Origin of the sequence: Streptomyces sp. DSM 110735 (genome assembly GCF_016482685.1) — a bacterium.
Taxonomy (GTDB): Bacteria; Actinomycetota; Actinomycetes; order Streptomycetales; family Streptomycetaceae; genus Streptomyces.
Genome location: NZ_JACYHF010000016.1, coordinates 56,080 through 149,135, shown reverse-complemented (window position 1 = coordinate 149,135; position 93,056 = coordinate 56,080). Strand labels below are relative to the sequence as shown.

The following is a 93,056-nucleotide window of genomic DNA, read 5'->3' as shown; positions in this document are numbered from 1 at the left end:
CGGCTCCGGCTCCGGCTCCGGCTCCGGCTCCGGCTCCGGCTCCGGCTCCGGCTCCGGCTCCGGCTCCGGCTCCGGCTCCGGCTTCGGCTTCGGCTTCGGCTTCGGCTTCGGCTTCGGCTTCGGCTTCGGCTTCGGCTTGAACATGCCGCACAGGGCGCGTTCTGTCTCTTGGCCCGGGGGCCAGCGCCCGTTAGGGTCCGGACCGACAACGTTGCCGAGCCGGGTACGGTCCCGCGCTCGTGCCGTGCCCCGTTCCTGTGGAGAACCTGATGCCGGGTCCACACGCGAAGAGCCGCAATGCCGACCGGAGATGGGCGCGCGCGATGTGCGCCGTGGGCGTGGCGTTGGTCCTCGCCGTTGCCGCGCCCGCGACGACCGCCTGGGCGCGGGCCCAGTCCGGGTCCGCCGCCGCCTCGGCCGACGCCGCCTCGGGGCTCGGCTACGTCGCGATGGGCAGCTCCTTCGCCGCCGGTCCGGGCATCCCGCCGGCGCAGGCGGGCAGCAAAGCCGCGGCGTGCGCCCGGTCGGCCGGAAATTACGCCTCCATCGTCGCCCGCGAGACCGGGGCCGACCTGACGGACGTCTCGTGCAGCGGCGCGACCACCGCGAACGTGCTGACGGACGGTCAGTCCGGGCAGCCGCCGCAGGTCCAGGCGGTGACCGCGGCGACCCGGGTCGTCACCGTCACCATCGGCGGAAACGACGTCGACTACCTGGGCAGCGTCAACGCCTATTCCTGTCAGACCGGCGGCGGCACCAACTGCGGGAGTGTGGACCGGAACGCGATCGACCAGACCTTCCCCAGCCTGGCCGGGCGGATCGAGAGCGTCGTGGACGCCGTACACAGCGCGGCACCGCAGGCACAGGTCTACCTGGTCAGCTACTTCACCCTCCTGCCGGACGCCGGGGTGTGCGCCGACGTCCCGCTGACAGACGGCCAGGCGGCGTTCGAGCGCGGTATCGCCTCGCGCCTGGCGGACGCCACCGCCACCGCCGCCTCCGCCACCGGTGCCACCCTGGTCGATCTGGCGGCCGCCGGCCACGGACACGACGCGTGCGCCGAGAGCCCGTGGGTGGAGACGTACCGTCCGGCGGCGGGCCGCTCCGCGTACCACCCCAACGAGGCGGGAATGGCGGCGGCCGCGTCGCTCGTGGAGTCCGCGCTGAAGTCCCACGGCCAGGTCGGCACCGCGGTGTTCCGCTCCGGCATCACCGGCAAGTGCCTCGACGTGCGCAACTCCGGCACGGCGGGCGGCACCCAGGTCCAGTTGTACGCGTGCAACGGCACCGACGCGCAGCGGTGGACCTGGGTTCCCGGCGCGGGCGGCACACTGCGGGCGCTGGGCGGCTGCCTCGACGTGAGCGCCGGCGGGAGCGCGAACGGGACCACGGTGCGGCTCCGGCAGTGCAACGGCTCCGGCGCACAGCGCTGAGCGCCCGGTCCCGGCTCCTCGCTGGTCAACCCGCGGTCGGGACGGTGCCTGGACGACCCGGCCGGCTCCACCGCCGACGGTACGCGACTGCAGATCCACGACCGCAACGGCACAGCCGCGCAGCGGTGGACCCCGGCTGCCTGACCGGGGCACACGGCCACCCCTGTCAGCTCTCCCGGGCGGCACGCCCCAGACGCAGGGCCGAAACGAGGAAGAAGATGCCGCCGGGGACGGCGTAGCCGACCGCGCCGGTGAGCACGGGGTGCTCCGCGCCCGCCGACGCGACGAACAACGCCCCGGCCAGGACCGAGATGCCGCCGCTGAGGATCATCGGCCACTGGCCACCCAGCGTGCGGCGGGGGACGGCCACGACGAGCTGGACCAGCCCGGACACGATCGCCCAGGCTCCCCACACACGCAGCACCGCCGGGACGCCGGACGCCGCGGCGAGAGCCACGCCGACGGCCGCGGCCAGACTGACCGCCATGTTCACGTACAGGAGCGCCGGTGATCCCGTGGTGCGCGACGAGCGCGCGTCGACGACGGCCGCGCCCACGTCGAACAGCGGATACAGCACGAGCAGAACGATCCCGAGCGGGCTCAGCTTCGCGGTCATCGTGAACATCACGAGGGCCCAGACGACAGCGAACGCGAACCGGACGAAGTACAGCCGCCGCAGCGCGGACGCCGTACTGGTGATGCCGGACGGAGCGGTGAGGGTGCTCACGATGATCCTTTCGACGGACCTGCGAAGAGAGAGACGGACCTGCGAAGAGAGAGGTGATCCGGGGTTTCCCGCGGCCGGTCTCCTCGCCCGGGACGACCGCACCCCACCACCAAGAACGAACGTTCTGTTCAGCAAGACTGGCAAGGGGCGCCGCGGCTTGTCAAGACCGAACGTTCTCCCCTTTAGGATGGCCGTATGGTGCGCAGCGAATCCGAAAGCCGGCCGTCCCAGGCGCGCTCCCGGCTGCTCAGGACAGCCGGCCAGTTGTTCTACGCGGAGGGGATCCACAGCGTCGGCGTCGACCGCATCGTCGCCGAGGCGCAGGTGACCCGGGCCACCTTCTACCGCCACTTCCCCAGCAAAGAGAGCCTCGTGGTCGCCTACCTGGAAGAAGCCGACCGCGCGCTGCGCGGGCAGGCGGACGCGGCCGTCGCCGCCGGGCTTCCGGCGGCCGGCACCATCCGGGCCATCAGCTCGTCCATCGCGCAGGCCATCCAGTCCCCCGGCTTCCGGGGATGCGCCTTCCTCAACGCCGTCGCCGAGTACCCCGACCCCCAGCACCCGGTGCACCTGGCCGTCCTCGCGCACCGCCAGTGGTTCCTCGAGACCGTCACGGCACTCCTGGCCCAGATCCGGGAGCAGCCCGCCGGACCCGCCGCCCGCCACTTCGTGATGATGCGCGACGGCGCGATGGCCGCCGGATGCCTCTTCGACCCGGCACTGGTGTGCGAGACCTTCCTGCACGGAGTCGAAGGACTCCTCAAAGCCCACACCACGGCACCCTCCCCCGCCGAGCCGACGCACCCCTGAGCCCGGGAACGCCTCACCAACTCCCTTTGCCCCCGGCGTCTGCGGTGGCTCCGGTGGCTCCGGTGGCTCCGGTGTCTCCGGTGTCTGCGGCGTCTGCGGCGTCTGCGGCGTCTGCGGCGTCTCCGGTGTCTCCGGTGTCTCCGGTGTCTGCGGCACACGGTGACTGACGCGGACCGGCGGCGGCCTTGTGCCCGCGTCCGCGCCCGACCGCTCAGCCCAGCCCGGCGGCGACCAGCCAGATGTGCTCGCAGGCCGCGGACGCCTGCCGCAGCTTCCCGCGGGACTCCCGCGAGACGTGGCAGAAGATCCGCCCGCTCATCCAGCACAGGGCACGCGCCATCGCCGGAGCCTGGTCCGGTGCGGTACCGCCCTCGACACCGGCTCGTCGACACGGCTGCGCGAAGAAGCGCCGGACACCAGCCGCACGGACGGATCTGCAGTGAAACGGTCCTGACGGCCCCTCACCTGCGAGGCGGCACCGCGTTCGCGGGATCGGAGCCCCCAACCACCAGCACAGGAAGAGGAGTTCCGGCACATGAGCGCAGCCGTTGGCACGGCCTGGCCGATTCCCGAGCTGCTGCGGGAGCACGCCGGGCATCCCGGGGACAAGGCCGCAAGGCCGCCTTCCAGGACCGCCGTACGCGAGTGACGTACCGGGATCCGGAACGGCGCACCGGACAGCTCGCCAGGCATCTGGCCGGACTCGGGATGGCGCGGGGCGAACGGGTGACGATCCTGCCCGGCAACCGTACCGAAGCCACCGAAAGCCTGCTCGCGGCCACCCAGGCGGGCGGTATAGGCGTGCCGCTGGACGCCGGGAGCCGTGGTGCGGAGCCGGCCCGGCTGCTGGACGACCGCGGTGCGCGGGTGATCGTCACCGACGAGGCACACCCGGCGCATCGACCGGAACTGCTGTCCCGCCCCGGCGTGACCGCAGTGGCGGCCGAGGGCGGCGAGAGCAACGGGGCTGCGTCGACCGGGAACACAGCGCGCGAAGCCGCCAGTCCTGGACGGCGGGCGGCATCCGGCGGTACGAGGATCTGACGGGCAGAGCGGCCGGCAGGCCCGCCCGGGACGACCTCGGGCTGGGAGGTGGCGTGACTGCTCCACACCTCCAGGTCCTCCGGCGCCGCCAAGGGCGTGCTGTCCACGCAGCGCAGCCGCTGGCGCCGGTCGCGGCGGCTATCGCGGGCGTCCTCGCTCTCCCGGAACGGGACCGGCTGCTGCGGCCGCTGCCCCTCCACCACGCCATGAGCCAGACCGTCTGCGTCCTCGGACTGACCGCCGGGACGAGCACCAGGCTGCTGCCCCGGTTCTCGGTGAGGGAGGTACTCGGCGAACTGCGCCGTACCGGCAGCGACCGCACCGCCAACAGGAAGCACCCCAGGACAGCACAACCATCCCGATGTGCCGTGAGTCACACCAGGCAGGAACAACAAACTCCAACCAACACAAGGGGGAAATATGCGATTCAGCCGTTCCGTGCTGGCCGCCACCGGAGCCCTGGCCCTCGCCGCAGGCGCCACCACCGCACTCGCCTCACCCGCCTCCGCCGCACCCAACACCACACCCCAGAAGGTCTGCGGCAGCGCCTACAAGACCGTCAACTCCGCACCCGTCGGCACCCTCGGCACCGTCTACCTCACCTACAACCCCACCAACGGCAAGAACTGCGTCACCACCATCCGCAGCACCCCCGGCACCGCGACAGACGTGGCCGCCTGGATCTACGTCCCGGACACCGACGTCTACGACCAGGACTACGGGAAGTACACCTCGTACGCCGGACCCACCTACGTCTACGGCAAGGGCCACTGCGTCGACTGGGGCGGCCAGATCCACAACATCTACATCCAGATCACCGGCTCCAACTGCGCCTCCCTGAAGGAACAACGCGTCACCACCGTCCGCTGAACACCACACACCGAGCCCCGGCAGATACGGTCTTCCGTAACCACCGGGGCCCGTGTCATCCTCAAGAGCGGTACGGAGAGCAGACCGCACCGGCGGGGCGGACCATCAGCGCAGTCCGGCAAAGAGGTCGTTCTCCGGGGTCGCCGCCCCGGTGGTGTCCCGGACGCGGACGAAGGTCTCCATGCCCATCAGTTCGCCGAACCGCTGCTTGCCCATTCGGAGGAAGAAGATGTTCTCGCCCTGGCTGGCGTGGGCGGCAAGGGCGTCGAATTTCTGACCGCTGTAGGCGGTGGTGTCCACCCATGTGGTGATCTCGTCGTCGGGGAGACCGATCTCGGCGAGCGCGGCGGTCTCGGCCGGGTCCGGCTCCGGCATGTCCTCGTGGAACTCGCGCATCACCTCGCCGAACCGCCGCATCATCGAGCGGGGCGCGGTGGTCCAGTACACCTTCGGTGTCAGATCGGTCATCTCCAGTGCCGCCATGGTGATGCGGTGTGCCTGGATGTGGTCGGGGTGGCCGTAGAAACCGTTCTCGTCGTAGGTGACGACCACGTCGGGGCGGTAGTGCCGCATGAGTTCGGCGAGCCGGGCCGCGCCGTCCTCCACAGGGGTCTGCCAGAAAGATCCGGGGGCGTCGTTGCCCGGCCAGCCCATCATCCCGGAGTCGGCGTACTCCAGCATCTCCAGATCGCTGATCCCCAGGACGTCACAACTCGCCTTGAGTTCCTGACGGCGCATCAGTGCGACGGCCGCCGGATCGTGCCCGGGGTCCCCGGGCTTGACACCCCCCGGTCCGTCACCGCAACCGCCGTCGGTACACGTCACGAGGACCGTGCGGATGCCCTCCGCCGCGTAGCGCGCCAGGATCCCTCCGGTTCCGGTGGCCTCGTCGTCGGGGTGGGCGTGTACTGCCATGAGCGTCAAGGGTCGGTCAGTCATGAAGAGTCCTCCTGCGGAAATACGTTCTGCTCCGAGTATGCGGCGCGCGCGTACCGCACCCCGGTGAACCCTGATCCTGGCAGGACGGCGACCATCGTGGTGCCGCTGGAAGAGGAGCCGTCGTCGCTCAGCGTCCCGCTTGCAGCGCGCCCCAGGTGGCGGGTCCGACCTGGCCGTCGACGCCGAGCGAGCGGCTGGTCTGGTAGTCCCGTACGGCCTGCTGGGTGCCCGAGCCGAAGTCGCCGTCGGCCGTGACGGTTCGTCCGAGCGCGGCGGTCAGGGCTCGTTGGAGGCGCTGGACGGCGGTGCCGGTGCTGCCCTGGCTGAGGGCGGGCGTGGTGCCGGCGGAGAGCAGGGCGGTCCAGGTGCGGGCGCCCACGACACCATCGGCGCTCAGGCTGCGAGCCTTCTGGAAGGCGGTCACGGCGGAGGTCGTCTTCGTGCCGAAGCTGCCGTCTACGGTGCCCGCGTCGAAGCCCTGCGCGTTGAGGAGCGACTGCGCGGCCGAGACCTGGGCGCCGGTGGAGCCGGAGCGCAGGGTGTCGTACGACGGGAAGCTGAGCTGGACCTCGCCGCCGCCGGTGCTGCCGCCGACCAACTGCATGTAGTAGGTCCAGTTCCAGTTCGGACCGGGGTCGGTGTGGTCGTTGCCGGGCACCTCGGAGTGGCCGACGATATGGGCGCGGTCCTTGGGGATGCCGTAGCGGGCGCAGAGGGAGGCGGTCAGCGCGGCGGAGGAGCGGTACATCGCGTCGGTGAACCAGGTCGGGTTGTCGATGTACCCCTCGTGCTCGATGCCGATGCCGCTGGCGTTCCCGGAGCGGGCGTGCCAGGCGGTGTCCTTCTCGCGCACCATCTGGGTGATCTGGCCGTCCGAGGAGCGCACCACGTAGTGCGCGCTGACCTGCGCCGACGGGTTCTGGAACCAACTGATGGTCCCGGCGTACGAGCCCTCGGTGACGTGAATGACGACCTTGCTGATCGCCGCCGTGCGGCCGACCGCGTAGTTGGCCGGGTCGGCGGGGACCCAGAGGGCGGAGGGGTAGTCGGGGCTCTGCGCGGCAGGGGCCAGGGCGGATGCGTAGGCGCCGCGCTCGGGGGCGACCTTCCGGGCGGGCAGGGTCAGCTTCTCGCCGCCCTCGGTGCGGGCGGTGACGCCCTGGGCGAGGAAGGTGTAGACGGTGTCGGCGTAAAGCCGGGCGGTGGCGGGGTCGGTGGCGCCGCCGTACCGGGCGAGGAGCGGGTACCAGGTGTCGGTGTCGCGCCGCTCGGCGTTGCTCAGTCCGGCACGGTCGGCGTAGGAGCGCAGGACGGCGGCGCCGCCGCGGATGTTGGCGGCGGTGTCGGTGCGCAGCTCGCGGGCGGTGTCGCCGGTGAGCCGGGACGCCAGCTCCAGGGTGTGCTGGTCGGGGTTGCTGACCAGGTGCATCACGCCGTATCCGCCCGCCTGGCTGGGCAGACCGTGGTGGCCGTCGAGGTGGGTCTCGCTGTAGCCGAGGGCGATCAGGAGGTCGCGCGGGACGCCGTACTCGGTGGCGGCGCTGCTGAAGGCGCGGGCGACGGGGCCCTCGGATCTGCCGGTCCGGGGTACGGCAGCGGCGGGCTGCACGGCGGCGGCGACCATGGCCAGGGTGCCGAGACCGGCGAGAGCCGCGCGGGCCAGGGGTATGCGGGGCATGGGGGTGTGACCTTCCGGGTGGGGGCGCTTGCGGGTGGGGGCGCTTCCGGGTGCCGGTGGGGGCGGTGGGCGTGCGGGGGCCGGGGACCTCGGACGGTCCCCGGCTCCGGGCCGCGGCGGGTCAGATGGTGCCGCTCTCCCACCACCAGGAGCGGCCGAGGTCGGCGCGGCTGTCGACGTGCTGGTGGTCGACGTCGTACCGCTCCAGACCCGAGAAGCCGCAGGTCTCGGCCTTCTGGTAGACGGTGCGGTTGGCGACGCCGGGCACGTCGAGGTCGGCGGCGGTGCCGTAGAGGTGCATGCTGTCGCTGGCGCCGCCGATCTCGGCGTTGTGCGCGATGCTGCGGAAACCAGAGTTGACGGTGATCGGCACGTTGCCGAGCTTCTTGCGCAGCGCCTCCAACTTGTACATCGCCCGGCGGGCGTTCTCCTTGACAGCGGCGGCGCTCACCTTGCCGCCGTTGAAGTTGCCGCTCGAACGGTCGTAGAACTCACTCCAGTTGAAGTGCGCGGTCGAACCGTCCGACTGCTCAAGGGCGTTGAGCTGCGCCTGGGTCGCGGGTCCGGCGCTGCCGTCGACCGAGAGCCCGTACGCGGCCTGGAAGCGACGCACGGCGGCGGCCGTGCCCGGGCCGAAGTCGCCGTCGATGCTCACCCGGGACTGGGACGCGGAGTCGGCGGCCCAGCCCGCCACCCGGATCTGAAGCTCCGTCACATCGGCGCCGGTGGCGCCCTGGTTCATGGTGCGCGTCCAGTTGTACGCCTGCGCGCTGCCCGAGAGCAGGACGGGCCCGGCGAAGACGCCCGCGGTGACGGCGAGGGTGCCGCGCAGGACGGAGCGGCGGTCCGGAGAGAAGGTCATCGTGAACTCCCTTGTACGGTCGGTCAGAAGGCGAGCTGGAACGGGACGTTCTGGGCGTCGGTGTCGTAGGCGTGCACGCGCAGCTTGAAGCGGGTGCCGTCCTTGACGTCGGTGGCGACGGTCGCCCACTGGGGACCGAACGTCGAGTAGGTGTTGTCGTGGTTGCACAGCGAGGTGTGGTCCACGAAGACGACGCAGGCGTCCAGGAAGCCGGTGGCCGAGCTGCTGAGCTTGATGTTGATGTCGGAGCAGCGCGAGGTGGTGGTGTAGGTGCCGTACTCGACCGCCGCGGTGGAGTAGTGGTAGGTGAGCGAGACGGCGCCGCCGTAGCAGGAAGCCGCAGCGCCCTCGGCTTGAGCGGCGGCGGGTGCGGTGGCGCCGGCGGCGAGGAGCGCGGTGGTGGCGGCGAGTACGGCCGCCGTTCTTCGGGTGCGGGTCATCGGAACTCCAAAGCACTTGGTGGAAGCGGGACTTGGGGGACCTGAGCGGGTCAGAAGGCGATCTGGACGCGTGCGGAGGAGCCTTCGAGGTCCACGCCGAGGGGCACGGTGAACTTGCTGCCGTCCTTGACGTCGGTGGCGATGGTCTTCCAGCTCCGGCCGACCTGGGTCCAGTAGTTGCACGCGCCGACGCGGGTGAACTTCACGCAGGCCCAGACGAATTCGGCGTCGCCGCTCACCATGCGGAGGTTGATGTCGGCGCAGCGGGACGTCGTGGTGTAGGGCCCGAACTCGGCGGCGTCCCCGTAGTTCACGGTGACGGCGCCGCCGTATCAACTGGTGGACGCTGACGAGGAGTTGGCGGGGGCGGCCGACGCGGGTGCTGCCGACGCGGTGGCGGGTGCCGAGACGGCGAGGGCAGCGAGCAGGGCCGCCGCCGCGGCCGGGTGGGTGAGGATCTTCGCCATCGGGTTCCTTCGGTGTCCGTTCGTACCGTGGGCGCGGGTCGCGTGCTGGGGTCACGGGCTCGTTCGGTGGGCCGGGGACATGCGGAGGGTGCGGGTGGTGCCTCGGGGATCGGTGCGGCGGAGCGAGTTCATGCTCCGGTGTGCGCTTTCGGCTGTCATGCTCATTCGAACAGGGTGAAATGACGCCGGTGGAAAGGGTGTTGAGCGTGCTTCGCTTCCATTTCTCGGCCGAGGATCTGGCCCGGACCCGAGTTGCCGCCGCCCCGCATCCGCTGTGGGAGATCGCCGCCAGCCTCCACCGCTTCCAGACCCCGGCGGGGCGCTGGGCCTACGCGCACTGGTACCGCGCGGCGCGCGAGCGGTTACGGGAGGCGGGGCTGGAGAGCGCGGTACGGCAGCTCCTGCTCCCCCTCTTTCCCCGCGCGTCGTACTGGCCGGACTTCCTCACTCCGCTGGAGGGCGTGTCCGGTCTGGAGGCGGGGCTGGGGGCGATCCTGGCGACGTCTCCGGAGCGGGTGACGGCGGAACTGGCCACGCTGGCACGGGTCAGACGCGTCCCGCCGCATCTGGCCCGCCTGCCGGAGCGGGAGGCTCGCGCCGAGCTGGTCAGCGTGCTGCGCGCCTACCACCGCGCGGTGATCGAGCCGCACGAGGAGTGGATGCACGAGAGCGTCCACGCCGAACGCGTACGCCTGGGGCGGCATCTGCTCGACGGCGGCACCGAGGGGCTGCTCGGGGGACTCGGCCCGGCGGTGCGCTGGCACCATCCCCAACTGGAGATCGGCACGTACCCGACGCGCCAGGACGTCCGTCTGGAGGGCCGGGGTCTGCTGCTCATCCCGTCCTACTTCTGCTGGAAGGGTCCGGTCTCCCTCGCCGATCCCGCCCTGCCTCCCGTCCTCACCTACTCCCTGCACCACGAGCCGCCCCGCCCGGCTCCCGGCTCGCCCTCCCTCGAGGTCCTCCTGGGCCGCGCCCGGGCCACGGTCCTGCGCGCCACCGCCGCGGGCGCCACCACCACGGAAGCCGCCCACCGCGCGGGCGTGACCCCAGCGACGGCCACCCACCACACCACAGCCCTGCGCGACGCGGGCCTCATCACCAGTCACCGTCACGGCAACACGGTCATCCACACGCTGACGCTGCTGGGGGCGACGATGGTGAGCCGGAACACGAAGGAGGCTCCGCCGGGGGCGGCGGGGTGAGGCGGTACCGGGCTCTGGGCATCCACCCCGCGGTGATCCCGGGCGCGTGGCTGAGGGAGCGGGTGCGCCATGACGTACCTGTCGTCCCCTCGCGCGCCCGAGCCGGTTCTGTCGTTCGGTCCGCCTAGCATGCTCATCGCACCGGCGTTCCTCGGACAGAGCGGAGTTGGCGACGTGCCCTGCACGGAATCGGTCGGTGAGGGGCCGGACCCGACGGACCGACGGCGTCGCCTCGCCCCGCTGCTGGCCGTGTGCGCCGGGTATTTCATGGTCATCCTGGACGTCACGATCATCAACGTCGCCGTGCCCGTGGTGGGCCGGGATCTGTCGGCCTCGCTCACCGGCATCCAGTGGATCACGGACGGCTACACCCTGGTGTTCGCCGGTTTTCTGATGACGGGTGGCGCGCTGGGCGACCGGCTGGGGAACCGGCGCGTCTTCTGTGCGGGTGTGCTGCTGTTCACGGTGTCGTCGGCGGCCTGCGCGTTCGCGCCCAACGCCCTCTTCCTGATCGTGGCGCGGCTGGTGGAAGGGCTCGGTGCGGCGCTGATCGTGCCCGGTTCGCTCGCGCTGCTCCAGGAGTCGTACCCCGCCCCGGCGGCTCGCTCGCGTGCCTTCGGACTGTGGGGCTCGATGGCGGGCGTCGCGGCGTCGGCCGGTCCGCTGCTCGGCGGACTGCTGGTGTCGACGGTGGGCTGGCGCTGGGTGTTTCTCATCAACCTGCCGGTCGGCGTGGTCTGTCTCGTCCTGACGCTGCGCCGGGTGGCGCGGTCTCCGCGTCATGCGGGCCGGGCTCTGGACTGGCCCGCGCAGTGTGCCGTGGTGGCGGCGGTCGCCCTGCTGACCGCGTCGTTGAACGAGGGGGGACGGCGCGGCTGGTCCGACCCGGCCGTCCTCGCCGGGCTGGGTCTTTCCGCGGTGGCCGTCGTGGCGTTCCTGGTACGTGAGCGGGTGGCCCGCTCCCCCGCACTGCCGCTCGGGCTGCTGCGCTCGCGGGCCATGGGCGGCGGAGCCGTCGTGGGCATGCTGTTCAACTTCGGTTTCTACGGCATGGTGTTCACCGCCAGCCTGGATTTCCAGCACCGACGTCATTTCAGTGCGCTGGAGACCGGTCTTGCCCTGTTCCCGGCGGTGGTGATGACCACGTTCGCCTCGGTTCTGTCCGGGCGGCTGAGCCGTCGTACCGGTGACCGGCCGCTGGTGACTTCGGGCATGCTGCTGGGCGCCCTCGGACTGGCGGGGTGGGCGGCGGCGGGTCCCGAGCCCGCGTACGCGCTGCTGGTGGTGCCGATGATGGCCGCCGGATTCGGTACGTCCTTCGCGCTCACCGGTACGACCGCCACCGTGATGGGGTCCGCGCCCCCGGCGTACGAGGGAGGCGCCTCGGCGTTGTTCAACACGACCCGCCAGATCGGCAGTGCCACCGGTGTGGCGCTCGGCGGCAGCCTCCTGGCGACCAGCGGCGGCTACGGAACCGGGGTGCGCGTCAGTATGGCGATCGGGTCTCTCGCCTATCTGCTCGCGGCGGCTCTCGCCTGGGTGTGCGTGCCGACCCGGGCGCGGGGCGGGGACCGGTGACGATGGCACGACCGTCTCCGCCCGCCGAGCCGCGGCCGCATCGAGCACTGCCGCCCCGGAGAAGCACGACCGCCTCTGGACGGCGGGAGCCGCGCGTGGTCAGGTGGGCGCATGAGTTCCTTGATCCGTCACGTCACCGTGGACTGCGCCGATCCCTACGTTCTCGCCACGTTCTGGGCGGAGGTGGTGGGAAGCTCCCTCGCCGACGACGACTTTCCGGGAGATCCGGAGGTCACGGTAACGGCTGGGGCTGCCGCCCTGTTGTTCGTCAGGAGCGATGAGGGCAAGTCGGTGAAGAACCGCGTGCATCTGGATCTTCAGCCCCAGGACCGTACCCGGGACGAGGAGGTCGAGCGTCTGCTCCTGCTGGGTGCCACCGTGCAGGGCGACCACCGTCGGCCCGACGGTTCCGGATGGGTGACCCTGCTGGACCCCGAGGGCAACGAGTTCTGCGTGGAACGCAGCAGGGAGGAGCGGGCGCTCCGCTCCCCTGCCATGATTACTACCGATCAGTAGCTCGACGTTCGGCGAAAGGCAGCGCAGTGACCCGGGTGTTCACCGTGAAGGGCAGCATCGTCATCGACGTTCCGCCGGAGGTCGCCTACCGGGCGGTGAGCCGCCCCGGTGACATGGGGCGCTGGAGCCCGGAGAGCCTCGGCACGACAGCCGAGGCGGCGGGCGAGGACGCGGCGGTGGGCACCACCTTCGTCGGACGCAACAAGCGGGGAAGGTTCCGCTGGGTCACCCGTTGCACGGTGACGGCCGCCGATCCGGGTCGCCGCTTCGCTTTCCGCGTCCATGCCATCGGGCGCACCCGCCCGCGTCTGCGCGGTCCGATCGCCACCTGGGAGTACCGCTTCGAGCCGGTCGACGGGGGCACGCGCGTCACGGAGATCTGGACCGACGACCGGCGCGCCTGGCCCACCTTCGTGGCCGACGCCTTCGACAGGCTCGCCACCCGGGGCAGGACGTTCGCCGAGTTCCAGGTCCGCAACATCGAGAAGACGCTGAGCAACCTGAAGCGGGAGCTGGAGCTGGACCGTACCCCCTGAACTGAACGCCCTGCACCGGGAAACCGGAGCATCCTGGAACGGGACGGCGAACCGGCTCAGCCGGCATCCGGCGTGGTCCCGGCGGACGAAGAGGTGTTCATGGGGAACGACGTCATGAACCCGCCGCGCGCGATCGTCTCCGGTGCGAGCATCGCCGGTCTCTCCGCCGCCCACTGGCTGCGGCGGACCGGCTGGGAGGTCACGGTCCTCGAACGCGCGCCCGGCTTCCGGGACGGCGGGCAGAACGTCGACGTCCGGGGCGTCGCGCGTGAGGTGCTGGACCGGATGGGGCTCGTCGATGTGGTGAAGGCGCTGAACACCACCGAGACCGCCGCGGTCCTGGTGGACGGGCGGGGCAGCGTGACCGCCGAGCTGCCCTCCGACGGTCCGGACGGCGCGACGGCCGAACTGGAGATCCTGCGCGGGGACTTCGCCCGCGCCCTCCTCGACCATCTGCCCGCCGGTGTCGAGATCGTCTACGGAGACACGATCACCGACACCGTCGAGGGCGGCGACTCGGTCACCGTGACCACGGCGTCCGGCCGCGTTCTCCGCGCCGATCTGCTCGTCATTGCCGAGGGGGTGCGTTCGGCCACGCGGGACCGGCTGTTCGACGGACTGGTGGACCGTCGCGCGCTCGGGATCACCATGGTGTTCGGCACGATCCCGCGCACGCCCGGTGACGACGACCGCTGGCGCTGGTACAGCACCGTCGGCGGGCGGCAGGTCCATCTGCGGCCCGACAACCATGGCACCACCCGCGCGATCCTCTCCTACCCCCTCGACGAGGACCTCGCCTCGCTCGACCGCGACCAGGCGCTGGCACGGGTCCGCGCGCGGTACGCCGACGCGGGCTGGGAGTCGGCGCGGGTCCTGGACGGGTTCGACGCCTCCGAGGACGTGTACGTCGACCATCTCACCCAGATCCGTATGCCCGTCTGGCACCAGGGCCGCGTCTGTGTCGTGGGCGACGCCGCCTGGTGCGTCACCCCCATCGGAGGCGGCGGCGCCTCCCTCGCCCTGACCGGCGGCTACGTCCTGGCCGCCAGTCTCTCGGCGCACTCTTCCCCGGAGGAGGCGCTCGCCGCGTACGAGAGCTGGATGCGGCACCTCGTCGACGCCGTGCAGAAGCTCCCGCCCGGCGTCGTCCGGGCCGCCTACCCTCGGACCCGGCTCGGGCTGGCCCTGCGCACCCTGGCCGTCAGGTGCCTCACCTCACCGCTTCTCGCGCCCCTCACATCCCGGCTCACCCGCGTCGCCGCCGCGGACCGGCCGCTGCCGCCCCTCGCCTGAGTCGGCGGGAGGCGGGGGTCCAGCCGGGCGGGGCGAGCGGGAAGAGGTCAGTTGACGCTCACGGAGAAACGCGTGACCGCCAGTCCCGCGCCGTTCTGCCAGGGCTCGAAGCCGGCCTGCACGCTCGTGAGGTACCAGTCCGGGGTGGCGAGGCCCTGCGCGACGGCGCCGTCGATGAACTCCTTGACGTTGAAGCTCAGACCCGTCAGGGCCGAGGGGGCGACGTAGGAGATCACGTCGTTCTGCCCGTTGCTGCCCCGCCAGACGTCCCAACTGTGCCCGGCGAGGGAGGCGGTTCCTGTCTTCGAGCCGATGGGCTGGACCGGGCCGCTGCGGTTCAGCCAGATCATGATCTCGGTCCTGTTGACGCCGTCCTTCCTGGGCGTCGGGTCCAGCCAGATGTCGTACGCGGCGTCGTAGACCGCCCCGCCGACGTACTGGTACGCGATCGTGCTGGGCACGCTGCCGATGGTCCTGATCTGCTTGGGAAGGTTCGTGCCCGGCGAGCAGTTCGTGTAGTGGCAGCCCGCGAAGATCGAGGGGTACGACTTCGGGGCGCCGTTCGTCGGCACGGAGCCGTCGGCGCGCGTGAGCTGGAAGCCGTCGCCGACCTGGTTCACGCACTGGGGGGAGCTGGTGCCCCAGGCGTTGTTCTGCACGACGTAGCCGCCGGGTGTGGTGGTGGAGCCGAACTGGTCGCACACCTGGGTGTCCGCCTGAGCGGGGGCGCCGGTGGCGGCGACTGCGGTGACCGAACCCGCGGCGAGGACGAGTGCGGCGGCGAGGCGGTGGAGGGGGCGTGGTGTGGGGGGCTTCGTGTTCACGGGGGTTCCTTCCGTCCGAACGTGGGGGGGACAGATGACTTCTCCCGACCCGGGCTCGCTTGGCATCGGAAGCCGGGCCGGTGGGGGGAACCGGGCGTAGGGCCGCCTGGTTCCCCCGGCTCTCGTGTTCGGCGGTCTACGGCTCGGTGCCCCAGGCCAGCGTGCCGCTCACGTAGACGGTCACCTTGGGGGCGTCGGCGTACGAGGTGCCCGTGCCGCGGCTGTAGTCGTCGGTCTCGTCGAACGCGGACCAGTCCGCCTTGGCGAGGCGCAGTTGGAGGTCACCGGTGTTCGCGCCGGGGGCCAGCGAGCCCGAGGTGAAGGTGACGTCGAGCGTGTGGTCCGCGCCGGTGCGGGCTGCCGGGAGTGCCGTGACGGTCGTCTTCACGGTCGCGCAGCCGATCTGGGCGTAGTCGCACCAGGTCTGATAACCGGCGTTGGCGGCGTCGCCGGTGAACCAGTAGCGGACCGTCACCATGGACAGATCGACGGCGCCGGAGCCGGAGTTGACGAGCTGGAGTCCGGGTCTGATCTGGTTGTCGGTGGCGGCGGAGTCGTTGTTCCTGTACTGCGCCTTGAGCCCGGTCGAGCCGCCTCCGCCGCCGGACGCCTTGGTGGTCGCGGAGACGGCCGTCGAGGCGGCGGAGACGTTCCCCGCCGCGTCCTTGGCTTTGACGGTGTACGTGTAGGTGGTACTGGCGGACAGTCCCGTGTCGGTGTACGAGGTGCCGGTGGCGCTGCCGACCTTGGTGCCGCCGCGGTAGACGTCGTACCCGGTCACTCCGGTGTTGTCGGTCGCCGCGTGCCAGGTGAGGGAGACGCTGTCGGCCGTCGTCGCGGAGACGGCCACGCCGGTGGGGGCGGTCGGCGCCTGGGTGTCTCCGCCTCCGCCGCCCGAACTGCCCACCGGCGGATAGGCGTTGGCGAGGAGTTGCCGGAACTGGGCCGGGAACCAGTGTCCGGCCAGCGGCGAGTCGGGCAGCGCTCCGGTGGGGTTGTTGCCGTTGCGCGCGTTGCCGGTGTACGTGGGGTCGCACATCCGGTCGAAGCTCTTGCCCTCGTCGTTGTCGACGGCCTTGCTGGCGCCGTCGGACTCGCCCGGCGGCTTGGCCCACACGTAGGCGTCAATGCCCGTGTCGGGTGCGGTCGCCGGGCGTTCACCGAGTCCGGCACCGCTCTGGTTGCACCAGTTCCCGGCATGGATACGCCGGTCGATCCGGCCGCCGTCGACATAGGCGTCCACGCTGGTCGTGGGTCCGGGACCGGTCGGCCGGGCAGAGCCGCCCCAGCCGTTGCGCGAGGTGTCGATCAGCATGCCGATGCCGCTGGCGAAGCCCTGGGAGACGAGGGCGGAGCGCAGCCCCTGGGCGTACGTCGTCTCGTCGTCGTACTGGTTCCAGTCGATCCACTTCGACTGGCGCACGGTGGTGCCGTTCACCGTGTCGGTGATCTTGACGTAGGGCTCCTTGGTGGGCGAGTAGTTCGCCGTGTTGACGATGAAGCCCGTCACGTCGTCCACCGTGGCGCCGCTGGTCGTCGCGGCCTTCTTGAACTCCTGCGCGGACGGCACCAGGTTGGTGTCCCAGCCGAGCCAGCCGTGGTGTCCTGCGTCGATGTAGTTGTAGGTGTTGGGCAGCGCGCCGAGCTTGTGCAGGGCGTAGCCGACGCCCTTCTCGTAGTTGCCGTTGGCCTTCATCGTGGCGCACTCGGGGGTGGAGCCCGCCGTACCGCCCGCGTTGGTGACCAGGTTGGGCAGCGAGTCGGGCTCGATGAGGTTGACGATGCGCAGGCTCGCGTAGGCCGGGTCGGCGAGGACGGTCGCGATCGGGTCGATGTAGTCGCTCTCGTAGCGGCCGAGTTCGTCGGCGCCCAGCTCGCCGTTGGAGGCGAGGGCGGCGCAGTCCCGGCCCGGGAGGTCGTAGATGACGAGCTGGACGAGGTTGGCGCCCTGCGCCTTCGCCGCGTCGAGGTGGGCCTTGAGGCCGCGCGCCTCCGACGTGCCGTTGATGGCGGCGATGCGGTCGAGCCACACGAAGGTCGGCTGGTCCGCCACCGCCGAACCACCCGGCTCCGCCGCCGCCTTGGCCGACCAGTCGGGGTTCACGTAGGGCTTGGCGCCCACGTAGGGGTTGTCCAGCTTGGCGGCGGCCGACGCCGACTGCGGCACGGCGGTGAGGGACAGCGCGCCGAGAAGGGCACCGGTGGCCAGTGCGGCGGCCCGTCTCGGGCGGCGACGGCGTGGGGGTGTGGATCCACGGGAGGACATGGGGGCTCCTGTAGGGACGTCACGGTGTACGGGTGCGGGAGTGCGCGGGTTGCGCAGGGCGGAGTGCGGGGGCCCTGCGGGGGCGGCGCCACGGACGGGTCCGGAGTCGCGCCCAGCGGTCCTGGGCGCGGTTCCGGGGTTCGTCGTCGCGTCGCGCGTTGGTGCCCGGCTGTGGGGCGCGCTGGGGATGGGCACCTGTGTGTCTTGGGAGCGCTCCCACGGTGCGCCTGCGGGTCGGGGCTGTCAATGCTTGCGACAACGGGCTTGTGGTGGCGGCGAGTTGAGCGCGGTGTCCCGTCGGCTCCAGCGGATGAGCCTGAGGCTGCGGCGGGGCAGGTGGGTGCGGTCGGCCGTGTCCGGGCGCCGTCGCCGCGGAGAGGTTTCGGCCAACTTCCCTGGCGCTGGGAGGCGTCGGCATCGGAGTATCGACGGCCGGGTGGTTCTTGGCTTCCATGGGCCACAGTCCGTTCGGCCTCCGGGAGCGGTCGAGCCGGGCTCGGGCGGCGAGGAGGGGAGTCCGCTCCCTCTGCTGCGACCACCTGCGCGCCCGCCCCCGGACGGCGGCTGTGCCGAGTTCAGGCGAGCCTGGCGATGAGGGTGTGGGCGACGCGCTGGAGTTCCTCGTCGTTCTCGATGCTCTGGAATCTGCCACCGCGCCGGGGCTGGGCCAGTTGTTCGCGGAGCAGGGGGAGGGCCGGGGCGGCGAGGGGGCCCATGTGATCCAGGCAGGTCAAGACGTGGTTGGCCGTCGCGGGGTTCTTGGTCATGGCCTGCAGCAGGGCGTCGAGCGCGGCCGATGCCTCGGCCGGGCCGGCGATCTCCCAGAGTGCGGCGGCGCAGTGCACCCGCACCCATTCGTAGTCGTGCGTCAGGAGGTCGCGCAGGCGCGGCAGTGCGGCGGAGGCGGGTGGGCCTATCTCGCCGAGCAGATCGGCCGCGTCCCCGATGTGGAAGGTGATGTGGTCGGCAAGGAGGTCGAGCAGGAGCGGCATCACCTCGGCCAGGTCGCCGCCGACAGCCCACAGCGCGGCGACGGCGGCGGGCCGTACGCGCCTGACGGTGGCACCGGTCAGCGACCGGATCGTGCCCAGCGCACCGGTTGCCGCCGGGCCGAACGCACTCAGCGTCATCAGGGCCGATCGTGTGACGCCGTGCTGCTCATGGCGTACGGCGGCGTCGAGGGTGTCCGCCACCACGGGGACCACGGCCGGGTCGCCCAGGGTGGACAGGGCGGACAGGATCGCGTTGGCGCTCATCTCGTTGCACTGCTGGGAGAGGTCGACGCGGCGCAGGTGTTCCCCGAGGCGGGGCACCAATTGGTCCGCCGATTGCGGCAGTTGTCCGGCGACCTCGACCGCGCGCCAGGCGTCGACGTCGTTGTCCAGCGCGGCCAGCAGACTCGGCAGGGCACGTGCGTCGCCGAGGCGGGCGAGGGCCCGGACGGCCTCCTGATGGCTTCTGCGCAGCCGCGCGTCGGAGGCGGCCCAGACGTCCGGGCCGTGCGCCGCACGCTGGGCGTCGATGTGCGTGGCGAGTGCCTCCCGGGCCGGGGTGGCGATCGGATGGCAAGTGGCCAGCACGACCGCGGCCTCGGCGGCGACCTCGTGGTCGGCCGTGGTGAGCTGATCCGCGACGAGCAGGACGAGGCGGGTGTGGTCCCCGCGCCAGGTGCGCATCAGCTCCCCGCTCATACGGATCGCGTCCAGACACGAGCCGGGGTCGGGGCTGCTCATCTGTGCGGCCAGTACGGCGCTGCGCTCGGGCACCCGGTCCCCCAGAGCCTCGTGGAACGTACGCAGCAGGGCCGTGGTCGGTGCGGACACGCGCGTGTGCCGGTCGAGATCCTCGAAGGCGGCGAGAATCTGGGGCGCGACGCCGTCCGAGGGTGCCGCCGGGCGACTCGCGCTCGGGGGTATCCGTCGCACGGGGATGGCGCGTACGGTCTCGCGGAGCAGGCCGACGGCGGACGGCACCACGTCCGCGCCGATCTCGTCCGGGGCGCAGCGGGCCCGCTGGACCAGAGCCGCCAGCCGGGTCACCGGACCCTGCTCCGCGTCACGGGCGAGCCCGGCGAGCCAGCGCGTCACCTGTGGCGAGACGGACGGCTGACGCAGGGCCAGGGTGGCCGCCGCCTCCAGGATGCCGAGGTGCGCCGCGAGGCCGTGCTCGGCGGCCAGCCTCTCGCGCAGTACCTCGGCGGCGCGGTCGGCGTCGTCGAGGAAGAGCCCCAGCCCGCCGATCGCGGCCAGACGGACGTCCGGGTCGGGGTCGCGGGCGAGTTCGACGAACTCCCCGCCCCGCTCGCGCAGGAAGGCGACGGCCTGCCCGCAGCCCGTCGGGGGGTAGTACTCGATCTCGGTCCCGTCGTCCTCGAAGCCCAGGTCCAGGGATGCCCGGCCGATGCTGACCAACAGCGCGACGACGACGGCCCGTTCGGGCGTGGCACCGTCGGCTGCCAGCTCCAGCAGGAAGGGCAGGCTCGCCGCCGTGGGCGGGTACACGCTGCCCTGGTGATGGACCGCGCCGTAGAACCGGTCGAGGGCCTTGCGGCGTTCCTCGGGATCCGGGGAGCGCAGGGCCCACAGCAGCGCCGGTACCTCCCCGGCGGAGCCGTACGCGTGCTCCATCGACGCCCAGTCGATGTCATGAAGTCCGTCGAACATGATCGGAACCATGCCACGTGGCACTGACAACGGGGGCGTCCTCGGACGGGACCGGAACCGGAAAGGGCCTCAGCCCTGGGTGGTTTCGTAGTGCCCGAGAGCCTGTCCCAAGCCGAACCAGGTCGCGGGCCAGGTGGCGATGAACGTGCCCCATCGGTCCGCCCGGTCGACGCCGTCGGACTCGACCTCCTTCGCGAGAAGCCGTCCGCCTGCGCGGGGGGCCGCGGGCCTCGGTCACGTGGCCGGGCGGCGCGGAGGCGTGCTCCCGGACCCCGCCGCCCGGTCCTGCCGACGGTCTCGACCGCTCAAGTCGGCGACGAACCGCTCTTCTCCCACCTGTTTCACTCCCACGATGCCGATCGGATGCGAAGAGCCGCCTCCGAAAAGCCCGCGGTCTCACGTCATTCGCACGGTTTCCAGACCCAGTCACGGCTCCGTCGAAAGGTCAGCCGGGCAAGGACGATCAGCGTGGTCAGCCATACGGCCCCGAAGGCGCAGCAGAGTGCCGGGCTCGTGAGAGCCACGGCGAGCCCGAGCAGCGTGAAGGACACGGCGGAGAGCCCCGCGGCGGCGGCTGCCGGAACGCGCAGTCTCAGGAGCCGGGTCCTGCGGCGGAGGCGGACGGCCGCGCGATCGTGTCGTAGCGTCTCCTCCAACTCGGCCAGCACCCTGCACTCTCGCGCCGAGAGGCTGATCTCGTCCATGGCAGGCACCCCTCTCGCCCTCGGCAACCGGCGGCACGCTCCGGGCTCCCTCCCCGCCCCGCATGGCCACCGCGCTTGTCCCTAGATGCTTCGGCTTCCCCGCCCTGGCCGGATGCACGGTCTGCCGACGTGGTCCGGCGATGCGTGCCGGCGGTGGCCGCGTCCGGCGAACGCCCGGCGCGGGAGGCGAGCGGCGGCCAGGGGGCCATGGACAGCGCACAGGCGGCGTGCGACCAGGTGCGAGGCGGTGCTCGAAGCGTCAACGGCCGCGTCCCGCGTTGCGGGTCACAGCCGTTGACGGACCTCGTCGCCTTCCTGATCACACGCCGCCATGTCCGACGCCCTTGGCAGGGCCTCCGGGCGCGTGGAATCACAGGTTCTCGGCCATCTCCGCCCCCCGCCCCGCCGCAACCCCGCCCGATCCCAGCCCCACCCGCAGTTCCGTCAGTCCGCGGAACGCCGGGAACGGGACCGTCAGCCACTTGGCGTCGTCGTTCGGGGTTTCCAGGGAGAGGGCTGGGAAGCGGTGGAAGAGGGAGGTCAGGGCGATCTGCATTTCCATGCGGGCCAGCGGAGCGCCCAGGCAGTAGTGGGGGCCCGTGCCGAAGCCGAGGTGGTTGCTCTGGACGCCCTGGCGGGTGATGTCGAAGACGTCGGGGTTGCCGAAGGCGGCGTCGTCGCGGTTGGCCGAGGTGACGGCGATCTGGACGAGGGCGCCCTTGGGGATGACGGTGCCCGCGATGGTGATGTCCTCGAGGGCGTGGCGGAAGGTCGCGTTCTCGACCGAGCCCTCGTAGCGGATGACTTCCTCGATGGCGTTGGGGAGGAGGTCGGGCGAGTCGATGACCTGCTGGAGCTGCTCGGGGTGGGTGAGCAGGGTGTAGACGGCGTTGCCGATGAGGTAGGCGGTCGTCTTGTGGCCCGCGAAGAGCAGGACCCACAGGGTGGAGAGCAACTCGCCGTCGGTGAGGGACTCCTGCTCGTCGCGCGTCTGGATGAGGACGCTGAGCAGGTCGTCCTCGGGGTGCTGCCGCTTACGGGCGATCAGGACCTCGAAGTACTCCCGGAGCGTGGTCTCCGCCTCGGCGAGCTTGTCCTTGTCCTTCTTGCTGAAGCCGGTCCGCGCGACGACGCTGCACCACTGCTGGACCTCGGCGCGCTCCTCCTCGGGGACGCCGATCAGCTCGCAGATCACCTGGAGGGGCAGCGGGAAGGCGAAGGCGGACAGCAGGTCGACGGAGTCCTGTCCGGCGCACTGGTCGAGCAGCGCGTCGGTGATCTCCTGGACGCGCGGACGCAGTGCCTCGATGCGGCGGGGGACGAACGCCTTGCTGACGATCCGGCGCAGCCGCGAGTGCTTCGGCGGGTCCGCGAACAGCATGTTGTCGTCCAGGGCGATGGAGGAGTCGCCGAAGATGGACCGGTAGGCGTCGATGGCCGCGTACATGTCCTTGCTGATCCGCGGGTCGGCCAGGGCGGCCTTCGCGTCCTCGAACCGCGTGATGAGGTACGAGTCCACGCCGTGCGGCGGGGTGATCCGGACGACGGGCGCGTTCTCGCGCAGGTGGCGGTAGAGGGGGTGCGGGTTGGCGCGGTACACGGGGCAACCGCGGGACGCCGCGTCCACTGCCCGGGCTGTCTCGTCCGCGTTCTCCTGCTCTTGCAACTGAGTCATCGACGGTCCTTCTTCTCTTCCCGCAGTGGTCTTCCGCAGTGGCACGAGGCGGCTTGACGCCGGAACGCAGAAATTCATTGACGCCACGCGGAACGGGAAAACGCGATTCACCCTGACGCCGACCCGTCTCTTCGGTCCGGCAGGGAAATGGGAATGGTGAATGCGCCGTCCGAGGGAAGGCTCGATTGCCGACCCGGTGACCGTGTGACAGGTTCGGAATCAGGGCCGCCACGAGTTCGAATTGCTGCCCGAACCACCGCTGGGTCACTGGAGGAGGACGGGCCGTGGACAAGCGTGCCTCGGAAGTCGAAGAAAACGAAGAAATGCTGCCGGTACTGATCGTGGGCGGTTCGCTCGTCGGACTGTCCGCGTCGGTGTTTCTGGGCAGACTGGGCGTCAGCCACATGGTCGCCGAGCGCCGGGCCGCCACGTCGGAGCACCCCCGGGGCCGGGGGAACAACATGCGGACCATGGAGCTGTTCCGCACCGCCGGTCTGGAGCCGGACATCCGGCAGGCCGCGTCCTGCCTGGCCGGCAATCACGGCATCCTGCAGACGGACCGGCTCTCGGGCGGTGACAGCCGGTGGCTCTCGGCCCGGCTCACCGGCGGCGCCCCCGAGAAGGGGCTGTGCTCGACCGTGCGCTGCGCGTGCAGCCAGAACGACCTGGAGCCGGTCCTGCTGGACCATGCCCGTCGCCTGGGCGGGGACGTGCGCTTCGGTACGGAGCTGGTCTCCTTCACCGAGGAGCCGGACGGCGTGACGTGCGAACTGCTCGACCGGGAGAGTGGGTCGACGTACACCAGGCGCGCCGCCTACCTCCTCGCGGCAGACGGTCCGCGCAGCCCCGTGCGCAGGCGTCTGGGCATCGGGCAGAGCGGCGCGGGCGACCTGTTCCACAACGTCAGCGTCACCTTCCGCAGCAAGCTGCTGCGCGAGGTGGTGAACGACCAGCGCTTCCTGGTCTGCTATCTGAACGGGACCGAGGGCGACGGGGTCCTGCTGCCCGTCGACAACGAGGAGAAGTGGGTCTTCCACATCCCGTGGTTCCCCGAGCGCGGCCAGACGCTCGAGTCCTTCACCGACACGCGCATCGCGGACCACATCAGGGCCGCCGCCGGGGTACGGGACCTGGACGTGGAGGTCACCGGGCGCGCCCCGTGGCACGCGGCGGACCGGGTCGCCGACAGCTACCGGGAGGGACGCGTCTTCCTCATCGGTGACTCGGCGCACGAGATGCCGCCCACCGGCGCGTTCGGCTCCAACACCGGTATCCAGGACGCGCACAACCTGGCCTGGAAGGTCACCGCGGTGCTGCGCGGCTGGGCGGGCGAGGGGCTGCTGGACACGTACGAGAACGAGCGGCGTCCGGTCGCCCTGGCCACGATCGCGCGGGCCATCGAGCAGGCGGCCCGCGAGGAGCACCCCGGCTACGCGGCCGCGCAGGCCACGGCGCAGAGCACGGACCTGATGACCGTGTCGCTGGGCTACCGCTACCTCTCCACGGCGGTGTCCGGCGCGGACACCGAGGCGCCGACCATCCCGGAGGAGCTGCGCCTGGACGGGGACCCCGGTACCCGGGCCCCGCACATGTCCGTCGTGCACGACGGGGAGAGCAGGTCGACCGTCGATCTGTACGAGCGGTCCTTCGTCCTGCTCTGCGGCACCGTGGACGGCCCGTGGCCGTACGCCGCCAAGGCGGCTTCGGCCGGGCTCGACGTCCCGCTGGTGTCCTACCGCGTCGGCGCCGGTGCGGACTTCGACCTCGACACCACGGCCGCGTCCAGCGCCGGTGGCGCGGACTGGGCCGCCGTCCACGGGGTCACCTCGCGGGGCGCGGTGCTCGTCCGCCCCGACGGCATCGTCGCCTGGCGCTCGACGGACCTGCCGGCCGACCCCGAGCTGGAGCTGACGCGGGTCCTCGAAGGTCTCCTCAGCCGCTGATCCGCCGTCAGACCCCCGAACCCCACACCCCCGTAGGGAGTGCTTCCATGCCGACCGACCTGCAAGCCCCGGGCGACATAGGTCGCCGCGCCGCGCTGGGCGGCGACGACGCCCGACACGAGCGAATAGACGTCCACCATCACTACACCGCCCCCGAATGGGTGCGGTGGGCCACGGAGAACGGGATGGTGGACCCGGACAACCTGCCGCCGTGGACGCGGTGGGACGAGGCGTCCGCGCTGGACCTGATGGACCGCACCGGCACCCGCACCAGCGTCCTGACCGTGGCGATGCTGGGCCGCTCCAAGGACCCGGCGGTACGCAAGGAGAGCGCGCGAGTCTCTCTCGACGCCGCCGGTGCCCTGACCGCCCGGCACGCAGGGCGGTTCGCCTTCTTCACGCCCGTCTTCCTCGACGACCCCGAACTCTCCCGCTGGTCGGTCTCCCACGGGATGGACGAGCTCGGGGCCGTCGGCGTGAGCGCCCGCACCAGCGCGGGCGACACGTTCCTGGGCGACCCCGCGCTCGACCCGCTGATGGCGGAACTGGACGAGCGCGGCGCCGTGATCAGCACGCACCCCATGCAGGTGGCCACCTCCGGCGGACCCCAGGGCGTACCGCCGTTCGTGTGCGACTTCCTCATGGACACCACGCACGCCGCCCTGAGCCTGATCATGAACGGCACGCTGGACCGCTTCCCGCGGCTCACCTTCGTCCTCCCGCACGGCGGCGGGTATCTGCCGTACATCGCGGGCCGGATCGAGGTCTTCGGGCGCCAGTTCGCCCCCGCGGTCGACCCCGGCCGCGTCCGCGACTACCTGCACCGCTTCTACTACGACACGGCGGCGCCGATGTCCCCGTCGGCCACCCCCACGCTGCTGGCCGCCGCGGGTGTCTCCCGGATCCTGTACGGCAGCGACTGGCCGCCCACCCCCACCCGCGTGGTCACCGAGGTGACCACGCCCGCGCTGGACGCGGACCCCGCCCTCGGCGAGCGGGAACGCGGCCGCATCAACCGCGGGAACGCCCTGCGGCTGCTGCCCGCGCTCGCTCCCGCCTGAGCACGAAGGAAATGAGAATGCCGCACGTCGACGAAGAAGAGATCCGCGGGGACGCGGACCGTACGGTGAATCGGTCCCGGACCTTCACCGGTGTGCTGCGGTCCGCGGTCGGGCAGACCCATCTGGTGCCGGTGCTGCTGGTCCTGACGGTCATGATGGTGGCCCTGTGGCTCATGGGGATGCCCTTCCTCCAGGCTCTGACCATTTCGACCGCGCTGAAGATCTCGATGGTTCTTCTCGCGGCGCGCGGTCTGCCACGCGCCTCGAAGAACTGACGCGCGCTTCAGACCCCCTGGCCGGCCTTCTCGCCGGCCCCGCTCTCCCCCACGCCCGGCCGGGGCGTCGCCGCGAGGTCGTCGTCGCCCTCGTGCGCCCGGCGCTCGCGCAGGTCCGCCACGGCCAGGACGAGGGCGAGGGCGATGATGGCGGCGGCGGTGAGCAGCCCGAGCTGAAGGGCAGTCGTGGCACGGCCGTGGTTGGCGAGGTGTGCGAAGTACACGGCGCCGACCACGGCGATGCCTACGGACGAGCCGATGCGCTGACCGGTCTGCATGACTCCCCCGGCCGCCCCGGCGCGTCGTACCGGTACGAGCATGAGGGTGAGGGTCGTGTTGGGCGAGACCGTGAGGCCGGAGCCGATGCCGCCGATGAGCAGCGGGAGCGCCATGGCCCAGCCGACGTGCTCGCCGGGCACCCACCGAACGGCCAGCACGACGCCCAGCAGCCCGAGGATCACGCCGCTCAGACCGATGACGACCAGACTGCGTCCGTAGCGCATCACGGCGCGTCCCCCGAAGGCGGCGCCGACCGCGGAGGCGGCGGCGAACGGCAGGATCGTCACACCGGCGGCGAGGGGGCTGTATCCCACGGAGTTCTGCAGGAACAGGGACAGCACGAAGAAGATCGTGGTGAGCCCGCCGAAGAACGTGAGGCTGATCAGGGTGCCGAGCGTGAAGGAGCGCAGGGAGAACAGCCCGAGGTCGACCAGCGGGGCTCCGCCCGTGCGACCCCGGTTGCGCTCCCACATCCAGAACGCCGCCAGCAGCAGTGCGCCCAGCGGGAGCAGCAGCCACTTCGCCCGGCCGTGCCACTGCTGTTCCTGGACCAGGGGAAGCAGCAGGGCGAGGACGCCGGTGCCGAGGAGCAGTACGCCGACCGGGTCGAACTTCTCCCGTCTGCCGCTCGGCACCGGGAGGCGGGGCAGCAGCCGGTGTCCGGCGACGAGGGCGGCCACGCCGATGGGCACGTTGACGAAGAACACCCAGCGCCAGCCGTGCTCGGTGCCGAACGCCTGGAGGAGCAGTCCGCCCGCGAGCGGGCCCACGGCGGTGGACACGGCGATGACGCTGCCGTGGAAGCCGAACGCCCGGGCGCGTTCGGCGCCCTGGAACATCTGCTGGATCAGTCCGGAGGTCTGCGGTGCGACCACACCGGCTGCCGCGCCCTGGACCATCCGGAACACCACCAGCCAGGCGGGTCCGGCGGCGAGACCGCACGCCATGGACGCGGCCGTGAACACGGCGAGGCCGAACAGCAGCACCTGGCGGCGTCCCCGCAGGTCGCCCAGCCGTCCCGCCGGGGCCAGCGCGAGCCCGAAGGCGAGGGCGTACCCGGACACCACCCAGGACTGGGTGGCTTCGGAGGCGCCGAGCCCGCGCTCCATGGAAGGCAGCGCCACGTTCACGATCGAGACGTCGAGCAGGGAGATGAAGCCCGCGGTCAGACAGACCCCGAGCGCTTTCCACCGCCGGTCGTCGAGAACGGGACGGTCCGTTTCTGTGGTCATGTGATCACGCTATGCGTACGCGGTTGCGCCGGAGGGGAACGAAGGCGGGTGTCGTGACGAGTCGCTGCCGACCGGTCGGACCCGGTGGCCCCTTCCTCAGCCGGACCCCGGCGCCGTGACCGGCAGCCCGGACAGGTTCAGGTCGCCCGGGGGTGGCAGGGTGCCGTGCTGCGGGGCGGGGCGGAAGGAGTCGAGGAGGTAGGCGACCAGGCGGGCCGACGCGGCCGGGTCGTCGGGGAGGGCGGCGACCAGGCCACCGTGGGCGAGGAGGACGACGGCCAGGTCGGAGAGGTGGAAGTCGGGGCGGAGGGCGCCCGCCGCCTGGGCTCTGCGGATCAGGGCGGACAGGGCGCGCTCGGCATCCGACCGGGCTTCGGCGTGTTCGTGGGCGCGGTCCGGGAAGGCCGCGAGGAACGCCGCCGGGAAGCCGCGCTCCTCGCGTTGGAGGCGGCACAGTTCCACCACCAGGCGCCGGAAGCCGCGCCCCGGCTCCGGGTCGGCCACCGCTTCCGTGAACACCCGTGCGCACGCCGACATCTGGTGAGCGAAGGCGCCTCGGACCAGGTCGTCGCGGGTCGGGAAGTGGCGGTACAGCGTCGCCACACCCACCCCGGCGCGACGGGCCACGGTCGCCATCGGGGCGTCGATGCCGTGCTCGGCGAAGACCTCGCGGGCGGCGGCGAGGATGCGGCGGCGATTGCGGCGGGCGTCCAGGCGCAGCCCCTTCTCCTCGGCGGGGTCGGCCGCCGCGTACCGGCCCACGCCCGGGGGTGCCATCCGAGAGGAATCCCCGGTCACTGTCTCTCACCTCCGCGTAAACGGACGACGCCGTCCGTTTGCCAGCCTAGCCTCGGGAAACAGCCGCCGGGCGCCTCCGGCGGGCGCCGTACCCGTAGCTCCGCACCCGTAGCTCGGTACCAGCAGAGGAGAACACCATGAGGGCCGTATTCGTCGACCGCTTCGGCGGCCCCGAGGTGCTGCGCGTCGGGGAGACCGAGCGGCCCGCGCCGGGTCCCGGTCAAGTGCTCGTACGGGTGCGGGCGTTCAGCGTGAACGGCGGTGAACTCGCCGCTCGCGCCGGGAAGGTGCGCCTCGTGACCGGCAGCCGGTTCCCGCAGCGTACGGGTCTCGACTTCACCGGCGAGGTCGTCGCGCTCGGCGGCGGTACGGCCGGGATCACGGTGGGCGACCGGGTGTGGGGCGTGCTGGGCCGCGGCTCGGGGTTCGGCAGCGCCGCCGAGTACGTCGCGGTGCCCGCGGAGCGGGTCGGACGGGTGCCGGACGGGCTGGACCTGGTGGCGGCGACCGCGCTCCCGGTCGCCACCACCGCCGTCACCGCCCTGCGCGACAAGGCACGGCTCCGGTCCGGTGAAAGGGTCCTCGTACGCGGGGCGGCGGGCGGGGTCGGCAACGCCGCCGTCCAACTGGCCAAGGCGCACGGCGCCCACGTCACCGGTCTGGCTCGCGCGGCGAACCTCGACTTCGTCCGCGAGCTGGGCGCCGACGAGGCGGTGGACCACCGTGCCGTGTGCCCGGACGAGTTGGGCCGCTTCGACGTCGTACTGGACACGGTGGGTACTCAACTGTCTGTCCATCGCAGCCTGTTGCGTCCCGGCGGGCGTATGGTCACCATCGCCTTCGACCTGTCCCGGCCCGTGGTGTCCCTCGCCTCCATCGCCGCGAGTGCGGTGCACGGACGTGGCCGGATCCGTTTCTTCAGCGGCAATCCGCAGCGGGCTCTGCTGGACGACCTCGCGCGGCACGTGGTCCGGGGCGATCTGCGTCCCATGGTGGACACGGTCTATCCGCTGGCGGCCGTCGCCGACGCCCATCGCGCGCTGGAGGCGGGTGGAGTGCGGGGGAAGTACGTGGTGCGGGTGGACTGAGCAACTGCGTCAGCGAGCCGGTCGTGCCCGGGACGTCCGAGCACGCGACGGAGCTGAGCCCCGGCAGGATGTCCGTCCCGGGGGATCACGGCGCCGAGGACGTCCTCAAGGAGCTCTGGCACGCTGCGGTGGCGGACACGGAGGAGAACGAGGACGACGAGGACGCGGGCGAGACCATCGCCCCCTTCACCGGCGACTGGCCCGGGCTGGCGCCGAGGCGACTTGCGGCGGCAGATCCGGACGCCATCGCCGCGGAAGTCGCCGCCAGTCTCGTGGAGCACCGGCTTTCGAGCCCTCGCCTCGCCCTGGCTCCCGCAGCCCGCTCCGCGGATCTTGCGGCGGCGATCGGCTGGATGGGACCGGTGGGTGACGAGGACGACGCGGCTCGGCTGTGCGCCGTCCTCCGCTCGTGGGAGGACCGCTTCGGCGTTCGGCTCATAGCCCTCTCCCACGACCGTCTGGACCTGTCCGTGGCGGCACCCCCGCAGACGGTGGAAGACGCTCTCGCGGTCGCCGTCGAGCACTTCGCCTTCTGCCGTGACAACCTCTGGCAGGGGTACGAGACCTTGCGCCTCTACGCGGAGGAGGCGCTGGTGGGCAGCAGGCACTGGACGTTCTGGTGGGACTGAGGACTGCGCGGACCCTGCGGGCGGCTCGGTTCAGACACGGGTGAGCCGGTGCAGCGCCCAGTGGACCATGGGGGCGTAGAGCAGGGGTACCGGGCAGGCGGCTGTGAGGTCCACGGCGACTTGGGTGCCCGTTCCGTGGGCGGACATCGTGTGGGCCACCTGTACGGGGATGCCGAGGAAAACCAGTTGCCAGGTCCAGGCGCCCTTCGGGCGGTCGACCTCCGTGACGAGGAAGCGTCCGCGCAGTACGCCCGCGACCTGGACGACGCCTTGTGCGCCCGGCCGGATGACGTCGCCCTGGGTCTCGACGGCACGCAGATGCGGTGCCCAGTGGGCCCAGCGGTCGTAGCGCGCGTAGCGCTCCCAGACGACATCGGGCGCCGCGGGGCCCGCGACTGTGACGGTGTGCCGCATCTCCGACCTCCCAGCGGTGTCGGCCTCAATCTACGGGGACCTGCGCGGGGGTGCCTGGCGAGCGGGGCGCGTGCGGACGGGTCCCGGAGCGCGCTGAGCGGTCGAGGAGGGGTGCGCTCAGGCGCGAGCGGGTGGCGCCGACCGAAGTGCTGGGCAAAGCGCCGGGCGCGCCGAGGATCCGCTCGACCGCCCTCGCACCCCCTCGTCGTACCGGCGCAGCACCAGCTCCGCGACCCGCCGCTGCGCGCCCAGGGGCGCCGCCGTCCAACGGGCTCCCGTTCCGGTGAGGTGGCGGGCGAAGTGACCCGGGGCCAGGAGGTGGGTCGCCAGGGCTACGTCCGGGTGACCCGCCGACCGCCAGGCGGTGACCGCCTCGGCGGGTGAGGGGCCCTCGCCTACGGCGAATGCGGCTGTCACCGGTGCGTTGAGGTGGGCCGCCAGCAGGCGCGCCGATTCCAGTGTGTCGGCGCGGGCTCGGGGGTCGGAGGAGCCCGCGGCGGCCAGGACGACCGGGGCGCCGCCCGCCGGGCGGCCCGCCTCGGACAGTCGGGCGGCGAGGGCGCGGGCCAGCAGAGGTGAGGGTCCGAGGGCTGGGGCGACACGGACCTGAGTGGGGGTCGCGTCCGCCAGGAGGGTGGGGAGGTCGGTGCGTACGTGGTAGCCGCTGGCCAGGAGGAGGGGGACGGCGACGGCCTGGCCTCGCAGTTCCGCCAGCGCTTGCGGGACCGAGGGTTCGACCAGGTCCAGCCATGCGGCCCGCACCCGCAGACCGGGTCGTGTGCGGCGGACCTTGTCCAGCAGGGCGTGCACCGTGCGGACTCCTTGGGGGTCGCGAGTGCCGTGGGCGACGGCCAGCAGGGTGGGGGCGGCGCTCACCGGGTGCCTGCCTGCGGGCGGGCGGTGGGCTCCGTGGCCAGGCGGTAGCCGCGTTTGGGGACCGTGCGGACGAGTCCGGCGTAGGGGCCCAGGGCGGCTCGCAGTCGGGTCACCGCCGCCTCGACCGCGTGCTCGTCCGCCGCTTGGCCCGGCCATACGCGGCGCAGCAGTTCGCGGCGGCCGACCACCCAGCCGGGTTGCTCGGCCAGCGCCCGCAGGATGCGTGCCGAGCCGGGCGTCAGCCAGACCGCCTCCGTCTCCTCCGCCGCCTCCTCCGCTGCCGAGCCCTCGTCGCCGCCCAGGAGCAGGGCGTTGCCCTGGAGGACCAGGGTCCGGTCGCCGACCGGGATCAGGTGCCGGTTGCGGTCGGGCAGGGTGGCGGTGAGCAGGTGGACCATCGCGCCGAGGCGTCCGCGTGCGGGCCAGACCGGTTCCGCGCCCACCTCCAGGAGCGGCCGGGCGCACACCGGGCCCACGCAGAGGGCGAGCACGTCTCCTCGCAGGCGTTCCAGCACCGCGTCGTAGCGGCCCGCCGTCTCCGCGTGCTCCAGGAAGGAGGTGATGGCGGGCGCGGAGGTGAACAGGAGCGCGTGCACGTCGCCGCGCGCCGTTGCCTCGGCGAGGCGTCGTACCGGCTCAGGGTCGTGGGGCGGCGCCCACCGGTACACCGGCACCTCGACGACCTCCGCGCCGCGCTCCCGCAGCGCCGCCGCGAGGCCGGGGAGCGGGGCGCCGTGTTCCTGGACGGCGATCCGGCGTCCGGTGAGGTCGCGGGCCAGCAGCCAGGTGCGCAGTTCGTCCACCGCCTCGGAGGCGGGGGAATAGGTCTCCGTCGTGCCGCAGGCCCGGACCGCTCCGGTCGCCTTCGGGCCCCGCGAGAGCACCTCGGCGTCCCGGCAGGCGGCGGTGAGCGCGGCGCCGTATCCCCAGCCCTCGGCGGCGCTCATCCAGCCGCGCCAGCCGACGCCGGTGGTCGCGACCACGTAGTCCAGCGGGGCGGCGAGGCAGCGTTCGGTGGCCGCGCGCAGTGCCGCGTCGTCCTCCAGCGGCACGATGCGCAGCGCGGGCGCCTCCGTCACCCGTGCGCCGCGCCGCCGCAGCAGCGCCGTCAGCTCTTCCCGCCTGCGTGCCGCCGTGACGCCCACCGTGAATCCGGTGAGCGCGGCGGCCGTCTCCCTGGTACCGGCTTTCATGTCCCCGAGGCTCCGGGGGCGCCATGTCACGGTCGTTGCCCGCCAGTCACGTCGCGGTTACCGCAACGCGCCCGCGTGTTACGGAAGATGTCCTGGCCCGCACACCGCTCCGGCGGGGGTGTGCGCGTTCCGTACCGTACGGGCAACGCGGCCGAGCGCCTTGTGAAACGGCGGCGGGACAGCCTCGTTGCCATGACCGACACTCACTGCCCGTACTGCTCCCTCCAGTGCGGGATGCGGCTGCGCACCACCAAAGGGGTGCCCGAGGTCACCGGGCGCGACGAATTCCCGGTGAACCGGGGCGCATTGTGCGGGAAGGGACAGACCTCGGCGGCGCTGCTGGCGCCCGGCGTACGGCTGACCGCTCCCCTGGTGCGTGACGCGGACGGGCTGCGCGAGGCGTCCTGGGAGGAGGCGCTGGACCGGGTCGCGGCGGCGATGACCGGGACCGCCGAGACTCACGGACCGGACGCCGTGGGGGTGTTCGGCGGTGGCGGGCTCACCAACGAAAAGGCTTACCTGCTCGGCAAGTTCGCCCGTGTCGCGCTGCGCACCCGCTCGATCGACTACAACGGGCGGTTCTGCATGTCCTCCGCTGCCGCCGCCTCGCGTGCCGCCTTCGGTCTGGACCGGGGTCTGCCCTTCCCGCTCGCGGACGTGGCGCGCACCGGCTGCGTAATCCTGGTCGGCGCCAACCCGGCCGAGACGATGCCGCCCGCCGTGCGTTATCTGCGCGAACTTCGGGAGAACGGCGGCACCTTGGTGGTCGTCGACCCGCGCCGGACCCGTACCGCCGAGCTGGCCGACCTCCACCTCCAGCCCCTTCCCGGCACCGACCTGGCCCTGGCGCTCGGTCTGCTCCATCTCGCCATCGCCGAAGGGCACTTGGACGAGGCGTTCATCGCCGCGCGCACCACCGGCTGGACCGACGCCCGCGCCGCCGCGATGGCCCACTGGCCCGAGCGTGTGGAGGCGCTGACCGGCGTCCCGGTCCCCCAACTCCGGGACACCATCGCTCTGTTCACCCGCACCCCGCATTCCATGGTGCTCACCGCGCGCGGTCCCGAGCAGCAGAGCAAGGGCACGGCGACGGTCGGCGCCTGGATCGACCTGTGTCTGGCCACCGGGCGGGCAGGGCGGCCTTTGAGCGGCTACGGCTGTCTCACCGGGCAGGGCAATGGGCAGGGTGGCCGCGAACACGGGCAGAAGGCAGACCAGTTGCCCGGCTACCGCTCTCTGGAGGACCCCGAGGCGCGGGCGCACATCGCCGGGGTCTGGGGCGTGGACCCCGGCGCGCTGCCGCGTTCCGGGCCGTCGGCCTACGAGTTGCTGGACTCCCTCGGCCAACCCGGCGGAGTGCGGGCGCTGCTGGTCATGGGGTCCAACCCGGTCGTCTCCGCGCCGGACGCCGCGCGCATCACGCGGAGGCTGGGCGCGCTGGACCATCTCGCGGTGTGCGACGTGGTGTTGTCGGAGACGGCGCTGCTGGCCGATGTGGTCTTGCCGGTGACCCAGTGGGCCGAGGAGACCGGCACGCTGACCAATCTGGAGGGCCGGGTGCTGCTGCGCCGCGCCGCCGTCGCTCCGCCGCCCGGTGTGCGCAGCGACCTGGACGTGCTGCACGGGCTGGCCCAACGCCTGGGCCACACAACGGGGTTCCCCGGCGACCCCGAGGAGGTCTTCGCCGAACTACGCCGGGCCACCGCCGGGGCGCCCGCCGACTACTCCGGCATCTCCTACGACCGGATCGCGGCCGAGGACGGCGTCTTCTGGCCCTGCCCGGCACCGGGCCACCCCGGCACGCCGCGCCTGTTCCTCGACCGTTTCGCCCACCCCGACGGACGGGCCCGGTTCACCGCGCCCTCTCACCGGCCCGCCGCCGAGGAGCCCGACGACGCGTATCCGCTGTACCTGACCACGGGGCGCGTCGTCAGCCAGTACCAGAGCGGCGCCCAGACGCGCAGGGTGCCGGAACTGACCGCCGCCGCGCCCGGACCGTACGTCGAGCTGCACCCCGATCTGGCCACCGGGCTCGGCGTGCGGGACGGCGACCTGCTCACCGTCACCAGCCGCCGGGGCACCGTCACCGCCCCGGCTCGCGTCACCTCCGCCATCCGGCCGGACACGGTGTTCATGCCGTTCCACTGGCCCGGCGAGGGACGCGCCAATCTGCTCACCAACCCCGCGCTCGACCCGGTCTCGCGGATGCCGGAGTTCAAGGTGTGCGCGGTGCGGGTCGAGAAGGCGGCACTCCCCCGGGTCCGCGAAACCGTCGCACCCGCCACACCGGTCGCGGTCGGCGTATGAAGCCCTGCCGCGTCGCCGTGATCGGCGCCGGGATGGCCGCCGCGCGCCTCGCCCAGCAACTCCATGCCCACGCGGGGCACACGGAGACCGTCCTCTACGGCGCCGAGCGGCAAGTCCCTTACAACCGCGCCCTGTTGACCGATGTCCTCACCGGGCGCCATCGGGCCGACGCCCTCGCGCTGCCCACCGGGGACGCGCGCGTGCGTACCGGGACCGAGGTGGTCGCCGTCGACACCCGGCGCCGCGCCCTCACACTCGCGGACGGCAGCAGCGAGACGTACGACGACCTGGTCCTCGCCACCGGCGCCGAGCCCGTGCTGCCGCCGCTGCGCGGTCTGGCGGACGCGGAGGGCGGTGTGCACGTGCTGCGCTCGCTCGACGACTGCACCCGCCTCGACCGTGACGCGGACTCCGCCGGGCGTGCCGTGGTGATCGGCGGTGGGGTGCTCGGTGTCTCTGTCGCCCACGCCCTCGCCGCTCGGGGTCTGCGCGTGGAGATCGTCCATCAGGGTCCCCACCTGGTGGAACGCCACCTCGACCGCCAAGCCGGTGCCGCTCTGCGCACCGCACTGGGGCGCCTCGGGGTCAGCGTGCACCTCGGTGAGCGCGCCCCGGCTCTGGACCAGGGTCTCGGCGTCACTCTGACAGGCGGCGACCGGCTCGACGCCGATCTCGTGGTCCTCGCCTGCGGGGTGCGTCCCCGTACCGGTCTCGCTCGCGCCGCCGGGCTGCCTGTCCGGCGCGGCGTCGTCGTGGACGACACCCTCGCCTGCGCCCCGCACACCTACGCCATCGGGGACTGCGCCGAGCACCGTGCCGCGCCGTGCGGGCTGGCCACGACCGCCTGGGAGCAGGCCGACGTGCTCGCCGACCGACTCTCCGGCGCCGATCCCGGGGCGCGCTACACCGGCTCGCGTCCGATGAGCCGTCTCACCGCGGGCGCCGTGGAGTACGCCGCGTTCGGGGCGTGTGGCGACGCCGCCGAGGAGGGTGCCGATGTGCTGCGCATCGGTGATGCCACCCGTGGCGCCTACAAGAAGCTCGTGCTGCGCGGGGACCGGATCGTCGGCGCCATCCTCGTCGGCGATCTCACCACCGTCGGCAGTCTCACCCGTGCCTATCTCACCGGCCGGTCCGTCGGACCGGACCCGTTGTCCCTGCTCACCGTTCCGCCGCGCGCCCTGTCCGCCCGAGTCGTCGAGGAGTCCCGCACATGACCGCCCCCACTGCCCCGAAGGAGCTGGTGCTCGTCGGCCACGGCATGGTCGGCCAGCGCTTCCTGGAGGCGCTGTACGAGCAGCCCGGCGCCGACGCCTGGCATGTCACCGTCCTCGCCGAGGAGTCCCGGCCCGCCTACGACCGCGTCCACCTGACGAGCTGGTTCTCCGGTACCACTGCCGAGGAACTGAGCTTGGTGCAGGGCGGGTTCATGGAGCGGCACGGCATCACCCTGCACCTCGGTGACCCCGCGACCGCCGTCGACCGCGCCGCCCGCACCGTCACCAGCGCCTCAGGACGCATCCTGCGCTACGACGCGCTGGTGCTGGCCACCGGCTCGTACCCCTTCGTCCCGCCGGTGCCCGGCCATGACCTGCCCGGCTGCCATGTGTACCGCACGCTGGACGACGTCCGCGCCATCCGCGCGGACGCGGCGCGCGCCCGTACCGGGATCGTCGTCGGCGGCGGGCTGCTCGGTCTGGAGGCGGCCGGTGCGCTGCGCGCTCTCGGACTGGACACGCATGTGGTGGAGTTCGCCCCTCGGCTGATGGCGCTCCAGGTCGACGAGGGCGGCGGAGCGGTGCTGCGTCGCAAGATCGAGGAGCTGGGCGTGCACGTGCACACCGGCGCCGGGACCTCCTTCGTCGACGCGGGCGCCGATGGACGCGTTCGTGCGGCGCGGCTGTCGGACGGTACGGAACTCCGCGCCGATCTCGTGGTGTTCTCGGCCGGGGTACGCGCTCGCGATCAACTGGCGCGTGACTGTGGTCTGTCGGTGGGAGAGCGCGGTGGGATCAGTGTCGATGCCTCGTGCCGCACCGCCGATCCGCATGTGTGGGCCATCGGGGAGAGCGCGCAGGCGGTCGACGGGCGGGTCTACGGGCTGGTCGCTCCCGGATATGCGATGGCGGAGACCGTCGCGCGTCAACTATGCGGAGATGGCGGCGAGTTCATCGGAGCGGACCTCTCCACCAAGCTCAAGCTGCTCGGCGTGGACGTGGCCAGTTTCGGTGACCCGCACGGTACCGCCGACGGCGCCCTCGACGTCACGTTCACCGACAGCCGCTCCGGGGTCTACAAGAAGCTCGTCATCGGCGCCGACGACACCCTGCTCGGCGGCGTCCTGGTGGGCGACACCGAGGCGTACGGCGTACTGCGGCCGCTCGCGCTCGCCGGGAAGCCGCTGACCGTGCCGCCGGAGCAGTTGGTGCTGCCCTCCGCTCAAGGCGGCGGTGCCACCCCGGAGTTGCCCGACGATGCGGTGCTCTGCTCCTGCCACAACGTGACCGGGGGCGCCGTCCGTGCTGCCGTACGGGAGCAGGGGCTCACCGATGTCGCCGGGGTCAAGCAGTGCACCAAGGCGGGTACCGGGTGCGGGAGTTGTGTGAAGGCACTCACCACCGTGGTCCGGGACGAACTCGCCGCGTCCGGCACCGAGGTGTCCCGCGATCTGTGCGAGCACTTCGCCCATACCCGCGCCGAGCTGTACGAGATCGTCCGCGTACGGGGCATCACCGACTTCAGCACGCTCCTCGACCGTCACGGCACCGGCGAGGGCTGCGACGTCTGCAAGCCCGTCGTCGCCTCGATCCTGGCGAGCCTGGGCAACGGCCATGTCCTGGACGGCGAACAGTCCGCGCTCCAGGACACCAACGACCACCACCTCGCCAACATCCAGCGCAACGGCTCCTACTCGGTCGTCCCGCGCGTGCCGGGCGGCGAGATCACCCCGGATCAGCTCATCGTCATCGGGGAAGTGGCCCGGGACTTCGGTCTCTACACCAAGATCACAGGTGGGCAGCGCATCGACCTCCTCGGCGCTCGCGTCGACCAACTCCCTGCCGTGTGGCGCCGCTTGGTCGATGCCGGTTTCGAGTCCGGGCACGCCTACGGCAAGGCGCTGCGGACCGTGAAGTCCTGTGTGGGGCAGACCTGGTGCCGCTACGGCGTACAGGACTCCACCGCGCTCGCCATCGAACTGGAGCTGCGCTACCGGGGGTTGCGCGCCCCGCACAAGCTGAAGTCCGCCGTCTCCGGCTGCGCCCGGGAGTGCGCCGAGGCGCAGTCGAAGGACTTCGGGATCATCGCCACCTCCACCGGCTGGAATCTCCATGTCGGCGGCAACGGCGGCACCACCCCACGACACGCGGACCTGCTCGCCACCGACCTCGACAAGGCGACCCTGATCCGTACCATCGACCGGTTCCTCATGTTCTACATCCGCACCGCCGACCGCCTGGAGCGCACCGCGCCCTGGCTGGAGCGGCTGGAGGGCGGCCTGGATCATCTGCGGGCTGTCGTACTGGACGACTCCCTCGGCGTCGCGGCCGACCTGGACGCCCTCATGGCCCGCCACGTCGCGAGCTACACCGACGAGTGGGCCGGCGTCCTGGACGACCCCGACCGGCTGCGCCGCTTCGCGTCCTTCGCCAACGCCCCGGACCTGCCCGATCCCACCGTGACCTTCGTGTCCGAACGCGGCCAGATCCGCCCGGCGCGCCCCGGGGAGCACGGCCGTCTGCTGCGGAGCCCGGCGGACTCGCGCGACCTCGTCCTCACCGCCGCCCCGACCGCCCGACCCGCTCAGGAGACAAGCCGATGACCGTCGCCCCCGCTCCCCCAGCCGCCCAACTCGCCCCCGCGCAGGGGTCCTTCCCGGCTGTCGGGCACGACCACACCGTCGTCGAGGTCCACGACGGCACCCGCTGGATCCCTGTGGTGCCGTACGCGGACCTCGTCCCGGGCCGTGGTGTGGCCCTGCTGCTCGGCGGTGAGCAGATCGCCCTCTTCCGCGACCGCGCCGGGCACCTCCACGCGGTCGGAAACCGCGACCCGTTCAGCGGCGCCCAGGTCATGTCCCGGGGTCTGCTGGGCAGTCGGGGCGCCACGCCTGTGGTCGCGTCGCCCATGTACAAGCAGGTCTTCGACCTGAAGACCGGTGCCTGCCTCGACGAACCCACCGCACCCGACGGCACGCCCGCCCGGCTGCCCGTGTGGCGGGTGCGCACGAGCGCGGTCGTGAGCTGAGCGGACAACCCACGTCTGATGGAAGGCAGTTGACGATGTCCACGACCAGCACCCACCCCGCCGACCCGCCCGGCATCCGCGAAGACGACGCACCCCAGCCGAGCGCTCTTCCCCGTCTGCTCCCCGGTCCCCGCCGTGAACTCACCGACTGGCGCCCCGAGGACCCCGCCTTCTGGGCGGCGGGCGGCGCCCGAACCGCCCGCCGCAACCTGCTGTGGTCCGTCATCGCGGAACACGTCGGCTTCTCCGTCTGGAGCCTGTGGTCGGTCCTCGTCCTCTTCCTCGGTCCCGAGTACGGCATCGACCCGGCCGGCAAGTTCCTGCTGACCGCGCTGCCCACCGCGCTCGGCGCGTTCCTGCGCATCCCGTACGCCCGCGCCGTCGCCGTCTTCGGCGGTCGCACCTGGACCGTCGTCAGCGCGCTGCTCCTGCTGATCCCCGCCGTGACGACGGCCCTCGTGCTGGAGCCCGGCACTTCGTACGGCACGCTGCTGCTCACCGCCTGCCTCGCCGGGGTCGGCGGCGGCAACTTCGCCTCCTCCATGGCGAACGTCAACGCGTTGTACCCGCAGCACCTCAAGGGCTGGGCCCTCGGCGTCAACGCGGGCGGCGGCAACCTGGGCGTTCCGGCGGTGCAGCTCGCCGGGCTCGCCGTCCTCGCCACCGCGGGCGCGGGCCACCCCCGGGTGCTGGTGCTGCTCTACGTGCCGCTCATCGTCGCCGCCGCGGTGTGCGCCGCCCTGCGGATGGACGACCTGCGGCTGCCCCGCTCCCCCGGTCAGCTCCGCGAGCTGCTCACCTGGCGGCACACCTGGCTCGTGTCCCTGCTGTACATCGGCACGTTCGGCTCGTTCATCGGCTTCTCGTTCGCCTTCGGGCAGGTGCTCCAGGTGCAGTTCGCGGAGAGGTTCGCGACGCCGGTGAGCGCCGCGTACCTGACCTTCCTCGGCCCGCTGCTCGGCTCCCTGGTGCGACCGGTGGGCGGACGGCTCGCCGACCGCTTCGGCGGGGCGCGGGTGACGCTGGTGACCTTCGCCGCGATGGCGGGCGGCGCCCTGCTGGCGCTGGTCGCCTCCCGCGCGCACTCGCTGCCGCTGTTCGTGACGGCGTTCACCGTCCTGTTCGTCCTCAGCGGTCTGGGCAACGGCTCGACGTACAAGATGATCCCTGCCCTGTGCCACGCCGCCGCACCGCCCGGTCAGGACTCGGACGCCCGCGCGTCGGCCCTCATCGGCTTCGCGGGCGCGGTCGGTGCCTTCGGCGGTGTGCTGGTGAACATCGCCTTTCGCCAGTCGTTCCTGTCCGTCGGCAACGGCGACGCGGCGTACGTCGCCTTCCTCGCGGCGTACGGCGTCTGCGCGGCGGTCACCTGGACGGCGTACGTCCGCCCGCGCCGGTCCGCGTGATGCTCGCGCCCACCCGCTAGGCGTCCGGAGCGGCGGTGTTGCGCCTGGTCTCCGCGAGGTGCGTGTCGAGGTACCGGGCGAGGACCAGCGCGCTCTCGGGGTCGTCGGCCCGGAAGCTGACGCGGCGCAGGAGACCGACCTCGTCGAGTGCGACGCCCTCGCGGGCGAGGACGAACACGAGGGTGAGGAAGGCGGATCGGGCGTTGCCGTCGTCGAAGGGGTGGAAGAAGCAGATGTCGAGGTACGCGCGTGCGGCCCGGGCGGTGAGGGGAAGAGGGTGCGTCGTGTCCGGCGCGCTCTCGGCCAGGCAGGTGTCGAGACGGGCACGGGTGTCCGGGCCGAAGCCGTACCGCTCCCGGCCGTTCTTGGCGAAGGCGGGGAGGTCGCGGAACTGCGGCAACTCCGGTGTGCTCAGGATGTGTTGCTGCCAGCGCTGGATCAGTTCGAAGTCGAGCGAGGCGCCGCGTGCCGCGTCGGCGCGCAGCAGTTCCAGGGCGGCGAGCAGTCCCTGCGCGCGGGTGGCGTCGACGGCCGTGTCGAAGCGGCGGATGTCCTCCGCCGCGCCGTCGCGCGCCGGGGTCACCGGTCCGTCCCCGCCCCTGTCGGGAGCCTCGTGCCACGGCACGGTCCGGCGTACGGCGAGCCACCGCTCCAGGTGGTCCGGGACGGGTCCGGTGGCGGACCGTACGGCGTCGTCCGGCCGCAGCGACAGCGCGAGCCGCTCTGCGACGTCCTCCACCAGTTCCGTGTCGGGACCGGTCCAGCTCATGAACCGGCCGCCGATGGCCTCCTCGACCATCTCCTCCGCGCGCTCGGGCGCGACTCCCCAGCGGCCGAGGAACCAGCCGAGCACCTGATGACAGTGCCCGTGCCAACCGCTGCCACAGCCCGTGCGGTCGGTCACCAGCACGATCAGGTTGTGCGCGACCCGCTCCCACAGGATCCGCTGCTCGTCGACATCCGCCAGGTCCAGCGGGTACGCCTCGAACCACCCGGCGAGACTCTCCAGCCACTCCCGCCACTCGCACAACGCCGCGACGACCCGGTCGAGCGTCTCCTCCGGCGTCGTGATCGAATCCCGGGGGCAGCACCAGCTCCCCACCGGTCCCCCGTCGAAGTCCCCTTCGTCGTGCCCCCACCGCCACCCCACGGTCCACCGCCCGTAGCGCTCGGCGAGAGCGTGCGACATCGCGTCGGCCCACGGCGCCCCCTTCTCCCAGGTCCAGTCGCTCATCGCGGGGTCCGCGAAGCGGACGTCGGGGCGGATCGGCACCCGCCGCGCGATACCCAGCGACCGCACCGTCCGCTCCGCCGCCCCGGCGTCGAACGGGTGGCGGGCAGGGTCCACGTCGGCCCAGGTCAGATGACAGGGGGAGAGGTCGAAAATCACCGGGTAAGGCTGTCATGATCGTACGGGTGTTCTTCAAGTGGATTTCGCCGGGCGGCGTTTGTTCCCGGGCTACAGAAGCCCGGCGTCCACCGCACGGTCTCGTACGGTTCTCAGGCTGATCCGCGCGCCTGTCTCGTCCTCGACATGCCATTCGTTCATGCCCTGGCAGGTCTTGGTGCCCCGCGCGACGGCTCCGGCTTCGTCGACGCGGCCGTAGGGGGTTCCGCCCGTCGCGGCGAGGATGATGCCTCCGTCCTCGTCGATGGTGGCCCAGTGCTCCGTGGAGCGGTAGGCGAGAACGATGCGGGTTCCGGCTTTCAGGACCTGAGCCTGGATCATCTGGGCGACCTGGGTGCGGCGCCCTCGCGCGGCCGTTCTGCGCTGCGGTTCGCGTACCGGAGCGGCGGTCGGCGCCGTGCCGTTCGGAGCGGGTGGTGTGGGGACGGGCAGACCGAGTCGCCCGGGTTCCCAGATGTGTTCGAACAGCCGCAGGTAGAGGTCCTGGCGTGTCCGGATCACCGCGGTCATGGTGTCCCGGGCGCCGAACGGCCGCAGGAGCTTGTCGAGTTGGTGCGTCTTGATGAACTCGCGCAGCACCGGGTTCCGGCGGTCGTACCCGTCGGCCATGATGCCCAGCAGGACATTGCCGCGGGCGTAGTGGGCGATCTTCTCGGTGAGGGGAAGGTCGTTGAGGCTGGAGTTCTCGCGCCCCATCAGCAGGCCGAGTCCGCCGAGTTGATTGCGCAGGCTGCGGAAGACGACCTTGTCGGGTATCTCCTGGCGCACCCGGTGGTGATGGTTGGCCCACAGGTGCTCGATGTGGAACTTCTCCCGGTCGAGGTAGTCGAGCACGTCGTACGGCCGTCGGCAGGCGTCTTCGACATAGGCGGTGGCCCGGGCCAGCAGGTAGCGGATCTGGTGGGCGTTGTTGCCCCGCAGCCCCAGGGTGACCGCGTCGCGTATCGCTCCCCCGTCGTCCGCGACGAGTCCGGCCAGTGCGGAGGCGACGTCGCTCACCGTGCGGCATCTCCGCAGGAGAGGGACGAGTTCGGAGTGGACCAGGGAGTCGGTGTCGGCGGACTGGACGGGAAGGTCCTGCAGGATGCGCAGGGCGTACCACCGGTCGATGTACGCGGCGACAAGACGGCACTTGTCCTTGGCGTCGGTGGGCTGGTCGTCGGGGTCGATGGCCGCGAGGACGGCGACGGACTGGGCGCCGAGTCCGTTGCGTTCGTTGTAGAACACCGTCTCCAGACGGTCGCCCTCCCTCTTCAGCGTGCGTGTGGCGGCGAGGAAGGGGCGGTACAGGCGGGCCGAGTTCAGAAGGTGCTGGACGAACTCCAGGAAGCGGTCGGGACGGCCGGTGATCAGACCGAGGTGCGCGGCGTTGTGGCGTACCCACACGTTGAGGTTGGTGGTGATCTGGCGGCGGTCGTCGGCGTCGCCCTCGCGTGCGCAGCGGGCGAGGAGGTACGCCTTGATGAAGCGGGAGGCCGCCTGGGGGTCGTCGCGGTCGGTGGAGAGTTCCCGCAGCATCTCCTGCCACTGGGCGTTGAGCTGTTCCTCGCCCGCGCCGACGTTGGACAGCAGGTGGCTCTTGAGCAGGTCGACGGCGGTGAGGCGAGCGCCTCGGTCGTTCATCGTCTCGAACATGCGGTAGCCGTGGTCGGGACCGGCGGCGCGGATGCCGACCAGGACCACCCGCTTCAGCAACCACTCGGTGAAGTGGTGGAGTTCCTCGGCGTCGAGTTCCTCCACGAGCTGGGATTCCATCTGCTGGCTGCGTGCCCACAGGTTGCGGCGGGAGAGGGAATCCCCCGTCCCCGTCTCGTACTTACGACCCTCGCTGATGGCGCGCAGGACGGGGTCGTGGTCGGTGATGCCGACGCAGAAGTGCTTTCCGTCCGTCGTGATCACCCGGTTGAGCTGGTCGACCGTCTGCGGGTCCCCGGCCTCCTGGGCCCAGAGCCTCAACTGGAGGAACAGCATGTGCAGGGTGACGAACCGCTGTTGGCCGTCGACGAGGTAGCGGCGGTTCCTCGACGGCTCGTGATAGACGAACGGGCCGAGGAAGTACTGCGGCGCGGTGTGCGGGCGGCGCCGGTACAGGGAGTCGCCCGACCAGTTCCGGAACGACTCGCACAAGTCCCGCAGCAGGGTGCGGACTTCTTCCTCGCCCCAGGTGTAGTCACGCTGGTAGTAGTCGATCTCGTACGTCACGTCACGGAACAGCTCGTTCAGGTTGAAGCCCTGAGACCTGATCTCGTCCGCCCCCATGCACCCACCCCTCACCTGCCGTGCCCTGTCCCGACGTCATGCTGCCAACGGGATGTCATGCCGTACAGACGGCGCGGGGGCTGGATTGGCGGCGTTCGCCCTTCTCAGGAGACCGGCACACCATGGCGGACACCTGGGAGGCGGGTTGCCAATGCAGGCTGTGTGTCGGGGCGTTGGGATCTCCTGGACGTCCTCCAGGTACACGCCGCGGGTGGCCGGCAGCCGCTCCAGCTTGTCGAAGCGGAGGTGACGGTCGAAGCGGCCGTATCCCTCATGAATCACGCTGTTGAGCTTGCGGCTGGCCCAGGAAGGGAGTTCTCGAGCGTAGGTGACCGCGCGGCAGGGCCCGTCGCGTACGTGCCCGGACGCGGAGGGGCGTCCAGGCACGTACCGGCGGACCGGTGATCAGACGAGCGTGTGGAGGTGCACCGTGCCGTCCGGCAGCCCGGTCGACTGGACCGCGAAGATGTCGCTGTTGGCGTCGATCTTCGTCGCCGCTGCCTGCCAGGCGCCGGCGGCGCTGTAGGCGCGGTCCCACACGCCCGACCCCGGGACCACCGCGTCGACGGTCATACGGCCGTCGGGCAGCGCGGCGACGCTCACCGCGGTGATGTCGCCGTTGGTGTCGAGGTGGGAGGAGCTCTGCCAGGTGCCCGCGGCGGTGCGGACCCGGTCCCAGATCCCGGAGCCGGGCACCACGCCCTCGATGTGCTGGGTGCCGTTGGGCAGCGCGGCCGTGGCCAGGGCGGTGATGTCGCCGTTGCTGTCGATCTGTGCGGCGGCGGTCTGCCAGGTGCCGGAGGCGCCGCGCACCCGCTCCCAGATGCCCGAGCCGGGCACGAGAGCCTCCAGGTGCAGGGTGCCGTCGGTCAGGCCCGCGGCGGCGATCCGGGTGATGGACGTGTTGTCGTCGATCTTCGCGGCCGCCGTCCAGGTGCCGTCGGTGGTGCGGGTGCGGTCCCACACGCCGGAGTTCTTCACGACCACGTCGACGTGGAGCGTGCCGTCCTTCAGCGCGGCGGCGGTCACGGCGGTGATGTTGTCGTTGTCGTCCATCTTGACGGCGCTCGTCGCCCAGTCGCCGGAGGCGCTGCGCACCCGCTCCCAGACGCCGGAGCCCGGCACCACCGTGAAGGTGTGCAGGGTGCCGTCGGGCAGCGCCGTCGAGGCGACGGCGGTGATGGCGTCGTTGTCGTCGACCTCGTTCGCGCTGCCCGCCCAGGTGCCCGAGGAGCCGCGGGTGCGGTCCCAGACGGTGCCGTGCGGGACGGTGGACCCCGCCGGGGCGACGTCGAGGTAGTCGGAGTCGATGTTGATCGAGACGCCGCCGTAGGTCTCGGTGTGGCCGCCGCTGTACTGGTGGACGCGCTGGTGGTTCGCCCAGAGCGAGGACGGCACGGCGGGGTCGGCGGTGTCGGCGTTGCCGTTCCACAGGGCGTCGTAGATGACGTCGGGCATCTGGTAGCCGCTGCCGTAGTGGTCGGCCAGGTCGGATATGCCGGAGGTGGAACTGCTGTACACGGCGGACTTGTAGCCCTGGGCGTGGAGTTCCTTGGTCCAGGCGGAGAGGAAGCTCAGCACGCTGGAGGAGGTGGAGGGGCTGTATGCCTCCATGTCGTAGTAGAGGACCGAGTTCGCCGGGAAGCCGAGCGAGCCGGCCTGGGTGACGGCGTCTTCGGCGGCGCTCGTGCCCTGGGAGGTGGGTGAGCTGATGCCGCTCGCCTGGACGCCGACGTAGATGGGGAGGAAGTGCCAACCGGCGGACGCCTGTTGGGAGACCCACGAGGCGGTGAGGTTGGGCTGGCTGCAGCCTCGGTATGCCCCGCCGATGTAGATGCCGACGGCGCCGTAGGGGGACGCGCTGTTCCAGGTGCTCATGGTGCTCGCCGAGGGCGCGGCGCAGGCGTCGAAGCCCTTGCCGGTGTAGCGGGTGGTGGCGCTGGAGACCGCCGCCGCGGTGAGCGCGGCGGGCGCGAGCCGACCCGTGGGTGCCGTTCGGCGGGTGGGGGTAGGCGCCTCGGGCGTGAGGTCCGCGTCCGTGGCGATGTCCTCGATGAGCTGGGGGTCGCTCTTGTAGGTGCCGGTGAGCTGGATCCGGTCGTCGGACGCGGCCAGTTGGTGGGCTGTCTTGTCCGTGCGCGCCTGCCCGGCGCCCCGGGACCCGGTCGGCTGGACGAGCAGCGCCTCGGTCCGGCCGACGACGTGGGCGGGGCAGTTCTGGTCCGCCGAGGGGGTGCCGTAGTAGAGGGTGTGCTGGTCGAAGCGCACGCAGGCGTGCGGGTCGCGGTCGAGGTCGACCGTGTGCCAGCCGTCCGGCACGGTGAAGTGGTGGCCGCGGTAAGTGACGGAGTGAGCCCGGGACTTCGCCGGTTCGGCCGCGTGGGCGGCGGGGAGGGCGACGCCGGTGAGCACGGCCGCGGTGGCGGTGACCGTGAGGGATCTGCGTACCGCTGTGCGCAGGGCTGCGGGGACGAGCACGGAACTCTCCTCAATCCAAGACATGCGTGCACATGACAAACAAGAGGGCTGGGGGAACGGCGGTTCAGCGGACTACGGCTGCCACCAGCGGGCTTTGTAGACGCCACCGTCGGCGAGCGCGTACGGGGCGGCCGCGCCGGAGGCGTCACGGACGTAGCGGGTCAGCCAGTTGGGGCTCAGGTCGCCGTCCGGCTTGGTGAAGAGGACGGTGCCGCCGTAGTTGCTCACGGCCTTCACACCGCCCCACGGACCGCGGCCGCAGGCGGTGCCGCCGTACGGCGTGAAGGTGCGGGCCGACTTGGAGTACTGGTACAGCGCCGACCCGGTGGACACCCACAGCAGGTCGGAGGAGCCCGTGACGGCGCCCACGTCATGGCCGTCGGACGTGGGAAGGTCCACGGAGGCGGAGGTCTTCTCGGTGAGGACGGGCTGTGCGGGGGTTCCGGCGAGGGTGTACGCGGCGAGCTTGCTGCCGCCCACCGCCCACAGCACGTTCGCGCCGGAGTCCCAGTGCACGCCGTGCGCCGTGGTGAGCGGGGTGGTGAAGTAGTCGGTCGCGGTGGGTCCTTGGGACGCTGCGTAGACGCGGACGGCGTTACCGCTGCTGCACGCGACGGCCACATTGCCGTCCGGGAGCAGCTCGATGCTGTGCGGGTTGAGGTCGTCACCCGGTCCGGAACCGGCGACCAGACCGGCCCAACGCCGTTTGCCGGTCGGGTACTCCACCACGGCCGCGAATCCGTACGAGGCGGTGACGAGCACGAGCGTGGATCCGCCCGAGGTGCGCGCCTTGACCTCGCTGACGTAGGTGAAGCTGGAGGTCGGCTGAAGGTCCGCGTACCGGGAGTCGCCGTCCGGGGTGAAGGACCACTGCACCACCGACGGATCGTTCGCGGGGTCCCACGTGGTCTTCGCCGAGTCGAGCAGCAGCACCTTGCGCGCCTTCTGGTCGCCGACGAGAACCGGGGGTGCGGTGGCGGCGCGGGCCTTGCCGCCGAGCGGCAGTGCAAGCCCGAGGGCGGCGCCCATGCCGCCGAGCAGGAGCGAACGCCGGGAGGGCAGCCGGAAGAAGGGGGCGGAGGACGGCGTGGAGGGTGACGTGGAGGAGGTCATCTGTGCGCCCCTCACTGCCAGATCATGTCGCGGGGGTTCACCGCGGTACCGACCGGGTGCTCGACCGTGGCGGTGGCCGAGTGTCCCTTGGCGGCGACGGCGGTGGAGGCGACGGACGACGTGTCGGCGGTGTGGACGCCGACGAGGGCGGCGAGTCCGAGGGCGAGGGTCGCGACCGCGGCGGCGACGGGACGGAACGCGGGCATGGCGAACTTCCTTCCGGATGGGGAGCGTTGAGGGAGAGCGAGCCCTACGAGGTCCGTAAGGCGGCCGCCTCGGACACGTCCCGCGGTGACGCGTCCTGCGGCCTGGGACTACTGTCCGCCCTGGTCAGAGCCTTCGGAAGGGGCGTCGCCGGGCCAGAAGAGGCTGTGGCCCGAAGGGGCCAGCAGGGGCACTTCGGCGCGCAGCAGCGACCACCCGGCGAACTCGGGTGCCGTGGCCAGCGCGCGCAGGCACAGGGCGGCCGCCGTCCGCTCGGCCTCGCGCAGCGACAGGACGCGCAGCCACAACCCGGCCACCGGGCAGGGCTCGGCGCCTGGGTGAAGGCTGACGTGCTCCAGGCAGTCCTCCGGGCGGGCGGCGGCACGCAGCAGACCCGGAGCCATGGGCGACAGGGGCATGCCTCTCTCGGGCGGGCACAGTCGGGCGTGAACGAGATACATACCGGTCAACACTCACGACAAGGCGCTGGCGGAAGCAACGTGCCGAGCCTGGACGGTTGTACCGGAGGCCGGAAAAGGCCACACCGCGCCGTGGATATATCACGGTCGACCGTGCCATGCGATGATCCCGTGAAGATCATTCAATGCCCATTGCCGACCGTGGGGGGACGCATGTTGACCGCATTGGGGCTCGATCCGGTCGCAGAAGCGGTCTACCGGGCCATGCTCGCCCAGCGCGCCGATGGGGTCGCCGAGTTGGCGGCGCGCCTGGAGCTGGCCGCGGACGACGTACGCCGGGCGCTCGACCGGCTCAGCGAACTCTCCCTGGTCCGCCACTCGCACGAGACGCCCGACGCCCTGCACGCCGTCAGCCCCGAAGTCGGTCTGGAGCTGCTGCTCGCCCGCCAGCAGGCCGAGGTCGCCGCCCAGCAGCAGCGCGTGGCGACCTCGCGGGCGGCAGCCGCCCAGTTGATCGCCGAGCACGCCGCACTGCGCCCCTTCGCCGCCCCCGGCGTGGAGCAGCTCACCGGCATCGACGAGATCCGCGACCGGCTGACGCGGCTCACCCGTCAAGTGGTCGGGGAGGTCATGACGCTCGCCCCGGACGGCGAGCACACACCCCAGTCCATCGCGGCGGCCCGGCCGCTCAACAGCTCGCTGCTGGAGCGCGGCGTGCGGTTGCGCACCGTCTACCTCGAAAGCGTGCGCAACAGTCCCCACACCCAGGAGTACCTCGAATGGCTGAGCGGGCGCGGCGGTGAGATCCGTACCACGGCGACCCTGCCCACACGGCTGATCATCATCGACCGCAAGCACGCGGTCATCCCGCTCAGCAGCGACGACTCGGCGGCGGGCGCGATGGTGCTCAGCGGCCAGGGCACCCTGACCGCGCTGTGCGCGCTGTTCGACAGGATCTGGCAGTCCGCCAAGCCCCTCGGTGAGAACGGCCGGCGCGGCCCGGAGGGGCTGACGGACACCGAGGAGGCGGCACTCAAGCTGCTGGCCGACGGCCACACGGACGAGGCGATCGCCAAACGCCTCGGTGTCTCGCACCGCACCGCCCGCCGGATCGCGACCGGTCTCATGCAACGCCTGGACGCGCGCAGCCGTTTCGAGGCGGGGGTGCGCGCGGCACAGCGCGGCTGGCTCGGCTGAGCCGGGGCCGACCCGCCGCGACCTTCTCCCGTCTTCCGCTCGGGTTCGTACCGCCCCTCCCCCGTGTGCCCTCGTGACGGGCCGGTTCCCCTGGGACCGCACCTCTCCCCTGCGCAGCTTCTCCCCCGCGCCCGCTCTCCGTCACATCCGGATCGCGCCCGGTCCCGGTCCGCCCCGTTCGCGGCCGGAACCGTCCCGGGACGTATCTGTCCAGGTCAAACCCCTGTCGCTGACGCACACATGACGGCCAGTCTCTTCTCGGCGCTCCCGGCGAAGACTGAAGCCGCGGACCGCTCCGTCGACCGGCACCGCCCCCGTGGCACGCCGGTGACGCGTGCCCGTCGCAGGTTCTCCTGCCGGGCTCCCGCCGCCCGCGAAGGAGATCCGTCATGCTCAGCCGCGCCCGAGGCCGTCTCCGTGTCGTCGCCCTTGCCGCAGTGCCGCTCGCCGCGGCGGCGGCCGTGGGTGCCGTCCGATACGCCTCCGACCCCGATCCTTCCGCCGCGACGGTGCCCGTCGCCACGGCGGCTCCGGTCGCCGCGGAGTCGACGGGACCAGAGGACTGGACGGCCGCCACCACGCCCGGCGGTCCGCCCACCGCCCCGTCCCGCAGTGCGTCCGCCTCCCGCTCCCCGTCCCACTCCCCCTCCGCGTCACGATCCCCGTCCGGGCCCACGACCAGGACCACGCGCACCGTGCACGCGCTGCCCGCGGCGAAGCTGCCCGACGCGCATCGCTCCGCCTGGAAGGCGGTGGGTCCGCCCCGGACCCGGCAGACGACCCACGACGTGGGCGTCAGCGAGTGCGGCTGGGTGCACGGGGCCGTCGGCTGGCGGCAGCAGGGCTACGCCGGGAAGGCGAACAACCCTGCCATCCAGGACACGTTCACCTTCACCTCCGCCTCGGGCGCCGACGCCGCCTACCGCAAGCTGCTCACCGCTTTCGACGGCTGCCCGCACGACTTGCGCGCCTTCCAGGCAGAGCACGGCGCGCCGCAGGACGCGGTGGTCACGAAGACCGCGTCCACGACCGGCGGCACCGCCTACTCGCGCTCCTGGACCGCCGTGGCCGGTATCTCCATGCCCGGTCCGCAGACCAACCACTACTACGTCGTCAGGCGCGGGACCGTCCTGACGGTCGTGCAGTACACCGAGCCGGGCGTCCTCGCCACGGCAGACCCGCACCACCAGGACTCCGGCGACCGGGCGGAACTGTCCACCATCGCCGAGCACATGTAACCGCGATTCCACCCCTGTTTCCTTCACCGAAGGCGAGTTCACCATGCCCAAGTCCCGAAACTCCCGGCTGCGCGCCCTGGCCGTCCTCGTGGCCGTCATGGCCACCACGACCTTCGCGTCCGGCCTGCCCGCCCACGCCGAGTCCAGCGTCGACGGCCCGATCACCAGAAGCGAGGTGCTCAACCGGGCGCAGAGCTGGGTGGACGCCCATGTGCCGTACAACCAGAGCGGCTATCGCGGTATCTACCGTGAGGACTGCTCCGGCTACGTCTCGATGGCCTGGCACCTGTCGTCCGCCCTGGTGACGCAGACCCTGCCGAGCGTCTCCACCAAGGAGAGCTACTCCAGCCTCAAGCCCGGCGACATCATGGACTACACCGCCGACCACACCTTCCTCTTCGCCGGGTGGACCAACAAGACGAACGGCGACTTCACGTACTACGCGGAGAGCAACCCCAACGACCCCACCCACGGCCCGACCCACGCCAACATCAACTGGTCGAGCATCGAGGGCTGGCCCACCAGCAACTACGACGCGTACCGGTACCAGAACATCGTCGACGACCCGGTCACCCCGACCGGCACCGTCTGGGACCGCACCCGCAGCGCCTCGGGCGGCTGGGACGCGCACGCCACCGAGATCGACGACAACAGCGCCGTCACCGCGGTGGCGTCGGCCACGCTGCCGGACGGCACCGTGCACGTGCTGACCATCGTCCCGGGCTCGGGTGTGTGGGACCGCGTCCGCAGCGCCTCCGGCGCCTGGGCGGGTGCCGCCACCAAGATCGACTCCAACGGCGGCATCACCGCGGTCTCGGCCGCGGCGCTGCCCGACGGCACCCTGCACGTGCAGACCCTCGTACCGGGCGCCGGTGTCTGGGACCGCACGCGGAGCGCGTCCGGGAGCTGGTCGTCCAGCACCCAGATCGACTCCAACGGCAACATCACCGCGCTGGCCGCCTCCGGTCTGAAGGACGGCACCCTGCACGTCCAGTCGCTCGTGCCGAACTCCGGGATCTGGGACCGCACCCGCAGCACCTCCGGCACCTGGAGTTCCTCCACCAAGATCGACGACAACGGCGACATCTCCGCCCTCGCCTCGACGGCGCTCCCGGACGGCTCGCTGCACGTCGACGCGGTGGTGCCGGGCTCCGGAGTCTGGGACCGCACGCGCAGCTCCGCCGGAACGTGGGCCGGTGCGGCCACGCAGATCGACGCCAACGGTGACGTCGCCTCCGTGTCGGCGTCCGCCCTCCCGGACGGCTCCCTGCACGTCGACGCGGTCGTGCCGGGCTCCGGGGTCTGGGACCGTACCCGCAGCTCGTCCGGCGCGTGGTCGTACGCCACGAACATCGACAGCAACGGTGACATCTTCGACACCTACACGGCCGGACTGCCCGACGGCTCGATGCACGTGGGCACCATCGCCTAGCCGTTCCACGGACGGGCGGGATCCGTTCCACCCCGGCAGGACCTCGTGATCGCGACGGACGCACGGCACCGAGTCACCTCAAGTGCCGTGCGTCCGTCGTGTGTTCGGCATCGCCGGGAACCGGGCCGTGGCCGGCCGCGGCTCGGGGGCGAGGGGCGTGCGTGGTGTCTCCGGTCAGCACTTCTCGCGCAGCGAGTGCAGGTACGCGCTGGAGCGGCGGGCGAAGCGGAGGGAGTCGGTGGGGTTGTCGTGTTCGGTCTGCCAGTGGTGGGACTGGCGTTGACCGCGGAGGTGGGTGACGGCGGAGATGAAGCGCTGGTAGTCGATGTCGCCGTCGCCGACGTCCGTCATGCGGTAGCCGAACTCGTTGGTCGGGTCGCTGATGCCGTCCTTGACGTGGAAGAGGGGGTAGCGGTGGGGGTGGGCGAGGACGTAGTCGAGGGGCTCGAAGGGGGCGGGGGTGCCGTCGGGGCGCTTGGAGAAGCGGAACTGGCCCGCGTACGCCCAGTAGATGTCCATCTCCAGGTGGACGAGGTCGGGGTCGGTCTCCGCGAGCAGGACGTCGTAGAGGCGGACCTTGGGGTTGTCGGCGGCGAAGGCGAACTCGTCGGAGTGGTTGTGCTGGTAGAACTTCATGCCGCGTGCCTTGGCCGCCGCGCCGTAGGTGTTGAACTCCTGGGCGGCGCGCTTCCAGGCGTCGACGGTCGATCCGTAGCGGAAGGGGCCCGAGGCGGTGCCGATGTGCTTCAGTCCGAGGGCCTGGGCGTCGTCGAGGACCTGGTCGAGGTTCTGGGCGAAGGTGTAGGCGTTGGGGTCGTCGGAGTAGTAGCCGACGTGGCTCCCGATCGGGGTCAGACCGTGGTCCCTGGCCAGGCGCTTGAGGCGGGCGAGGGTGATGGGTCCGGCCGAGCCCTGGGTGTAGCCCGCGAACTCGATCTCGTCGTAGCCGTACTTCTCCAGTTCGGCGAAGACGGGGGCGAAGCCGAGGGTGCCGACCTTGTCGCGCAGGCTGTAGAGCTGGATGCCGAGGCGGCCGGGCGGGAGGACGGGGCGACCGCGACCGAGGGAGGACGCGGTCGGCGCGGTGGTGCTCGCGGCGGCGGGACCCGCTGCGGCGCCCAGCAGCGCGGCGGCCGTGGCGCCCGCGGCGACGCCCAGCATGCCCCTTCTGGAGAGGCGGTGGGTGAGTTCGGGGTCATTGCGGGAAATGCGGCTCATGTGGGAACTCCGGGGTGTGGGCGGGCGTTGTCGGTGGTGAGTGCTTCACTGGGGACCAGGTGCACAGGGCAGGTCTGGTGACGGATCGTCAGGTGAGACCTGCGAGTCGGAGCAGGAGTGGTTTCACATCGGTGGCCGCGAGGCGGTCGCCCACGGCACGGGGGGTGGAGCAGATGAGGAGCGGACCGTCGTCGTCGCTCGCGGGAAGGCGCCCGTGGCTGCCCCGAATAGGTGACGGGTCAAGGGGTACGACCGCCATCCGGTAGCGCATGCCGAGCTTCTTGCGGGCCAGCGCGGCCGCCGCCTTGACCTTGACGTAGGGGTCCAGGGGGTCCATGAAGAGTTCGACCGGGTCGTAGCCGGGTTTGCGGTGGATCTCCACGAGCCGTGCGAAGTCGGGCGCTCGGGCGTCGTCGAGCCAGTAGTAGTACGTGAACCAGGCGTCCGGTTCCGCGACGGCGACGAGTTCGCCGGAGCGCGGGTGGTCGAGGTGGTGGGCCTTCTTGCCCTCGTCGTCCAGGAGTTGCGCGATGCCGGGCAGGTCCGCGAGGGCTGCCCGGGTGGCGTCGAGGTCCTCGGGGCTGCGCACGTAGACGTGGGCGATCTGGTGGTCGGCGACCGCGAAGGCACGGGACGCCATCGGGTCGAGGTACTCCATGCCGTCCTGCGTGTGCACCTCCAGCAGCCCGGCGCGGCGCAGGGCGCGGTTGATGTCGACGGGACGGTCCACCCGGGTGATGCCGTACTCGGAGAGCACGACGACGGTACGTCCCTCGGCGCGGGCGTCGTCCAGGAGCGGTGCGACCGCGGCGTCCAGGTCGGCGGCCGCGGTGAGGGAGCGCGGGTCGTCGGGGCCGTAGCGCTGGAGGTCGTAGTCGAGATGCGGGAGGTAGCAGAGGGTCAGGTCGGGGTGGCGGGTGCGCTGGATGTGGCGGGTGGCGTCGATGATCCAGCGGCTGGAGGCGAGTCCGGCGCCGGGTCCCCAGAACTGGAAGAGGGGGAACGTGCCGAGCTTCGCGGTGAGTTCGTCGTGCAGATCGGGAGGTCGGGTGTAGCAGTCGGGTTCCTTGCGGCCGTCGGCGTAGTAGACGGGACGAGGGGTGACGGTGATGTCGGTGTCGGCGCCCATGGCGTACCACCAGCAGATGTTGGCCACGGTGTAGCCGGGGTGCGCGCGACGGGCGGCGTCCCAGAGCTTGTCCCCGGCGACGAGACCGTTGTGCTGGCGCCACAGCAGGACGTCGCCCAGCTCGCGGAAGTACCAGCCGTTGCCGACGATGCCGTGTTCGGCGGGCATGACACCGGTCAGGAAGGTGGACTGCGCTGCACAGGTGACGGCGGGCAGGACGGTGCCGAGGTGGGCACGTGAGCCCTGGGTCGCGAGTGCGCGGAGGTGGGGCATGTGCTGGAGGAGACGGGGGGTGAGGCCGACGACGTCCAGGACGAGGAGGGGTGTCGGGCGGCTGGATTCGGGCCGGGGCGGCGCCGTGGGTCGGTGGGGCGCGGGCTCTGGCAGGGGCGGCGATCGATGGGACGCGGGCTCTGGCAGGGGTGCCGGGCGGGGGGTCACGGCAGCTCCTTCAGACCGAGGTCGGTGAGCAGGTCGCGGGCGAGGGCGAGTTCGGCGGCGATGCCGTCGGCGAGCTGGGCGCGGGTGCGGGGTCTGAGCGTGGTGGGGAGGGCCTGCCAGGTGTAGGTCTCGACCTCCAGGTGGCGGGTGAGCGGGTGCGGGCCGCCGACGAGGCGGGTCAGGGCGGTACTGAGGACCGGGAGGGTGGAGGTGAGCGGCGCGGCGGGCGCCGCGTGCAGGGGGACGTGGACGTGGGTGCGCCACGGCGCGGTGTCGGGCAGCGAGCCGTCCTGGAGGGCGTCGCCGAGGTCGTCGGTGCCGTGTCGTCCGGTGGCGGTGAGGGTGCGGGTCTGGTGCAGGAAGCGGGGTTCCGCGAAGGCGGCGAGAGCCTCGCGGACCTCCGGGCGGTGCGGGTGCTCGGCGTGGAGGGCGGCGGAGAGCTGGGACTTGACGACGGGGACACCGGCGTGGACGAGGGCGTCCAGGGCGGTGTGCGGGTCTTCGAAGGAGGTGGCGAGGTGGCAGGTGTCGACACAGATGCCGATGCGGGGGTGCGCGATGTCGGTGAGGGGGGTGAGGGCGTCGGCGGTGATCTCGATGACGCAGCCGGGTTCGGGTTCGAGCCCGACGCGGAGGGAGCGGCCGGTCATGTCCGCCAGGGCGTCGAGGCGTTCGCCGAGGGTGCGCAGCGCGGTGCGGGCGGTCTCCATGCGGGCCGGATCGGCGACGGTGCGCCAGGCGAGCGGCAGGGTGGAGATGCTGCCCTCGGGGATGTCGTCGGGGAGGAGTCCGGCGAGGATGCGGGCGAGGGCGGTGGTGTGGCGGAGCCGTTCGGGGTCGGCCCAGTCGGGTTTGTAGACGCGGTACTTGACCTGCTGGGAGCCGAAGCCCTCGTACGGGAAGCCGTTGAGGGTGACGACCTCCAGTCCGCGCCGGTCGAGTTCGGCGCGGAGGGCACCGATGGCGCAGGGGTCGTTCTCCAGGGTGAGGGCGGCGTCCTTGGCGAGCCAGAGTCCGATGCCGAGACGGTCGCGGCCGAGGCGGCGGCGGACGGGTTCGCAGTGGTCGCGCAGTTGGGCGACGACGGCGTCGAGGGTCTCGGCGGGGTGGACGTTGGTGCAGTAGGCGAGGTGGATGAGCGAGCCGTCGGGGTGGCGGAAGCGCACGGGTCACTCCTCCCCGGCGGGTGCGGCGGCGGGGTCGGCGGCGGGCGCCGTGTCTCGGGGGACGCCGCGGAGGATGGAGTTGCCCTCGTGGGTGGGCTCGGTCGCGGCGACGTCCAGCTCCAGCCGCCCGCTGAGACCGTAGAAGGCGACCGGGTTGCGCCACAGGACGCGGTCGACGTCGTCCTCGGTGAAGCCCTCCTTCAGCATCAGGTCGGCCACCTTGCGGGTCTTCAGGGGGTCGCTTCTGCCCCAGTCGGCGGCGGAGTTGACCAGGACCTGTTCGGGGCCGTGGGCGCGGAGGATGGCGACCATCCGTTCCTCGTCCATCTTGGTGTCGGGATAGACGGAGAAGCCGAGCCAGCATCCGCTGTCCTTGGCTTCCTTGACGGTGGTCTCGTTGAGGTGGTCGATCAGGACGCGTTCGGGCGCGAGCGCGGACTCCCGTACGGCGTCGAGGGTGCGGCGCAGACCGGTGAGCTTGTCCCGGTGGGGGGTGTGGACGAGCGCGGGCAGCCCGTGGTCGGCGGCGAGCTGGAGCTGGGCGGCGAGCGCGGTGTCCTCGGCGGGGGTCATCGAGTCGTAGCCGATCTCACCGACGGCGACGACGCGGTCCTTGACGAGATAGCGGGGCAGTTCGTCGAGGACGGGGGTGCAGCGGGGGTCGTTTGCCTCCTTCGGGTTGAGAGCGAGGGTGCAGTGGTGGGCGATGCCGTACTGGGCGGCGCGGAACGGCTCCCAGCCGAGGAGGGAATCGAAGTAGTCGAGGAAGGAGGCGGTGGAGGTCCGGGGCTGGCCGAGCCAGAAGGCGGGCTCGACCACGGCACGGACACCGGCGGCGTGCATGGCCTCGTAGTCGTCGGTGGTGCGCGAGGTCATGTGGATGTGCGGGTCGAAGATGCGCATCAGGACTCCTTGCGGTGGGGGTCGCGGTCGTCCGTGGTGTGCGGCGGGGGGCCGGGCTCGGTCAGTGACAGGACGAGGTCCAGGTCCGAGGGGACGGGGCGGCCGGCGGCGGTGCGCTCGGCGGCGAAGTCGGTGAGCATACGGGCGAGTTCACCGTCACCCCGGGCGCGTGCGGCGAGCTGGTCGACATGGGCGACGGGCACGCCGGTGAACAGGCACTTCAGGACGGCGTGCCGCCACAGGTGCGGGTCCAGATGGCGGGCGGCGTAGGGACCTACGGCGGCGGCCAGGAGCCGGGTGTCGTTGGTGCGCAGCGCGTCCTCGATCAGGGGGAGGGCGTCGGGACCCGGTACGAGGTCGGGCAGTGCGCGCAGGACGGCGCGGCGTTCGTCGGCGGTGCCCTGGTGGTAGAGGCGGGCGAGGTCGGCGGGGGTGGGGTGGGCAGCGTGCAGGAGGAGGACACGGGCGGTGTCGGCGTGTGCGGGACCGCATCGCCGCCCGGCCTCCGCGAGCCGCAACTCCCAGGCGGGGAGGGAGCTGCGGCTGGCGGTGGGGTCGGCGGCTTCGCCCAGGGCGTGGTCCAGCCAGTCGCGGGCGGGAGGTGCGAGGTGGGTGCGCAGGTCGTCCAGGACGGACGAGGGTCTGGCGTCGGGGGGAGCGCTTTCGGGTGCCGTGTGGGAGGAGGTCATGCGCTGCTCCCTTCCGTGGAGGGGAAGGACCGGGTGGCGGCCGCTTGGAGGAAGGGCAGGGAGATCTCGGCGTAGTGGGGACCGGCGTGGGAGTGGCGGGGCAGTTCGACCACGGTGAGTCCCTGGTACGGCGTGGCGGCCAGGGCCGCGAGGACGGCGGGGAAGTCGATGTCGCCCTCACCGAAAGGCAGGTGTTCGTGGCGTCCGCGCCGCATGTCCTCGATCTGGACGTGCCGCAGCCAGGGGGCGGCGGCTCGGACGCAGTCGGCGGGAGAGAGGGGTTCGAGGCACTGGCAGTGGCCGATGTCGAGGGTGAGACCGAGCTGAGCGGGGTCGCCCAGGGCGTGCCGGAGGCGGTGGAAGTCCGCGAGGGTGGCGAGCAGATGGCCGGGCTCGGGTTCGACGGCGAGGGGGACACCGGCGGCTGTCGCGGCTTCCAGGACCGGGGTGAGGGCTCCCGCCAGCCGGTCCCAGGCCGTGTCCGCGTCCGTGCCGGGCGGGAGCGTGCCGCTGAAGCAGTGCACGGCGTGGGCACCGAGGTCGGCGGCGACCCGGACGGCACGGATCAGCAGGTCGGCACGGCGCGCCCGGTCGGCGGGGTCGGGGTCGAGAAGGGAGGGACCGTGTTTGCGGCGCGGGTCGAGGACGTAGCGGGCTCCGGTCTCCACGGTGACCTGGAGTCCGAGCGCGGCCAGGCGGTGGGCCACCCGCCGGGTGCGGGCGGCGAGGTCCGGGGCGAGCGGGTCGAGGTGCATGTGGTCGAGGGTCAGGCCGACGCCGTCGTAGCCGAGGTCGGAAAGGAGGGCGAGGGCGTCGTCGAGGCGGAGGTCGGCCAGACCGTTGGTGCCGTAGCCGAAGTGGAGGGCGGTGGGGGTGATGGGTCGTTCGTCGTCGCCGGTGCGGGGTCGGGTCGCGCTCGCCTTCTTGGTGACTCGGGCGGTGAGCGGGGCGGGGGACGCGGTGACCGGCGCGGGGTCGGGAGCGCCGTCGGTGCCGAGGCAGAGGGCGTCACGACGGGCCGCCCGCTCGCTCTCGGTACGCCGTCGGATCGTGGACCTCATGTCACGCTCACCCTCTTCGCGAACCGTGCGGCGAGCGGGGCCAGCGCCGCGGTGATGAGCGCGCTGACCGGGGCGCCGGAGCGGGCGCAGAGGGCTGCCTGGAGGGGGATGGTGGCGCGGATGCCGCCGCCGACGGCTCGTTGGGTGAGCGGGGGTGAGGGGTTGAGGGTGGCGTGAAGGTAGGGGCGGGCGGCGGTCGCGGCGTAGGCGGCGGCGCAGGCGGCGGGCAGCGCCGCGAGAACTCCTGATCTGAAGGAGATCAACTGGCCTTTGGCGCCGGGTAGTTTGCCCTTCGCCAGGGTGCGTCCTCGGCTTACCAGACGTGTCAGGACACCGGTGGTGGCAAGCGCCGCCAGCGGCGTCAGCGGAGCGCCGCCCTGCGTCTCGTGGCGGGAGACCGCCGTGAGCGCGAGGGTGTGCGTGCCGAGCAGGGCGGCGGAGGGAAGCGCCGACCGGACGTGGCCCGAGGTGGCGGCGGCGCCGAGCAGGAGGTCCAGGGCGCGGGCCGCCGCCATCGCGGCAGGACCCGCCGGGGTGCGTTTGAGTCCGAGGTCGTACGCCCAGACGGTGGCGGCGAGGGGTACGGCGACGGTGAGCGCGGGTCGGCCGGACCGCGCCGCGAGGGCGAGACCCGCGATGGTCAAGGCGCAGACTGCGGTGAGGGCGGCGGCGGGGCGGACGCGGCCCGAGGGCAGCGGGCGGTGCGGGCGTTCGGCGGCGTCCTCCGCACGGTCGGCCCAGTCGTTGAGGACCATTCCGGCCTCGTACAGGCAGAGGGAGGAGCCGATGGCCCACAGGGTACGAGGACCGGGGCGACCGGACGCCGAGGCGCTGCCGGCCAGGACGTCACCGGGGACGGTGAACAGGGCGGGGAGGCGGAGGAGTTCGGCCCAGGCGGCGGATTGGCTCCCGCTGCCCTGGGCGGGTTGCGGGGAGGTGGGAACGGCAGGGCCGTCCACGTCGGCAGCGGTGGTGTTCCGCACGGTGGGGTCGGTCGCGGGCGCTGTGCCGGGAACCCTCACCGCCCCTCCCCCGCGCCCCCGGCGTCACCACGCAGCCGGTCGGCGAAGCGTGCGAGCGCCGCGTACTGCTCGCCCAGGGCCGCGGGTCCCTCCCCCACCGGGTCCTTGAAGTAGAAGCCGAGGTCCCCCAGGGGACCGGACAGACCTGCCGTCCGGGCGCGGAGCACCAGCCGGGCCAGGTCGAGGACCAGCGGCGCGGCCAGCGCCGAATCGCAGCCCTGCCAGATGGTCTGGAGGATCATGCGGGTGCCGAGGAAGCCATCGAAGGCGATGTGGTCCCAGGCGGTCTTCCAGTCGCCGAGGGCGGGGACGTCGTCGATGTGCACGGCGCCCTGGACCGGTGTGCCGAGGGTGTCGGTGAGGACGCGTTCCTTGCCCGCGTTCTTGGCGGCGGCCGCGGCGGGGTCGGCCAGTGCGGCGCCGTCGCCGCCGCCGAGCAGGTTGGTGCCGGACCAGGCGCGTACGGCGAGGGCGCGCTGGGCGAACATCGGCCCGAGCACCGAGCGCAGCAGGGTCTGGCCGGTCTTGCCGTCCCGGCCCGCGTACGGCAGTCCGCTCTGCGCCGCTGCCGCCGCCAGTGCCGGGTGGTGGAGGCCGGTGGAGGGGGTGAAGTTGACGTAGGGGCAGCCCGCCTGGAGGGCTGCCGCCGCGTACAGCGAGCTGGGCGGGAGGGAGTCCCCGGCGGCGGGCTCGGTGGAGGCGACGTTGACGACGACGGTTCCGGCGGGGGCGCGGCGGGCGGTGAAGTCGCGGATGTCGGCGGCGAAGGCGTCGATCAGTTGCCGCTCGTCGCGGCTGTCGCCCGGGAGCGGTCCGCCCGGGACGATCTCGCGGTCGGCGGCGGCGAGTTCGGCGGCGACGGCGCTGGGGAGTCCGGGTGGCAGGACGCCGCCTGCCGCGAGTTCCTCGGCGCGTTTGGGCAGCGGGCAGTCCAGGGTGTCGTGGCCGCCGAAGACGAGGGAGGGCAGTTCGGGCAGGTCGCAGCCGGTGAACAGGGCGGTCTCGGTGACCATGCCGGTGGGCGGGTGCAGCCCCGAGGTCACCGCGGCGCAGCCCGCGACGACGGTGGTCGCGACGGAGCCTCGGGCGCCGATGAGCCACACTCCGGCGTGGCCTCGGGAACGGGACGCGGACATGGTCGGCCTCCTTGTCGGGCGCGGACGCGCTCGGGCAGCGGTGAAGGTGGGGGGACGGCGGGCGGGAGTACGGCGTCTCCCGCCCGCCGCCGGTCAGCGGCCCTGAGCGGGCAGTTCCTTGATCCGGACATCACGGAACGACACTTCGTCACCGGCCCCGTGGTTCTGGAGACCGATGTGTCCGTCCCGCAGGCTGCGCGCCGGATCGGTGTTGGTGAAGTCGTTGACCGGTACGCCGTTGAGCCAGACGCGAAGGTGTTCGCCCTCCACGCGGATCTCGTACGTGTTCCACTCCCCCGGCGGGTTCAGGGCGCGGTCGCGTGCCGCCAGGTCGGCGGACTGGAAGCCGTACACGGCCCCGGTGGTCTTCTCCGGGACGTCGGTGGCGTCGATCTGGATCTCGTAGCCGTTGTCGACGGCGGACCAGGGGTCGTCCGAGGGCGGGAAGCCCACGAAGACCCCGGAGTTGCCGTCGCCGGTGACCTTCCAGTCGAGTTTCAGGGAGTACGAGGAGAGACCGGAGGCGGCGTACCAGAGCAGGCCCATGCCGCCGGTGGAGGTCAGGGTGCCGTCGTCGGCCAGGGTGAAGGAGCCGGGTCCTGCCTGCCGCCAGCCGTCGAGCGACCCCGCGCTCCCGTCGAAGAGCGCACGGTAGCCGTTCTCCGGGCGGCAGTCGGCCTGAGCGGTGCCGGTCGCCCACCGCAGACCGCCCAGCAGGTGGGCGCGGAAGGCGGGGTCGGCGTAGGACTCCTTGGTGTGGCCGCCGCCGGTGTAGAAGGCGCGACCGCCCTGGTACTCCTGGCACCAGGCGATGGGGTGGTCGCCGTTCATGGTGCCGCCGGAGTACGTGGACTCGTCGAGCGAGGCCAGGACGTGGGCGCGTTCGCGCGGGTCGGAGCGGTAGTTGTACCACTCGTCGGTGCGCTCCCACCGGGCGGGCAGGTAGGCGGTCGAGGGGTGGGCGTGGTCCTCGACCACGACGGTGGCGGGCTGGATCGACGGGTGCGAGTCGAACCAGGCTCCGGCGAGTCCGCCGTAGAACGGCCAGTCGTACTCGGTGTCGGCGGCCGCGTGGACGCCGACGTAGCCGCCGCCCTGGTGAATGTAGCCCTCGAAGGCGCGTTGCTGGGCGGGGTTCAGGACGTCGCCGGTGGTGGAGAGGAACACCACGGCGTCGTAGCGGCGCAGGTTGCGGGCGGTGAAGGCGCCCGCGTCCTCGGTGGCGTCGACCGTGAAGCCGTCGGTGTCGCCGAGTTGCCGTACGGCCGCGATGCCGTCGGGGATGGAGTCGTGGCGGAATCCGGCGGTCTTGGAGAAGACCAGGACCCGTCCGCTGTCCGCGGGGCGTGCGGCGGCCGGGCCGGTGACGCAGCCGAGGAGCAGCGCGGTTCCGACGGCCGCGGTGGTGAGCAGGCGTGTGGTGCGCGGGCGTGTCGTGCGCGGGCGTGTGGTGCGCATGGGGGTGCCCTCCGCTCAGCCGGTGGTGAAGGTGAAGTCGTCCACGTCGAAGAGGGCTCCGGTGCCGCCCTTGAAGACCAGGTAGAGCGTGGTCGTGACCTTGGGCGCGCGGGACAGGTCGGCGCTCACGTCCTGGAAGGTCTCCCAGCTCCCGGTCACCGGCACGGTCGCCTTGCCGAGCAGCGTGCCCTTGGGCGATCCGGCGCGGACCTCGAGCGTGCCGCCCGCGCCGCCGGAGGAGATGCGTGCGCTGATCTTCTTGGCGTTGCCGAGCGCGTAGGGCGTGAAGGAGATCCAGTCGCCGTCGTGGATGTCACCGACGGTCTTGCCGCCGTGGGCGGTGTCCTTGGACTGCGGGGTGATGCCGGAGGAGTCGGTGTAGTGCTCGGCCTGGCGGTGGCGGGGCTGGGCGACGTTCTGGTCGTGCGAGGTGAGCGCCGCCTGGCCGCCGCCTCCGTTGTCGGTGTACTCGGCGTCGAACACCCCGAAGATGTTCTCGTCCTCGTCGTGACCGCCGTCGGCGCTGGTCTGGATGGTGCCGGTGCAGCCCTGGGCGGAGGTCAGCGGGTGGCCGTGAGTGTCGTGGCCGAGGATGAAGTGGACGGTGACCTTGGAGCAGTCGATGTTCCTGCCGTCCTCGGGGTCGGTGACCTCGACCGTGAACGGTACAGCGTCACCGAAGCTGAACAACTGCCCGTCCTGCGGGAGTTGGAGCGTCACGGTGGGCGCGGTGTTGCCGACGACGACGCGTACGGCGGCGCTGCCGGTGCGGCCGGAGGGGTCCTCGGCGGTCAGGGTCGCGGTGTAGGTGCCGTTCTTGCGGTAGGTGTGCGTGGGGTTGGCGGCGGTGGAGCTGGTGCCGTCGCCGAAGTCCCAGTGGTGGGTGAGGGTGTCGCCGTCCTGGTCGGTGGTGCCGGCCGAGGAGAAGCGGACCTTCAGCGCGGCTTGACCTGAGGTCTTGTCGGCGGCGGCCTTGGCGACGGGCGAGTGGCCGTCGGTGGCGTTCTCGATGCGGTAGAGCGCCGAGTTCTCGTCGCCGCCGAACCAGGCGGTGCCGTAGTCGAGGACGTACAGCGCGCCGTCGGGACCGAAGGCCATGTCCATCACCTGGGTGCCGGTCCAGGGGAAGGCGTTGATCGACTGCACCGCTCCGTCGGCGCCGGTGTCGATGCGCTTGATCCAGCGGCGGCCGAACTCACCGGCGAAGAAGTTCCCGTCGTACGCCTCGGGGAACTTCACCGGGGAGTCGAGGGCGGCGTCGTAGTGGTAGACGGGTCCGCCCATCGGGGACTCGGAGCCGTCGCCGAACTCCGGTACGGACGCGCCGTCGTAGGGGATCCAGGCGGGCTGTGCCGGGGGCAGCTCGGTCAGGCCGGTGTTGTGCGGGGAGTTGTTCTTCGGGGCGGCGCAGTCGAAGGCGGCGCCGGAGGACTTGGTGGCGAAGTCGTAGTCGACGTAGGCGTCGTTCTTGCCGGTGCAGTACGGCCAGCCGAAGTTGCCGGGACCGGTCACGCGGGCGAACTCGACCTGACCGCCCGGTCCTCGGGCGGGGTCGGCGGCACCGGCGTCGGGACCGTAGTCACCGACGTAGAGGACGCCGGTCTCCTTGTCGACGCTGAAGCGGAACGGGTTGCGGAAGCCCATGGCGTAGATCTCGGGGCGGGTCTTCGCGGTGCCGGGGGCGAAGAGGTTGCCGTCGGGGATCGCGTAGGAGCCGTCGTCCTTCACCTTGACGCGCAGGATCTTGCCGCGCAGGTCGTTGGTGTTGCCCGCGGTGCGCTGGGCGTCGAACGCCGGGTTGCGGTCGGCGCGTTCGTCGATGGGGGTGAAGCCGTCGGACTGGAAGGGGTTGGAGTCGTCGCCGGTCGACAGGTAGAGGTTGCCGTCCTTGTCGAAGTCGATGTCTCCGCCGACGTGGCAGCAGATGCCGCGCGAGGTCGGCACGTCCAGGATCTTCTTCTCGCTGGCGGCATCGAGCGTGCCGTCGGTCTTCAGGACGAAGCGGGAGAGCCGGTTGACGCCGTCGAAGGGAGCGAAGTCGGCGGCGGTGCCGGTCTCGGGGGCGTCGCCTGGCGGGGTGTCGAGCGGGGGCGCGTAGTAGAGGTAGACGAACCGGTTGTCGGTGAAGTGCGGGTCCACCCCGACGCCTTGGAGTCCCTCCTCGTCGTGGGAGTACACGGCGAGCTTGCCCGCGGTCCGGGTGGTGCCGGTGGCGTCGGTCAGGCGGAGTTCGCCGTCGCGGGAGGTGTGCAGGACCGAGCGGTCGGGCAGGACGGCGAGGCTCATGGGCTCACCGACCTCCGCCGCGCCTTGGGCGAGGGCGACCTGCTGGAAGTCCTCGGCGGCGGCCGTACCACCCCGGTCGGCGGGGGTGGCGACGGCGGCGCCGGGTGCGGTGAGGGCGGGGGCGGCGCCGATGAGCAGCGCGGCACCGATCAGGGCCAGGGCGGTGCGCAGCCGTGGCGGCCGGGTGGGGGTACCGGTGGGGCGGTCTTTCCCGTGCACGTGTGCCTCCAGATGGGGCGGGTCGTACGGGCGGGTGCGGGTGCGCCGGGATGCGCCGTCATCCCGGTGGGGGCGGATAGCCGTGAACGTGGGGTCAGTTGCCGAAGGCCGCGTCGAACGAGGCCGACGGTGGGTCGAAGTCGTACGCCTTGAGGCGGGCCAGCGCCTCGGGGGCGCCCTGGAGCCGGTCCATGCCGGCGTCCTCCCACTCGACGGAGATCGGACCCCGGTAGTCGATGGAGCGCAGCATCCGGAAGACGTCCTCCCAGGGCACGTCGCCGTGCCCGGCGGACACGAAGTCCCAGCCGCGGCGCGGGTCGCCCCAGGGCAGGTGGGAGCCGAGGCGCCCGTTGCGGCCGTCGAGGCGCTTGCGGGCCTCCTTGCAGTCGACGTGGTAGATCCGGTCGCGGAAGTCCCAGAGGAAGCCGACGGGGTCGAGGTCCTGCCATACGAAGTGGGAGGGGTCGAAGTTGAGACCGAAGGCGGGACGGTGGTCGACTGCCGCCAGGGCGCGCTGAGTTGTCCAGTAGTCGTAGGCGATCTCGCTCGGGTGGACCTCGTGGGCGAACCGCACGCCCTCGGCGTCGAAGACGTCCAGGATGGGGTTCCAGCGCTCGGCGAAGTCCTGGTAGCCGCGCTCGATCATCGCCTCGGACGCGGGCGGGAACATGGCGACGAGGTGCCAGATGGCGGAGCCGGTGAAGCCGATCACGGTGTCGACGCCGAAGGCTCCGGCGGCGCGGGCGGTGTCCGCGATCTCGGCGGCGGCCCGCCTCCGTACACCCTCGGCGTCGCCGTCGCCCCAGATCCGGGCGGGCAGGATCGCCTGGTGGCGCTCGTCGATGATGGCGTCGCAAACCGCCTGTCCGACCAGGTGGTTGGAGATCGCCCAGCACTTCAGACCGTACTTGCCGAGGAGTTGGTGACGGGACGCGATGTACGACGGGTCGGCAAGTGCCTTGTCGACCTCGAAGTGGTCCCCCCAACAGGCGAGTTCGAGTCCGTCGTAACCGAAGTCGCGCGCGAGGCGGCAGACCTCCTCCAGCGGGAGGTCGGCCCACTGGCCGGTGAACAGGGTGAAGGTGCGGGGCATGGCGGGGCCCTCCTCAGACCGCGATCGGGGTGTAGACGGAGTTCTTCGCCGCGCTCTCCTCGACGGCGGCCAGGACGCGCTGCACCTGGAGTCCGTCGGCGAAGGACGGCTGTGGCCTGCGGCCCTCGGCGATGGCGTGCACGAGGTCGCGGACCTGGTGGACGAAGGTGTGCTCGTAGCCGAGTCCGTGCCCCGGCGGCCACCAGGCGTCCAGATAGGGGTGGTCGGGCTCGGTGACGAGGATGCGGCGGAAGCCCGCGTGCGCGGCGCCCTCGGTGGCGTCGTGATACTGGAGTTCGTTGAGCCGTTCCAGGTCGAAGGCCAACGAGCCGCGTTCGCCGTTGAGTTCGAGGCGCAGGGCGTTCTTGCGACCGGTGGCGTAGCGGGTCGCCTCGAAGGAGGCGAGGGCACCGGAGGGAAAGCGGGCGGTGAACACGGCGGCGTCGTCCACGGTGACCTGGCCGGTACCGGCGGCGGTGACCGCCGCCAGACCACTGGTGGGCGCGCTCGGCAGGGGGCGCTGTCGTACGAACGTCTCGGTGAGGGCGGAGACCCCGGAGAGCGTCTCCCCCGCCAGATACTGGGCGACGTCGACGATGTGCGCGCCCAGATCACCGAGCGCGCCCGACCCGGCAGCCTCCTTGCGCAGCCGCCAGGTCAGCGGGAACTCCGGGTCCACCAGCCAGTCCTGGAGGTACGCCACCCGGACGTGGCGCAGGGTGCCGAGCCGTCCCTCGGTGATCATCCGCCGGGCGAGGGCGACAGCGGGAACGCGCCGGTAATTGAAGCCGACCATCGCCAACTGACCTCGTTCGTACGCCTCTTCAGCCGCGCGGGCCATCGCCTCCGCCTCCTCGACGGTGTTGGCGAGAGGCTTCTCACACAGCACGTGCTTGCCCGCGGCGAGGGCGGCGACCGCGATCTCGGCGTGGCTGTCGCCGGGGGTGCAGATGTCGACCAGGTCGACGTCGTCGCGGGCGATCAGGGCACGCCAGTCGGTCTCGGTGGCGGCCCAGCCGTGCCGGTCGGCGGCGGCGCGGGCGGCGGCGCCGTCGCGGCCGCAGAGCACGGACAGGACCGGGCGGCGAGGCAGGTCGAAGACGCGGCCCGCGGTGCGCCAGCCCTGGGAGTGGGCGGCGCCCATGAAGGCGTAGCCGACCATGCCGACGCGCAGCGGCGGTTTCCCATCCGCCGGGCGGTCACCGTCCCCGGCGGGGCGAGCCTCCTGCCCCGCCACGCGATCGGCTTCCCCGTCTGAGCGGCTCTCGTCCCCGTCCGGGCGCCCCTCGTCCCCGTCCGGCCGGTCCGCGCCGGTCCGCTCCCCTGCTGACTGCTGCGGCTGTGCCATGCGGTGGGTCCTCTCCTCGTCCTCGTACGGGGTGGTGCCGTGCGGGTGCGGCAAGGGCCCGGTCACCGGAAGCCGGTGGGCATGTACTGGTCGACGTTGTCCTTGTCCACGACGGCCGAGTAGAGGGTGATCGAGGCGGGGATCTCGAACTCGGCGAGGCCGCCGATGCCCTTGCTCTGGCCGAGGGCGCGGGCGAGGTCGATCGCGGAGGCGGCCATCGTCGGCGGGTAGAGGACGGTCGCCTTGAGCACGCTGTCGCCGCGCTTGATCGCCTGGAACGCGGCGAGCGCCCCGGCGCCGCCGACCATCAGGAAGTCGTCGCGTCCGGCCTGCTCGATGGCGCGCAGCGCGCCCACGCCCTGGTCGTCGTCATGGTTCCACAGGGCGTCGAACTTCGACTGCGCCTGGAGGAGTTGGGCCATCTTCGCCTGACCGGACTCGACGGTGAAGTCGGCGGCCTGACGGGCGACCTTCTTGATGTTCGGGTAGTTCTTGAGCGCGTCGTCGAATCCCTTGGTGCGCTGCCGGGTCAGCTCCAGGTTGTCGAGTCCGGCCAGTTCGACCACGCGGGCACTCGCCTTGCCCTTGAGTTTCTCGCCGATGTAGTGCCCGGCGTTGAGACCCATGCCGTAGTTGTCGCCGCCGATCCAGCAGCGGTACGCCTGGGGGCTGTTGAAGACGCGGTCGAGGTTGACGACCGGGATGCCCGCGCGCATCGCCTTCAGCCCGACCTGGGTGAGCGCCTTGCCGTCGGCGGGCAGCACCACCAGCACGTCGACCTTCTTGTTGATCAGGGTCTCGATCTGGCCGATCTGCGCGGCGGTGTCGTTGGAGCCCTCGGTGATCTCCAGGGTGACGTCCGCGTACTTCCTGGCTCGCCGCTTGGCGTTGTCGTTGATGGCGTTGAGCCAGCCGTGGTCTGCCTGCGGACCGGCGAACCCGATGGTGACGCGCTTGCCGGGCTTGTCGTCGGCGACCGGCTGGTCGTCCGCGCCGGTCTTCTCGTCCTTGGACTCGTTGCTCGTACACCCCGCGAGCACGACGCCGGCGGAGACGGCGGCGCTCCCGAACAGCAGTCCTCTGCGACTGGGGAGGTGCGACATGGCGGTGAACCTTTCCTCGGGGCTCGGGCGTGCTCGGGTCGTGTCTCGGTCTGCTCGGTGCTGCTCAGGTCTGCTCGGTGCTGCTCGGTGGTGCTCAGGTCTGCTCGGTGCTGCCCGGTTCTGCTCGTGTCGAGGGCGCGGACGCGCTCAGGTCGTGTTCGCGGTCCGGCGCTGCACCAGCACGGCGGCGACGATGATCGCGCCCTTGGCGATCTGCTGGACGTCGCTCTGGAGGTTGTTCAGGGCGAAGATGTCGGTGATCGTGGTGAAGATCAGGACGCCGAGCACGGAGCCGGTGATGGTGCCGCGTCCCCCGGTGAGCAGCGTGCCGCCGATGATCGCGGCGGCGATGGCGTCCAGTTCGTAGAGGTTGCCGTTGGTGTTCTGGCCGGAGCCGGACAGGATGATCAGCAGGAAGGCGGCGATCCCGCAGCACAGCCCGGACAGCAGATAGAGGTAGAGGCGCTGGCGGCGTACGTCGATCCCGGCGAGCCGGGCGGCTTCGGCGTTGCCGCCGACGGCGACCGTACGGCGGCCGAAGGTGGTGCGGTTGAGCACCAGCCAGCCGATGACGGTGACGACGGCGAAGACCAGGACCAGCGGAGGGATGCCGAGGACGTAGGCGTCGCGCTCGCCGAGACCCAGGACGGAGTCGACGGTGACGATCTGCGTGCGCCCACCGGTGATCTGGAGGGCCAGTCCGCGCGCCGAGGCCAGCATGGCGAGCGTGGCGATGAACGGGACCATGCCGCCGTAGGCGACGAGCAGGCCGTTGACGAGTCCGCAGCCCACGCCGACGATCACTGCGGTGAAGAGGATGCCCGCGAACCCGAAGTCCTGGGTCGCCACCGTGGTCGCCCACACCGAGGCGAGGGCGACGATCGCGCCGACGGACAGGTCGATGCCGCCGGAGGTGATGACGAAGGTCATGCCGACGGTGACGACACCGATCACCGACGCCTGGGTGAGGACGAGTTGGAGGTTGCGGGTGTCAAGGAACTCGTCCGGCTTGGTGACTCCGCCGATCACGATCAGAGCGGCGAGGACCCCGAGCAGGGAGAGGGTGCGGACGTCGGCGCGACCCGCGAGCGCGCGCCAGGCGGGGGGCGGGGCGGCGGTGGGCACCTTGCCGGTGCCGTACCGGGGCGGGGAGGCGGGCTGCGTCATGACGCCGGGCTTCCTTCCATGACGAGGTCGAGGACACGGTGCTCGTCCAGTTCGCGGGCGGGCGCCGTGTGAACGACGCGGCCCTCGCGCAGCACCAGGACGCGGTCGGCGAGCCCGAGCACCTCGGGGACCTCGCTGGAGACGAGCAGGACGGCGAGACCCTCGTCGGCGAGCCTGCGCACCACGGCGTACAGCTCGGCGCGGGCGCCGACGTCGACGCCCCGGGTCGGCTCGTCGAGGAGCAGCACCCGGCAGCCGCGCAGCAGCCAGCGGGCGAGGACCGCCTTCTGCTGGTTGCCGCCGGAGAGGGTGCGTACGGGGACGGCGGGGTTGTCGGGGCGCAGGGAGAGTTCGCGGGTCGCGGCGCGCGCGGCACCGCGCTCGGCGTTGCGGTCGATCCAGCCGCCGCGCGCGAACCGGGAGAGCGAGGACACCGAGACGTTGCGGGTGACGGACTCCAGCATGAGCAGGGCCTGCGCCTTGCGTTCCTCGGGGGCGAGTCCGATGCCCGCGCGTACGGCGGCGCGCACGCTGCCGGGGCGCACCGGGCGTCCGCCGACCAGGACCTGGCCGGTGTCGGGCTTGCGGGCGCCGTAGACGGTCTCCAGGATCTCGGACCGCCCGGAGCCGACGAGCCCGGCGATCCCGACGATCTCGCCCGGGCGTACGTCGAGGTCGAACGGCGCGAACTCACCGCTGCGGGAGAGCCCACGGACCTCCAACAGCGGTTCTCCGGAAGGGGGTTCGGTGGGACGGTCGGGGAAGACGTACTCGACGTCGCGTCCCGTCATCAGGGTGACGACCTCGCGGGTCGGGGTCGTCTTCGCGGGCAGCCCGCGTGCCACGGCCCGGCCGTCCTTCAGCACGGTCACCCGGTCACCGATCCGGCGGATCTCGTCCAGGCGGTGCGAGATGTGGACGACGGCGACGCCCTCGGCGGTGAGTCCGGCGACCACGCGGAAGAGGTTGTCCACCTCGTCGGGGTCGAGCGCGGCGGACGGTTCGTCCATCACGATGAGCCGTACGTCGTGGGACAACGCCCGCGCCATGGACACGATCTGCTGCTGCGCGGCGGACAACTCCCCCACCAGGCGCGCCGGTTCGATCTCGGGATGCCCGAGTCGGCGCAGCAGCGCGGCGGTGTTCGCGCGGGCAGTGCAGCCCCGTACGACGAATCCGGCGGTGGTGGGTTCGTGGCCGAGGTGGACATTCTCCGCGACCGACAGGTGCTCCACCAGGTCGAGTTCCTGGTAGATGGTCGCGATGCCGAGGCGCATGGCGGCCATCGGGGAGCGGAGGACGACGGGGTCGCCGCGCCAGCGGATGACGCCGGTGTCGGGCTGGTGGGCTCCGGCCAGGACCTTGATGAGGGTGGACTTTCCGGCGCCGTTCTGGCCGAGCAGGCAGTGGACCTCGCCCTCCTGCACGTCGAGGTCGACGCCGTCGAGCGCCCGGACTCCGGGGAACGCCTTGGTGATGCCGGTCATGCTGAGCAGGGGTGGTTCCGATGCCATGTGGGTTCCCCTCGGCGGGCGTGCGGGCCTGTGTCAGGGCGGTGCGGCGGCGGGGCGGGCGGTACGGGTGGTGGCAGTACGGGGTGGTGCGGCGACGGGTCGGGCAGTACGCGGTGGTGCGCGGTGCGGGTGGTGCGCGGTGCGGGTGGTGTCTGCGCGCGGGGCGTGCCGAAGGGTGCTCGCGCGGTGGACGTGCGCTTGCGCGGTGCGTGCCGGGCGGTGCTCAGGCGGTACCGGGCGGTGCTAGGCGGTGCCGGGCGGTGCTTTCCGTGGCGCTGTTCCTGCGGGCCGTCCGGCGGTTCGGTGCCGGACGGGGGCGGTCACGCGGGGGAGAACAGGTGGTCGCTGATGAGGCGGGCCGCGCCGATGACTCCGGCGTTCTGTCCCAACTCGCCCAGGACGATGGGCAGGTTGCCGGTCGCGAGCGGCAGCGACTGGCGGTAGACCTGGGTGCGGATCGCGGCGAGCAGGGTGTGGCCGAGGCCGGTCACCCCGCCGCCGATCACCACGAGACCGGGGTTGAAGAAGCTGACCAGGCCCGCGATGACCTGGCCGGTGCGGGTGCCGCCCTCCCGGATGAGGTCGAGCGAGACGGCGTCGCCCGCGGCGGCGGCTGCGGCGATGTCGACGGCGCTCAGCGTGCCGTGCGTCTCCAGGCGGGAGGCGAGTTCCGCCGAGAGTCCCTGTCCGGCCGCCTCCATCGCGTCACGGGCGAGCGCCGCTCCGCTGAAGTGGGCTTCCAGACAGCCCCGGTTGCCGCAGGCGCAGGGGCGGCCGTCGGGCACGGCCTGGATGTGCCCGATGTCGCCCGCGCTGCCCGTGGCTCCCCGGTACACCTCGCCGCCGACGACGATGCCGCAGCCGATGCCGGTGCCGATCTTGACGCAGAGGAAGTCGCCGACGGAGCGGGCGACCCCGGCCTGCTGCTCGCCCATCGCCATCAGGTTCACGTCGTTGTCGACCATGACGGGACAGCCGAGTTCCTGGCTGAGCGCCTCCCGCACGGGGAAGCCGTCCCAGCCGGGCATGATCGGCGGAGCGACGGGCACCCCCTCCGGGAAGCGGACCGGGCCCGGGACGCCGATCCCGGCGCCGTCGAACCCCTCCGCCAGCCCGGAGGACCTGAGCTTGGCCGCCATGGCGAGGACGTGCTCGAAGACCGCGACCGGACCTTCGCGTACGTCCATGGCCTGGTTGAGGTGGCCGAGGACCTCCAGCTCGGCGTTGGTGACGGCGACGTCGACCGAGGTCGCGCCGATGTCGATGCCGAGAAAGCGCAGGCTCGGGGCGAGACGGAGATTGTGGGAGCGGCGCCCGCCGCGCGAGGCGGCGAGTCCGTCGGCCACGATCAGCCCCGTTCGCAGGAGACGGTCCACCTCCACGGCCAGCTTGGACCGCGACAGCTCGACCTGATCGCCCACCTGCGCACGCGAGTTGGGTCCCTGGTCGCGCAACAGCCGCAGCAGGCGGGCCTGGTGGGCGTTGGCGGGTCGTGCCGTCATGCGTCTCACGAGTCCCTCCCGCCTCGATGGGGCCGTCCGTCGCGTTCTTTCGGGTGGAACGTAGCAGCGGGCGCCGGGAGTGGGAAGAAGTAGCGCGGGAATTCGTACCGACTTTCTCCACTCACAGGACAAAGACGCGGGGGCGATGACGGCGAGACAGCCCTCGTCCGCCGCGCGGACGAGCGTCAGTGGTCATGGTGCGCGGCGGTGTGGTGTCCCGAGTGGCCCGGCACGGTCCCGTCGGGCTTCGCCACCAGGAACAGCCCGGCCATCCCCATGTCGGAGTGGCTCTGTACGTGGCAGTGGTACATCCACGCGCCCGCGCCGACGTGTTCGCCCGCTATGACCTGGAAGCCGAAGGAGTCGGCCGGTCCGGTGATCTTGTTGTCGATCACGCGGCTGGGGTCGTCGGGCCCGGTCAGCAGGCCCGTGCGGTTGTCCGCCCAGCGGTGACCGTGCATGTGGAAGGTGTGGTAATACTCGCCGTGCGTGATCATGACGATCTCGACGCGGTCGCCCACCGTGGCCTCGAAGTTCGGGGTCTCCCCCGCCGCCTTGTTGTTGATCGTCATGTCGTTGAAGACGATCGTGAACTGCTTGTCCGGCAGGATGTCGCCCTTCCGGCGCACGACGACCGGACCGTACAGACCCTTGCGGATGCCGCCCGTTCCGTGGTCGGTGCCCACGACGTGGTCGTGGTAGTGCCAGTAACCGGCGCTGCCCGGCTGCCAGGTGCCGTCCTTGCGGCGCCCTGGTGCGTGGGTGCGCCAGGTGTAGGTGCGGGTGCCGCCCGCCTCGACGTGGCTGCCCGTCATCCGGGTGCCGTCGTTGGCGATGTCGTAGTCGACGCCGTGGACGTGGAGGCTCACATCGCCGTCGGTGGTGTTCTCGAACTCGATGTGCAGGGTGTCGCCCTCGACCAGCTCGATGAGCGGACCCGGCACGGTCGCCTTGCCCTTCTCCAGGCCGTAGCCGAGCTGTCCGCCCGGCAGTTTCTCGGCGTAGAGCTTGAGGTGGCGCACCTGGCCGCCGGCCGGAGCCGTGGGCGGAGCCGGTTCCGCGGCGGAGGGTGCGGAGGTCACCGACAACGTTGCCGTACCGGTCGCGGCGACCACGCCGCCGGCCAGCATCCGTCGCCCGAACGTCCTTCTGTCCAGAGCCATACCGGTCTCTCCAGTGTCGTGAGGAGACGAGCGAGAAGCGGGAGTGCCCGTGGGGACGGCGGCCACGGTAGAGCCGTAGCCCTCGTTTATCCACACTCAGGACAAAGTTGGTGAGATTCCGTCCGTTGGTATTGGCGGGTCGTTGAAAGCCGTCTAGCTTCTGGCGCTGTTGCTGAGACCACGGAGGGTGGGTGACCCATGCAGAGCGCACCGCATCACCGGTCGAGATCCCGGCGCGCGGCGGCCGCGGCGCTGACGGCCGGGGCCCTGGCGGCATCCCTGCTGAGCGGTGGTACGACCGCCATGGCCCGGCCGTTACCGGACCCGAAGGCGTCGGCGCTGCCGTCGCCGCCGGGGGGCAAGAACGTCAAGGTCCTCGTCTTCCACGCCTCGGCGACCGAGGAGTCGCCGACCGTGGACGCGGGCATCGAGGCCATCGAATCCATCGGCCTGACCGGCCCTGCCGAACAGCGCTTCAAGACCGTGGCCACGGACGACGCCTCGGTCTTCACCAACGACAAGCGGCTGGGCACCTTCAACGCCGTGGTCTTCCTGACCGGCGGCGGAGACGTCCTCGATCCCGAGCAGGAAGCCGGTCTGGAGTCCTACCTCAAGGCGGGCGGCGGCTTCCTGGGCATCCACGACGCGGCCAGGACGGAGCCGTACTCCGACTGGTTCACCGGTCTGATCGGCGCCCGTCCCGCGAGCGGGAGCCCAACTGCCGTACAGCGTGCCGTCGTCGAGATCCCCGACCGGAGTCATCCGGCCACGAAGGACCTGCCCCTGGAGTGGAAACGGCCCGACCAGTGGTTCAACTGGACGAGCAACCCGACCGGCAAGGTGCACACCGTCGCCAAGGTCCGGGAGAGCAGCTACCAGCCGGGCACCGGCGCCAACGGCGTGGACCACCCGGTCTCCTGGTGCCGTGACTACGACGGCGGCCGGTCCTTCTACACCGCGATGGGCGGTACGGTCGAGTCGTTCGCGGAGACCGACTTCCGCGACCATCTGCGGGGCGCGCTGCTGTGGACCACCCGGCTCTCACGTGCCGACTGCAAGGCGACCATCGACGCCAACTACTCGGCGGTGCGCGTCACTCAGCCGAACCAGCCCGGTCAGCAGGACCAGATCGGCGAGCCGCACGGCATGGTCGTGGCGCCCGACGGACGGGTGCTGTACATCGGCCGGGGCGGCGGCACGAACGAGGCTCCGGTCGTCACCGACTGGAACAACCCCGACATCGGCAAGGGCATCGGTCAGATCCACATCTACGACCCCGCGACGAAGAAGGTGACGCTCGCGGGCGCCCTGACCGTCTTCGGCAACAAGGGCGGCGGCGACGAACTCACCAAGGTCGAGGAGGGGTTGCTCGGCATCGAGCTGGACCCCGCCTTCGAGTCCAACGGCTGGGTCTATCTGCACTACACCCCGCACTCCGGACTCGACCGCGACAAGCAGGTGGCCGAACGCCGCGTCTCCCGCTTCACGTTGGACCGCGCCACGAACAAGCTCGACCTGGCGTCGGAGAAGGTGCTGCTCAAGTGGCCCGTACAGGTACACAGTTGCTGTCACGCGGGCGGCGGGATGGCCTGGGACTCCAAGGGCAACCTCTACATCGCCACCGGTGACAACAACTCCTCCGGTTTCAGCGACGGTTACTCCGGCAACAACCCGCAGCCCAACTACAAGGGTCTGTCCTTCGCGGACGCCCGCCGCACCGCGGGCAACACCCACAACCTCAACGGCAAGATCCTGCGCATCCACCCGGAGCCGGACGGCACGTACACCCTGCCCGAGGGCAACCTCTTCACCGGCAAGGAGCAGGACGAGGGCGGCGGCAAGACGCGTGGCGAGATCTATGTCATGGGCGTACGGAACCCGGCGCGGATCTCCGTCGACAAGAAGACCGACATCCTCTACGCGGGCTGGGTCGGACCCGACGCGGGCGCGCCGAGCACCACGTGGGGACCGGCGAAGTACGACACGTTCGCCGCGATCACCAAGGCGGGCAACCACGGCTGGCCGTTCTGCATGGGCAACAAGCAGCCCTACCGCGACCGCAATCTGCCGGACCCGACCAAGCCGCTGGGCTGGTACGACTGCGACGCCCCGAAGAACGAGTCCCCGAACAACGACGGTCTGGTGAACCTGCCGCCCGTCACCGGCAACACCATCTGGTACTCCCCGCAAGGCGGCGCCCCCGACTTCCCGCGCAACGCGGCGGGCGTGCCCAGCTACAAGAACGAGGAAGCCACCTACCTGCTGCCGTGGCTCAAGGGCGGCGGCCAGGCCACCATGGATGGCCCGGTCTACCGCTACGACGCGGCGAAGGCCGGCGCCGGGGCGTGGCCGGAGTACTGGGACGGCAAGTGGTTCGTCGGTGACTTCTACGACGCGGACAACCCGCGCCACGCGGTGCTCACCGACCCGAAGACCGTCGGCAAGGGCGGTCTGCCGGTCACGGCGGAGTCGCTGAAGAAGATCATCCCGGTCGGTCAGGGCGGCATCCGCAACCTCATGGACTGGAAGTTCGCGCCGGACGGTTCGCTCTACGTCCTCGACTACGGTCGCGGCTTCTTCACCTCCGACTCCCAGTCCGCGCTGTGGCACGTGACGTACACCGGCGGCGCGGCCACGCCCGCCGCGAAGGATCTGGCCAGGAAGGCGGCACAGTGAGACATCGACCCCTCCGCCTGTACACCGCGCTGGTGGGCGCGCTGCTGCTGATGCTGGGACTCACCTCGACGACCGCGTACGGACGTGACCGCGACCGCGCGGCGGCGGCTGCTGCCCAGGTCCTGACCTGGACGGCGAGTTCCCGCACGGACCAGTACGCCAGCTTCCCGACGACGGCGGTGGCCGGTCCGGCGACCCTCGTCTTCGAGAACAGCACCGCGACCGGCAACGACATCGGCATGCCGCACACGCTGACCTTCGACGTGTCGGACCCCGAGTACAACCACGACGTACCGGTCAACATCCTCGCCAACCCCGGCGACGACAGCGGCGGCAAGCACACCGTGGACGTGACGCTGACGCCCGGACGCTACCGCTACTTCTGCAGCATCCCCGGCCACGGCCAGATGCAGGGCATCCTCACGGTGACCGAGCCCGGCGGCGAGGACACCACGGCGCCGACCGCCGCCGCGAAGGTGGAGGGGCAGAAGAACGCCGACGGCGCCTACGTCGGCTCGGCCACGGTGACGGTCTCCGCCTCCGACGACGCGTCCGGCGTGAAGTCGATCGAGTACGCGGTGGGCGAGGACGGTCCCTGGCAGGCGTACACCGCGCCGGTCGTCGTCGACCAGGTCGGCACCCACACCCTGCGCTACCGCGCCACCGACAAGGCGGGCAACGTGGCGGCCGAGAAGTCCGTGACCTTCAGCGTGGTCGCCCCGCCGACGGACGACACGACCGCGCCGGAGACCTCCGCGACGGTGAGCGGCGAGAAGGACGCCGACGGGAACTACCTCACGATGGCGACGGTCACCGTCACCGCCTCGGACACCGGCTCGGGCGTCAACGCCATTGAGTACGCGCTCGGTTCGGACGGTGCCTGGCAGCCGTACACCGCGCCGGTGATGGTGCACGAGGTAGGTACGCACACCGTGCGCTACCGGGCGACCGACAAGGCGGGCAACGCGACCGCCGCGAAGTCCGTGACCTTCACCGTCGTGGCGCCGCCCGCCCAGGACACGACCGCGCCGGAGACGTCGGCGACGCTGAGCGGGACCAGGAACTCGGGCGGCGCGTACGTCACGAGCGCCAAGGTGACGGTCAACGCCTCGGACTCCGCGTCCGGGGTGGCGCGGGTCGAGTACTCGCTCGACGGGGGCGCGTATCTGGAGTACTCGGCGCCGGTGGTCGTGGACCGGCTCGGGTTCCACACGGTGGCGTACCGGGCGACGGACAAGGCGGGGAACACCTCCGCCGCCAAGAACGTCACCTTCACGGTCGCGCAGGGCGGGGGCGTCCCGGCGCCCGCCTGCCCCGAGTACGACGAGCGGCTGACGGTCATCGTCGGCACCGTCGACTCCGGCGTGCCGAACCGGATGACCCGCAGCCGGTGCACGATCAACGAGCTGATCGAGGACGAGAAGGACTGGTCGTCGCAGGCGCTGTTCCTCAAGCACGTCGACGGCGTGCTCGACGGTCTCCTGGCGGACAACGTCATCGACCAGCGCGAGTTCAACAAGATCACCAAGGCTGCCAAGCAGTCGAAGATCGGCAAGCCCGGCCAGACGACGGGCTACCGGGACCTGTTCGACGGCACGGAGGCGTCCCTGTCCAAGTGGGAGCAGGTCGGCGGCGGGCACTTCACCCTCACCGGCGACGGCGCGATCACCAGCAGCACGACCGTGCAGGGCATGGGCATGCTGTGGTTCCCGGAGCGCAAGTACGGCGACTTCTCGCTGAAGCTCCGCTTCCGCGACGACGCGCCGGGCACGGGCAACGCCAACGGCGGTGTCTTCATCCGCTTCCCCAACGTCCACAACCACCCCGAGGAGTCCCGCCCCGAGTGGGTCGCCATCAACTACGGCCACGAGATCCAGATCCTCGACAGCCCGACCGGCGACATGTACAAGACCGGCTCGGTCTACGGCTTCGACCGCGTGGGCCTCGGCGGCGCGGGCGTCACCCCGAAGGGCACCTGGAACGACTACGAGATCCGCGCGGAGGGCCAGCACTTCACGATCCTGCGCAACGGCGTCGTCATCAACGAGTTCGACAACGTCGGCGGCCAGGTCTTCACCCCGCCGCGCGCGGGTGACCCCGGCACGGACGGGCGGCGCTACGCGACGGGCTACATCGGGCTCCAGGTCCACAGCACGTCGGACGTGATCTCCTACCGGGACATCCGGATCAAGGAGTTGTAGCGGGGCGGTTCGTCCCACGTGAGCCCTCACCGGTGGCACGGTGGGGGCTCACCGCTGCCGCCTCCCTCTACCGGACCGGCCCGCGCTCGTCGACCAGCACGGTCGGCTCCGACAGGAACACGTCCGCGTCGACGGGTCCGTAGGCGATGTTGAACGTGTCGAGCCAGTAGGACCAGCCCCTGATCCCGAGGGCACTGCTGAACCGGTAGTTGAGCTGCCACCGGACCCACTGACCGGGCAGCAGCCGCACCGCCGGTGGTCTGCGATGACGAGGGGGCACCCCGAACATCGGCTCCACCCTCGCCAGCACCCGAAGCCGATCCCCCTCGCCCCGCAGGCTGACGCCGACCTCTCGGAACGGCGCCTCCCCCGAGCGCGGCTCGAACCCGTCACGCTCGGACATCCGCACGAAGTGGGCGTGCCTGGGCGGCAGTTCCGGCACGGGGAACCCAACAGGCACCGCGTTCCTGAAAGCAGCGACTTCCCCACCCCGAGACTCCTTCGTCCAGGACGCCTTGACCCACTGCACCGTGACCTCCACCGCACCTCCTCGCGCCCGGAGTTTACGAGCCGGGGGTGCGCTGAGCGGCGTCGGGGAGTCCCCGCCTCGGCACCGGATCACTACGCTGAACGGGTGCTCTCATACGACGAGTTGACTCCGCCGGAGCGTGCGCGGTGGGACGCGTTTCCGGAGGGGCGCCAAGTGAATCTCCGTACGGGCGTACCCGAGGACGACCAGGTCACCGAGGGCGGACAGTGGGGCGCCGAGCGGACGGTGCGGGGCGCCGTGATCGTGGCGCTGCTCCAGGGCGTGAACACCACGCGCCCGAGCGGCGTCGCGTGTCTGTGGCTCGCGGGGGCACGGATATCCGGCCGACTCGGCTTGTCCGGAGCGCAGATCACCCACGCGTTCTGGTTCGAGGACTGCTGGTTCGAAGAGTGGGTGGACCTCTCCGGGGCATCGGCTCAGTCGATCGCGTTCGTGGGCAGCCGGGCGCCGGGTGTGGAAGCGGGCATGATCCGTGTCGAGGGCCGCGTCGACCTGCGGCACTCCCGCTTCGAGAGTGACCCTGCCTCACCCTTGCACAGCCAGGCCACCGCTGGGACACCTCGGTGGACTCCACCATTGTGCGCGCCCACCAGCACGCGACGGCTTCACCAGCAAGATCCACCTGAGCGCGGACGGTCACTGCCGCCCAATATCTCTGATCGTCACGCCCGGGCAGCGGGGCGACTGCACCCAGTTCGTCCCGGCGCTGGAGAAGATCCGGGTCCCCCGGCTCGGGTCGGGCAGGCCCTGCAAGAAGCCCAATAGCCTCGCGGCCGATAAGGCCTACAGCAACGGTCCCTGCCGTCTGCGGCGCCACGGCATCCGGCACACGATCCCGAAGAAGGCCGACAGCCAGGCCGCCCGCCTACGCAAAGGATCGCGCGGCGGACGGCCGCCAGGCTTCGACGAGGACCGGTACAAGAAGCGCAACACCGTGGAGCGGGCCATCAACAAGCTGAAGAACTTCCGCGCTCTCGCGACCCATTACGACAAGCACGGGTACGTCTTCCTCGGTACCGTCACCGCGGCCGCCCTGGTCATCTGGCTCCGCACCTGCCCGGGTGCCGCGACGTCAGCGCACCGAGGCGCCCGGCGCCAACGCCAGGCCCGCTGCCGCGAGGAAGTTCTCAAGGCTGATGGCACCGCTACCGGTACCGTCGTCCCATTCGATCAGGAGCCCCGAGCGGCCCTCGTTCCACGACTCCAGACCGTCATCGAAGTCAGGGTCGGGATGCCACTCAACGCAGCCCTCGCCCTGCCGGTATCGGAGATAGAAGTACCGGCCGTCTGCCGTCCAGGCATCCCACTGCGACGGATAGGCAGAACACGTCTGCACGACCCGCACCAGATGCCGACCCTCCTCTGCGTCCATCCGAGGATGGTCGCGCACCGGTAGGCCCCTGGCAATCGACTTCAGGCTGCCGTCACAGGCGCCTCAAGTAGCGGCCAGAGCACGCCATCAATGATCGGCCGGACAGCTCCTAGTGCCGTATAAGGCAACGTTCGCCCTGTAGTGAAGCCCCGCCTGTCGACGGCTTCGGCCGCTGGCGATAATCGACCGATGAGCGCCATCGATCGCCCTATGCCGCCCCTGAACGCCGACGAGCGCACGACGCTGGAAAGCTGGCTCGACTTTCACCGCACCACACTGGCCATGAAGTGCGAGGGGCTGGACGATAAGCAGGCCGCCGAGGCGTCCGTGCCGCCGTCCGACTTCACTCTGACCGGCCTGGTCCAGCACATGGCGGAGGTGGAGCGGAACTGGTTCCGCCGCGTGCTCGCCGGAGAACAGGCGCCGCCCATCTACGACCCGCAGGCCGACCCGGATGCCCCCGACGGCGGTTTCGACGTGGCTGAGGGCGCCACTCTGAGCGACGCCCTCGCCACCTGGCACGCCGAGATCGCCCGCGCCCGCGAGCACTGCGCCGAGCATGCTCTGACCGATACGGGTCGTTTCATGGAGCAGGACGTCAACCTCCGCTGGATCTACGTCCACATGATCGAGGAGTACGCCCGCCACAACGGCCACGCCGACCTGGTCCGGGAACGCATCGATGGCACCACCGGCGTTTAGCGCCGGATCAGACAGCGTTAGCCCTCCTGGTAGGGGGTAGGCGATTTCGACGTTGTTCGCTGCAGCCCAGGTGCCGTCCGCCCAGCAACGCGACCACCGGATCGACGTCCTTCACGACGAGCGAGTCGTACCCCGCGCCCAGCGCGCCTGCCCGTTCTCACGGACCGCCGCCCGAACGGCGTCTTCGTCACGAGCGGCGGTGTAGGAGCCGAAGAGTGCGCCCATACGACTGATCATGAGACTTGTCCGATGGACGGGATCAGGCTGCAAGTTGCACACCGCTTCACGCGCTGGGGCCTGGGGCGGAGGCCCGCTTGGTGGTGCTCCGTTGGGTGATGGCCTCGGCCACCTCCTCGATGGCTGTGCGCAAAAGGTCGCCGTATCCGTCCTCAGGGAGATGCGGCGCGTGGTGCCGGGCGGCGTCGATGTGTTCGGTAGCGGCAGTGAAGGAACCGAGGCGGCGGTAGTTGTCGGCGAGGTTGAGGTGGAGGGACGGGTAAAAAGCGGCGAGCTGGAGGTCGGTGTCATGGGCCTGGACGCGTCGCTCGGTCAGGGACTCGGCCGCGTCCAGCGCGCGGATGTCCCAGGCCAGGGCCTGTGCGGGGTCGTCGTAGAGGTCGGCCAGGTAGTGGGTGAGGGTGCAACGGTGCAGCGGGTCGCCGGCGGGACCGGTCGTGGACCAGAGGTCCAGGAGTCTCTGGCGAGCGGAGGCTGGATAACCGGTACGTCCTTCGGTGACGGCGGCGCCAATGGCTTCCATGGTCGGATCGTGGGTGGTCATGGGGGCACCCTGTCTCTCTTTCTCAGGTCTTCTCAGGCGGAGTGGTCGGGCTTGACGGGCATCGCCAGCGTCGTGAGGTCACCGCGGTCCGCCGAGCGGATGGTGACCGGCTGCTCCGGGCCGCGCAGGTCGAGCATCACGTCGGGGCCGATGGCGGTGCTGATGGCCGGGTAGAGGGTGGTCAGATCGAAGTCGATCCGTAGATCGCTGCCGTCCACGGCAGCCGTGAGATGGAGAGGGGAGCCATCGCGCGCCAGGACTTGCACACTCCCGTCGGACATCCGGAGCGCCAGGTGCTCACCCGGAAGTTCCTCCATCGCCCTCAGGAACGTGTCCTTCGCGATCGTCACCCGCGTCGTGACCTCGGGCAGCGACGCGAGCATCGAGCGGTGGTCGGGGAACTCCTCCCTGAGCAACCGGCAGTGCTGATCCTCACGACCTGCCATGCGAAGCCAGATGCCATGCGGGGTGGCGTCCAGCCCGACCAGTGGGCTACGGCGCAGCGCGGCGGCCGTGGAGCGAAGTTCGTCGCCGTTGACCGTGGCGGACCAGGTCGCAGGCGGCGGGTCCATGGGGGCGAGGGTACGTGTCGAGAGGCGGTACCGGTCGGTCGCGGTCAGCGTGATCGCTTCGGCGGTCGCCTCCACGTACAGGCCGCCGAGCACCGGCAATCCCGGCTCGCGCACGGTCGCGGTCAGGACCTGTTCGATCGCGTCGGCGAGGACTGGCCCCTTCAGCGTGGCGATCCGCAGGCTCGGCACGTCAGCCAGTGACGACTTGACCAGCGCGGCTGTCCGTTTCGTGGCTTCCGCGTCTTCGACGACCTTGGCCACGTGCTCGTCGATCAGCCTCCACGCCGTCTCCGGCTCGGCATCCAGGACCGCGTCCACCGTGGCGAGAGGCATGGCGATCTCACGGAGTCGGCGGAGCCTGGCCGCATGGGGCAGTTGGTCGGGCCCGTAGTACCGATAGCCGGAGACGGGGTCCACTTCGGCGGGACGCAACAGCCCCGAGTCGGCGTAAAAACGCAAAGCACTGGGGGTCAGGCCGCATCGGCGGGCGAAGACCCCGATCGGCATCAGGTTCGGATCATGGTGTGGCACGTACCCATCGTCGAGCTTCAAGCGGGTCGAAGGTCAATCGGGCGAGGTCACGTGGACTACGACCGGCGTTCAGCCTCGGCCGCGCATCCGGCAGCGTCGGCTGTCCACCGTTCAGCACCGCCACTCGTAGGCGCCCGGTGACGTCGAGACGACTTCGCTCGGCCATTCCCGTCGCACTTGCTGTAGCAACTTCCGCTGCTCGTCGATCCACCCCTCATCCAGACACAGGGGAAGGAACACGGAGACGCTGGAACGAGCCACGTCCTCGATCTGCACGGCGGGGGTCTCGTGTTCTGCGTTGAGTGCTTGGAACCGGATTTCGGGGCTACGCTCGTCGTCCGTCCAACGAACATCACGGCCCGCGGCGAGCACGCCGTCCGAGAGATGGATCAAGTCCACTGCGCGCCCCTGTTCCCGCCCGTCGCCATGAGAAGCTCAGCCCCGCCGCGTACACGTCTTCTGCTCGGGCAACCCCGACACGAGCCCAGACACCTTGCTGATAACCGCGTTCTTGTCGTTGACCCTTTCCGAGAGCGTGAGTTCGGCTGCCGGGCTGCGGCCGTAGGTGAGGACCGTCTTCGTGCCGTCGTGGGTGTTGGCCGTGTTCACGACCCAGTCGACGCCGTTGACCGGCGAACACGGAGCGGATTTGGGGACGTTGGAGATGTTGCCGCAGCGGAGGATCACATCTCCCTGTCCCCAGACGGCTGTTCCCTTGATGTCGGAGTCGGTGCGGTCGCGACCGCCTAAATGCTGCGGGGACTTGTGCACCAGGGTGGTGCACGCGGCGCTTTCGCCTCCCGGGACCGCTGTCACGTTGTAGGAGCGCGAGGACATCTCGCAGGCGGTGAGAGCGACGGCGCAGGTTGCGATCACAGCGGCGTGGGCGAGACGTCGGCCAGAGGTTGATGTCATGAGGAATCCCTTGTCCAGGTAGCACGGTTGCCGCGGTGACCGAAGTCAGTCAGTCCTCGCGGATGCTGAGCAGGTCACCGGGTTGGCAGTTCAGTTCGCGGCAGATGGCGGTGAGCGTGGAGAAGCGGATCGCCTTGGCGCGGCCGTTCTTGAGGACGGAGAGGTTGACGACCGTCACGTCGACCCTGGCCGCCAGTTGGGACAGGGTCATCCCGCGCTCGGCCAGCAGCCGGTCGAGGTGGACCTTGACCCGGTGTTCGTCCTCAGGTGGCATCAGACCAGCCCCTCGGTGTCGGCGCGGAGCTTCGTGCCCTGACGGAAGACCTCGGCCAGGGCGAGGACGAGGAGGGCGAGCAGGACGTACTTGCCGGAAAGGGTGACGGCGAACGGAACCCGGTCGGCCATGTCGGTGCCGCGCACCAGGAGCGCCGTGGTCACGGCCGGGAGCAGCGGCGAGAGGACGGACTGCACCAGCACCGTGAGCCCTATGGCGCTCAGACGGCGGGCGTTCTTCGGCACGAAGACATCGCCGCTCCTCAGCGTCCTGGCCATCCGGAGGAGGAGCACCAGGACGAACAGCAGAAGCAGACTGCCCGTGATCTCCGGCAGCGCGAGCAACAGGCGCTGACCGAAGTCGGGGTGGACGAAGCCGAGTTCGGCGCGGTCGGTGCCGGTGAGGGTCATGCCGTAGTCCGCGGTGACGGGCTTCACCGCGCCGGGCACCCGGGTCGTGACGTCCAGCTCGACGTCGCGCGTGTCCATGGGGTCGATCAGACCGACCACCCCGAGGACCGGGATCAGCACGCCGAAGACACCGAACAGCAGGGCGGCCAAAGCCAGAACGCCCTCCAGCACCCGGTTGTCGGTCCGGTCCCACCAGGATTTCGCACCCACGGTTCCCCCCGTAGCTCACAGCCCCATATCGCTTATCGATACTATCGATTAGCGATATGGGGCTGTCAAGGGACTTCAACTCCAGCTACGCGCGCGCCTGTTCACCCCTCCCCGTCCGCCGCGGCAGGCGCGGAGTCGGCCACGCCCCGTCCCATCGCCACGTCGACCAGGCGGTCACGTCCCCGAACGGCCCCGCCCGCTCCCCCACCATCGCCAGCACCTCGGCACGTGCCGTATCGACGGCGCGGTGGTCGGCGTCGGTGATGAGGCCCAGCCTGCGGGCGTGGGCGTACTCGTCCTCGTCCTTCCATTCCCAGCGGGCGAGATCGGGGGTGACGAGGAGATCCACGGCGAGGTCGAAGGTGTCGAAGCCGTCGGCGGTGCGGAGCATGGGGCGCTCGAAGTTCACGTACCAGTTCCGCAGACCGGTCCCGGTGTAGAAGGCGTTGACGCTGAACCAGGCGGTGGACGGCTTCCAGATCCGCAGCTCGGTCTCCCGCCAGCGGCCGGAGGTCTGCTCCCACATCCCCGTCGCCAGAGCGTCGAACGCCCTGCCCCGAGCGGAAAGGTCGCCCTCCGCAAGGGACTTGGCATACAGGGCGGGCCAACGCGTCTCCGCCCCGGGCGCGCAGGCCGCTTCCAGGGCGTCACCGGTGTCGGCGAGGACGCGCAGCGAGTGCTCGCTCCATACGTGGCGTACCTGACCGCTGTGGTGTACGTCCCGCCGTACGACCGTCCGGCCGGGTTGGAAAGGACTGGTCAAGGGGCTTCTCCTGTCGTCCCGTCGAGATGGCGTCCGTCGAACGGGCGCTCCGCGTCGTCGCCCTCACAGAACATGCCCGCGAGGGAGCAGAGGCGTTGGGGCGACAGCCGTCCGCCCACGGAAACCAGCCCACCCCCAGCGCATGATTCCGGACACTCGAACCCCTCCCCACCCCCGCCAAAGGTCGCGAACAGCCGTTCCCGCGCGGCCCCATGACGCGTTCCCCGCTCCCCGCGCCGGGCCGAATTCCGACGCCGGACGCTCACCCGGTTGGCCACGTCCCGCCCCCTCGGCATAAAGTCGATCTTGGTTGGCCTGGGCAACCTTTCCGCAGGTCAGGGCCACCATTCCCCCCACAGAGAACAGTTATGGAGACCGGCACGCCGAGGCGGCGGGCCGGTTCAGGAGGTCCAGCAGATGTCCGACGTCGCCCCCCGCTTCCGCAGCCATGTGGAAGACATCCTCGAGGGTCTGCGGGACGCACCCGGCCGGGAAGCGCTCGTGCACGGCGGTCACCGTATCGGTGCCGGGGAGTTCCACGACCTCGTGCACCGGATGGCGTGGGCGCTTCAGGCGCAGGGAATCGAGCGGGGACAGACGGTCACCCTGCTCAGCGGCAACCTGCCCGAGGCGATCGCGCTGCGGTACGCCGCGAATCTGATCGGCGCGCAGGTCAATCACCTGTACAACAAGCTCGCGCCGGACGTGCAGGCCGCCATCGTGCGGGACGTGGAGACCCGGGCGCTGGTCGTCGACCCCCGGATGACGCGGCGCGCGGAGGAGATCGTCGGGGCCGTCGCCGTGAAGTCCGTGCTCACCCTCGGTCCTGCCGGACCCGATCAGGACGCGCCCGACGCCCAGGACCTGCTCGCCCTGGCCGCCCTCCAGTCCCCCGAGCCCTTCCCCAGCCAGGCCGAGCCCGACGACATCTGCGCCATCCGGCACACCGGCGGCACCACCGGTCACCCCAAGGGGATCTGCACCACCTACCGCCAGGTGCAGGAGCAGCGCGCCGCGCGTCCGGACGACGACGGCAGCACGCCGCCCCGCCAGCTCATCGTCACCACCATCGCGCACGCGGCCGGGATGCTCGCCGACGGTGTGCTGGAGACCGGTGGCACCGTGGTCCTGCTGGACGACTTCGCGCCCGGTGAGGTGCTCGGCGCCATCGAGCGCGAGCGCATCACCCACATGTGGCTGCTGCCTCCCCTGCTGTACCAGATCCTGGATCACCCCCACATGGAGCGAACCGACACCTCTTCGCTCCGCCAGGTGGTGTACGGCGGCTGCCAGGCGTCCCCCACCCGGATCGCCGAGGCGGTACGGCGCCTGGGTCCGGTCCTGATGCAGGGCTACGGCCAGAACGAGGCCGGCATCATCAGCATCCTCTCCCCCGCCGACCACGACCCGGACCGCCCCGAGCGGCTGCGCACCGCCGGACGGATCCTGCCGGGGGTCGAGGTGGACATCCGCGACGAGAACGGCAAGGTGCTGCCCAACGGTGAGCACGGCGAGATCTGCGTCCGCTCCGCCATGGCGATGGAGGGCTACTGGAAGCAGCCCGAGCTGACCGCCGAGGTGCTGAAGGACGGCTGGCTGCACACCGGTGACATCGGCTTCCGCGACGACGACGGCTATCTCACCGTCGTGGACCGCATCAAGGACATGATCGTCGTGGTCGGCGGCCATGTGTACACCACCGAGCTGGAAGACCTGCTCAACAGCCACCCCGAGGTCCGGCAGAGCGCGGTGTTCGGCGTCCGCGACCAGGATCGCATGGAGCAGGTCCACGCCGCCGTGCTGCTCGCCCCCGGCTCCACCACCGGCGCCGACGAGCTGCGCGCGATGGTCCGGGCGGCGCGCGGCGCGATGTACGAGCCCGCCCGCATCACCTTTCCGTCCGAACTGCCCCTGACCGACGTGGGCAAGCCGGACAAGAAGGAGCTGCGCCGCCTCGCCGCCGCCGCCACGGTCTGACGCCCAAGCCGCCAGTGCGAGCCGCCCCGCGCCGTCACGGTGCGGGGCGGCCCCATGTCCGCCGCTTGGCAAGGGGCTTGGCGTAACTCCCCACCCGGCTCGTCGTCAGTCCCAGCGCGACGAGCGACTCCGCCAGCTTCACCGCCGCCACGACACCGTCGATCACCGGCAGACCGAGCCGGTCGCCCAACTCCCGCCGCAGTCCCGCCATTCCGGCGCAGCCGAGGACCAGTACCTCCGCTCCTTCCCGAACGGCCCGTTCGGCGGCGGTCACAAAGGCGGCCTCGGTGCGTTCCGGGTCGTCGGTCAGTTCCAGGACGCCGAGTCCGGTTCCGATCACCGCCGCGCAGTTGCGGGCGACGCCCGCCGTCTCCAGGCTGTCCTCGATCTGACCGCGCGACCGGTCGAGGGTGGTCACCACGGCGTAGCGCCGGCCGAGCAGGCAGGCGAGGTGGGCGGCTGCCTCCGTGATGTCCACGACCGGCACGTCCACCAACTCCCTTACGCCTTCGCGCCCGTGCTCGCCGAAGCCTGCCATGACCACCGCGTCGTACGGCGGACCGTCGTACGTGCGCAGCGTGTCCAGGACGGCAGCCGCGGAGAGGTGGCTGTCGAGCCAGCCCTCCGCCGACTCCGGACCCCAGGCGGGGGTCAGTCCGGTCACCGTCGTGCCCGGAGCGGCCACGGCACGGGCCGCGCCGACGATCTCCTCCGTCATGGCGGTGGTGGTGTTGCAGTTGGTGACGACGATCCGCACTCCTCTCAGCCCTCCACCGCGCTCGCGGCGCGTTCGCCCCGGCACAGCAGGGCGTACAGCCCCGCGCCCATCGCCGCGCCGACGAACCACGAGTACGGGGCGACGGTGTCGAAGGACTTCACCAGTGCGAGCACGGCGGCGACCGCCGCGGAGGGCAGGAAGGCGTACAGCGCCTTGGGGTTGACGCCCTTGCGGTAGTGGTACGGCGAGCCCGGGGTCGCGTCGAAGAGGGCGTCGACGTCCACCCGCCCCCTCTTCACGGCGTAGTAGTCGACCATGATCACGCCGAACAGCGGGCCGAGGAACGCGCCGAGTCCGCCGAGGAAGTAGTTGACCACGGTGGGGTCGGAGAAGAGGTTCCAGGGCGTGACGACCAGGGCGGCGACGGTGCTGATCATGCCGCCGGTCCTGAAGGTGATGCGCTGCGGCCAGACGTTGGCCAGGTCGTACGCCGGGGAGACGAAGTTGGCGACGATGTTGACGCCCATGGTGGCGACGGCGAAGGTCAGCGCGGCGGCCACGAGGACCCAGGTGTTGCCGACCTTCGCGACCAGCTCGGCGGGGTCCGTGACGGCCTTGCCGAACACCTTCAGCGAACCGGCCGTGACGATCACGGAGACGACCACGAACGCGGTCGAATTCACCGGCAGACCCCAGAAGTTGCCGCGCCGGACCGTGCGGTAGTCAGGTGCGAAGCGGGAGAAGTCGCAGAAGTTGAGCATCAGGGTGCCGTAGGTCGCGAGGATCAGACCGATGGCGCCGAACCACTGCCGCCACTGCTCACCGACGGACACGGGGTGCGGGGTGGAGGTCAGCGAGATGCTCCAGTGGGCCTTCGCCAGCACCCACACCGCCAGCGCGATCATCACCAGCCAGATCGCGGGACCGCAGAAGTCCTGGAACCTGCGCACGGACTCCATGCCCCGGCTGATGATCAGCGCCTGGATCACCCACAGGGCGAGGAACGAGATCCAGCCCAGCGCGTCGAGTCCGAGGAAGGAGTGGCGCGTCAGCGACACGAGGTCCGGCCACGCCGCGAGCAGCATCACGTCGACGGCGACGGACGCCAGATACGTCTGGATGCCGTACCACATGATGGCGATCACCGCCCTGATGAGGGCGGGTATGTTCGCGCCCCACACACCGAAGGCGATCCGGCTGACCACGGGGAACGGCACCCCGTGGCGCTGGCCGATCCGGCCCATCCAGTTCATCCCGACGAAGATGAGCACGAAGCCCACGAGCAGCGAGGTGAAGACCTGCCAGACGTTCATGCCGAGCACCAGCAGACCGGCGGCGAAGGTGTAGTTGCCGAGGTTGTGGACGTCGGACATCCACAGGGCGAAGAGGTCGAAGACCTTCCAGTTGCGCTGCCCGGCGGGGGCGAGGTCTTCGTTGGTCAGGCGCGGGTCGGGGGTGTACGCGGGGGCACCGGCGGCTTCGGCGCGGTCGGCGAGGGACACGGGGCCTCCATGGACCGGGGGACGGCGGGCGGCGATCGTTTGGTATACCAAACAGGCCGTCATGGTCCCGCCGTCGATCGTTCGGAGGGATTGCGCCGCCGTTACGGCTCCGTAAAAGCAGTGCCAGGCAAGGAAGATGACCTCATGAGCCCCACCACGGCGAAGACCGGATCCCTCGGCACGGTGCGCGAGCACGTCCTGGCGACCTTGCGCGAGGACATCATCGCGGGGCGCCTCGGGCCCGGTGACCGGCTGGTGGAGCGGGAGTTGGCGGAGCGGTTCGGTGTCTCCCGGGTGCCGGTGCGGGAGGCGATCCGCGCCCTGGTCGCCGAGGGCTTCGTCCTCTTCGAGTCCGCCCGCCGCACTGTCGTACGCCGTCTCGCTCCGGACGATGTCCGCGAACTCTTCGAACTGCGCGAGGCGTTGGAGGTGTACGCGGCGGGACTGGCCGCCTCGCGGGCCACGCGCGGGGACCTCAAGGAGCTGCGGGAGCTGCTCGGCGAGGCGACGGCAGCGACGGAAGCGGGCGACGCCGAGACGATCACGGACGTCAACACCCGCTTCCACGACCGCATTCTGGCCACGGCGGGCAACACCCTGCTCGTCTCGGTCATGGAACCGGTCGACGGCCGACTGCGCTGGCTCACCCGCCGGAACACGAAGTGGTCCGAACTTCTCACGGAACACCGGGAGTTGTACGAGGCGATCGCGTCCGGCGATCCGGAACGCGCCCGCGCGCACGCCCTGGCCCACGTCCGCGCCACCCACCGCTCGACCGTGCGGCACCTCTTCGGCGAGGACGCCGTCCCGCAGTCCTGAGCCCGGTGCCGCTTACGGACACAAGCGGAATCGCTTATGTGTTTTATCGGGGGGCTGTTGCGCCGTTTGCTCTGTTTCCGGCCACCTGTTGGCTATTCTCTTGCGTTGCCGGGATCGATGGTTCGGGAATTTCCGTTCCGGCGAGAGGGGTTGCTCGTGCTGTTCGTGCACGGAGCTTCGGTGACGGCGGTGGTCCGCGGCAGTACTGGTGAGCCGGTGGTGTTGATCTCGGGCCAGCCGTTCCCGGCGGCTTCCGGATCACACCGTACGGATCTGATCAACGCGGCCCGCGCCGTTCTGGACGCGGCGGAATTCCGCGTGTTCGAGAAAGTGACGTCGGGGTGGGACACGGGAGTTCCCGACAGGTTCGTGACGGCGGACGGGAAAGTCCTATCCGTCTTCGAGGTGCGGGTCGACTGAGGATTTGTCTGCCGCGAGCACATGAGCGCAGGCGTTTTCCCGCATGACGGCGCCGCCCGCCGCCGGACTTTCCGGCTGCGGGCGGCGCGGGCCTTCTCCGGGTTACCGGCGCCAGCGCGGGAAGCAGTCCCGGTAGTTGTCGTAGCGGTCCCAGCCGTTGCGGTGGTCGCAGTGACGGCGCCAGTCGTCGTAGCGGCGGCAGTCACGGCCGTTGTAGTAGTAACGGCCGTGGCGGTAGTCGTCGTTCCGCCAGTGGTCGTGGTTCTGCGCGGGCAGCGTGCGGTACGCCGACGCCACCGGGGTCGAGGCGGCGGAGAGGGGAGCTGCGGCCGCCTGCGTCGAGAGCGGGACCACGACAACGCCGGCCGTCAAGACTGCTCCGGCCACCGCCTTAGCGAAGGTCTTCACCTAAATTCCTTTCGGACATCAGGGTTTCGGGTTCGGCCCTGTTGATGCGGCTGACGCTACCTCACCTTTCTTTCGCTTCCGGCAAGTCGTATGGGCGCCCGTTCTTCGCGAGGAACTTTGCCCTGGGCGCGGAATCAGCAGCTCAGCGGCGGGTTCGAGTAGATTTCCCCAACTCCCCCGACCACTCGGCACGTAGCGTCCGAGCAGGTGAATTCGGGAATGGTCCGGCCACTTCCGCGGGGTCGATCAACGGCGAACCCCAAGGAGAATGGGATCACTTCATTGCCCCGAGTTCCGTGAAGTATCGGATCGAGAAAGCGAATGGTCACGCGGAGAGGTCCGCGCCGATATCGCCCTTCGTTTTCCGAGGTGCGTTCACCGTCGTCCGACGGCCCGTCACTTGCCGCGCCTCTCAAGCGAACCGCGTGGACCCCGAACGTCGCCGCGTCGGCGTGGCGGATGTGTCGACGGGGGTACTCACGAACCTTCCGCCACCGAAGGGAACAGAGTGTCTATTTTGAAACTATGTCCGATATAGAGGATTTGCACTGTCAGATCCCTTTCGGCTACTGTCCGACGCCTCCGGACGAAACGTCCAGAGACTCTGGACGGCGAGTTGGCTGTTTTCTGCGCGTTCCCTTCTCGCAGGTTCGCCGTTCAGGCCCCCGCGACCGGGCACCTTATGGCCCGGTCGCGGGGGAGGCAGGGCCGCGTCCCGGTTCGTCCGCCGCTGTCCGCCGGCTTGCCCACTACCCCCTGGGCGGGACCGGTCGGGCGGCGGGCGCCGGGAGGCGGCGTGACAGGACAGGCGGGGAGGCCGATGCGTCCCCACTGGGCCAACTCCTGTCGCATACACATCCGTTCAACGATGAAAGGTGTATCCAGATGAACATCGACCAGCTCGAGGCCGAGACCGCCGAACTGCTTCCGTCCCGCGAGGCGCTGGGCCGGTTCTCGTTCAACCTCACCAAGCTGACGAGCGTGACCAAGAAGGTCGCGACCATCGACGCCCACAACGAGTCCGCCGCGGTGAACCAGTACTCGCCGCTCGCCGTGGCCCAGTCCTCGGCCGCTCAGGGCATCAGCGTCAACCAGTAACAAGCCGGGCGGTGCGAGGAGACGGATCTGCCCGGCCCGCCCTCGCACCGCCCTTCCGAGTGCTGCTCGACAGCAGGGGCGCTGCCCCCGCGTAAACGGTTCTCCTTCGCGCCTGCCCACCGGGGCGGTCGCGGAGGAGAACCGTTCGGGCATCACCCCCCGGGCGCGGAGCACCGGCTCACGCGCCCCTACGACTTTCCCCCGCAGTGGAGACCACCATGACGCCGTCCGGAGACGACCCGCTCATGGGCAGGGTGCGGGTGCCCGCACCCCGTCCCGGCCCGGACCCGATCCAGGACCGGAGCGAGGACCAGGGCGACGAGCAGAACCGCCACGACCAGGGGCGCGCGGCGGAGCGTCTGGTCCCGACCGTGACGCTCCCGGCGGCGGACCCCGCGCCCGGTCCCGACCCCGCCGCCCTCCATGTCCCCCACCCCAGCCCGGGTCTCGAACTGCTCGGTGAATACCGGGGATCGGGGTTCACCGAGCGCAAGTACATGGTGCGGCGGTCGGAC

General features: G+C 71.3%; 83 protein-coding genes and 2 pseudogenes (1 of these 85 running past the window's edge). 32 read left to right on the top strand and 53 right to left on the bottom strand.

Features of this window, described 5'->3' with window-relative positions; genetic code table 11:
* The first annotated feature begins 269 nt into the window (after positions 1-269).
* Entirely contained in the window at positions 270-1,433 is a 1,164-nt protein-coding gene (locus IF655_RS23090) for an SGNH/GDSL hydrolase family protein (RefSeq protein ID WP_242488881.1), read from the top strand.
* Positions 1,434-1,454: 21 nt separating this feature from the next.
* On the top strand, positions 1,455-1,577 hold the full coding sequence (locus IF655_RS31285) for an RICIN domain-containing protein (RefSeq protein ID WP_277952711.1): 123 nt from the start codon (positions 1,455-1,457) through the stop codon (positions 1,575-1,577).
* 22 nt (positions 1,578-1,599) lie between these two features.
* Here the strand turns inward: IF655_RS31285 and IF655_RS23085 are convergent, their stop codons facing one another.
* Positions 1,600-2,160 carry a hypothetical protein gene (locus tag IF655_RS23085; RefSeq protein WP_199586991.1) on the bottom strand — a complete coding sequence of 187 codons (561 nt, stop codon included), beginning with the start codon at positions 2,158-2,160 and terminating at the stop codon, positions 1,600-1,602.
* 195 nt (positions 2,161-2,355) lie between these two features.
* Between IF655_RS23085 and IF655_RS23080 the strand changes: the two genes are divergently transcribed.
* Positions 2,356-2,970, top strand: a complete 615-nt coding sequence (locus IF655_RS23080) for a TetR/AcrR family transcriptional regulator (protein ID WP_199586990.1) — start codon at positions 2,356-2,358, stop codon at positions 2,968-2,970.
* A gap of 211 nt (positions 2,971-3,181) precedes the next feature.
* On the opposite strand, the pseudogene IF655_RS23075 reads toward IF655_RS23080, so the two are convergent.
* Positions 3,182-3,355, bottom strand: a pseudogene (locus IF655_RS23075) (TetR/AcrR family transcriptional regulator); the annotation flags it as partial.
* A 260-nt stretch (positions 3,356-3,615) separates the two neighbouring features.
* Between IF655_RS23075 and IF655_RS31280 the strand changes: the two are divergent.
* Both IF655_RS31280 and IF655_RS23065 read left to right on the top strand, forming a co-directional pair.
* The gene (locus IF655_RS31280) at positions 3,616-4,014 is read left to right on the top strand and encodes an AMP-binding protein (RefSeq protein WP_307815023.1); all 399 of its coding nucleotides are present in this window, start codon (positions 3,616-3,618) and stop codon (positions 4,012-4,014) included.
* 420 nt (positions 4,015-4,434) lie between these two features.
* Positions 4,435-4,884 carry a spore-associated protein gene (locus IF655_RS23065; protein ID WP_199586988.1) on the top strand — a complete coding sequence of 150 codons (450 nt, stop codon included), beginning with the start codon at positions 4,435-4,437 and terminating at the stop codon, positions 4,882-4,884.
* 105 nt (positions 4,885-4,989) lie between these two features.
* Here IF655_RS23065 and IF655_RS23060 read toward each other — a convergent pair whose 3' ends face one another.
* From IF655_RS23060 to IF655_RS31555, 6 genes are all read right to left on the bottom strand, one after another.
* Complete coding sequence (locus IF655_RS23060; protein WP_199586987.1) at positions 4,990-5,823, bottom strand: PIG-L family deacetylase; 834 nt, start codon at positions 5,821-5,823, stop codon at positions 4,990-4,992.
* A gap of 127 nt (positions 5,824-5,950) precedes the next feature.
* On the bottom strand, positions 5,951-7,501 hold the full coding sequence (locus IF655_RS23055) for an N-acetylmuramoyl-L-alanine amidase (RefSeq protein WP_199586986.1): 1,551 nt from the start codon (positions 7,499-7,501) through the stop codon (positions 5,951-5,953).
* Positions 7,502-7,622: 121 nt separating this feature from the next.
* On the bottom strand, positions 7,623-8,363 hold the full coding sequence (locus IF655_RS23050; RefSeq protein ID WP_199586985.1) for a D-Ala-D-Ala carboxypeptidase family metallohydrolase: 741 nt from the start codon (positions 8,361-8,363) through the stop codon (positions 7,623-7,625).
* 23 nt (positions 8,364-8,386) lie between these two features.
* Positions 8,387-8,803, bottom strand: a complete 417-nt coding sequence (locus IF655_RS23045; RefSeq protein WP_199586984.1) for a hypothetical protein — start codon at positions 8,801-8,803, stop codon at positions 8,387-8,389.
* Positions 8,804-8,853: 50 nt separating this feature from the next.
* On the bottom strand, positions 8,854-9,117 hold the full coding sequence (locus IF655_RS31275) for a hypothetical protein (RefSeq protein WP_242488880.1): 264 nt from the start codon (positions 9,115-9,117) through the stop codon (positions 8,854-8,856).
* A gap of 18 nt (positions 9,118-9,135) precedes the next feature.
* The gene (locus tag IF655_RS31555) at positions 9,136-9,270 is read right to left on the bottom strand and encodes a hypothetical protein (protein ID WP_277952708.1); all 135 of its coding nucleotides are present in this window, start codon (positions 9,268-9,270) and stop codon (positions 9,136-9,138) included.
* Between the two features lie 206 nt (positions 9,271-9,476).
* Here IF655_RS31555 and IF655_RS23035 point away from each other — a divergent pair, with 206 nt between their 5' ends.
* From IF655_RS23035 to IF655_RS23015, 5 genes are all read left to right on the top strand, one after another.
* Positions 9,477-10,475, top strand: a complete 999-nt coding sequence (locus IF655_RS23035; protein ID WP_199586983.1) for a helix-turn-helix domain-containing protein — start codon at positions 9,477-9,479, stop codon at positions 10,473-10,475.
* A 129-nt stretch (positions 10,476-10,604) separates the two neighbouring features.
* Positions 10,605-12,053, top strand: coding sequence for an MFS transporter (locus IF655_RS23030; protein ID WP_199586982.1), 1,449 nt, complete (start codon positions 10,605-10,607; stop codon positions 12,051-12,053).
* A gap of 111 nt (positions 12,054-12,164) precedes the next feature.
* Positions 12,165-12,569 carry a VOC family protein gene (locus IF655_RS23025; protein WP_199586981.1) on the top strand — a complete coding sequence of 135 codons (405 nt, stop codon included), beginning with the start codon at positions 12,165-12,167 and terminating at the stop codon, positions 12,567-12,569.
* 26 nt (positions 12,570-12,595) lie between these two features.
* Positions 12,596-13,105, top strand: a complete 510-nt coding sequence (locus IF655_RS23020) for an SRPBCC family protein (protein ID WP_199586980.1) — start codon at positions 12,596-12,598, stop codon at positions 13,103-13,105.
* 99 nt (positions 13,106-13,204) lie between these two features.
* The gene (locus tag IF655_RS23015; protein ID WP_242488879.1) at positions 13,205-14,398 is read left to right on the top strand and encodes an FAD-dependent monooxygenase; all 1,194 of its coding nucleotides are present in this window, start codon (positions 13,205-13,207) and stop codon (positions 14,396-14,398) included.
* A gap of 47 nt (positions 14,399-14,445) precedes the next feature.
* On the opposite strand, the gene IF655_RS23010 is transcribed toward IF655_RS23015, so the two are convergent.
* From IF655_RS23010 to IF655_RS22990, 5 genes are all read right to left on the bottom strand, one after another.
* Positions 14,446-15,222, bottom strand: coding sequence for a glycoside hydrolase (locus IF655_RS23010; protein WP_307815022.1), 777 nt, complete (start codon positions 15,220-15,222; stop codon positions 14,446-14,448).
* A 136-nt stretch (positions 15,223-15,358) separates the two neighbouring features.
* Positions 15,359-17,488: a glycoside hydrolase family 6 protein gene (locus IF655_RS23005; protein WP_199586978.1), complete on the bottom strand. Its 2,130-nt coding sequence runs from the start codon at positions 17,486-17,488 to the stop codon at positions 15,359-15,361.
* A gap of 575 nt (positions 17,489-18,063) precedes the next feature.
* Positions 18,064-20,151, bottom strand: coding sequence for a HEAT repeat domain-containing protein (locus IF655_RS23000; protein ID WP_242488878.1), 2,088 nt, complete (start codon positions 20,149-20,151; stop codon positions 18,064-18,066).
* Positions 20,152-20,552: 401 nt separating this feature from the next.
* Positions 20,553-20,855 carry a hypothetical protein gene (locus tag IF655_RS22995; RefSeq protein ID WP_199586976.1) on the bottom strand — a complete coding sequence of 101 codons (303 nt, stop codon included), beginning with the start codon at positions 20,853-20,855 and terminating at the stop codon, positions 20,553-20,555.
* 370 nt (positions 20,856-21,225) lie between these two features.
* Entirely contained in the window at positions 21,226-22,530 is a 1,305-nt protein-coding gene (locus IF655_RS22990) for a cytochrome P450 (RefSeq protein ID WP_199586975.1), read from the bottom strand.
* 323 nt (positions 22,531-22,853) lie between these two features.
* Between IF655_RS22990 and IF655_RS22985 the strand changes: the two genes are divergently transcribed.
* The 3 genes from IF655_RS22985 to IF655_RS22975 are packed head-to-tail and all read left to right on the top strand — an operon-like array spanning position 22,854 to position 25,809.
* Entirely contained in the window at positions 22,854-24,473 is a 1,620-nt protein-coding gene (locus IF655_RS22985) for an FAD-dependent monooxygenase (protein ID WP_242488877.1), read from the top strand.
* Positions 24,474-24,520: 47 nt separating this feature from the next.
* Positions 24,521-25,534 (top strand): amidohydrolase family protein, encoded by a 1,014-nt coding sequence (locus IF655_RS22980; RefSeq protein ID WP_199586974.1) that lies wholly within the window; start codon positions 24,521-24,523, stop codon positions 25,532-25,534.
* A gap of 17 nt (positions 25,535-25,551) precedes the next feature.
* Positions 25,552-25,809, top strand: a complete 258-nt coding sequence (locus tag IF655_RS22975) for a hypothetical protein (RefSeq protein ID WP_199586973.1) — start codon at positions 25,552-25,554, stop codon at positions 25,807-25,809.
* 8 nt (positions 25,810-25,817) lie between these two features.
* Here IF655_RS22975 and IF655_RS22970 read toward each other — a convergent pair whose 3' ends face one another.
* Together IF655_RS22970 and IF655_RS22965 are read right to left on the bottom strand one after the other, a co-directional pair.
* Positions 25,818-27,320 carry an MFS transporter gene (locus tag IF655_RS22970; RefSeq protein WP_199586972.1) on the bottom strand — a complete coding sequence of 501 codons (1,503 nt, stop codon included), beginning with the start codon at positions 27,318-27,320 and terminating at the stop codon, positions 25,818-25,820.
* Positions 27,321-27,416: 96 nt separating this feature from the next.
* Positions 27,417-28,097, bottom strand: a complete 681-nt coding sequence (locus tag IF655_RS22965) for a TetR/AcrR family transcriptional regulator (protein ID WP_199586971.1) — start codon at positions 28,095-28,097, stop codon at positions 27,417-27,419.
* A gap of 158 nt (positions 28,098-28,255) precedes the next feature.
* On the opposite strand from IF655_RS22965, the gene IF655_RS22960 reads away from it, so the two are divergent.
* Both IF655_RS22960 and IF655_RS31550 read left to right on the top strand, forming a co-directional pair.
* Complete coding sequence (locus tag IF655_RS22960; protein ID WP_199586970.1) at positions 28,256-29,206, top strand: NAD(P)-dependent alcohol dehydrogenase; 951 nt, start codon at positions 28,256-28,258, stop codon at positions 29,204-29,206.
* Positions 29,207-29,229: 23 nt separating this feature from the next.
* On the top strand, positions 29,230-29,835 hold the full coding sequence (locus IF655_RS31550) for a DUF4253 domain-containing protein (protein ID WP_307815021.1): 606 nt from the start codon (positions 29,230-29,232) through the stop codon (positions 29,833-29,835).
* 30 nt (positions 29,836-29,865) lie between these two features.
* Here IF655_RS31550 and IF655_RS22950 read toward each other — a convergent pair whose 3' ends face one another.
* From IF655_RS22950 to IF655_RS22940, 3 genes are all read right to left on the bottom strand, one after another.
* A complete protein-coding gene (locus IF655_RS22950; protein WP_199586969.1) occupies positions 29,866-30,249 on the bottom strand; it encodes an SRPBCC family protein in 384 nt (127 codons plus the stop codon).
* 117 nt (positions 30,250-30,366) lie between these two features.
* Positions 30,367-31,125 (bottom strand): sirohydrochlorin chelatase, encoded by a 759-nt coding sequence (locus tag IF655_RS22945; protein ID WP_199586968.1) that lies wholly within the window; start codon positions 31,123-31,125, stop codon positions 30,367-30,369.
* The gene (locus tag IF655_RS22940; RefSeq protein WP_199586967.1) at positions 31,122-32,318 is read right to left on the bottom strand and encodes a uroporphyrinogen-III synthase; all 1,197 of its coding nucleotides are present in this window, start codon (positions 32,316-32,318) and stop codon (positions 31,122-31,124) included. The genes IF655_RS22945 and IF655_RS22940 overlap by 4 nt, the downstream gene beginning before the upstream one ends.
* A gap of 192 nt (positions 32,319-32,510) precedes the next feature.
* Between IF655_RS22940 and IF655_RS22935 the strand changes: the two genes are divergently transcribed.
* Genes IF655_RS22935 through IF655_RS22915 form a run of 5 tightly spaced genes read left to right on the top strand, consistent with a single transcriptional unit; the run spans position 32,511 to position 40,276 of the window.
* On the top strand, positions 32,511-34,625 hold the full coding sequence (locus IF655_RS22935; protein ID WP_199586966.1) for a molybdopterin oxidoreductase family protein: 2,115 nt from the start codon (positions 32,511-32,513) through the stop codon (positions 34,623-34,625).
* Positions 34,622-35,842 (top strand): NAD(P)/FAD-dependent oxidoreductase, encoded by a 1,221-nt coding sequence (locus tag IF655_RS22930; protein WP_199586965.1) that lies wholly within the window; start codon positions 34,622-34,624, stop codon positions 35,840-35,842. Before IF655_RS22935 ends, IF655_RS22930 begins: the two co-directional genes overlap by 4 nt.
* A complete protein-coding gene (gene nirB / locus IF655_RS22925; RefSeq protein ID WP_199586964.1) occupies positions 35,839-38,445 on the top strand; it encodes a nitrite reductase large subunit NirB in 2,607 nt (868 codons plus the stop codon). Before IF655_RS22930 ends, nirB begins: the two co-directional genes overlap by 4 nt.
* Complete coding sequence (locus IF655_RS22920) at positions 38,442-38,870, top strand: nitrite reductase (NAD(P)H) small subunit (protein WP_199586963.1); 429 nt, start codon at positions 38,442-38,444, stop codon at positions 38,868-38,870. Before nirB ends, IF655_RS22920 begins: the two co-directional genes overlap by 4 nt.
* A gap of 35 nt (positions 38,871-38,905) precedes the next feature.
* Entirely contained in the window at positions 38,906-40,276 is a 1,371-nt protein-coding gene (locus IF655_RS22915; RefSeq protein WP_199586962.1) for a NarK/NasA family nitrate transporter, read from the top strand.
* 16 nt (positions 40,277-40,292) lie between these two features.
* Here IF655_RS22915 and IF655_RS22910 read toward each other — a convergent pair whose 3' ends face one another.
* From IF655_RS22910 to IF655_RS22885, 6 genes are all read right to left on the bottom strand, one after another.
* Positions 40,293-41,666 (bottom strand): Fic family protein, encoded by a 1,374-nt coding sequence (locus tag IF655_RS22910; protein WP_199586961.1) that lies wholly within the window; start codon positions 41,664-41,666, stop codon positions 40,293-40,295.
* A gap of 69 nt (positions 41,667-41,735) precedes the next feature.
* Positions 41,736-43,943 carry a DUF262 domain-containing protein gene (locus IF655_RS22905; protein WP_199586960.1) on the bottom strand — a complete coding sequence of 736 codons (2,208 nt, stop codon included), beginning with the start codon at positions 43,941-43,943 and terminating at the stop codon, positions 41,736-41,738.
* Between the two features lie 405 nt (positions 43,944-44,348).
* A complete protein-coding gene (locus tag IF655_RS22900; RefSeq protein ID WP_199586959.1) occupies positions 44,349-46,421 on the bottom strand; it encodes a glycoside hydrolase domain-containing protein in 2,073 nt (690 codons plus the stop codon).
* Positions 46,422-46,493: 72 nt separating this feature from the next.
* Positions 46,494-47,534, bottom strand: a complete 1,041-nt coding sequence (locus IF655_RS22895) for a DUF6528 family protein (RefSeq protein WP_199586958.1) — start codon at positions 47,532-47,534, stop codon at positions 46,494-46,496.
* 11 nt (positions 47,535-47,545) lie between these two features.
* The gene (locus IF655_RS22890; RefSeq protein WP_199586957.1) at positions 47,546-47,740 is read right to left on the bottom strand and encodes a hypothetical protein; all 195 of its coding nucleotides are present in this window, start codon (positions 47,738-47,740) and stop codon (positions 47,546-47,548) included.
* 108 nt (positions 47,741-47,848) lie between these two features.
* Positions 47,849-48,157: a hypothetical protein gene (locus tag IF655_RS22885; protein WP_242488876.1), complete on the bottom strand. Its 309-nt coding sequence runs from the start codon at positions 48,155-48,157 to the stop codon at positions 47,849-47,851.
* 213 nt (positions 48,158-48,370) lie between these two features.
* On the opposite strand from IF655_RS22885, the gene IF655_RS22880 reads away from it, so the two are divergent.
* The 3 genes from IF655_RS22880 to IF655_RS22870 all read left to right on the top strand — a co-directional run bounded on the left by IF655_RS22880 (position 48,371) and on the right by IF655_RS22870 (position 52,024).
* Positions 48,371-49,354 (top strand): helix-turn-helix transcriptional regulator, encoded by a 984-nt coding sequence (locus tag IF655_RS22880; protein WP_199586955.1) that lies wholly within the window; start codon positions 48,371-48,373, stop codon positions 49,352-49,354.
* A gap of 389 nt (positions 49,355-49,743) precedes the next feature.
* Positions 49,744-50,592: a hypothetical protein gene (locus IF655_RS22875; protein ID WP_199586954.1), complete on the top strand. Its 849-nt coding sequence runs from the start codon at positions 49,744-49,746 to the stop codon at positions 50,590-50,592.
* 43 nt (positions 50,593-50,635) lie between these two features.
* Positions 50,636-52,024, top strand: a complete 1,389-nt coding sequence (locus IF655_RS22870; protein ID WP_199586953.1) for a hypothetical protein — start codon at positions 50,636-50,638, stop codon at positions 52,022-52,024.
* 174 nt (positions 52,025-52,198) lie between these two features.
* Here IF655_RS22870 and IF655_RS22865 read toward each other — a convergent pair whose 3' ends face one another.
* From IF655_RS22865 to IF655_RS22785, 17 genes are all read right to left on the bottom strand, one after another.
* The gene (locus tag IF655_RS22865) at positions 52,199-53,242 is read right to left on the bottom strand and encodes a sugar phosphate isomerase/epimerase (RefSeq protein WP_199586952.1); all 1,044 of its coding nucleotides are present in this window, start codon (positions 53,240-53,242) and stop codon (positions 52,199-52,201) included.
* An 88-nt stretch (positions 53,243-53,330) separates the two neighbouring features.
* Positions 53,331-54,644, bottom strand: a complete 1,314-nt coding sequence (locus tag IF655_RS22860) for an alkaline phosphatase family protein (protein WP_374100316.1) — start codon at positions 54,642-54,644, stop codon at positions 53,331-53,333.
* A 164-nt stretch (positions 54,645-54,808) separates the two neighbouring features.
* Positions 54,809-55,978 (bottom strand): metabolite traffic protein EboE, encoded by a 1,170-nt coding sequence (gene eboE, locus IF655_RS22855; RefSeq protein ID WP_199586951.1) that lies wholly within the window; start codon positions 55,976-55,978, stop codon positions 54,809-54,811.
* A 3-nt stretch (positions 55,979-55,981) separates the two neighbouring features.
* Positions 55,982-56,881: a TatD family hydrolase gene (locus IF655_RS22850; RefSeq protein WP_199586950.1), complete on the bottom strand. Its 900-nt coding sequence runs from the start codon at positions 56,879-56,881 to the stop codon at positions 55,982-55,984.
* A complete protein-coding gene (locus IF655_RS22845) occupies positions 56,881-57,570 on the bottom strand; it encodes an EboA domain-containing protein (protein ID WP_199586949.1) in 690 nt (229 codons plus the stop codon). The genes IF655_RS22850 and IF655_RS22845 overlap by 1 nt, the downstream gene beginning before the upstream one ends.
* Positions 57,567-58,631 (bottom strand): sugar phosphate isomerase/epimerase, encoded by a 1,065-nt coding sequence (locus IF655_RS22840; protein ID WP_242488875.1) that lies wholly within the window; start codon positions 58,629-58,631, stop codon positions 57,567-57,569. Before IF655_RS22840 ends, IF655_RS22845 begins: the two co-directional genes overlap by 4 nt.
* Positions 58,628-59,590 (bottom strand): SCO3242 family prenyltransferase, encoded by a 963-nt coding sequence (locus IF655_RS22835; protein WP_307815025.1) that lies wholly within the window; start codon positions 59,588-59,590, stop codon positions 58,628-58,630. The genes IF655_RS22840 and IF655_RS22835 overlap by 4 nt, the downstream gene beginning before the upstream one ends.
* Positions 59,591-59,649: 59 nt before the next feature.
* Entirely contained in the window at positions 59,650-60,789 is a 1,140-nt protein-coding gene (locus IF655_RS22830; protein ID WP_199586948.1) for an inositol-3-phosphate synthase, read from the bottom strand.
* 93 nt (positions 60,790-60,882) lie between these two features.
* Positions 60,883-62,247, bottom strand: coding sequence for a ThuA domain-containing protein (locus IF655_RS22825; protein ID WP_242488874.1), 1,365 nt, complete (start codon positions 62,245-62,247; stop codon positions 60,883-60,885).
* Between the two features lie 15 nt (positions 62,248-62,262).
* Complete coding sequence (locus IF655_RS22820) at positions 62,263-64,752, bottom strand: PQQ-dependent sugar dehydrogenase (protein ID WP_199586947.1); 2,490 nt, start codon at positions 64,750-64,752, stop codon at positions 62,263-62,265.
* A 94-nt stretch (positions 64,753-64,846) separates the two neighbouring features.
* On the bottom strand, positions 64,847-65,845 hold the full coding sequence (locus tag IF655_RS22815; RefSeq protein WP_199586946.1) for a sugar phosphate isomerase/epimerase: 999 nt from the start codon (positions 65,843-65,845) through the stop codon (positions 64,847-64,849).
* Positions 65,846-65,858: 13 nt separating this feature from the next.
* Positions 65,859-67,259 carry a Gfo/Idh/MocA family protein gene (locus tag IF655_RS22810; protein WP_374100315.1) on the bottom strand — a complete coding sequence of 467 codons (1,401 nt, stop codon included), beginning with the start codon at positions 67,257-67,259 and terminating at the stop codon, positions 65,859-65,861.
* Positions 67,256-68,296 (bottom strand): substrate-binding domain-containing protein, encoded by a 1,041-nt coding sequence (locus IF655_RS22805; RefSeq protein ID WP_199586945.1) that lies wholly within the window; start codon positions 68,294-68,296, stop codon positions 67,256-67,258. Before IF655_RS22805 ends, IF655_RS22810 begins: the two co-directional genes overlap by 4 nt.
* Before the next feature lie 147 nt (positions 68,297-68,443).
* Entirely contained in the window at positions 68,444-69,463 is a 1,020-nt protein-coding gene (locus IF655_RS22800; protein WP_199586944.1) for an ABC transporter permease, read from the bottom strand.
* Positions 69,460-70,977 carry a sugar ABC transporter ATP-binding protein gene (locus IF655_RS22795; RefSeq protein ID WP_199586943.1) on the bottom strand — a complete coding sequence of 506 codons (1,518 nt, stop codon included), beginning with the start codon at positions 70,975-70,977 and terminating at the stop codon, positions 69,460-69,462. The genes IF655_RS22800 and IF655_RS22795 overlap by 4 nt, the downstream gene beginning before the upstream one ends.
* A 320-nt stretch (positions 70,978-71,297) precedes the next feature.
* Complete coding sequence (locus IF655_RS22790; RefSeq protein WP_199586942.1) at positions 71,298-72,479, bottom strand: ROK family protein; 1,182 nt, start codon at positions 72,477-72,479, stop codon at positions 71,298-71,300.
* A 185-nt stretch (positions 72,480-72,664) separates the two neighbouring features.
* Positions 72,665-73,636: a multicopper oxidase domain-containing protein gene (locus IF655_RS22785; RefSeq protein ID WP_199587003.1), complete on the bottom strand. Its 972-nt coding sequence runs from the start codon at positions 73,634-73,636 to the stop codon at positions 72,665-72,667.
* 204 nt (positions 73,637-73,840) lie between these two features.
* Here IF655_RS22785 and IF655_RS22780 point away from each other — a divergent pair, with 204 nt between their 5' ends.
* Positions 73,841-76,318 (top strand): ThuA domain-containing protein, encoded by a 2,478-nt coding sequence (locus IF655_RS22780; protein ID WP_199586941.1) that lies wholly within the window; start codon positions 73,841-73,843, stop codon positions 76,316-76,318.
* A 50-nt stretch (positions 76,319-76,368) separates the two neighbouring features.
* A complete protein-coding gene (locus IF655_RS22775; protein WP_242488887.1) occupies positions 76,369-78,519 on the top strand; it encodes an OmpL47-type beta-barrel domain-containing protein in 2,151 nt (716 codons plus the stop codon).
* Positions 78,520-78,586: 67 nt separating this feature from the next.
* On the opposite strand, the gene IF655_RS22770 is transcribed toward IF655_RS22775, so the two are convergent.
* Positions 78,587-79,060, bottom strand: coding sequence for a hypothetical protein (locus IF655_RS22770; protein ID WP_199586935.1), 474 nt, complete (start codon positions 79,058-79,060; stop codon positions 78,587-78,589).
* Between the two features lie 481 nt (positions 79,061-79,541).
* On the opposite strand from IF655_RS22770, the pseudogene IF655_RS31825 reads away from it, so the two are divergent.
* A pseudogene (locus IF655_RS31825) lies at positions 79,542-80,105 on the top strand (IS5 family transposase); the annotation flags it as partial.
* 36 nt (positions 80,106-80,141) lie between these two features.
* Here IF655_RS31825 and IF655_RS22760 read toward each other — a convergent pair.
* Positions 80,142-80,441, bottom strand: a complete 300-nt coding sequence (locus IF655_RS22760; RefSeq protein ID WP_199586933.1) for a hypothetical protein — start codon at positions 80,439-80,441, stop codon at positions 80,142-80,144.
* 189 nt (positions 80,442-80,630) lie between these two features.
* On the opposite strand from IF655_RS22760, the gene IF655_RS22755 reads away from it, so the two are divergent.
* Positions 80,631-81,143: a DinB family protein gene (locus IF655_RS22755; protein WP_199586931.1), complete on the top strand. Its 513-nt coding sequence runs from the start codon at positions 80,631-80,633 to the stop codon at positions 81,141-81,143.
* Positions 81,144-81,426: 283 nt separating this feature from the next.
* On the opposite strand, the gene IF655_RS22750 is transcribed toward IF655_RS22755, so the two are convergent.
* The 7 genes from IF655_RS22750 to IF655_RS22720 all read right to left on the bottom strand — a co-directional run bounded on the left by IF655_RS22750 (position 81,427) and on the right by IF655_RS22720 (position 85,599).
* On the bottom strand, positions 81,427-81,903 hold the full coding sequence (locus tag IF655_RS22750) for a hypothetical protein (protein WP_242488873.1): 477 nt from the start codon (positions 81,901-81,903) through the stop codon (positions 81,427-81,429).
* Between the two features lie 53 nt (positions 81,904-81,956).
* Positions 81,957-83,003 carry a MerR family transcriptional regulator gene (locus IF655_RS22745; protein ID WP_199587002.1) on the bottom strand — a complete coding sequence of 349 codons (1,047 nt, stop codon included), beginning with the start codon at positions 83,001-83,003 and terminating at the stop codon, positions 81,957-81,959.
* A gap of 135 nt (positions 83,004-83,138) precedes the next feature.
* On the bottom strand, positions 83,139-83,426 hold the full coding sequence (locus tag IF655_RS22740) for a DUF5959 family protein (protein ID WP_199586927.1): 288 nt from the start codon (positions 83,424-83,426) through the stop codon (positions 83,139-83,141).
* A gap of 36 nt (positions 83,427-83,462) precedes the next feature.
* Positions 83,463-83,942, bottom strand: coding sequence for a DUF3515 family protein (locus IF655_RS22735; protein ID WP_199586925.1), 480 nt, complete (start codon positions 83,940-83,942; stop codon positions 83,463-83,465).
* 49 nt (positions 83,943-83,991) lie between these two features.
* Positions 83,992-84,216: a helix-turn-helix transcriptional regulator gene (locus tag IF655_RS22730; RefSeq protein WP_199586923.1), complete on the bottom strand. Its 225-nt coding sequence runs from the start codon at positions 84,214-84,216 to the stop codon at positions 83,992-83,994.
* On the bottom strand, positions 84,216-84,836 hold the full coding sequence (locus IF655_RS22725) for a DUF2975 domain-containing protein (protein ID WP_199586921.1): 621 nt from the start codon (positions 84,834-84,836) through the stop codon (positions 84,216-84,218). The genes IF655_RS22730 and IF655_RS22725 overlap by 1 nt, the downstream gene beginning before the upstream one ends.
* Positions 84,837-84,921: 85 nt before the next feature.
* Positions 84,922-85,599: a DUF402 domain-containing protein gene (locus IF655_RS22720; protein ID WP_199586919.1), complete on the bottom strand. Its 678-nt coding sequence runs from the start codon at positions 85,597-85,599 to the stop codon at positions 84,922-84,924.
* 417 nt (positions 85,600-86,016) lie between these two features.
* Here IF655_RS22720 and IF655_RS22715 point away from each other — a divergent pair, with 417 nt between their 5' ends.
* Positions 86,017-87,576: an AMP-binding protein gene (locus tag IF655_RS22715; protein WP_199586917.1), complete on the top strand. Its 1,560-nt coding sequence runs from the start codon at positions 86,017-86,019 to the stop codon at positions 87,574-87,576.
* 34 nt (positions 87,577-87,610) lie between these two features.
* Here IF655_RS22715 and IF655_RS22710 read toward each other — a convergent pair whose 3' ends face one another.
* Together IF655_RS22710 and IF655_RS22705 are read right to left on the bottom strand one after the other, a co-directional pair.
* A complete protein-coding gene (locus IF655_RS22710; RefSeq protein ID WP_199586915.1) occupies positions 87,611-88,333 on the bottom strand; it encodes an aspartate/glutamate racemase family protein in 723 nt (240 codons plus the stop codon).
* A 5-nt stretch (positions 88,334-88,338) separates the two neighbouring features.
* Positions 88,339-89,796, bottom strand: coding sequence for an NCS1 family nucleobase:cation symporter-1 (locus tag IF655_RS22705; RefSeq protein WP_199586913.1), 1,458 nt, complete (start codon positions 89,794-89,796; stop codon positions 88,339-88,341).
* Positions 89,797-89,940: 144 nt separating this feature from the next.
* Here IF655_RS22705 and IF655_RS22700 point away from each other — a divergent pair, with 144 nt between their 5' ends.
* Entirely contained in the window at positions 89,941-90,615 is a 675-nt protein-coding gene (locus IF655_RS22700; RefSeq protein ID WP_199586911.1) for a GntR family transcriptional regulator, read from the top strand.
* A gap of 156 nt (positions 90,616-90,771) precedes the next feature.
* Positions 90,772-91,035, top strand: a complete 264-nt coding sequence (locus tag IF655_RS22695; protein ID WP_199586909.1) for a hypothetical protein — start codon at positions 90,772-90,774, stop codon at positions 91,033-91,035.
* 102 nt (positions 91,036-91,137) lie between these two features.
* On the opposite strand, the gene IF655_RS22690 is transcribed toward IF655_RS22695, so the two are convergent.
* Positions 91,138-91,443 (bottom strand): hypothetical protein, encoded by a 306-nt coding sequence (locus IF655_RS22690; protein WP_206776290.1) that lies wholly within the window; start codon positions 91,441-91,443, stop codon positions 91,138-91,140.
* An 885-nt stretch (positions 91,444-92,328) separates the two neighbouring features.
* Between IF655_RS22690 and IF655_RS22685 the strand changes: the two genes are divergently transcribed.
* Both IF655_RS22685 and IF655_RS22680 read left to right on the top strand, forming a co-directional pair.
* A complete protein-coding gene (locus IF655_RS22685) occupies positions 92,329-92,541 on the top strand; it encodes a hypothetical protein (protein WP_199586905.1) in 213 nt (70 codons plus the stop codon).
* A gap of 218 nt (positions 92,542-92,759) precedes the next feature.
* Positions 92,760-93,056, top strand: the beginning of a protein-coding gene (locus IF655_RS22680) for a hypothetical protein (RefSeq protein WP_206776289.1). 1,677 nt of this gene lie beyond the right edge of the window; only the first 297 of its 1,974 coding nucleotides appear in the window; it begins with the start codon at positions 92,760-92,762; its stop codon lies off the right edge, out of view.

Bases quoted from the DNA above. Each gene is read 5' to 3' on its own strand.
- IF655_RS22950 (WP_199586969.1), bottom strand. From the start codon at position 30,249: ATGCGGCACACCGTCACAGTCGCGGGCCCCGCGGCGCCCGATGTCGTC.
- IF655_RS22850 (WP_199586950.1), bottom strand. From the start codon at position 56,881: ATGCGCATCTTCGACCCGCACATCCACATGACCTCGCGCACCACCGAC.
- IF655_RS23050 (WP_199586985.1), bottom strand. From the start codon at position 8,363: ATGACCTTCTCTCCGGACCGCCGCTCCGTCCTGCGCGGCACCCTCGCC.
- IF655_RS22980 (WP_199586974.1), top strand. From the start codon at position 24,521: ATGCCGACCGACCTGCAAGCCCCGGGCGACATAGGTCGCCGCGCCGCG.
- IF655_RS22800 (WP_199586944.1), bottom strand. From the start codon at position 69,463: ATGACGCAGCCCGCCTCCCCGCCCCGGTACGGCACCGGCAAGGTGCCC.
- IF655_RS22875 (WP_199586954.1), top strand. From the start codon at position 49,744: ATGCTCAGCCGCGCCCGAGGCCGTCTCCGTGTCGTCGCCCTTGCCGCA.
- IF655_RS23015 (WP_242488879.1), top strand. From the start codon at position 13,205: ATGGGGAACGACGTCATGAACCCGCCGCGCGCGATCGTCTCCGGTGCG.
- IF655_RS23030 (WP_199586982.1), top strand. From the start codon at position 10,605: ATGCTCATCGCACCGGCGTTCCTCGGACAGAGCGGAGTTGGCGACGTG.
- IF655_RS23060 (WP_199586987.1), bottom strand. From the start codon at position 5,823: ATGACTGACCGACCCTTGACGCTCATGGCAGTACACGCCCACCCCGAC.
- IF655_RS23045 (WP_199586984.1), bottom strand. From the start codon at position 8,803: ATGACCCGCACCCGAAGAACGGCGGCCGTACTCGCCGCCACCACCGCG.
- IF655_RS23005 (WP_199586978.1), bottom strand. From the start codon at position 17,488: ATGTCCTCCCGTGGATCCACACCCCCACGCCGTCGCCGCCCGAGACGG.
- nirB (WP_199586964.1), top strand. From the start codon at position 35,839: ATGACCGCCCCCACTGCCCCGAAGGAGCTGGTGCTCGTCGGCCACGGC.
- IF655_RS22750 (WP_242488873.1), bottom strand. From the start codon at position 81,903: ATGGAAGCCATTGGCGCCGCCGTCACCGAAGGACGTACCGGTTATCCA.
- IF655_RS22685 (WP_199586905.1), top strand. From the start codon at position 92,329: ATGAACATCGACCAGCTCGAGGCCGAGACCGCCGAACTGCTTCCGTCC.
- IF655_RS22885 (WP_242488876.1), bottom strand. From the start codon at position 48,157: ATGCCCCTGTCGCCCATGGCTCCGGGTCTGCTGCGTGCCGCCGCCCGC.
- IF655_RS22775 (WP_242488887.1), top strand. From the start codon at position 76,369: ATGCTGGGACTCACCTCGACGACCGCGTACGGACGTGACCGCGACCGC.
- IF655_RS22700 (WP_199586911.1), top strand. From the start codon at position 89,941: ATGAGCCCCACCACGGCGAAGACCGGATCCCTCGGCACGGTGCGCGAG.
- IF655_RS22805 (WP_199586945.1), bottom strand. From the start codon at position 68,296: ATGTCGCACCTCCCCAGTCGCAGAGGACTGCTGTTCGGGAGCGCCGCC.
- IF655_RS22965 (WP_199586971.1), bottom strand. From the start codon at position 28,097: ATGGCACCCCCGGGCGTGGGCCGGTACGCGGCGGCCGACCCCGCCGAG.
- IF655_RS23065 (WP_199586988.1), top strand. From the start codon at position 4,435: ATGCGATTCAGCCGTTCCGTGCTGGCCGCCACCGGAGCCCTGGCCCTC.
- IF655_RS22745 (WP_199587002.1), bottom strand. From the start codon at position 83,003: ATGCCGATCGGGGTCTTCGCCCGCCGATGCGGCCTGACCCCCAGTGCT.
- IF655_RS22890 (WP_199586957.1), bottom strand. From the start codon at position 47,740: ATGCCCGCGTTCCGTCCCGTCGCCGCCGCGGTCGCGACCCTCGCCCTC.
- IF655_RS22940 (WP_199586967.1), bottom strand. From the start codon at position 32,318: ATGAAAGCCGGTACCAGGGAGACGGCCGCCGCGCTCACCGGATTCACG.
- IF655_RS23025 (WP_199586981.1), top strand. From the start codon at position 12,165: ATGAGTTCCTTGATCCGTCACGTCACCGTGGACTGCGCCGATCCCTAC.
- IF655_RS22990 (WP_199586975.1), bottom strand. From the start codon at position 22,530: ATGACTCAGTTGCAAGAGCAGGAGAACGCGGACGAGACAGCCCGGGCA.
- IF655_RS22760 (WP_199586933.1), bottom strand. From the start codon at position 80,441: ATGGACGCAGAGGAGGGTCGGCATCTGGTGCGGGTCGTGCAGACGTGT.
- IF655_RS22715 (WP_199586917.1), top strand. From the start codon at position 86,017: ATGTCCGACGTCGCCCCCCGCTTCCGCAGCCATGTGGAAGACATCCTC.
- IF655_RS22975 (WP_199586973.1), top strand. From the start codon at position 25,552: ATGCCGCACGTCGACGAAGAAGAGATCCGCGGGGACGCGGACCGTACG.
- IF655_RS22970 (WP_199586972.1), bottom strand. From the start codon at position 27,320: ATGACCACAGAAACGGACCGTCCCGTTCTCGACGACCGGCGGTGGAAA.
- IF655_RS22985 (WP_242488877.1), top strand. From the start codon at position 22,854: ATGCTGCCGGTACTGATCGTGGGCGGTTCGCTCGTCGGACTGTCCGCG.
- IF655_RS22880 (WP_199586955.1), top strand. From the start codon at position 48,371: ATGTTGACCGCATTGGGGCTCGATCCGGTCGCAGAAGCGGTCTACCGG.
- IF655_RS23055 (WP_199586986.1), bottom strand. From the start codon at position 7,501: ATGCCCCGCATACCCCTGGCCCGCGCGGCTCTCGCCGGTCTCGGCACC.
- IF655_RS22870 (WP_199586953.1), top strand. From the start codon at position 50,636: ATGCCCAAGTCCCGAAACTCCCGGCTGCGCGCCCTGGCCGTCCTCGTG.
- IF655_RS22905 (WP_199586960.1), bottom strand. From the start codon at position 43,943: ATGGGGGCGGACGAGATCAGGTCTCAGGGCTTCAACCTGAACGAGCTG.
- IF655_RS22830 (WP_199586948.1), bottom strand. From the start codon at position 60,789: ATGTCCGCGTCCCGTTCCCGAGGCCACGCCGGAGTGTGGCTCATCGGC.
- IF655_RS22825 (WP_242488874.1), bottom strand. From the start codon at position 62,247: ATGCGCACCACACGCCCGCGCACGACACGCCCGCGCACCACACGCCTG.
- IF655_RS22735 (WP_199586925.1), bottom strand. From the start codon at position 83,942: ATGACATCAACCTCTGGCCGACGTCTCGCCCACGCCGCTGTGATCGCA.
- IF655_RS22795 (WP_199586943.1), bottom strand. From the start codon at position 70,977: ATGGCATCGGAACCACCCCTGCTCAGCATGACCGGCATCACCAAGGCG.
- IF655_RS22755 (WP_199586931.1), top strand. From the start codon at position 80,631: ATGAGCGCCATCGATCGCCCTATGCCGCCCCTGAACGCCGACGAGCGC.
- IF655_RS22895 (WP_199586958.1), bottom strand. From the start codon at position 47,534: ATGACCTCCTCCACGTCACCCTCCACGCCGTCCTCCGCCCCCTTCTTC.
- IF655_RS22935 (WP_199586966.1), top strand. From the start codon at position 32,511: ATGACCGACACTCACTGCCCGTACTGCTCCCTCCAGTGCGGGATGCGG.
- IF655_RS23080 (WP_199586990.1), top strand. From the start codon at position 2,356: ATGGTGCGCAGCGAATCCGAAAGCCGGCCGTCCCAGGCGCGCTCCCGG.
- IF655_RS22860 (WP_374100316.1), bottom strand. From the start codon at position 54,644: ATGCCCCACCTCCGCGCACTCGCGACCCAGGGCTCACGTGCCCACCTC.
- IF655_RS22780 (WP_199586941.1), top strand. From the start codon at position 73,841: ATGCAGAGCGCACCGCATCACCGGTCGAGATCCCGGCGCGCGGCGGCC.
- IF655_RS22995 (WP_199586976.1), bottom strand. From the start codon at position 20,855: ATGGACGAGATCAGCCTCTCGGCGCGAGAGTGCAGGGTGCTGGCCGAG.
- IF655_RS22845 (WP_199586949.1), bottom strand. From the start codon at position 57,570: ATGACCTCCTCCCACACGGCACCCGAAAGCGCTCCCCCCGACGCCAGA.
- IF655_RS23000 (WP_242488878.1), bottom strand. From the start codon at position 20,151: ATGTTCGACGGACTTCATGACATCGACTGGGCGTCGATGGAGCACGCG.
- IF655_RS22960 (WP_199586970.1), top strand. From the start codon at position 28,256: ATGAGGGCCGTATTCGTCGACCGCTTCGGCGGCCCCGAGGTGCTGCGC.
- IF655_RS22865 (WP_199586952.1), bottom strand. From the start codon at position 53,242: ATGAGCCGCATTTCCCGCAATGACCCCGAACTCACCCACCGCCTCTCC.
- IF655_RS23090 (WP_242488881.1), top strand. From the start codon at position 270: ATGCCGGGTCCACACGCGAAGAGCCGCAATGCCGACCGGAGATGGGCG.
- IF655_RS22920 (WP_199586963.1), top strand. From the start codon at position 38,442: ATGACCGTCGCCCCCGCTCCCCCAGCCGCCCAACTCGCCCCCGCGCAG.
- IF655_RS31555 (WP_277952708.1), bottom strand. From the start codon at position 9,270: ATGGCGAAGATCCTCACCCACCCGGCCGCGGCGGCGGCCCTGCTCGCT.
- IF655_RS22840 (WP_242488875.1), bottom strand. From the start codon at position 58,631: ATGAGGTCCACGATCCGACGGCGTACCGAGAGCGAGCGGGCGGCCCGT.
- IF655_RS22930 (WP_199586965.1), top strand. From the start codon at position 34,622: ATGAAGCCCTGCCGCGTCGCCGTGATCGGCGCCGGGATGGCCGCCGCG.
- IF655_RS22790 (WP_199586942.1), bottom strand. From the start codon at position 72,479: ATGACGGCACGACCCGCCAACGCCCACCAGGCCCGCCTGCTGCGGCTG.
- IF655_RS22730 (WP_199586923.1), bottom strand. From the start codon at position 84,216: ATGCCACCTGAGGACGAACACCGGGTCAAGGTCCACCTCGACCGGCTG.
- IF655_RS22915 (WP_199586962.1), top strand. From the start codon at position 38,906: ATGTCCACGACCAGCACCCACCCCGCCGACCCGCCCGGCATCCGCGAA.
- IF655_RS22815 (WP_199586946.1), bottom strand. From the start codon at position 65,845: ATGCCCCGCACCTTCACCCTGTTCACCGGCCAGTGGGCCGACCTCCCG.